This window comes from Streptomyces omiyaensis (assembly GCF_014650895.1).
GTDB lineage: Bacteria > Actinomycetota > Actinomycetes > Streptomycetales > Streptomycetaceae > Streptomyces > Streptomyces omiyaensis.
On the sequence record NZ_BMVV01000003.1, the window covers coordinates 456,949 to 572,291 of the forward strand.

A 115,343-nucleotide genomic window follows, 5' to 3' on the forward strand; every position below is an offset into this window, starting at 1 on the left:
TCGCCGCGCCCGAGTCCCTGATCGGAGAGTCCTCGTCCGCCTGCGGCGCCGAACTCTCCTTCGAGCGACTGCTCCACGAGGCAGTCCACGGCATCGCCGCCGCCCGGGGTGTCCGTGACACCTCCCGCGCCGGCCGCTACCACAACCGCAGATTCCTGGCGATCGCCGAGGAGATGGGCCTCGACCATCCGGAGGAGCCGCACGCCAGCAGCGGCTTCTCCCTGGTCACGCTCAACCCCGAGGCGAAGCGGCGGTACCGGCCCACCATCGAGCGCCTCCAGCGCGCCCTCAGGGCCCACACCGTCGCCACCGCCGCGGACACCAAGCGCTCCTTCCGCGGACCGGCGGCCCGGCACGGCTCCTCCGGCGGCGGCGTCCGCGTCAAGGCCGTCTGCGACTGCGGGCGCAACGTCCGCGTGGTCCCCTCGGTGCTCGCCCAGGCCCCGATCGTCTGCGGCGGCTGCGGCAAGCCCTTCCGGATCCCCGAGACGGTGGGCGCCGCAGGCTGACCCGTCGGCGTGTGGCACAATGGACAGCTGTACTCGACAGTCGCACAGGACCCCTCTCTCCTCCGGCTGACGCGTCCATCGGGCACCCGAGTACCGCAACCCCACGTGGCATCTCAAGTGCCCCACCACGTCAAGACCAGGAGACACCACTCCAGTGGCAGTCAAGATCAAGCTCAAGCGCCTCGGCAAGATCCGCCAGCCGCACTACCGCATCGTCGTCGCCGACTCGCGCACCCGTCGTGACGGTCGCGCGATCGAGGAGATCGGCCTCTACCACCCGACGTACAACCCGTCGCGTATCGAGGTCGACTCCGAGCGTGCGCAGTACTGGCTGTCCGTCGGCGCCCAGCCGACCGAGCCCGTCCTCGCCATCCTGAAGCTCACCGGCGACTGGCAGAAGCACAAGGGCCTCCCGGCCCCCGAGAAGGCTCTGCTCGTCCCGGCGACCAAGGAAGCCAAGCGCGCCTCCTTCGACGAGTTCGCCAAGGCCCTCGAGGGCGCTGACGACAAGGGCGAGGCCATCACCCCGAAGGCCAAGAAGGCCAAGGCGGACGAGGCCGAGGCCGAGTCCACCGAGTCGACCGAAGCCTGATCATGCTCGAGGAGGCTCTTGAGCACCTCGTGAAGGGCATCGTCGACAACCCCGACGACGTGCAGGTCGCCTCGCGCAACCTGCGTCGCGGCCGCGTGCTCGAGGTCCGGGTCCACCCGGACGACCTCGGCAAGGTGATCGGCCGCAACGGCCGCACCGCGCGTGCGCTGCGTACCGTCGTGGGCGCCATCGGCGGCCGTGGCATCCGCGTCGACCTCGTCGACGTGGACCAGGTCCGCTGAAAGTTTGACACCGGCACGGGCCGGGGAGGGCGGTCTGCCCTCCCCGGCCCGTTGCCGTACGACAGGAGAGTTCACCAGTGCAGTTGGTAGTCGCGCGGATCGGCCGCGCCCACGGGATCAAGGGCGACGTCACCGTGGAGGTGCGCACCGACGAGCCCGAGCTGCGGCTCGGCCCCGGCGCCGTCCTGCTCACCGACCCCGCCTCCGCCGGGCCGCTGACCATCGAGTCCGGCAAGGTCCACAGCGGCCGGCTGCTGCTCCGCTTCGAGGGCGTCCGCGACCGCAACGCCGCCGAGGCGCTCCGCAACACCCTCCTCATCGCCGAGGTCGACCCGGCGGAACTCCCCGAGGAGGAGGACGAGTACTACGACCACCAGCTCGTCGACCTCGACGTGGTCCTCGCCGACGGCACCCTCATCGGCGCGATCACCGAGATCTCCCACCTGCCGTCGCAGGACCTGTTCATCGTCGAACGCCCCGACGGCACCGAGCTGATGATCCCCTTCGTCGAGCAGATCGTCACCGAGATCGACCTGGAGAACCAGCGGGCCGTCATCGACCCGCCGCCCGGCCTCATCGACGACCGCGCCGAGATCGCCTCCGCCCGCGACGCCGAAGAGGACGACCAGGCATGAGGCTCGACGTCGTCACGATCTTCCCCGAGTACCTCGAACCGCTGAACGTCTCCCTCGTCGGCAAGGCCCGCGCCCGCGGACAGCTCGACGTCCACGTCCACGACCTGCGGCAGTGGACGTACGACCGGCACAACACCGTCGACGACACCCCCTACGGCGGCGGCCCCGGCATGGTCATGAAGACCGAGCCCTGGGGCGACGCCCTCGACCAGACCCTCGCCGACGGCTACGACGCCGGCGCCCACGGACCCGTCCTCGTCGTCCCCACCCCCAGCGGCCGCCCCTTCACCCAGGAACTCGCCGTCGAGCTCTCCGAGCGGCCCTGGCTGATCTTCACCCCCGCCCGCTACGAGGGCATCGACCGGCGCGTCATCGACGAGTACGCCACCCGCGTCCCCGTCTACGAGGTCTCCATCGGCGACTACGTCCTCGCCGGCGGCGAGGCCGCCGTCCTGGTGATCACCGAGGCCGTCGCCCGCCTCCTGCCCGGCGTCCTCGGCAACGCCGAGTCCCACCGCGACGACTCCTTCGCCCCCGGCGCCATGGCCAACCTCCTCGAAGGGCCCGTCTACACCAAGCCCCCCGAGTGGCGCGGCCGCGAGATCCCCGACGTGCTGCTCAGCGGCCACCACGGCAAGATCGCCCGCTGGCGCCGCGACGAGGCCTTCCGCCGCACCGCCGCCAACCGGCCCGACCTCATCGAGCGCTGCGACCCCGCCGCCTTCGACAAGAAGGACCGCGAGACCCTCTCCCTCCTCGGCTGGGCCCCCGAGCCCGGCGGCCGATTTTGGCGCAGGGTCGAGGGCGTGGAAGAATAGGTGACTGCCGTCCGTCCGGCGCGCGCCCCTGCCACAGGGGGAGCCGCCCGCCATCGACCGGACGGCGTCCCCATCGATTCGTACGTCACCGCTGATGGCCTGTGGCATCGGCGAGGAAAGAGACCTCCATGGCCTCCCTGCTCGACCAGGTGAACGCGGCTTCCCTCCGCTCCGACCTGCCCGCCTTCCGTCCCGGCGACACCGTGAACGTCCACGTGCGCGTCATCGAGGGCAACCGCTCCCGTATCCAGCAGTTCAAGGGCGTCGTCATCCGCCGCCAGGGCTCCGGCGTCTCCGAGACCTTCACCGTCCGCAAGGTCTCGTTCTCCGTCGGCGTCGAGCGCACCTTCCCGGTGAACAGCCCGATCTTCGAGAAGATCGAGGTCGTGACCCGCGGTGACGTCCGTCGCGCCAAGCTCTACTACCTCCGCGAGCTGCGCGGCAAGGCCGCCAAGATCAAGGAGAAGCGCGACCGCTGAGCTCCGGCTCACCGCTCACGCGACGCTTCACGCTCCTCGTACAGGCGGGCCGGATAGGCTCACCCCCCGATGGACACCGAAGCACAGCACACGGAGCGCGACCCCTCGTCCCCGGCGGATCCCCCACCGGATCCCGCCTCGGACGACGGGTCGCGCTCCGTGCGCGTTTCCGGACCCTCCTGGCGCCGGACCGGTCTCACCGGCGCCGCCTGCGTGGTCTTCCTCCTGCTCCTCAGCCACTTCGTCGCCCAGCCCTTCCTGATCCCCAGCGGCTCCATGGAGCCCACCCTCCAGGTCGGGGACCGGATCCTGGTCAACAAACTGGCGTACCGTTTCGGCAGCGAGCCGCGCCGTGGTGACGTCGTCGTCTTCGACGGCACCGGATCCTTCGTCCGGGAACACCCCGCGGGCAACCCGGTCACCGGCCTCCTGCACGACGCCGCGGCCGCCCTCGGGCTCGCCGCCCCCGACGAGACCGACTTCGTCAAGCGGGTCGTCGGCGTCGGCGGCGACCGGGTCGTCTGCTGCGACGAGGACGGCCGGATCACCGTCAACGGCACCCGCGTCGCCGAGCCGTACCTCACCCCCGGCGACCGCCCCTCCGACGTGCCCTTCGACATCGTCGTCCCCCCGGGCACCCTCTGGGTCATGGGCGACCACCGCAGCCAGTCCAGCGACTCCCGCGACCACCTCGGCAGCCCCGGCGGCGGCATGGTCCCCGTCGACAAGGTCGTCGGCCGCGCCGACTGGATCGTCTGGCCCTTCGCCCGCTGGACCACCGTGACCGAGACCGACGCGTACGACGCCGTGCCGGCGCCGCCCGCCTCCGGTCACCCCACCGGACCGCGGGGGAGCGGACATGGGTAGCCGCGGCCGCCGCGCCGGCGAGGACCCCGGCGCCACCCAGGCGCCCCCCGGCCGAGCCGAACGCCGCAGACTGGCCCGCAGGGTCAGACGGCGCCGGCAGCGCTCCGCCCTCCGCGAGATCCCCATCCTCGTCGGCGTCGCGGTGCTCATCGCCCTCGTCCTCAAGACCTTCCTCGTCCAGGCCTTCGTCATCCCGTCCGGCTCCATGGAGCAGACGATCAAGATCGACGACCGCGTGGTCGTCGACAAGCTGACCCCCTGGTTCGGCTCCGAGCCCCGGCGCGGCGACGTCGTCGTCTTCGAGGACCCCGGGAACTGGCTCCACCAGGACCCCGCACCCGCCGCCGACGACCCCGTCGGGATCAAGCAGATCAAACAGGCGCTGACCTTCATCGGCCTGATGCCCTCCGCCGACGAACGGGACCTCATCAAGCGGGTCGTCGCCGTCGGCGGGGACACCGTCCGCTGCTGCGACGAGGACGGCCGGATCACCGTCAACGGCGTGCCGGTCGACGAGCCGTACCTCAACCCCGGCGACAAGCCCTCCGCCATCCCCTTCGAGGTGAAGGTCCCCGAAGGCCGGATCTTCGTCCTCGGCGACCACCGCTCCGACTCCGCCGACTCCCGCTACCACCTCGACGAACCGGACCGGGGCACCATCGCGGAGGAGCGGATCGTCGGCCGCGCGGTCGCGATCGCCTGGCCGCTCGGCCACTGGCGCGGCCTGGAGGAGCGCGAGGCCTTCGCCGCCGTACCGGACGCGCCCCCGACCACCGGGGCCGCACCGGGCGCGTCGCATACTGTGTCCTCGCGGAACGCGAACGGAATGCCCTGGCCGCCGACCCCTGCGGAACTCCTGCTCGTTATGGGAGTGGCGGGCCTGTCCCTGTTCCGGGACGGGCACTTGCACCGAGTGAGGAGTGGATGTGGGGGAAGTGGCCGTCGGCGCGCGTTCCGGACAGGACGGGCCCGAGGACAGGGCCGACGGGGCCAGAGGTGAGAACGTGACGGAAGACAACACCAGCGGCGACGGCACGCCGCCGCCCGGCGACGAGCCGGAGCAGACCGACGAGAACGGCGCCCGCCCGAGGAAGCAGCGTTCCTTCTGGAAGGAACTCCCGCTGCTCATCGGCATCGCGCTGATCCTCGCGCTGCTCATCAAGACCTTCCTGGTGCAGGCGTTCTCGATTCCCTCGGAATCGATGATGAACACCCTGAAGAAGGGCGACCGGGTCCTCGTCGACAAGCTGACCCCCTGGTTCGGCTCCGAGCCCGAACGCGGCGAGGTCGTCGTCTTCCACGACCCGGGCGGCTGGCTGGAGACCGCCGAGACGCCCAAGCCCAACGCGATCCAGAAGTTCCTCAGCTTCATCGGCCTCATGCCGTCCGCGGAGGAGAAGGACCTCATCAAGCGGGTCATCGCCGTCGGCGGCGACACCGTCTCCTGCAAGGAGGGCGGCAAGGTCGTCCTCAACGGCAAGGAGCTCGACGAGACCGCCTACCTCTACCCCGGATCCGTCCCCTGCCAGGACTCCTTCGGCCCGATCAAGGTCCCCCAGGACCGCATCTGGGTCATGGGCGACAACCGGCAGAACTCGCTCGACTCCCGCTTCCACCAGGAACTCCCCGGCGGCGGCACCATCGCCGACGACCAGGTCGTCGGCCGCGCCGTGGTCGTCGCCTGGCCGATCACCCGCTGGGCCACGCTGCCCGTCCCGGAGGTCTTCGACCAGCCGGGCCTCGACCCCGCGTCGGCCGCCGCCCCCGCGGCGCTGCCCGCCGCGGCCGGTCTCGCCGGAGCACTGCCCCTGGTGCTGTGGCGCCGGAGGAAGCGGGCCGCACGGCATACCGCCGAGTAGCTTCCCGCGGGTAGGGTGCCGTCCCAGATCGTCGACAGACCTCTGGGGTGCACATGAGCGGGACCACGAAGAACCGCGACGGCCACGGCCGCCTCGGCAGCGTGCTGTCGGGGCTGGCCGTGGCCGTCGGCTTTCTGCTCTTCCTCGGCGGCCTCGCCGGCGGAGCCCTCCTCTACCGGCCGTACACCGTCCCCACCGGCTCCATGGCCCCCACCCTCGACGTGGGCTCCAAGCTCCTCGCCCAGCGCATCGACGGCGACGAGGTCCGGCGCGGCGACGTCGTCGTCTTCGAGGACCCCCTCTGGGGCCAGGGGACCATGGTCAAGCGGGTCGTCGGCGTCGGCGGCGACACCGTCGCCTGCTGCGGCACCGACGGACGCCTCACCGTCAACGGCGCCCCCATCGAGGAACCGTATCTGCCGACCGGAACCGCCGGCCCGGCCCGCGCCTCCACCGAGGACTTCACCGCCACCGTCCCCGCGGACGGCCTCTTCCTCCTCGGCGACGACCGCATCACCTCCCTCGACTCCCGCACCCACCTCGACGACGCCGCCCAGGGCTCCGTCCCCCGCTCCGCCGTCGTCGCCCGCGTCGACGCCGTCGCCTGGCCCCTCCCCGGCGGCCTCGTGGACCGCCCCGCCGCCTTCGCCGCCCTCCCGGGCGGCACCTCCGACCCCGGCCCCGTCACCCTCCTCCTGACCGCCGTCGCCGCCGGCACCGCCCTCATCCTCGGCGGCGCCGCCTACGGACCCCTCGCCACCCGCCCGAGGGGGCGCGGGAAGAGCGCGGGGGAGAAGGTGAAGGCATGACCGACGGCACGACGGAGACGGACGCACAGGTGCGACAGGTCGCCCGGATCGTCCTCCTCGACCCCGACGACCGCATCCTGCTCCTGCACGGCCACGAACCCGACGACCCCGCCGACACCTGGTGGTTCACCCCCGGCGGCGGCCTGGAGGGCGACGAGACCCGCGAACAGGCCGCACTCCGCGAACTCGCCGAGGAGACCGGCCTCACCGACGTCGAACTGGGACCCGTCCTCTGGCGGCGCCACTGCTCCTTCCCCTTCGCGGGCCGCCGCTGGAACCAGGACGAGTGGTACTACCTCGCCCGCACCCGCCACACCGGCCCCGTACCCGGCCCCCAGGCCCTCACCGAGCTGGAGACCCGCAGCCTCTCCGGCCAGAGATGGTGGACCTCCGCCGAACTGTCGGCGGCCCATGAGACCGTGTACCCCATCAGGCTCGCCGAGCTGCTGCGCACGCTGCTCGACGAGGGAGCCCCGAGCACGCCCGTCGTACTCGCCCCGGAAATCGTCCAAGGGGCGCCCGCGACTGGCGCACAATAGGGGGACGCACGGCTGAAGGGGAACATGCCATGAGCGCCGAGGACCTCGAGAAGTACGAGACCGAGATGGAGCTGAAGCTCTACCGGGAGTACCGCGACGTCGTCGGGCTGTTCAAATACGTGATCGAGACCGAGCGGCGCTTCTACCTCACCAACGACTACGAGATGCAGGTGCACTCGGTCCAGGGCGAGGTCTTCTTCGAGGTCAGCATGGCCGACGCCTGGGTCTGGGACATGTACCGACCGGCCAGGTTCGTCAAGCAGGTCCGCGTCCTCACCTTCAAGGACGTCAACATCGAGGAGCTCAACAAGAGCGACCTCGAACTCCCCGGCAGCTGACCCCTCCGCACCACCGCCCGCGCGGCTCACCCGTGTGAGTGAGGCGGTCCTCCGCGACCGCCCACCCGTCCACAGCCCCGCACACGCCCGGACCCCCCTCCGTCACAGTCGGTGACGGAGGTGGTCCCATGAACGCGACCCGAGCACTCGGACGGTACGGAGAGGAACTGGCAGCCCGCCGGCTCACCCGCACCGGAGTGCACATCCTCGCCCGCAACTGGCGCTGCGGCCGCGAAGGAGAGATCGACATCGTCGCCCTGCACGGCGACACCCTCGTCATCTGCGAGGTCAAGACCCGGCGCATCGGCCGCTTCGAACACCCCATGGCCGCCGTCACCCCCCACAAAGCCGCACGACTCCGGCACCTCGCCCACTGCTGGCTCGACCGCACCGGCACCCCACCACCCGCCGGCGGCGTCCGCATCGACCTCATCGGCATCGTCCTGCCCCGCCGCGGCGCCCCCGTCCTCACCCACGCCCGCGGGGTGGCCTGATGGGATTCGCCCGCACCTGCTCCGTCGCCCTCGTCGGCGTCGAAGGCGTCGTCGTCGAAGTCCAGGCCGACCTCGAACCCGGCGTCGCCGCCTTCACCCTCGTCGGCCTCCCCGACAAGAGCCTCAGCGAGAGCCGCGACCGCGTCCGCGCCGCCGTCGTCAACTCCGGCGCCGAATGGCCCCAGAAGAAACTCACCGTCGGCCTCAGCCCCGCTTCCGTCCCCAAGAGCGGCTCCGGCTTCGACCTCGCCGTCGCCGCCGCCGTCCTCGGCGCGGCCGAACGGATCGACCCCCGCTCCATCGCCGACCTCGTCCTCATCGGCGAACTCGGCCTCGACGGACGCGTCCGCCCCGTCCGCGGCACCCTCCCCGCCGTCCTCGCCGCCGCCGACGCCGGCTACCACCAGGTCGTCGTCCCCGAACAGACCGCCGGCGAGGCCTCCCTCGTCCCCGGCGTCTCCGTCCTCGGCGTCCGCACCCTCCGCCAGCTCATCGCCGTCCTCGCCGGCGAACCCGTCCCCGACGAGGACCCCCTCGAACAAGGCCGGCCCGACACCATGCTCGCCGGACTCCTCGTCCCCGGCGCCGGCATCGGCACCGGACTCGCCCCCGACCCCGGCGAAGGCCCCGACCTCGCCGACGTCGCCGGCCAGCACACCGCCCGCCGAGCCCTGGAGATCGCCGCCGCCGGCGGCCACCACCTCCTCCTCACCGGACCCCCCGGCGCAGGAAAGACCATGCTCGCCGAACGCCTCCCCGGCATCCTCCCGCCCCTCACCCGCCAGGAATCCCTCGAAGTCACCGCCGTCCACTCCGTCGCCGGCATCCTCCCGCCCGGCGAACCCCTCGTCCGCCGCGCCCCCTACTGCGCACCCCACCACTCCGCCACCATGCAGTCCCTCGTCGGCGGCGGAAACGGCATCCCCCGCCCCGGTGCCGCCTCCCTCGCCCACCGCGGCGTCCTCTTCCTCGACGAAGCCCCCGAGTTCTCCACGAAATCCCTCGACGCACTCCGCCAGCCCCTCGAATCCGGACACGTCGTCATCGCCCGCACCGCCGGCGTCGTCCGCCTCCCCGCCCGCTTCCTCCTCGCCCTCGCCGCCAACCCCTGCCCCTGCGGCCGCCACACCCTCCACGGCGCCGGCTGCGAATGCCCGCCCTCCGCCGTCCGCCGCTACCAGGCCCGCCTCTCCGGACCCCTCCTCGACCGCGTCGACCTCCGCGTCGAAGCCGAACCCGTCACCCGGGCCGACCTCCTCGGCCGGGGAGGCCGCGGCGACCCCACCACCACCGTCGCCGACCGCGTCCGCGAAGCCCGCGCCCGCACCACCGCCCGCCTCACGGGCACCCCCTGGACCCTCAACAGCGAGATCCCCGGCCACGAACTCCGCACCCGCTACCCCACCGCCCCCGGAGCCCTCGCCCACGCCGAACGCGACATCGAGCGAGGCCTCCTCACCGCCCGCGGCCTCGACCGCGTCCTCCGCGTCGCCTGGACCATCGCCGACCTCGCCGGACACGACCGCCCCGGCCCCGACGACCTCGCCCACGCCCTCGAACTCCGCACCGGCATCACCCGGGGCGTCCCCCTCACCACCGGAGACCGCCCATGACCCCCCACCCGCCGGACACCGAACGACTCGCCCGCGCCGCCCTCACCCGCATCCTCGAACCCGGCGACGAACAAGCCGGCCGCGCCCTGCGCACCCACGGCGCCACCCCCCTCCTCACCCTCCTCCGTGACCCCCGCGAACCCCCGCTCCCCGACGTCGGCCCCCGCCGCCTCGCCGGCTGGCGCCACCGCGCCCGCAGCACCGCACCCGAAGCCGACCTCGACCACGTCACCCGCCTCGGCGGCCGCTTCCTCATCCCCGGCGACCCCGACTGGCCCACCCAGCTCGACGACCTCGGCGACGCCCGCCCCCTCGGCCTCTGGACCCGGGGACCCGCCGCCCTCCGCACCTGGGCCCTGCGCTCCGTCGCCCTCGTCGGCGCCCGCGCCTGCACCCCGTACGGCGCCCACACCGCCGCCGACCTCGCCGCCGGCCTCAGCCGCCACGGCTGGATCGTCGTCTCCGGCGCCGCCTACGGCATCGACGGCGCCGCCCACCGCGGCGCCCTCGCCGCCGGCGGAGCCACCGCCGCCGTCCTCGCCAGCGGCGTCGACACCCCTTACCCCCGCGGCCACACCGGACTGCTCGAACGCATCGCCCGCCAAGGCCTCCTCATCGGCGAACTCCCACCCGGCAGCCACCCCACCCCCAGCCGCTTCATCCTCCGCAACCGCGTCATCGCCGCCCTCACCCGCGGCACCGTCGTCGTCGAGGCCCGGCACCGCAGCGGATCACTCGCCACCGCCCGCGCCGCCCTCCGCCTCGGCCGCCACACCATGGGCGTCCCCGGCCCCGTCACCAGCGCCCTCTCCGCCGGCGTCCACGAACTCCTCCGCGACGGCGCCGGCCTCGTCACCGACGCCGACGAGATCATCGAACTCGTCGGCGCCATCGGCGAGCTCGCCCCCGCCCGACGCGGCCCCGTCCTCCCCCGCGACCTCCTCGCCCCCGCCATCGCCCAGGTCCTCGAAGCCCTCCCCGCCCGCCCACCCGCCCCCGCCGACGAGATCGCCCGGCGCGCCGGCACCACCCCCGACGAGGCCCTCGCCCGGCTGTACGAACTCCACGCCCTCGGTCACGCCGAGCGGGACGGCGACGGATGGAGGTTGACGAACAGCGGCAAGCAGGTGTCGAACGCGCGGCATGGCGGTCCTTGACCTGGCGCATTCGGGTGAAAAGGTGAAGCCGATGAGGAACCGAGTTCCCCCGGCCGCCCCCGAGGGGCCGACGCGCGCCACGGCACGGGTTCGAAGATGTGGCCGACCACGCCCCCCGGGACCGCTGCCATCCGTTCCCGTTCGCTCACCGCGACACCACACTCACGCTACGCTCACCAGGATTCCCCACAGGACACCCAGACCGACGCACTCGACAGCAGAACGGCTCAAGGCGACGCATGCCCCAGCACACCTCCGGGTCTGACCGCGCTGCGGTGCCCCCCGCAGCCCGGGGCGCCGTGCGGCCGGCCGCGCCGACCTCCCTCGACGAACTGTGGCGCTCGTACAAGTCCACCGGTGACGAACGACTGCGGGAACAGCTGATCCTGCACTACTCGCCCCTCGTGAAATACGTCGCCGGACGCGTCAGCGTCGGCCTGCCGTCCAACGTCGAACAGGCCGATTTCGTCTCCTCCGGAGTGTTCGGCCTCATCGACGCCATCGAGAAGTTCGACGTCGAGCGCGCCATCAAGTTCGAGACCTACGCCATCACCCGCATCCGCGGCGCGATGATCGACGAACTCCGCGCCCTCGACTGGATCCCCCGCTCCGTGCGCCAGAAGGCCCGCAACGTCGAGCGCGCCTACGCCACCCTCGAAGCCCAGCTCCGCCGCACCCCCAGCGAGACCGAGGTCGCCGCCGAACTCGGCATCCAGCTGGAGGAACTGCACGCCGTCTTCAGTCAGTTGTCCCTGGCCAACGTCGTCGCCCTCGAAGAGCTCCTGCACGTCGGGGGCGAGGGCGACCGGCTCTCCCTCATGGACACCCTGGAGGACACGGCCGCCGACAACCCCGTCGAGGTCGCCGAGGACCGCGAACTGCGCCGGCTCCTCGCCCGCGCCATCAACACCCTCCCCGAACGGGAGAAGACCGTGGTCACGCTCTACTACTACGAGGGCCTGACCCTGGCCGAGATCGGCCACGTCCTCGGCGTCACCGAGAGCCGCGTCAGCCAGATCCACACCAAGTCGGTCCTGCAGCTCCGCGCCAAGCTGGCCGACGTCGGGCGCTGACCCCGCCCCACCGGTCGTACAGTGGAGCCGTGCCCAGGATTCGAGCGGCCTCCGTGGCCGAGCACCGGACCATGCAGCGCGGCGCCCTGCTGGACGCCGCGCGATCCCTGCTGTCCGAGGGCGGGACGGAGGCGCTGACCTTCCCCGCACTCGCCGAGCGAACCGGCCTCGCCCGATCGTCGGTCTACGAGTACTTCCGCTCCCGCGCCGCCGTCGTCGAGGAACTGTGCGCGGTCGACTTCCCCGTCTGGGCCGCCGAGGTCGAACTCGCCATGGCCGACGCCGACACCCCCCAGGACAAGGTCGCCGCCTACGTCCGCAGGCAGCTCGACCTCGTCGGCGACCGCCGCCACCGCGCCGTCGTCGCCATCTCCGCCGGCGAACTCGACGACGGCGCCCGCGAGAAGATCCGCGCCGCCCACGGCGGCCTCGTCACCATGGTCGTCGAAGCCCTCGCCGACCTCGGCATGGCCGAACCCCGCCTCGGCGCCATGCTCCTCCAGGGAGTCGTCGACGCCGCCGTCCGCCGCATCGAACTCGGTGTCGCGGAAGACCCCGACAGCATCGCCGAGGCCGCGGTCACCATGGCCCTCCACGGCGTCACCGGCCCCACAGCCTGAACCGAGGCCCCTCCCCCCTCTCCCCGCCCCCGCGCCCCCCGCCCCCCGCCCCCCTCCCGCCCTCGGTGAAGTCAGCTCGCCCAAGGTGCCGCCGGCGGCGCGGGCGGTGCGTAGGGCACCGCCGGCGCGGGTGGCGCCGCCGGTGCCGTCGTCACCGGCAGGAGGCGTGACGGCCCCCTCCTGAGGAGGGTCAGGGGGTCGAGGTAGCGGTCGCCCCTGCGGAGGCCCCAGTGGAGACAGGAGCGGGGGCAGTGGGTGCCGGGTGCCACGTGGGCGAGGGGGTCTCCGGCGCGTACGCGGTCGCCGGCGCGTGCGAGGGGGGTGACGGGGGTGAAGGTGGTGCGGAGCGGGGGCGTGCCGGTGCGGGGGAGGGTGAGGGTGAGGGTGCCCCGGCCGCCGACGGGGCCGGCGAAGGTGACGGTGCCGTCGGCGGGGGCGCGGACGGTGGCGCCTTCGGGGGCCGCGAGGTCGATGCCCCGGTGACCGGGGGCGTAGGGGCCGGCGGGGGGCCGCCAGGAGCGGGTGATCTCGGGGACGGGCGGGCCGAGGGGCCAGCAGAGGGTGAGGGCGAGGAGGAGGGTCGTCGTCGTGTGCATGGGCCGAGCCTGTCCCGTGGGCACGGAGGGTGACCGCGGGGGCGGTTTTCTGTGGACGAGGGGCGGTCTGTGGACGGTGTCGTCACCCGGCGCTCCCGGGGTCCCGTACACTTCCTATGGCGACCCGGGTCACCGGGTCGACTTCGCACGCCCCGCCACTCGGCTCCTGGAGCACGGTGGCAGCGCCTTTCGGTCCTTCGTGGCACGGCGCGCCGGGGCGTCAGGAACACAACCGAGAAACCCAAGGAGATGGCCATGGCCGTCGTCACGATGCGGGAGCTGCTGGAGAGCGGCGTCCACTTCGGTCACCAGACCCGTCGCTGGAACCCGAAGATGAAGCGCTTCATCTTCACCGAGCGCAACGGCATCTACATCATCGACCTGCTCCAGTCGCTGTCGTACATCGACCGCGCCTACGAGTTCGTCAAGGAGACGGTCGCCCACGGTGGCTCCGTCATGTTCGTCGGTACGAAGAAGCAGGCCCAGGAGGCCATCGCCGAGCAGGCGACGCGTGTCGGCATGCCGTACGTCAACCAGCGTTGGCTCGGTGGCATGCTCACCAACTTCTCGACCGTCTACAAGCGTCTGCAGCGCCTCAAGGAGCTCGAGCAGATCGACTTCGAGGACGTCGCGGCCTCGGGTCTCACCAAGAAGGAGCTCCTGGTCCTCTCGCGCGAGAAGGCCAAGCTGGAGAAGACCCTCGGTGGTATCCGCGAGATGCAGAAGGTGCCGAGCGCCGTCTGGATCGTCGACACCAAGAAGGAGCACATCGCCGTCGGCGAGGCTCGCAAGCTCAACATCCCGGTCGTCGCGATCCTCGACACCAACTGCGACCCCGACGAGGTCGACTACAAGATCCCGGGCAACGACGACGCGATCCGCTCCGTCACCCTGCTCACCCGCGTGATCGCCGACGCCGTCGCCGAGGGCCTCATCGCCCGTTCCGGTGCCGCGACCGGTGACTCGAAGCCGGGCGAGAAGGCCGCCGGCGAGCCGCTCGCCGAGTGGGAGCGCGACCTGCTCGAGGGCGAGAAGAAGGCCGACGAGACCGTCGAGGCCGAGGTCCAGGCCTCCGCCGAGACCGAGAAGGCCGCCGAGGCCGAGGCTCCGGCCGAGACCGAGGCTCCGGCCGAGCAGGCCTGACCCTTCCGCACTCCGGAACACCGCGAAGGTGACGGCGGGGGCCCAAGAAGCCCCCGCCGTCCCTCCGTAGATCTTCGTAGATCTTTCTGACTTCGAGAGAGAAACAGACTCATGGCGAACTACACCGCCGCTGACGTCAAGAAGCTCCGTGAGCTCACCGGCGCCGGCATGATGGACTGCAAGAAGGCCCTCGAAGAGGCCGACGGCGATGTCGACAAGGCCGTGGAGGCCCTGCGCATCAAGGGCCAGAAGGGTGTCGCCAAGCGCGAGGGCCGCTCCGCCGAGAACGGCGCCGTGGTCTCCCTCATCGCCGACGACAACACCTCCGGCGTCCTCGTCGAGCTGAAGTGCGAGACGGACTTCGTCGCCAAGGGTGACAAGTTCCTCGCCGTCGCCAACGCCCTCGCCGCTCACGTCGCCGCCACCAAGCCGGCCGACATCGCGACGCTGCTCGCCTCCGAGATCGAGGCCGGCAAGACCGTGCAGGCCTTCGTGGACGAGGCCAACGCCAACCTCGGCGAGAAGATCGTCCTGGACCGCTTCGCGGCCTACGCCGACGGCTACGTCTCCGCGTACATGCACCGCACCATGCCGGACCTCCCGCCGCAGATCGGTGTCCTCGTCGAGCTCGACAAGGAGAACGCCGAGGTCGCCAAGGGCGTCGCGCAGCACATCGCCGCCTTCGCGCCGAAGTACCTCACCCGTGAGGACGTCCCGGCCGAGGTCGTCGACTCCGAGCGTCGCATCGCCGAGGAGACCACCCGCGCCGAGGGCAAGCCCGAGGCCGCGATCGCCAAGATCGTCGAGGGTCGCGTGAACGGCTTCTTCAAGGACGCCACGCTGCTCGGCCAGCCGTACGCGCTGGACAACAAGAAGTCCGTCCAGCAGATCCTGGACGAGGCCGGTGTCACCCTGAAGCGCTTCACCCGCATCAAGGTCGGCATCTGAGTCCTCGCCCACGCGACGGACACCGGACCCGGGTAGGGTCTGAGACAGTCGTCCCGCCCCGCGCGGGACGACCGCAGATGTGACGAGGAGGCCATTGCCGTACGGGAAACCCACGAGGACCCAGGGCAATGGCCTTCTTCGTATGTGTACGAGGAGATCACCATGAATCAGGGCGCCGTACAGGGCGATGACAACAGCGGCAAGAAGCTCGGCCGCTACATGCTGAAGCTGTCGGGGGAGGCCTTCTCCGGCGGTACCGGTCTCGGCGTCGACCCCGACATCGTGCACGCCATCGCGCGTGAGATCGCGGCCGTCGTCCGGGACGGAGCCGAGATCGCCGTGGTGATCGGCGGCGGCAACTTCTTCCGTGGCGCCGAGCTCCAGCAGCGCGGCATGGACCGGGCCCGCTCGGACTACATGGGCATGCTCGGCACCGTGATGAACTGCCTCGCCCTCCAGGACTTCCTGGAGAAGGAGGGCATCGACTCGCGCGTCCAGACGGCCATCACCATGGGCCAGGTCGCCGAGCCGTACATCCCGCTGCGCGCCGTCCGCCACCTGGAGAAGGGCCGCGTGGTCATCTTCGGCGCGGGCATGGGCATGCCGTACTTCTCCACGGACACCACCGCCGCCCAGCGTGCCCTGGAGATCGACGCCGAGGCCCTCCTCATGGGCAAGAACGGCGTCGACGGGGTCTACGACTCCGACCCGAAGACCAACCCCCACGCGGTCAAGTTCGACGCCCTCGAGTACAGCGAGGTCATCACGCGCGACCTCAAGGTCGCCGACGCCACCGCCATCACGCTGTGCCGCGACAACAAGCTCCCGATCCTCGTCTTCGAACTGCTCGCCGAGGGCAATATCGCGCGCGCCGTGACGGGTGAGAAGATCGGCACGCTCGTGAGCGACCAGGGCACCCGGGCCTGAGGCCCGACCTCCACCGGGAACCGCCCCCCACGGGGCTGGACGACAGCCCTGCCGGTCGTACACCGTGCAGGACACAACGCGACGACACGCAGGAGCATGTGGTGATCGAAGAGACCCTCCTCGAGGCCGAGGAGAAGATGGAGAAGGCCGTCGTGGTCGCCAAGGAGGACTTCGCCGCGATCCGCACCGGCCGTGCGCACCCGGCGATGTTCAACAAGATCGTGGCCGACTACTACGGCGCCCTCACCCCCATCAACCAGCTGGCCTCGTTCTCGGTGCCGGAGCCGCGCATGGCCGTGGTGACCCCGTTCGACAAGAGCGCCCTGCGCAACATCGAGCAGGCCATCCGCGACTCGGACCTCGGCGTCAACCCGAGCAACGACGGCAGCATCATCCGTGTGGTCTTCCCGGAGCTGACCGAGCAGCGCCGCAGGGAGTACATCAAGGTCGCCAAGGGCAAGGCCGAGGACTCCAAGATCTCGATCCGCTCCGTGCGCCGCAAGGCCAAGGAGACCATCGACAAGCTCGTCAAGGACGGCGAGGTCGGCGAGGACGAGGGCCGCCGCGCGGAGAAGGAGCTCGACGACACCACCGCGAAGTACGTCGCGCAGGTGGACGAGCTGCTGAAGCACAAGGAAGCCGAGCTCCTCGAGGTCTGATGAACGACTCATCCTGGGGGGCGCCGGCGGCCGGTTCAGGTCTCGGCGGACCCGACCAGGGGCCTGCCCCGGCGGGTCCCGCCCACGATCGGCACACGGCGGCGCAGACTCGCCCCATGCCCATCGTGCCCGACGTACCCGCCGGCGGATTCCAGGACGGACACGGTCGGGGGGCCGCCCACCAGGGCGGTCCCCTGTTCCGTGACGAGACCCCGCACGAGCACCCGCAGGAGCCCATGCCCAGCCCCGTACCGCCTCCTCCGCCGTCCGCGGCCCCCGCGCCGCGGCAGAAGAAGAGCGCGGGCCGGGACCTGGGCGCGGCCATAGGGGTCGGCGTCGGCCTCGGGGCCGTGATCATCGCGTCGCTGTACATCTGGCCGCCGGCGTTCGTCGGCGTGGTGGCGGTGGCCGTGGTCGTCGGCCTCTGGGAGCTGACGTCCCGGCTCCAGGAGCGCAAGGGGATCAAGGCGCCGCTGGTGCCGCTCGCGGTCGGCGGCGCGGCGATGGTCGTCGCCGGCTACGTGCGGGGACCCGAGGGCGCCTGGGTCGCGATGGCCCTGACCGCGCTCGCGGTGCTCGTCTGGCGGATGACGGAACCCCCCGAGGGGTATCTGAAGGACGTCACGGCGGGCGTCTTCGCCGCGTTCTACGTGCCGTTCCTGGCGACCTTCGTGGTGCTGCTGCTGGCCGCCGACGACGGGCCGTCGCGGGTGCTGACCTTCCTGCTGCTCACGGTGGTCAGCGACACCGGGGCGTACGCGGTGGGCTGGCGGTTCGGCAAGCACAAGCTGGCGCCGAGGATCAGCCCCGGAAAGACCCGCGAGGGGCTCTTCGGCGCGGTGGCCTTCGCGATGGCGGCCGGCGCGCTGTGCATGCAGTTCCTGATCGACGACGGCACCTGGTGGCAGGGTCTGATCCTCGGCCTGGCGGTGGCGGCGAGCGCGACGCTCGGCGACCTCGGCGAGTCGATGATCAAGCGGGACCTCGGCATCAAGGACATGGGGACGCTGCTCCCCGGCCACGGCGGCATCATGGACCGGCTGGACTCGCTCCTGCCGACGGCGCCCGTGGTGTGGCTGCTGCTGGCACTGTTCGTCGGAACGGGTTGACGGACAGCGGGTACTCTGGAAGGGCTCGGGACGTGCGTCCCGGGCCCTTTCGTCGTCCTCGCCACCGCGGGGACGGTCCAGTGAGGTCGCTCCGGCACCGCCGTGCCGCGCTCCCCGCCGTCGCGGGACGTCCGACCTCGTGCCTGTTTGAGGAGAGACGCCGCCGTGGCTCGTCCGCTGCCCGGAGAACTCACTTTCGTCGCCCCGCGCGGAGCCAAGAAGCCGCCGCGGCACCTCGCCGACCTGACGCCCGCGGAGCGGAAGGAGGCCGTCGCCGCGATCGGCGAGAAGCCCTTCCGCGCCAAGCAGCTGTCGACCCACTACTTCTCGCGGTACGCGCACGACCCCGCCGCGTGGACCGACATCCCGGCCGCCGCGCGGGAGAAGCTCGCCGGTGAGCTGCTGCCCGACCTGATGTCGGTGGTGCGCCACATCTCGTGCGACGACGACACCACCCGCAAGACGCTGTGGCGCCTCCACGACGGCACCCTCGTCGAGTCGGTGCTCATGCGCTACCCGGACCGGGTGACCATGTGCATCTCCTCGCAGGCCGGCTGCGGCATGAACTGCCCGTTCTGCGCGACCGGCCAGGCCGGTCTCGACCGGAACCTGTCGACCGCCGAGATCGTGCACCAGATCGTCGACGGCATGCGCGCCCTGCGCGACGGCGAGGTGCCCGGCGGGCCCGCGCGCCTGTCGAACATCGTCTTCATGGGGATGGGCGAGCCGCTCGCCAACTACAAGCGGGTCGTCGGCGCCATCCGCCGGCTGACCGACCCCGAGCCCGACGGCCTGGGGCTCTCCCAGCGCGGGATCACCGTCTCCACGGTGGGCCTGGTCCCGGCGATGCTGCGCTTCGCCGACGAGGGCTTCAAGTGCCGGCTCGCGGTCTCGCTGCACGCCCCGGACGACGAGCTGCGGGACACCCTGGTGCCGGTGAACACGCGCTGGAAGGTGCGGGAGGTGCTGGACGCGGCCTGGGAGTACGCCGAGAAGTCCGGGCGCCGGATCTCCATCGAGTACGCCCTCATCCGGGACATCAACGACCAGGCCTGGCGCGGTGACCTGCTGGGCAGGCTGCTCAAGGGCAAGCGCGTGCACGTCAACCTCATCCCGCTCAACCCGACGCCCGGGTCGAAGTGGACGGCGTCCCGGCCGGAGGACGAGAAGGCCTTCGTCGAGGCGATCGCCCGGCACGGCGTGCCGGTGACCGTCCGCGACACCCGCGGGCAGGAGATCGACGGCGCCTGTGGACAGCTGGCGGCCTCCGAACGCTGACCTTGTACCCTGTGCTCGAACACACCTGCATATTCCGACAGGGGAGCGCCACAGCGCTGAGAGTGCGGTAACCGTAGACCGCAGACCCTCTGAACCTCGCCCGGGTCATTCCGGGTAGGGAGTTCGGTCGTAACTCGAGCTGTTGCGCCCTGCCCGCGTCCGGTCTCCCCGGACGCGGGCAGGGCCGCGTCTCTTCCTGGTCCCACCCAGGAGGACAACACATGCACACCAAGAAGGCCGCCGCCGTCGCGCTGGCCGCGGCGCTCGGCGTCACGAGTCTCGCCGCCTGCTCCACCGAGGACCTCCGCGAGGCCGCGGGGAAGTCCGGGGAGCCCGTCCCGAAGACCGTGACCCTCGTCAGCCACGACTCCTTCAACGCCTCCGAGGAGGTGCTGGCGGAGTTCACGAAGCAGACCGGTCTCACCGTGAAGGTGCTGAAGGCCGGGGACGCGGGCGAGGCCGTCAACAAGGAGATCCTGACCAAGGGCTCCCCGCAGGGCGACGTCTTCTTCGGCGTCGACAACACGCTGCTCTCCCGCGCCGTCGACAACGGCATCTTCGAGACGTACGAGGCGAAGGGCCTGGACCGGGTCCCGGACACCTTCGAGCTCGACGAGCGGGTCACCCCGATCGACACCGGCGACATCTGCGTCAACTACGACAAGAAGTACTTCGCGGACAGGAAGCTGGCGCCGCCGCAGAGCTTCGACGACCTGGCGAAGCCGGAGTACAAGGACCTGCTCGTGGTGGAGAACCCGGAGCGGTCCTCCCCGGGCCTCGGCTTCCTCCTCGGCACGATCGCGAAGTACGGCGACGACGGCTGGCAGGACTACTGGTCGAAGCTGAAGGCGAACGGCGTGAAGACCGTCGACAGCTGGGAGCTCGCCTACAACCAGGAGTTCTCCGGCTCGGCCGGCGGCAAGGAGGCCAAGGGCGACCGCCCGCTGGTCGTCTCCTACGCCTCCAGCCCGCCGGTGGAGGTGCTGTACGCGGAGCCGCAGCCGAAGGAGGCCCCCACCGGGGTGTCCACCGGCACCTGCTTCCGGCAGATCGAGTTCGCCGGCCTGCTGAAGGGGGCGAAGAACCCCGAGGGCGGCAAGGCGCTGATCGACTTCCTGGTGTCGAAGAAGTTCCAGGAGGACATGCCGCTCCAGATGTTCGTGAACCCGGTGGCCGAGGACGCGGTCCTGCCGGAGCTGTTCACGCGGCACGGCGTGGTCGTGGAGAAGCCGGAGACGATGGCGCCGGAGAAGATCGCCGAGAAGCGCGAGGCGTGGATCCAGCAGTGGTCGTCGCTCCTCAAGTGAGGCGTGACCGCGGGGGGAGCGCGGCGCGGCTGGGGCTGATGGCCCTGCCCGTCGCGTTCTTCGCGGTCTTCTTCGCCTGGCCCGTGGTCTCGATCGTCCAGCGCGGGCTGCGGCCCGACGGCGCCTGGGACCTCGGTGCGATCGGGGCGACCCTGGGCCGGTCCGACATCCTCGACGTGCTCGGCTTCACGGTCTGGCAGGCGGCCGCCTCCACGGGGCTCACGCTACTGGTGGCGCTGCCGGGGGCGTACGTCTTCGCCCGTTTCTCCTTCCCCGGGAAGGGGGTGCTGCGGGCGGTCGTCACCGTGCCGTTCGTGCTGCCCACCGTGCTGGTCGGCACCGCCTTCCTGGCCCTGGTGGGCCGGGGCGGGTTCACCGACGAGCTGTGGGGGCTGCGGCTCGACGCCTCGGTGTGGGCGATCCTCCTCGCGCACGTCTTCTTCAACTACGCGGTCGTCGTCCGGACGGTCGGCGGGCTGTGGGCGCAGCTCGATCCGCGGCAGGAGGAGGCGGCGCGGGTGCTGGGCGCGTCCCGGTGGCGGGCGTGGCGGTCGGTGACGCTGCCCGCGCTGGTCCCGGCGGTGTCGGCGGCGGCGCTGATGGTCTTCCTCTTCACCTTCACCTCCTTCGGGGTGGTGCAGATCCTCGGCGGGGACGGGTACACGACGCTGGAAGCGGAGATCTACCGGCAGACGGCCCGGCTGCTCGACCTGCGGACGGCGGCGGTGCTGACGCTGGTGCAGTTCGCGGCGGTGGGCGCGATCCTCGCGGTGCACGCGCGGACGGCACGCCGGCGGGAGACGGCGCTGCGGCTGGTCTCCCCGGAGCTGACGGCGCGGCGGCCGCGCGGGGCGGGCCAGTGGGCGCTGCTCGGCGGGGTGCTGGCGTCGGTGGCGGTGCTGATCCTGCTGCCGCTGGGGGTGCTGGTGGAGCGGTCCTTCGCCACGCCGGAGGGGTACGGGCTGCGGTACTACCGGGCGCTGGGTTCGCTCGACGACGCGGGCACGTTCCTGGTGCCGCCGCTGGAGGCGGTGGGGAACTCGCTGCGGTACGCGGTGGTGGCCACGGGGATCGCGGTGGTGATCGGCGGGCTGGCCGCCGCGGCGCTGACCCGGCGGGCCGGCCGGCTGGTGCGGGGCTTCGACGCGCTGCTGATGCTGCCGCTCGGGGTGTCGGCGGTGACCGTCGGCTTCGGGTTCCTGATCACGCTGGACGAGCCGCCGTTCGACCTGCGGGCCAGCTGGATCCTCGTCCCGCTGGCGCAGGCGCTGGTGGGCGTGCCGTTCGTGGTCCGGACGATGCTGCCGGTGCTGCGGGCGGTGGACGAGCGGCTGCGGGAGGCGGCGGCGGTGCTGGGGGCGTCGCCGTGGCGGGCGTGGCGGGAGGTGGACCTGCCGCTGGTGCGGCGGGCGCTGCTGATCGCCGCGGGGTTCGCCTTCGCGGTGTCGCTGGGCGAGTTCGGCGCGACGGTCTTCATCGCCCGGCCCGACAGCCCGACGCTGCCGGTCGCGGTGGCGCGGCTGCTCGGCCGGCCGGGCGAGCTCAACTACGGGCAGGCGATGGCCCTGTCGACGATGCTGATGGTGGTGTGCGCGGTCTGTCTGCTGCTGCTGGAGCGGCTGCGGACCGACCGGACCACCGGGGAGTTCTGATGCTGACCCTTGAGGGCGCGACGGTACGGTTCGGGGCGCGGGCGGTCCTCGACGCGGTGGACCTGGAGGTGGCCGAGCACGAGATCGTGTGCGTGCTGGGGCCGAGCGGGTCCGGGAAGTCGACGCTGCTGCGGGCGGTCGCGGGGCTCCGGGCGCTGGACGCGGGGCGGGTGCTGCTGGGCGGTGAGGACCAGGCGGGGACGCCGGTGCACCGGCGCGGGGTGGGGCTGATGTTCCAGGACCACCAGCTGTTCCCGCAGCGGGACGTGGCCGGGAACGTGGCCTTCGGGCTGCGGATGCACGGGGTGCCGAGGGAGGAGCGGGCCGCCCGGGTGGCGGAGCTGCTCGACCTGGTGGGGCTGCCGGGTGCGGGCGGCCGGGCGGTCGGGGTGCTCTCGGGCGGCGAGCAGCAGCGGGTGGCGCTGGCGCGGGCGCTGGCGCCGCGGCCCCGGCTGCTGATGCTGGACGAGCCGCTGGGTCAGCTGGACCGGGGGCTGCGGGAGCGGCTCGTGGTGGAGCTGCGGTCGCTGTTCGGGCGGCTCGGTACGACGGTCCTCGCGGTCACGCACGACCAGGGGGAGGCGTTCGCGCTGGCGGACCGGGTGGTGGTGATGCGGGACGGGCGGATCGTGCGGTCGGGGACGCCGGTGGAGGTGTGGCGGCGGCCGGGCTCGGAGTTCGTGGCCCGCTTCCTGGGCTTCGAGAACGTGGTGGCGGCGACGGTGTCGGGCCGGGCGGCACAGACCGCGTGGGGCCGGGTGCCGGTGCCGGAGGGTTCGCCGCAGGGGGAGCGGAGGCTGCTGGTCCGTCCGGCGGGCGTCCGGGTGGCGGCGGCGGGCGAGGGGCTGGTCTGCCGGGTCGAGTCGCGGACCTTCCGGGGGCAGCACGTGTCGGTCGCGCTGCGGCCGGGGGACGGGCCGGTGCTGGAGGCGGAGCTCCCGCCGGGGGACGCGCCGGAGGCGGGCGCGGAGGTGTCGGTGGTGTTCCGGGCGGAGGACGTGGTGGTGCTGGACGGCGACGGCCGGGACGGTCAGAGCCGGTCGTAGAGGGCGCGCAGCCACGGCCGGCGCACCTCGGGCAGCCGGGCGAGGGTGTGGCGGGCGGTGCGGCGGTCGGGGGTGAAGACCCCCCAGGGGTGGTCGGGGAGCGGGTAGTCGTCGCGCAGGACGCCGGAGGGAGGGCGTCCGGAGACCGGCATGGGCGAGGTCTCGTCCGGGCGGACGAGGTGCGCCCAGACGTCGGCGGGCAGCCCGACGGGTGTCGCTCCGGTCGGCGGGGTCCACGGCCGTCCGGTGGTCCGGTCCGCGGGGACGAGCACGACGGCGGCGTCGCCGGCGGGCGTGCCGGGGCCGGCGACGGCGACCCGGCGGGTGGGCGGTCCGGCCGGGAGGACGCGGGCGAGGCTCCGGCCGAACATCTCGGTGACCGGCCCGGCGGGGAGGGCGAGGGGCCGGCCGCCGGAGGCGGCCAGCAGGTGGGCGAGGGCGGCGCCCGCCCCCGCGGTCCAGCGGGGGCTCCAGTGGCCGCGCGCGTCGACGGGCGGGGTGGGGCGGAGCGGTGCGGGGGCCCGGGCGGGGAGGCCCAGGGGGTGCCGGACGACGGCGCCGGGTGCGTACCGGACGGTGTTCCAGATCCCGCAGTCGTCCTCGCGGAAACCGATGCCGAGTCCGCAGCGGGCGCACACCAGGCTGGGTTCGTCGCCGGCGACGATGCCGAGGCAGGAGTTCCCGGACCGCTCGGGCAGGAGCCGGGTGCCGCGCGTGTCGCCGGGGGAGAGCACGATCACGTCGCGGGGACCGCCGGGGACGCCGTACTGCGGTGCGTACACCCCGAGGGCCGCCGAGCCGGCCTCGCCGATCTCCTCCCAGGTCCGCCACGGCGGCCCCCACGGGGCGGGGTCGACGGCGTAGGTGCCCGGTTCCATGAGCGTCGGCATCCAGTTGTGGCCGGCGTCGTAGTGGGCTTCCACGGGCAGGGCCACCCGCTCCACCGGCACCGACAGCGCGGTGCCGCAGCCCGCGCACGCGAAGAGGTCCACCTAGGCGGCCGCCAGCCTCTCCAGGGCCGCGGGGGCCTCGTCGATCGAGTCGACCAGGGCGATCCGGGCCGCCATCGGACGGTCGCGGGCGAGGGTCTCCAGGAGGGGCCAGGCGGGGAGGCGGACGGTCCAGTGGGCGCGGTCGACGAGGACCATGGGGGTGGGGGCGCCGAGGGAGCCGTAGTAGTTCGGGGTGGTGTTGTCGAAGATCTCCTGGACGGTGCCGGCGGCGCCGGGGAGGAAGACGACGCCGGCGGTGGAGCGGGCGAGGAGGCCGTCCTCGCGCAGGGCGTTGGTGAAGTACTTGGCGATGTGTCCGGCGAAGGCGTTGGGCGGTTCGTGGCCGTAGAACCACGTGGGGATGCCGACCGAGTCGCCGCCGTCCGGGAGGAGCGCGCGGACGGCGAAGGCGGCGCGGGCCCAGTCGGTCACCGAGGGGGTGAAGGAGGGGGCCCCGGCGAGGAGGGAGAGCGCGTCGGCGAGGGCCGGGTCGGGGTGCGGGGCCAGGTAGGCGCCGAGGTTGGCGGCCTCCATCGCGCCGGGGCCGCCGCCGGTGGCGACCGTGTACCCGGCGCGGGCGAGGGCGCGGCCGAGGCGGGCGGCGCCCGCGTAGGCCTCGCCGCCGCGGACCATGGAGTGGCCGCCCATGACGCCGACGGTCCGCCGGCCGTCGAGGTGTTCGTCGAGGGCGTCGCCGACGGCGTCGTCGTGGAGCGAGCGGAGCATCGAGGAGAAGACGTCGCCGTCGGCGCGGGTGGTGCCGAACCAGGCGTGGGCGCGGGCGTCGGGGGTCCGTTCGTATCCACCGCGCCCGGCGGTCCCGCCGGGTCCTTCGAGTCCTTCGTAGAGCTCGCCGGGGGTGTAGAGCCGGCTGCGGTACGGGTCGAAGGGGAGGCCGGGGACGGGCGGGAAGACGAGCGCCCCGTCGGCGCGGACCTTCGCGGCGGCCTCCGGCTCCATGCGGCAGCCCAGGAAGATCGTTTCCGCGGTGGAGGAGGCGAGGAGGGCGAAGGTCCGGTCGGTGAGGTCGACGGACTGGACGCGCTGCCCGGCGAGGCCGCCGGGCCGGGCGAGCGACGCGTCGAACTCGTCCAGGGTGTGGATCTCTCGCCCCGGCCCGTGCGGGCGGGACGGGGGTGGGGGCGTCGCCATGGGCCCACGATAGGCGGCCCACGGCGACGGTGCCTTCCGATTTTCCGGGCGGTCAGGCGGTCAGCGGCAGTGCCGCGAGTTCGCCGATGAGCCAGGTCAGGGGGAGGAAGACGAGGAGCAGGGCCCCGGCGCGCAGCAGGGCGGCGCTGCGCAGCACGGTCGGCGGGGCCCCGAGCCGGGCCAGCGCCGCGGCGGTGTGGGCCCGGCACTGGCGGGACTCCAGGGTCGCGGTGAGCAGGGTCGCCGTGGTGCAGGCCATGACGACGCCGGCGCCGAGGCCGGTGAGCGGTCCGAAGGCGGTGCCGCCGTCCCCGGCCCCGTACAGGGTGGCGGCGGCGAGGGTGCCGGAGAGGACCGCGCAGACGACGCCGAGGGGGCGGCCGATGCGGGTGGCCTCGTCCATGAGGACGCGGCCGGCGAGGAGGCGCACGGCGCCGGGCCGGGCGGTCTGGAGGAGCCGGCCGCACAGGTGGGTGAGGCCCGGTCCGGCGAGCGCGAGGCCGGCGGCGGTGAGGATCCAGCCGGCCAGGACGCCGGCCGGGGAGCCGTCGAAGCGGCCGGGGAGGGCGACGCCGGAGCCGCCGCCGCGGCCCGCGTACGTCTCCACGGCGAGCCCGGCGGCGATGAGGGCGACGCCCCAGGGGAGGCCGCTCGGCACGGGCCGGGCGGCCCCCTCGGGCGCGGGTGTGCCGGTGCGGGGGCGCAGGGTGAGGCCGGCGGCGGCGGCGCCGGCGGTCGGCACGATCGCGAGCAGGGTGAGGGCGGCGGCCAGCGGGAGCGGCCGGTCGGCGGCGAGGAGCCCGGCGGCGGCCCCGTCGAAGGGGAGGCCGGTGATGTCGCCGCGCAGGTGCAGGTAGAGGAGGAGGGCGACCACGGAGCCGAGGGTGCAGGCGACCGCGGTCGAGGCGGCGGCGATGGCGGTGAGCCGGGCCGGGCCGAGTCCGACGGAGGAGAGTCCGGGGCGGGGCCGGGTGGCCGGGTCGGTGCGGGCGACGGCGACGGCGAACTGGACGGTGGCGGCGATCGGCAGCGCGCACCAGAGGAGCCGGAGCACGGAGGCGGAGGAGTGCTCGGGGTGGCCGGCGGCGTAGCCGAGGGTGCACAGCAGCAGGAAGCCCACGCCGGCGGCGGCCGCGGCGACGAGGAGCCGCCGCAGCTGGACCAGCGGGTGGGAGCCGCGGACTAGACGGAGAGCGAGCACGCGGCGACGCCCTCCGCCCCCGAGGCGGGCGGCACGCTGCCGGCCCGGCGTCCGTCGAGCAGGGTGACCGTGCGGTCGGCGAGCGCCGCGACCTCGTCGTCGTGGGTGGCGAGGAGCACGGTGATGCCGTGCGAGCGGGCGGCGGCGGTGAGGGTGCGGAGCACCTGGGCGCCGTCGGCCCGGTGCAGGGCGGCGGTGGGTTCGTCGGCGAAGAGGACCGCGGGGCCGGCGGCGAGCGCGCGGGCGACGGCGACGCGCTGGCGCTGGGCGTGGGTGAGGCCGTGCGGGCGGGTGCGGGCGCAGGCGCCGATGTCGAGGCGGTCCAGCCATTCGACGGCGGCGGTCCGCGCGGCCCGGTGCGGGGTCCCGCGCAGCAGCAGCGGGAGGGCGGTGTTCTCCCAGGCGGTGAGTTCGGGGACGAGGCCGGGTTCGGGGCCGATCCAGCCGAAGCGTTCGCGGCGGAGCCGTTCGCGGCCGGCCGGGGGGAGGGTGTGGACGGGGGCGCTGTTGAACCAGATCTCGCCCTTCCGGACGGGGAGTTCGCCGGAGAGGCAGCGCAGGAGGGTGGTCTTGCCGCTGCCGCGGGGGCCGGTCACGGCGAGGATCTCTCCCTCGCGGACGCCGACGGAGACGCCGCTGAGGGCCTCCGTGCCGCCCAGGGAGCAGTGCAGGGAACGCGCCCAGAGCACGTCGTTGTCCGGTGGGGCCATCGCGTACACCTCGATGTCGGATCCGATTCTTGCGTTCCCCCGTCCGGGGGAACGAGGACCGGGCCTGTCGGTCACTGGGCACCGTAAGTATTCGGATCCGTTTGTACGGACGGCACGCGGCCCGGGCCGCCGCCATCCACTCGGATGGCGGCATGCCCGGGCCGGGGGGTCACGCCGTGAGGGCGGCGTGTGCCGGGACCGTCAGAGCTTGGTCCACGCCTCGGTCAGCACCGCGCGCAGGATGCCCTCGATCTCGTCGAAGGTGCCCTGGTCGGCGATGAGCGGCGGGGCCAGCTGGATGACCGGGTCGCCACGGTCGTCGGCGCGGCAGTACAGGCCGTTCTCGAAGAGCGCCTTGGAGAGGAAGCCGTACAGGACGCGCTCGGTCTCCTCGTCCGTGAAGGACTCCTTGGTGACCTTGTCCTTGACGAGCTCGATGCCGTAGAAGAAGCCGTTGCCGCGGACGTCGCCGACGATCGGGAGGTCGTGCAGCTTCTTCAGGGTCTCGAAGAAGTTGCCCTCCTGGTCGAGGACGTGCTGGTTGAGGCCTTCCTTGTCGAAGATGTCCAGGTTGGCGATCGCGACCGCCGAGGACACCGGGTGGCCACCGAAGGTGTAGCCGTGGAGGAAGGTGTTGTCGCCCTTGTAGAACGGCTCGGCGATGCGGTCCGAGATGATGCAGGCGCCGATCGGGGAGTAGCCCGAGGTCATGCCCTTGGCGCAGGTGATCATGTCGGGCACGTAGCCGAACTTGTCGCAGGCGAACATCGTGCCGAGGCGGCCGAAGGCGCAGATCGTCTCGTCGGAGACGAGCAGCACGTCGTACTGGTCGCAGATCTCGCGGACGCGCTGGAAGTAGCCGGGCGGCGGCGGGAAGCAGCCACCGGCGTTCTGCACCGGCTCCAGGAAGACGGCCGCGACGGTGTCGGGGCCCTCGAAGAGGATCTGGGCCTCGATCTGGTCGGCGGCCCAGCGGCCGAAGGCCTCGGGGTCGTCGCCGAAGATCGGGGCGCGGTAGATGTTGGTGTTCGGCACCTTGTGCGCGCCGGGGACCAGCGGCTCGAAGGGGGCCTTCAGGGCCGGCAGGCCGGTGATGGACAGGGCGCCCTGCGGGGTGCCGTGGTAGGCGACCGCACGCGAGATGACCTTGTACTTGGTGTGCTTGCCCTGGAGCTTGAAGTACTGCTTGGCGAGCTTCCACGCGGTCTCGACGGCCTCGCCGCCACCGGTGGTGAAGAAGACCTTGTTGAGGTCGCCCGGGGCGTAGTCCGCGAGGCGCTCGGCGAGCTCGACGGCCTTGGGGTGCGCGTACGACCACACGGGGAAGAACGCGAGCTCCTGGGCCTGCTTGTACGCGACCTCGGCCAGTTCCTGGCGGCCGTGACCGGCGTTGACCACGAAGAGGCCGGCGAGGCCGTCGAGGTAGCGCTTGCCCTTGTCGTCGAAGATGTAGGTGCCCTCACCGCGGACGATGGTGGGGACGGGGCTGTTCTCGTACGACGACATGCGGGTGAAGTGCATCCACAGGTGGTCGTAGGCAGTCTTGGAGAGGTCCTGGGTCACGGTTATCGGGTTCCCCACATATAGGTCTGCTTCTTGAGCTTCAGGTAAACGAAGCTCTCGGTGGAGCGCACGCCGGGGAGCGTGCGGATCCGCTTGTTGATCACTTCCAGAAGGTGGTCGTCGTCCTCGCAGACGATCTCCACCATCAGGTCGAAGGAGCCCGCGGTCATGACCACGTACTCGCATTCGGGCATGCCGGTCAGCGCCTCCGCGACCGGATCCAGGTCACCCTCGACGTGGATGCCGACCATCGCCTGTCGCCGGAGGCCCACGGTGAGCGGGTCGGTGACGGCGACGATCTGCATGACGCCCTGGTCGAGGAGCTTCTGGACGCGCTGCCGCACCGCCGCCTCGGAGAGGCCCACGGCCTTGCCGATGGCGGCGTAGGGACGGCGGCCGTCCTCCTGGAGCTGCTCGATGATCGCCAGGGAGACGGCATCGATCGTCGGGGACGAACCGGTTCCGGTTCTGGGGTCTGTGCTTCGACTGGCCACGTCCTCACTGTGCACCGAGATGGACCGTCGCGCAACCCGGGAGCGATGTAATTCGTTGTTTGGGAGCTCGGATGTCACTGAATCCGAAGTCGGAGGGCGTCGGGGCTGTTGAAAGCGTCAGCCGAACAAGTACGCTGGGGTGTCTCACCCATCGGGACGCCCGCACAAGGCCGTGCGGAACAGAACGTGACAGGAGGGGTGGCAAGTGACCACCGAGCTGCGCCGGCTGCGTAACTACATCGACGGAGAGTTCCGCGACGCGGCCGACGGCCGCACCATCGAGGTGACCAACCCGGCCACCGGCGAGGTGTACGCGACCTCCCCGCTCTCCGGCCAGGCCGACGTCGACGCCGCCATGGAGGCCGCCGCGGCCGCCTTCCCCGCCTGGCGCGACACCACGCCGTCCGAGCGCCAGAAGGTGCTCCTCAAGATCGCCGACGCCTTCGAGGAGCGCGCCGAGGAGCTCATCGCCGCCGAGGTCCTCAACACCGGCAAGCCGACCGCCCTCGTCGCGAGCGAGGAGGTGCCGCCGATGGTGGACCAGATCCGCTTCTTCGCCGGTGCCGCCCGTCTGCTCGAGGGCCGCTCGGCCGGCGAGTACATGGAGGGCATGACCTCCATCATCCGCCGCGAGCCGGTCGGCGTCTGCGCCCAGGTCGCGCCGTGGAACTACCCGATGATGATGGCCGTGTGGAAGTTCGCCCCGGCCCTCGCCGCGGGCAACACGGTCGTCCTCAAGCCCTCGGACACCACCCCCGCCTCCACCGTCCTGATGGCCGAGATCATCGGCGCGATCGTCCCCAAGGGCGTCTTCAACGTCATCTGCGGCGACCGCGAGACCGGCCGCGCCATGGTCGAGCACCCGACCCCGGCGATGGCCTCCATCACCGGCTCCGTCCGGGCCGGCATGCAGGTCGCCGAGTCGGCGGCCAAGGACGTCAAGCGCGTCCACCTGGAGCTGGGCGGCAAGGCCCCGGTCGTCGTCTTCGAGGACACCGACATCGAGAAGGCCGTCGAGGACATCTCCGTCGCCGGCTTCTTCAACGCCGGCCAGGACTGTACGGCCGCCACCCGCGTGCTCGTCCACGAGTCCATCCACGACGAGTTCGTCGCCGCCCTCGCCAAGGCCGCCGCCGAGACGAAGACCGGCCAGCCGGACGACGAGGACGTGCTCTACGGCCCGCTCAACAACGCCAACCAGCTGAAGCAGGTCGCCGGCTTCATCGACCGCCTCCCGGCCCACGCCAAGGTCGAGGCCGGCGGTCACCGCGTCGGCGACAAGGGCTACTTCTACGCCCCCACCGTCGTCTCCGGCCTCAAGCAGGACGACGAGATCGTCCAGAACGAGGTCTTCGGCCCGGTCATCACCGTCCAGTCCTTCACCGACGAGGCGCAGGCCCTGGAGTTCGCCAACGGCGTCGAGTACGCCCTGGCCTCCTCCGTCTGGACCAAGGACCACCAGCGCGCCATGCGCATGTCCAAGTCCCTCGACTTCGGCTGCGTCTGGATCAACACCCACATCCCGCTGGTCGCCGAGATGCCCCACGGCGGCTTCAAGAAGTCCGGCTACGGCAAGGACCTCTCCGCGTACGGCTTCGAGGACTACACGCGCATCAAGCACGTCATGACCTCGCTGGGCTGAACCGCCCGGTAGTCCGTCGCGCCACGGCCCCGGCACCGTCGATCCGATGATCGACAAGGTGTCGGGGCCGTGCCGTGCCGCTCGACGGAGCGTCCATTGCGACGGCTCCCGGCCGGGGGCGATGCTTCGCGGGTGAGAGCGACAGCCAGGAACACCACGCCCCGCCGGTCCGTGCTGCGGGGACTCGGAGCCGCCGGAGCCGCCGGCCTCCTCGCCGCCTGCGGCGTGAAGCCCGCCCACGTCGCCGAGGGCGAGCGCGCCGGCCGGGACCTGTCCGGCCGCGAGCGGAGCCTCACCTTCGCCAACTGGCCGCTCTACATCGACACGGACGACGACGACCCGCAGAAGCGGCCCACCCTCGACGCCTTCCGGGAGCGGACCGGGATCTCCGTCCGCTACACCGAGGAGATCAACGACAACGACGAGTTCTTCGGCAAGGTCGGCCCGGCCCTCATGAACGGCCAGGCGAGCGACCGCGACCTCATCGTCGTCAGCGACTGGATGGCCGCCCGCTTCGTCCGCCTCGGCTGGGTCCAGAAGATGGACCGCGCCGCCCAGCCGAACGTCGCCGGCCACCTCGACCCCCAGCTGCGCCGCCCCGCCTTCGACCCCGGCCGGCTCCACTCCGTGCCCTGGCAGTCCGGCATCACCGGCATCGCCTACAACCGGCGCGCGCTCGGCCGGGAGCTGCGCTCCACCCGGCAGCTGTGGGACGCCGACCTGCGCGGCAAGGTCACCCTCCTCTCCGGCCTCGACGAGTCCATCTCCCTGCTCATGCAGGGCGACGGGGTCGACGTCACCCGCTGGACCGCCGACGACTTCCACGCCGTCTGCGACCGGATCGAGAAGCTGGTCGCCCAGAAGCACATCCGCCGCTTCACCGGCAACGACTACATCAAGGACCTGTCCGGCGGCGACGTGCTCGCCTGCCAGGCGTACTCCGGCGACGTCATCCAGCTCCAGGCCGACAACCCCGACATCGCGTTCGTCGTCCCCGAGGAGGGCGGCGAGCTGTGGGCCGAGTCGCTGCTCGTCCCCAACCTCGCCCGGCACAAGGCCAACGCCGAGAAGCTCGTCGACTACTACTACGAGCCCGAGGTCGCCGCCGAACTCGCCGCCTGGGTCAACTACGTCTGCCCGGTCCCCGCCGCCCAGGCGGTCCTGGCCGACTCCGGCGACGAGGAGCTGGCCGCCCTCGCCGAGGACCCGCTGGTCTTCCCCGACCGGGAGATGCGCGGACGCCTCGCCATCGCCCGCGACATCGCCGCGTCCGAGCGCCGCGAGATGGCCAAGCGCTGGAACGGGATCGTCGGCCTCTGAACCGGCGGTCCCCGCACCTGCACCCCCCGTTTTTGAACGCGTTCAGAGGGGGCGTACGCTGCCTCCATGAGCGACACGAACGGGCCGAGAGCCCTTCTCGCGCGCATCCGCGCCTGGCTGATCTTCTTCGTCGTCTGCCTCGTCCTGAGCGGGCTCACCGCCTTCCCGCTCGTCACCGAACTCCGCTGGCTCGACTCCTCGCTGACCGGCTGGGCCGCCCCCGTCGCCCAGGCCCTCCCCGGTCTCGCGGAGTGGATCCACGAGGTGGCCGGCGGCGTCGCGACGGCCGGCGCCGAGGCGCCCTACCTCCTCTACGGCACCGACTGGCTCGCCTTCGCCCACCTCGTCATCGCCGTCGCCTTCCACGGCGCGTACCGCGATCCCGTCCGCAACATCTGGGTCGTCGAGTTCGGCATGATCGCCTGCGTCGGCATCATCCCCCTCGCGCTGATCTGCGGGCCGATCCGCGACATCCCCTTCTGGTGGTCGGTGATCGACATGTCCTTCGGGGTCCTCGGCATCCTGCCGCTGCTCCACGTCCGCCGCATGATCAAGCGCCTCGAAGCCGTCACGGCGACGGCGGCGGCACCGGCGGCCGTGCCCGCGTAGCCGCCGCCCGGACCGCCGCCGCCACCCGGTCCGGGGGCACGCCGGCGGGGACGGTCACGCCCAGCGCGGCGACCGTCCCCACCGGGCCGCCCTCACCCCCGTCGCGTACACGGTCGGCACCGGCTTCCGCCCCGCCCGGCGGATCGCGCGCGAGCAGGTCCCGCACCGGGACGGCTGGTGATCAGTCCGGCAGGCCGTACGCCCCGACCATCAGCGACAGGACCGTCCGGTTGGTGTCCTGTCCCTTGGCGTCGGTGGAGTTGACGCTGTAGACGAGGGTGCGGGAGCCGTCGCGGGTCGAGGCGATCGCCGTGTTGTACCCCCAGCGGCCCCCGGTCTTGCCCCAGACCTCCCGCCCGCCGAGCCGCTTCATCGACAGGCCGGCCGAGAAGGCGGCCGGGTCGCCGCTGCGGAAGTCGGTGACCGGCGGCAGGGTGAACATCTCCTCCAGGAGCGGGCCGCGGACCACCCGGCCCGCGAACAGCGCCCGGGTGAACCGCTCCAGGTCCGCCGTGGTCGACACCAGGTCGCCGGCCGCCCAGCCGTCCGTCGCCGGCCACACCGAGACGTCGCGCAGCCCCGTCGTGCCGTCGTCGAGCCGCATGGTCTGGTAGCCGTGGTTGTACGGCCCCCGGATCTCCGCCTCGCCCCCCGGCAGGTACGTGTCCCGCAGGCCCAGCGGGCGCAGGATCCGCCGCTCCACCTGGTGCTCGTAGGAGTCGCCCGTCACCCGCTCCACGAGCAGCCCCGCGATCGTGTAGCCGATGTTCAGGTAGTGCTGCCGGGTGCCCGGGCGGAACTCGCGGGGCTTCGACGTCGCCGAGCGGACCAGCTCCCCGGGCTCGTACGCCTCGAAGCGGCGCTCGTACCACTCCTCCACGGTCGTGCCGGGGAGGGTCGGGGCCGGGATGCCGTGCGTGTGGTTCAGCAACTGGCGGACGGTCACCGTCGCGTACCGGCCGGGGATCAGCTCCGGCAGGTACGAGCGGGCCGTCCGGTCCAGGTCGATCCGGCCCTCGGCGGCCAGCTGGAGCACGGTCGCCGCCGTGAAGACCTTCGTCACCGACCCGGCCCGGAAGCGGGCCGCCGGGTCGGCGGGCGCACCCGACTCCAGGTCGTGGACGCCCGCGGCGCCCCGCCAGGAACCCCCGGTGCCGCCGACCCGCACCAGGGCCGCCGTCGCGTCGGCGCGGGGCAGGCCCGCGATCACCGCCGACAGGTCGGGGGAGCCCGGGGGGACCGCCGGGGCCGGGGCGGAAGCCGCCGGGGCCGTCGCCGCGAAGGCGGGGGAGAGGGCGGCCGGTCCGGCCGCGACGCCCAGCACCAGGGCGGCGGCGAGCAGGGTGCGGGTGGACCTCTTCAGGGACGCGTTCACGTCGGACTCCTCGGCTGTGGGCTGTCGTTCCCGATGCCCACAGCCTTCCGGAGCGACCCCCTCGGGCGGATCGCCCGCACCGGCGGTCCCCGCCGCTCAGCCCCTCGCCGGAGCGGGGGAGGGACCGGCCCCCGGCGCTCCCCCCGACGGGGGAGGCGCCGGGGCCACCAGGCCCGTCTCGTAGGCGCAGATGACCGCCTGGATCCGGTCCCGCAGCCCCAGCTTCGCCAGCACGTTGCCCACGTGGGTCTTCACGGTGTGCTCGCTGACCACCAGCTCCGCCGCGATCTCCGCGTTCGACAGGCCCCGCGCGAGCAGCAGCAGCGTCTCCCGCTCCCGGCCCGTCAGCACGTCCAGCCGCGGGTCGGGGGCGGTCGCCCGGCGCGGGCCGCCCGCCGTGTACTGCTCCACCAGCCGGCGGGCCACCGAGGGCGCCAGCAGCGAGTCGCCCGCCGCCACCACCCGCACCGCGTGCACCAGGTCGTCCCGCCGCACGTCCTTCAGGAGGAAGCCGCTCGCGCCCGCGTGCAGCGCCTCGTACACGTACGCGTCCGAGTCGAAGGTCGTCAGGATCACCGTCCGGCAGGCGCTCTCCGCGCTGATCGTCCGGCACGCCTCGATGCCGTCCATCCGGGGCATCCGGATGTCCAGCAGGGCCACGTCCGGCCGGTGGCGGCGCACCGCCTCCACCGCCTGCGCCCCGTCGGAGACCTCCGCGACCACCTCGATGTCGTCCTGGACGTCCAGGATCAGCGCGAAGCCGCTGCGGACCAGCTCCTGGTCGTCGGCCACCACCACACGGATCGTCACGCCCGCACCTCCGCCGCGTCCGGTACCGGCAGGACCGCCCGCACCTCGAAGCCCCGCCCGTCCGGACCGGGGCCCATGTGCGCCGCGCCGCCGTGGGCGGCGGCCCGCTCCCGTATCCCGGTCAGGCCGTGGCCCCCCGGACGGCCCGCCCCGGCGGCCGGTCCGCGCCCGTCGTCGCGGACCAGCGCGGTGAGCCTCCCGGCGGCCCGCTCGACCCGCACGGTCACGCTCCCGGCCCCGGAGTGCCGCACCGCGTTGGTCAGCGCCTCCTGGACGATCCGGTAGACGGCCGCCGCGAGCGGGGCGGGCAGCCCCGACACCTCGCCGGCGGTCTCGTACCGCACGTCCAGACCGCCGGACCGCACCCGGTCGACCAGGGCGGGCAGCCCGCCCAGGTCCGGCTGGGGCGAGCGTCCGTCCCCGGCGTCGTCGTCGCGCAACACGCCCAGCATCCGCCGCAGTTGGTCCATCGCGTCCCGCCCGGTCGCGGAGATCGCCTCGAAGGCGGCCTCCGCCCGCTCCGGCGCCCGGCGCACCGCCACCGGACCCGCCTCGGCCTGCACGATCATCAGGCTCACCGCGTGCGACAGGATGTCGTGCATCTCCCGGGCGATCCGGGCCCGTTCCCGCGCGGCGGCCCGCTCCTCCTCCACCCGGTGCGCCCGCTGCCGCGCGTCGGTGAGCCGGCCGAAGACGTAGGCGGCGCCGAAGACGAAGAGCGAGAAGGTCAGTTCGCGGGCCGACCGGGTGTTGAGCCACACCGACACCGGCACCGCGACCAGCAGCAGCGCCGCCGTCACCGCCCGCTGCCGGGCCGGCGCGAGCACCGCGATCGTGTAGACGCACACCAGCCCCTGGTAGGGCAGCGGCTGCCCGGGACCGTCCACCGCCAGCCGGTACACCCCGCTCGCGGCGAGCACCGCGAGCAGCACCGCCATCGGCGCCCGCCGCCGCCACACCAGCGGCAGCACGGTCAGCGTCGTCAGCCCGTACGCCGGCCAGGTCGCCGGCTCCAGCTCCGGCGGGCGCGGCACCACGAAGGGCATCGTCACCGCCGCCTGCACCAGCAGCGCGATCCCCGCGTCCACGGCCGCCGGATGCGCCGCGCCCCACTCGCGGGCCTGCCCCACCCCCCGTATCCGCATTACGGCTTGCGGCCCACCGCGCCGAACTGCGCCACCGCGGCGGCCTCCGGCGCGCCCCACCGGGCGCACGAGACGACGCCGGGGCCCAGCAGCTCCAGCCCGTCGAAGAAGGAGGTGAACTCCTCGCGGGTGCGGGCGGTGATGGGCGGGGTGGCGTTCTCGTTCCAGAAGGCCATCGCCTTCCTGTTGCCCTCGCCGCCCAGCTCCGGTTCGAGCGTCGGGTGGGTGAGGACGAGATGGCTGCCGGACGGCATCGAGGCCATCAGGGTCCGCACGATCGACCGGGCCTCGTCGGTGTCCAGGACGAAGTTGAGGATGCCGAGCATCAGGACCGCCACCGGGCGCTCCAGGTCGAGGACCTCGCCCGCCGCCGCCAGGATCCGCTCCGGGTCGTGGGCGTCCGCGTCCACGTAGGCGGTGACGCCCTCGGGGGAACTGGTCAGCAGCGCCCGGGCGTGGGTGAGGACGATCGGGTCGTTGTCGACGTAGACGATCCGGGCGTCCGGCGCGACCCGCTGCGCCACCTCGTGGGTGTTGTCCGCGGTCGGCAGGCCGGTGCCGATGTCGAGGAACTGGCGGACGCCGTCCCCGGCGAGCCCGGTCACCACGCGGCCGAGGAACGCCCGGTCGGCGCGGGCGACTTCACCGATGCCCGGGTGGAAGGAGGTGACCTGGTCGCCGACGGCCCGGTCGACCGGATAGTTGTCCTTGCCGCCCAGCCAGTAGTTCCACACCCGGGCGTTGTGGGCGATGTCGGTGCGGATCCGGTCGTTCATCAGGGAGCCTTTCGCAGGACGGCGGCGAGGACGTCGACCCGGTTGGTGGTGATCGAGTCGACCCCGTTGGCGATCAGCCTACGCATGCTCCTGCGGGTGTCCGGAGTCCAGGCCGAGACGAGCAGCCCGTCCCGGTGCACCCGCTCGGCCAGTTCGCGACCGACCAGGCCGAAGCGGTAGTTGAGCCACTTCGGGCGGACCGCGTCGAGGAGCACCGGACGCGGCGGTGCCAGCGAGGTCCAGGTGAGCGCGATCTCCGCGTGCGGGTCGGCGGCCCGCACCCGGAGCATCGCGACCGCCCCCGCGCAGTAGAGGACGCGGCCGCCGGCGCCGGCCTCGCGGACCGTGCCGACGATCTTCCGCACCGAGTCCTCGTTCCCGCCGGGCAGGTCGAGCATCAGCCGGTGCGCCCCGGCCGCCAGCAGCGCCTCGCGGAGCGTCGGCACCCCGCCGTACGTCAGCTCGCGCAGCTGCTCGTGGGTGAGCGAGGAGAGCGGACGGTCGTGGCGCCACAGCCGCTTCAGGGTGTCGTCGTGGAGGAGGACGGGCACCTCGTCCTTCGTGAGCCGGACGTCGACCTCGACCGCGTCCGCACCCCGCTCGAAGGCGGAGCCGATCGAGGGGAGGGTGTTCTCACGGGCGCGGTAGGGGTCGCCGCGGTGGCCTACGACAGTGACGGATCGCATGGGCCCATTCTCGGCCGGGGCTCAGCGCGCCAGCCAGTTCTCCGTGTACGTGTCGATCTCGGCGGCCAGGCGCTCCTTGCCGGCCGGGTCGAGGAAGGAGGCCTCCACCGCGTTCTTCGCGAGGGCGGCCACCCCGCGCTCGTCCAGCTCCAGGAGCCGGGCGGCGACGGCGTACTCGTCGTTCAGGTCGGTGCCGAACATGGGCGGGTCGTCGCTGTTGACCGTCACCAGGACGCCGGCGTCGGCCATGGCCCGGATCGGGTGCTCGTCGAGCGTGGCCACCGCCCGGGTCGCGATGTTCGAGGTCGGGCAGACCTCCAGGGCGATCCGGTGCTCCGCCAGGTACGCCAGCAGCCCGGGGTCCCGGACGGAGCTGGTGCCGTGGCCGATGCGCTCGGCGCCCAGGTCGCGGATCGCGTCCCAGACCGTCTCGGGGCCGGTGGTCTCGCCGGCGTGCGGCACCGACCGCAGCCCGGCCGCCCTGGCCCGGTCGAAGTACGGCTTGAACTGCGGGCGCGGCACCCCGATCTCCGGGCCGCCGAGGCCGAAGGAGACCAGGCCCTCGGGGCGGATGCCGTCGGTGACGGCGAGCCGCGCGGTCTCCTCGGCGGCCTCCAGGCCGGCCTCGCCGGGGATGTCGAAGCACCAGCGCAGCACGGTGCCGAACTCGGCCTCGGCCGCCTTGCGGGCGTCCTCGATCGCCGCCATGAAGGCCCGCTCGTCGATGCCGCGGCGGGTGGAGGAGTAGGGGGTGACGGTCAGCTCGGCGTAGCGGATGTTCTGCCGGGCCATGTCCCGGGCGACCTCGAAGGTCAGCAGCCGGACGTCCTCCGGGGTGCGCACCAGGTCCACGACGGACAGGTACACGTCGATGAAGTGCGCGAAGTCGGTGAAGGTGAAGTAGTCGGCCAGCGCCTCCGGGTCCGTGGGGACCTTGGAGTCCGGGTGCCGGGCGGCCAGCTCGGAGACGATCCGCGGGGAGGCGGAGCCCACGTGGTGGACGTGCAGCTCGGCCTTGGGCAGACCCGCGATGAAGGGGTGGAGATCGGTCATCGGGTCATCGTAGGCGGGGCGGGGCGGGGCGACCGGGACGCCGTAGCATGACGGGACCACGGAGGGAGCCCCGAATGTCCGAGAACGCAGAGCCGCGCCCGCAGGACCGGGACGCGGCCGACCCGTGGGCCCCGCCGACCCGGCCGGTGGAGCTGGGCAAGGGGGGTCCGGTGGACCGTCCGGTCCACGACCGGCGGACGGTCACCTCCATACCCGTGGGGGAGACGGCCGCCGGAGAGCTGCCGCCGCCCCCCGTCGCCCCCGGCGGGCCCGCCGCCTACGGCGCGCAGCCGCCGCCCTCGTACGGCTACCCGGCGCCCGGCCCGGCCGGCTACGGCTACCCGGCCCCCGGCCCCGCCGGTCCCGCGTACGGCTACCCGCCGGCCCATCCGCTGCCGTACGGGCCGCTGCCCGGCCAGTACAACGGCATGGGCACGGCCGGCATGGTGCTCGGCATCATCGGCACCTGCCTCTTCTGGTTCTACGGCGTGCCGTCGATCATCCTCGGCGTCCTCGCCCTGATCTTCGGCATCCTCGGCCGCAAGCGCGCCAACCGGGGCGAGGCGAGCAACGGCGGCGCCGCCACCGCGGGCATCGTCCTCGGTGCCGTCTCCACGGTCCTCGGCGCGGCGTTCATCGCCCTCGTCGTCTGGGCGGTCGTCTCCTACGACACCTACGAGGACGAGGACGGGGGCGGCGACACGGGCACGTCGACCTCAGCGGTGCTCGTCGTCGGCGACCGGCACTGACCCCGCCCGCGCACGCAGCCGCTCCCGGGCCTCCATGAGCGCGAAGCCCAGCAGGTTGAGCCCGCGCCAGCGGGCCGGGTCGTGGGCGCCGGGGTCGGTGGCGGCCAGGCCGATGCCCCAGACCCGGTCCAGCGGGCTCGCCTCGACGAGGACGCGGCGGCCGGTCCCCAGCAGGTAGCTCCGCAGCCCCTCGTCCGAGGCGAACTTGTGGACGCTGCCGGCCACCACGATCCCGGAGCGCTCCCGCGCCCACACGGTCTCGTCGAAGCCGCGGACCAGCCGGCCCGCGTTCTTCGCCTCCGCCGGGGTGCGGGCGGCGAGCGCCGTCCGCTCGGCCACGGCGTCGCCGAAGAGGCGCGCCTTCTCCGCCATCATCCAGTGCTCGGCCGTCGCGTACCGCACGCCGGAGACTTCGAAGGGTGACGGCCACCACTGGCTGAGGCAGCTCGCGGCGAGCCGCCCGTCCGGGGCCGGACGGTGGCCCCAGAAGTGCAGCCACTTCACCTTGTCACCCCTGCTGACCTGCTGTGTCAGTGATTCGAGGGTCATCATGCACGCGAGTCTGACATCCGCGACGGACACTCCGTACGAAGATTTTCCTGCGACCTAGACACTTGGTCGACCGATTCCGTCGAGTAACCAAAAGGCAACAACGGAATCACTTGTTCGGGCCGTATCCCTCTGTCAGGATCGGCACTCAATTCGAGCTGGGACAACGGAGAGCGTCATGGGCAACCGCTTCCAGGTGACGGACCGCTTCGCGGACGGCGCGCAGTACATCGGCGGACGGCTCCGCGCCGGAACCTCGGGACGCACGCACAGCGTCGTCGACCCCGCGACCGGCGAGAGCGTGTACACCTACGAACTCGCCTCCACGGCGGACGTCGACGCGGCCGTGGCCGCCGCCAAGGAGGCGTTCCCCGGCTGGGCCGGGGCGACGCCGGGCGAGCGTTCCGACGCGCTGCACCGCTTCGCCGCGGTCCTCGCCGAGCAGGCCGAGGACTTCGCCCTGGCCGAATCCCTCCAGTGCGGCAAGCCGATCCGGCTCGCCACCGAGTTCGACGTGCCCGGCACCATCGACAACACCGCCTTCTTCGCCGGCGCGGCCCGCCACCTCCAGGGCCAGTCCGCCGCCGAGTACTCCGGCGACCACACCTCGTACGTCCGGCGCGAGCCGATCGGCGTGGTCGGCTCCATCGCCCCCTGGAACTACCCGCTCCAGATGGCCGCCTGGAAGATCCTCCCGGCGATCGCCGCGGGCAACACCATCGTCCTCAAGCCGGCCGAGCTGACCCCGCTCACCTCCCTGATGTTCGCCCAGGCGGCGAAGGAGGCGGGGATCCCCGACGGCGTCGTCAACATCGTCAACGGCTCCGGCCGCGAGGCCGGCGAGCACCTGGTCGGCCACCCGGACGTCGCCATGACCTCCTTCACCGGCTCCACCCCGGTCGGCAAGCGGGTCGCGGAGGTGGCCACCGCCACCGTCAAGCGGCTCCACCTGGAGCTGGGCGGCAAGGCCCCCTTCGTCGTCTTCGACGACGCCGACCTGGAGGCCGCCGCCCACGGCGCCGTCGCCGCCTCCCTCATCAACACCGGCCAGGACTGCACCGCCGCCACCCGCGCCTACGTCCAGCGCCCCCTCTTCGACGCCTTCGTCGCCCGGGTCGCCGAGCTCATGGAGACGGTCCGGCTGGGCGACCCCGCCGACCCGTCCACCGACCTCGGCCCGCTCGTCTCGCACGCCCAGCGCGACCGGGTGGCCGGCTTCGTGGAGCGGGCCCGCGCCTACGCGACCGTCGTCACCGGAGGCGAAGCCCCTGGTGGAGAGCTCGAGAACGGCGCATACTATCGGCCCACCCTGATCACCGGCGCCGCGCAGGACAGCGAGGTCGTGCAGTCGGAGATCTTCGGTCCGGTCCTGGTGGCCCTGCCCTTCGACGGCGACGACGAGGGCATCCGGCTCGCCAACGACACCCCGTACGGCCTCGCCGCCTCCGCCTGGAGCCGCGACGTCTACCGGGCCAACCGGGCCACCCGCGAGATCCAGGCGGGTTGCGTCTGGGTCAACGACCACATCCCGATCATCAGCGAGATGCCGCACGGCGGCGCCAAGGCGTCCGGCTACGGAAAGGACATGTCGGCCTACTCCTTCGAGGAGTACACGCAGGTCAAGCACGTGATGTTCGACAACACCGCGGTGGCGGCCAAGGACTGGCACCGCACGATCTTCGGGGACCGATAGCAGCCAGCCGCCCGACCAGCGGCGCAACCCATCCCGAAAGGGCACAGCGCATGGAGCAGTACGAGCCCGACCGTCTGTCCGCCGCCCAGCTGGCGGCGATCCGGCGCAGCATGACGAGCGGCCGTGGCGCCCTCAGCCGCCGCTCGCTGCTGCGGGCGGGCGGCGTGGGCGCGCTCACGGTGGGCGGCCTGGCCGGCCTCACCGCCTGTGGCATCCCGCCGGCCAAGCGGGAGGGCCAGGGCCCGGCGTCCACGGACGTCTCGGCCAAGGAGAAGACGGTGAACTTCTCCAACTGGACCGAGTACATGGACGTCAGCGAGGACGAGAAGTCCCGCCCGACCCTGGAGGCGTTCGCGAAGCGCACCGGGATCAAGGTCAAGTACACCGAGGACATCAACGACAACGTCGAGTTCTTCGGCAAGATCAAGCCGCAGCTCGCGGCCGGCCAGGACACCGGCCGCGACCTGATCTGCGTCACCGACTGGCTCGCCGCGCGCATCATCCGCCTCGGCTGGGCCCAGAAGCTCGACCCGGCGAACCTGCCCAACGCCTACGCCAACCTCTCCGCGCAGTTCCGCCGCCCCGACTGGGACCCCGGCCGGTCCTACTCGTACCCCTGGACCGGCATCTCCACCGTCATCGCCTACAACACCAAGGCGACCGGCGGGAAGAAGGTCGACTCGGTCAGCCAGCTCCTCGACGACCCCGCCCTCAAGGGCCGGGTCGGCTTCCTCACCGAGATGCGCGACACCGTCGGCATGACCCTGCTCGACATGGGCAAGGACCCGGGGGACTTCACCGACGCCGACTACGACGCGGCGGTCGGCCGTCTCCAGAAGGCCGTCGACAAGAAGCAGATCCGCCGCTTCACCGGCAACGACTACACCTCCGACCTGGACAAGGGCGACCTCGCCGCGTGCCTGGCGTGGGCCGGCGACGTCATCCAGCTCCAGGCGGACAACCCGGACATCCAGTACGCCATCCCGAACGCCGGGTACATCACCTCGACGGACAACCTGCTCGTCCCCGCCCAGGCCGGGCACAAGACCAACGCCGAGAAGCTCATCGACTACTACTACGAGCTCCCGGTGGCCGCCCAGCTCGCCGCCTACATCAACTACGTCTGCCCCGTCGACGGGGTCAAGGACGAGCTGGCCAAGATCGATCCCGAGCTCGCGGCCAACACGCTGATCCTCCCCGACAAGGCCATGGCCAGGAAGTCCCGCGCCTTCCGCTCGCTGACCAGCGAGGAAGAGACGGCGTACGAGGAGAAGTTCGCCAAGCTCATCGGCGCCTGAGCCGTCGTCCATCCTTCACGTAGATCCGGGACCGCAACCCATGACTGACAAGACCACCGGCGGCGACGTCCGACTCACCGGGATCAGCAAGACGTACGGCTCCTTCACCGCCGTCCACCCGCTCGACCTGACCATCCCGCAGGGCTCCTTCTTCGCCCTGCTCGGGGCCTCCGGCTGTGGCAAGACCACCACCCTGCGCATGATCGCCGGCCTGGAGGACCCCTCCAGCGGCACCGTCTTCCTCGGCGACCGGGACGTCACCGACCTGCCGCCCTACAAGCGGCCGGTCAACACCGTCTTCCAGTCCTACGCGCTCTTCCCGCACATGGACATCTCCGAGAACATCGCCTTCGGCCTGCGCCGGCGCGGCATAAAATCGGTGAAGAAGCAGGTCGACGACATGCTGGAGCTCGTCCAGCTCGGCGACAAGGCCCGGCACAAGCCGCACCAGCTCTCCGGCGGCCAGCAGCAGCGCGTCGCCGTGGCCCGCGCGCTCATCAACCACCCGCAGGTGCTCCTCCTCGACGAGCCGCTCGGCGCCCTCGACCTCAAGCTGCGCCGCCAGATGCAGCTGGAGCTCAAGCGGATCCAGACCGAGGTCGGCATCACCTTCGTCCACGTCACCCACGACCAGGAGGAGGCCATGACCATGGCCGACCAGGTCGCGGTCATGAACGGCGGCCGGGTCGAGCAGCTCGGCGCCCCCGCCGACCTGTACGAGAACCCGAGGACCACCTTCGTCGCCAACTTCCTCGGCACCTCCAACCTCATCGAGGCCGAGGTCGTGGAGACCGGTTCCGAGGTCGTCGTCACGGCCGGCGGCGGCAGGCTCAGGGTCCCCGGGGACCGCTGTACCGACGCGGTCCGCCAGGGAGGCAAGCTCCTCGTCGGCGTCCGTCCCGAGAAGATCTCGCTGACGCACGCCGACGACGCCGGCGCGATCGCGGACGGCCGCAACCAGGTCACCGGCCGGATCGCCGACTCCTCCTTCATCGGCGTCTCCACCCAGTACGTGGTGAACTCGCCGGCCGGCGCGGAGCTCCAGGTCTACGAGCAGAACATCGAGCGCGACGCGCGGCTCCGCCCCGGCGCCGAGGTCGTCCTGCACTGGAACCCGGCGCACACCTTCGGCCTCGACGCCACTCAGGACATCGACGCGGGCGTGGAGACGGTGGAGGACGCCTCGTGACCACCACCCTGACCAAGGAAGCGGCGCCGGGACCGGTTGAAGAACCGGTTCTGCGCAAGCCTCCCACCCGCAAGCGGCTCGTCCCCTACTGGCTGCTGCTCCCCGGCATCCTCTGGCTGCTCGTCTTCTTCGCCCTGCCGCTCGTCTACCAGGCCTCCACCTCGGTGCAGACCGGCTCCCTCGAAGAGGGCTTCCAGGTCACCTGGCACTTCCAGACGTACGTCGACGCCTTCACCGAGTACTGGCCGCAGCTGCTGCGCTCGCTGCTGTACGCGGGCACCGCCACCGCGCTCTGCCTGCTGCTCGGCTACCCGCTGGCGTACCTCATCGCCTTCAAGGCCGGCCGCTGGCGCAACCTGCTCCTCGTCCTCGTCATCGCCCCCTTCTTCACCAGCTTCCTCATCCGGACCCTGGCGTGGAAGACGATCCTGGCCGACGACAGCCTCGTCGTGGACGCGCTCAACGCGCTGCACGTCCTCGACGTCACCAGCTGGCTCGGCTGGACCGAGGGCGAGCGGGTGCTCGCCACCCCGATGGCGGTCGTCTGCGGCCTCACGTACAACTTCCTGCCGTTCATGATCCTGCCGCTCTACACCTCGCTGGAGCGGATCGACGGCCGGCTGCACGAGGCGGCCCAGGACCTCTACGCCTCCCCGGCCACCACCTTCCGCAAGGTGACCTTCCCGCTGTCGATGCCCGGCGTCGTCTCCGGCACCCTGCTCACCTTCATCCCGGCGAGCGGCGACTACGTCAACGCCGAACTGCTCGGCTCCACCGACACCAAGATGATCGGCAACGTCATCCAGTCGCAGTTCCTCCGCGTCCTCGACTACCCGACGGCCGCCGCCCTGTCCTTCATCCTCATGGCGATCGTGCTCCTCATGGTCACCGTCTACATCCGCAAGGCGGGAACGGAGGACCTCGTCTGATGAGCTGGATCCGCAAGAACCTGGTCGTCATCGCCGGCCTGCTGACGCTGGCGTACATGATCCTGCCGAACGTCGTGGTCATGGTGTTCTCGTTCAACAAGCCGAACGGGCGCTTCAACTACTCCTGGCAGCAGTTCTCCCTGGACGCCTGGAAGGACCCCTGCGGCGTCGCCGACATGTGCGAGTCGCTCACGCTCTCGCTCCAGCTGGCCGCCTGGTCCACCGTCGGCGCGGTCGTCCTCGGCACCATGATCGCCTTCGCGCTGGTCCGCTACCGCTTCCGGGCGCGCGGCGCGATCAACTCGCTGATCTTCCTGCCGATGGCGATGCCCGAGGTCGTCATGGCCGCCTCGCTGCTCACCCTCTTCCTCAACATGGGCATCGAGCTGGGCTTCTGGACGGTCCTCATCGCCCACATCATGTTCTGCCTGTCGTTCGTCGTGACGGCGGTCAAGGCCCGGGTCATGTCCATGGACCCGCGCCTGGAGGAGGCCGCGCGCGACCTCTACGCCGGACCCGCGCAGACCTTCCTGCGCGTCACGCTGCCGATCGCCGCTCCCGGCATCGCGGCCGGGGCCCTGCTCGCCTTCGCGCTCTCGTTCGACGACTTCATCATCACCAACTTCAACGCGGGCTCCACGGTGACCTTCCCCATGTTCGTCTGGGGCTCGGCGCAGCGCGGCACCCCCGTTCAGATCAACGTGATCGGCACCGCGATGTTCGTTCTCGCGGTACTGATGGTGGTAGCCGGTCAAATCATCACGAACCGGCGCAAGAAAACAGCAACGGCCTGAGCGTAGGAAGCTCAGGCACCGAAGGAGTTGGAAACCATGGCCCCAGTCGCCATGCGTCTCGCTGCACAATCTCTCTCCGACGCCCAGCCCGTCCCCTTCTGGCTGGAAGACCCCGGCAAGCCCGGCGCCCTGCCCGCCCTCACCGGCACCGAGAAGTGCGACCTCCTCGTCGTCGGCGGCGGCTACAGCGGACTGTGGACCGCGCTCCTCGCCAAGGAGCGCGACCCCTCCCGGGACGTCGTGCTCATCGAAGGCCGCGAGGTGGGCTGGGCCGCCTCGGGCCGCAACGGCGGCTTCTGCGCCGCCTCCCTCACCCACGGCTTCGGCAACGGACTGGCCCGCTGGCCCGGCGAGCTGCCGAAGCTGGAGCGCCTGGGCGAGGCCAACCTCGACGCCATCGAGGAGGCCGTCGCCCGCTACTCCCTGGACTGCGAGTTCGAGCGCACCGGCGAGATCGACGTCGCCACCGAGGCGTACCAGGTCGACGAGCTCCACGAGTGGTACGAGGAGGCCGAGCGGCTCGGCCTCGCCGACGGCCTCACCCTCCTCGACCAGGACGCCGTCCGGGCCGAGGTGAACTCGCCGACCTTCCGCGGCGGCCTGTGGGACCGGCGCGGCGTGGCCATGCTCCACCCGGCCAAGCTCGCCTGGGGCCTCAAGCGGGCCTGCCTCGACCTCGGGGTGCGGATCTTCGAGAACACCCCGGGCCTCGACCTGGTCGCGGCCGGCGGCGGCATGGCCGTCCGCACCCCCTACGGACGGGTCGCCGCCCGCCGGGTCGCCCTCGGCACCAACGTCTTCCCGTCGCTGGTCAAGCGGCTGCGCCCGTACACCGTCCCGGTGTACGACTACGCGCTGGTCACCGAGCCGCTCACCGAGGAGCAGCTCGCCTCGGTCGGCTGGAGCAACCGGCAGGGCCTCGGCGACTCCGCCAACCAGTTCCACTACTTCCGCATCACGGCCGACCACCGCATCCTGTGGGGCGGCTACGACGCCATCTACCGCTTCGGCGGCAAGGTGCAGGCGGAGATGGACCACCGCCCGGAGACCTACCTCAAGCTCGCCGAGCACTTCTTCACCTGCTTCCCGCAGCTGGAGGGGCTCCGCTTCAGCCACGCCTGGGGCGGCGCGATCGACACCTGCTCGCGCTTCTCGGCCTTCTTCGGCACCACCCACCAGGGCAAGGTGGCGTACGCGCAGGGCTACACCGGCCTCGGCGTCGGCGCCACCCGCTTCGGCGCCGACGTGATGCTCGACCTCCTCGCCGGGGAGCGCACCGAGCGCACCGAGCTGGACATGGTCCGCTCCAAGCCGCTGCCCTTCCCGCCGGAGCCGATCGCCTGGGCCGGCATCGGGATCACCAAGTGGTCGCTGGCCCGCGCCGACGCCAACGGCGGCCGGCGGAACCTGTGGCTGAAGACGATGGACAAGCTGGGCCTCGGCTTCGACAGCTGACACCCCTCCCCAGCGGTGTGATTCAGATCACAACCGCTGGGTAGGGAAACCCGCGTAAGAGCGGGGGACCATCGCGCTCTCTCCGTGTGGACGCGCACTCCGCGCGTCCCCATGGAGAGGAGTGCGCACGATGGCGACTACGGGGGCTTCCGGCGTCAGGGCCGCGGTGGAATGGCTGGCCTCGGTCGCACCGGATCCCGACGCCTGCCGCTGGGAGTGGGAGCGCAACCCGCACGGGGTCGTCCTGCTGCCCGCCGGCCGGCGCTGGGACGTGCTGATCCTGCCGGGCGAGCTCGGCCGCCCCACCCTCGACGTCCTCACCCGCCTGGTGGACCGGCCCGGCCCGGTCCTCGCCGACTTCGGCGACGCCCGGACCGGCTTCTTCGTGCCGCCCGGCACGTCCGCCCGCTGGCTCGGCACCGGGGTCCGCGGCGCCGGACCCGGCACCTGGATCGTCGTCCCGCACCCGGGGCGCGCGACCGGCGCGGCGCGCTGGCTGGTGGCGCCGGACGGGCTCGGCACCCTCACCGACGCCTCACTGCTCGAACTGGCCATGCACGAGGCGGCGGGCGCGCTGGCGGGGGGACCGCCGCGCGGGGAGAGCGCCCCCTGACCCCGACCTCCGCCGACGGCCCCTCCCCGGGCCCTGCGCAAACTCCCTGCGAGGGCCTTCCCGGCCCCTCCCCGCGCTCTTTCCAGAGCCCCTTCCCGAGCCCTCCCCGGGCCCGCCCCCAAGCCCCTTCCCCAGTCCCTTCTCAAGTCCCTTCCCGTACAGAGGTCTTGACCACTCGATTGGTCTGGACCATGCTGTGGCGCGCTCCACTCCGATCCCCCACCCCCGGAGGCAGTCGTGGACCGCACCAGACCGCTCACCCTGCTCCTCGCGGGCGCGCTCGCCGTCGGCGGGCTCGCCGCGCTCACGCCGACCGCCCAGGCCGCCGACTCCGAACTCGCCCGCAACGGCGGCTTCGAGGCCGGCCTGGACGGCTGGAGCTGCACCGCGGGCAGCGGCGCCGTCATCTCCTCACCCGTGCACGGCGGGACGAAGGCGCTCCAGGCGACCCCCGCCGGCAGCGACAACGCCAAGTGCGCGCAGACCATCACGGTGAAGCCCAACTCGACGTACACGCTCAGCGGCTGGGTCCGCGGCAGCTACGTCTACCTCGGCGTCACCGGCAGCGGCACCGCCGACGGCTACGCCTGGACCCAGTCGGCCCCGGACTGGCAGAAGCTCAGCAAGACCTTCACCACCGGCGCCACGACCACCTCGGTCACGGTCTACACCCACGGCTGGTACGGCACCCCCGCCTACCAGGCCGACGACCTCTCGCTCTTCGGCCCCGGCGGCGACCCGGTCGCGATCCCCGCCACCCCGACGGGCCTCGCCGCGGGCAGCCCGACCTCCAGCACGGTGCCGCTCAGCTGGCCCGCCGTCTCCGGCGCCACCTCGTACAAGGTCTACCGGGGCGGCACCCTCGCCGCGACCGTCACCGGCACCTCGTACACCGCCACCGGCCTCACCGCGAACACCCCGTACTCCTTCCAGGTCTCCGCTGCCAACAGCGCGGGCGAGTCCGCGAAGTCGGCCGCGGTCACCGCCACCACGACCTCCGGCGGCGGCGGGGGAGGCGGCGAACTGCCCGCCCGCGCCCTCGTCGGCTACCTCCACTCCAGCTTCGCCAACGGCTCCGGCTACACCCGCATGGCCGACGTCCCCGACTCCTGGGACGTCATCAACCTCGCCTTCGGCGAGCCGACCTCGGTGACCTCCGGCGACATCCGCTTCAGCCTCTGCCCGGTGACGGAGTGCCCGAACGTCGAGTCCGTCGCGGACTTCAAGGCCGCGATCAAGGCCAAGCAGGCGGCGGGCAAGAAGGTCCTCATCTCCATCGGCGGACAGAACGGCCAGGTCCAGCTCGCCGGCCCGGCCGCCCGCGACGCCTTCGTCTCGTCCGTCTCGAAGATCATCGACGAGTACGGCCTCGACGGCCTCGACATCGACTTCGAGGGCCACTCGCTCTCGCTCCAGACCGGCGACACCGACTTCCGGAACCCGACCTCGCCGGTGATCGTCAACCTCATCCAGGCGATCAAGACCCTGAAGGCCAAGTACGGCGCCAAGTTCGTCCTCACCATGGCCCCGGAGACCTTCTTCGTCCAGCTCGGCTACCAGTTCTACGGCTCCGGCCCCTGGGGCGGCCAGGACCCGCGCGCCGGCGCCTACCTCCCGGTCATCCACGCCCTGCGCGACGACCTCACCCTGCTCCACGTCCAGGACTACAACTCGGGCCCCATCATGGGCCTCGACAACCAGTACCACTCCATGGGCGGCGCCGACTTCCACATCGCCATGACCGACATGCTGCTCACCGGCTTCCCGGTCGCCGGCAACGCCGAGCGCTTCTTCCCCGGCCTGCGCCCCGACCAGGTCGCCATCGGCCTCCCCGCCTCCACCCAGGCGGGCAACGGCCACACCACCCCCTCCGAGGTCAACAAGGCCCTCGACTGCCTCACCAAGAAGACCAACTGCGGCACCTACCAGACCCACGGCACCTGGTCGTCCCTGCGCGGCCTGATGACCTGGTCGATCAACTGGGACCGCTTCAACCAGTGGGAGTTCAGCCGGAACTTCGACGCCTACAACTGGAGCTGACCCCCAGGACCAGGAAGCCGAGGCAGAGACTGGCCAGCACGTCCAGCGGCCAGTGGAAGCCCCGCAGGATCAGGCCCGTCCCCGTCACCGCCGTCAGCACGGCGGCGACGGGGACGAGCCGTCTCGACACCAGATAGGCGGCACCGAAGTAGGCCACCATCGCCGTCGCCGTGTGGCCGGACGGGTAGTAGCCCTGGGCCCAGGGCTCCAGGGGGCCGGGGCGGGCCGTCCACTCCTTCAGGGGGACGACCAGGAGCGGCACGGCGGCCATCGCGAGGCCCGCGAAGAGGGCGTCGGCGCGGCGGCCGCGCCGCACGGCGTACGCCATCGCGGCGGCGAGCACGGGCAGGGCCACCGTCAGATTGCCGAGGTCGGAGGCGAGTTCGCCCGCCCACCGGGGGACCGTGTCCACCAGGGAGCGGGACACCCGCTCGTCGAGCCTGGCCAAGGGGCCGTGGACGAGCACCTGCCAGGTCACGACGGCGAGGGCGACGAGCGCCGAGAAGAGAGCCGGCCGCCCTGGAACAGGGGGGGTGGTTCCGGGGCGGCCGAGGGGATCGGGCTGCCGCGCGCCCCGGGGGGTGTGGGGCGGGCGGCCATCCGATCGGTGAGGAGTCCCGGAGCCAGAGGCCCCGGCGGTGTGCGCTTCGGCACGGTGCGGACGGGGCTGGGGAGGCTCCGCCCGGGGTGTTTCTCTCATCTGGAGAAGACCGTACGGCACGCGGAGGGGGACCGACAGCGGGAAACGCGTCCCGCCATCGGCCCCCCACAGAGTCTTCACTCTTTGCGCCGAAGCGTCCCTCAGAGGGCGGCGAGCGCCGCCTCGATGACGTCCAGACCCTCGTTCAGCAGGTCCTCGCCGATGACCAGCGGCGGGAGGAAGCGGAGCACGTTGCCGTAGGTGCCGCAGGTGAGGACGAGGACGCCCTCGTTGTGGCAGAACTTGGCGAGCGCGGCGGCGGCCTCGGCGGCCGGCTCCTTCGTCACCGGGTCCTTCACCAGCTCGATGGCGATCATGGCGCCGCGGCCGCGGATGTCGCCGATGACCGGGAACTTCTCCTGCATCGTGGTGAGGCGGCCCTTCATGACCTCCTCGATGCGCTTGGCCTTCCCGTTGAGGTCCAGCTCCTTCATCGTCTCGATGGCGCCGAGCGCACCGGCGCAGGCCACCGGGTTGCCGCCGTAGGTGCCGCCCAGGCCGCCGCCGTGGACGGAGTCCATGATCTCGGCGCGACCGGTGACGGCGGCGAGCGGCAGACCGCCCGCGATGCCCTTGGCGGTGGTGATGAGGTCCGGGACGATGCCCTCGTCCTCGCAGGCGAACCACTGGCCGGTGCGGCAGAAGCCGGCCTGGATCTCGTCCGCGACGAAGACGATGCCGTTGTCGTTGGCGAACTTCACGATCGCCGGAAGGAAGCCCTTGGCCGGCTCGATGAAGCCGCCCTCGCCGAGGACCGGCTCGATGACGATCGCGGCGACGTTCTCGGCGCCGATCTGCTTGGTGATGTTGTCGATCGCCTGGGCGGCGGCCTCGGGGCCGGCGTTCTCGGCACCGGTGGGCCAGCGGTAGCCGTAGGCGACCGGCACGCGGTAGACCTCGGGCGCGAACGGACCGAAGCCCTGCTTGTACGGCATGTTCTTCGCCGTCATGCCCATGGTGAGGTTCGTCCGGCCGTGGTAGCCGTGGTCGAAGACGACGACGGCCTGGCGCTTGGTGTAGGAACGCGCGATCTTGACGGCGTTCTCGACGGCCTCGGCACCCGAGTTGAAGAGCGCGGACTTCTTGGCGTGGTCGCCCGGGGTCAGCTCGGCCAGCGCCTCGCAGACCTCCACGTAGCCCTCGTACGGCGTCACCATGAAACAGGTGTGGGTGAAGTCCTGGAGCTGCGCGGACGCGCGGCGCACGACGGCCTCGGCGGAGGCGCCCACGGAGGTCACGGCGATGCCGGAGCCGAAGTCGATCAGCAGGTTGCCGTCGACGTCCTCGATGATGCCGCCGCCCGCGCGCTTCGTGAACACCGGCAGCGTGGAACCCACGCCCCCGGCGACGGTGTCCAGCCGGCGAGCCTGAAGCTCCTGCGACTTCGGACCGGGAATGGCGGTGACGACGCGCCGCTCCTGCGGGACAGCGTTCATGCGGGGCTCCTGGGGTGTTCTGGACGCTCTTGCGGGTTTCCTCCGCAGGCTAGGCGCGGGGGAGGGCTCCGGGCATGCGCCGATCGGGAGTGTTGACGGCGTGTCGTTGGACGGGATGGACATTCCGCTCCGGCGGCGGCGTTTCCCCGCCGCGCTCACGCACGCGTCCCCGAAACCCTCCCGGGGCGCCCGGCGCCCATTAGATTGACGCTGGCACAGAGGCGGCGACCTGGCTGGTCAGGGGGCAGGGGTTCATGGAGACCGACGGCACGTACGAGTCACGCGACACGAGGGGTGCGGCGGTCCCGCCCCCGGCGGCCCCGCCGGTCCCGCCGCTGCCGCCCGCCCACGCGCCGGCCGTCGTCCCCCCGCAGGCCTCGGGCGCGTCCGGCCCGCGGAACGCCGTCGCCGAATGGCTGGACGCCCCCAGGCCGAAGACGGCTCCCGGCATCTGGCGCTTCCGCCACGTCCCGCCCGCCCAGCCCCGCGAGCGGAGCCGGCTCGCCCCGGTCACCGTGGCCGGGCTCCTCATCCCCGTCGTCGTCGCGCTGATCCTGTGGTCCGTGTGGCGCCGCGGAGGCATCCCCTACCTGTGGATCCCGCTCCAGGTGCTCACGCCCGAGGAATGGTGGTACGCCGGGACCACCACGGCCCGCGACTGGCACGGCCTCGAGGCACACATCGTCTACAGCGGGGTCGTCTTCGGCGCGATCGTCTTCGCGGTCGCCCGGCTCGGAGCCTGGGGCACCGTCGTGCGCCACCTCCTGGAGCCCTACACGCCGCCCGTCCGAGCGGCGCTGACGGCCGGTGCCGGGCTCGTCGCTCTCACCTTCGTCTGGCCCGAGTGGTTCCCCTTCGTCGGCTGGGACCCGCTGCCCATCGCCTCCCCGTTCTTCTCCCTCCTCGCCCTTCTGGGGGGCGGGTACGGCATCATCACGACCGTCCCCCTCTACCTCCTCACCGTCCTCATCACCGTCGGCGTGCTGTGGCCCTTCGCCCGCGTCGGCGACTGGAGCGGCGTCCTGCGCGCCCGGCGGAACGCCCGCCGGCCCGCGACGGTCCCCGGCGCCCCCGCCCCCCTCTCCACCTGGCCCGGGCCGAGGGACGCCGGGCAGGTGCAGGTGGCCGACGTGCTGGCGGGGGAGCTGCTGGGCGGGCGGATGAACGAGGTGGACGTCGCCCGGATCCGGCGGCGGTGGGAGCGGAGCCGGGGCGACGCCCGCCGGCTCGCCGGCTTCGTCGACACCGTGCTCCGCCAGGGCGCCGCCGCCTGGGCGCACCCCTCGGGCGACCGTGACCTGCCGCGCCGGCTGGCCGCCCACGACCTCCTGCTCGGGCAGGTGCGGATCGGGCGGGCCGTGGCCGGCGAGCGGAACCCGGCCGCCTACCGGGGCGCCGGCGTCGCGCTCGATCCGGCCGTGCTCGGCACCTCGATGCTCGTCGTCGGGCCGCCCGGCGGCGGGCCGGCCGGCGGTCTCGCCGCCGCCGCCGCCGAGGCCCTGACCCTCCAGGCCCTCACCGGCGCCTGCTCCGTCGTCGCCGTCGGCGGCCCGTCCGCCCCGTACGGACCGGACGCGGCGTACGACGTGGTGGTCCGGCTCGGCGACCCCGCCTCCCCCTACGACCTCGACCTCTACGGCGGCCTCACCGGGCCCGACGAGGCCGCCGCCCTCCTCGCGGAAGGCCTCGCCGGGGACGTCGAGTCGCTCGACCCGCGCCGCGCCGTCACGGTGCTGGCCCAGCTCCTCGGCCCGTACCGCGCGGTCCACGGTGCCTTCCCGCCGGTCCCGGTGCTGCGCGAGCTCCTGGAGGCGGGTGCCGGACCGCTCACCGCCCTGCTCGACCGGCTGCCCGCCGACGCCGCCGCGATGCGGCGCGAGCTGGAGGGCCGGATCCGGCAGGCGGGCGGGCCCGCCGACCCCGGGCCGCTCCTCGCCGACCGGCTCGCCCTCCTCGACCGCCCCGCCTTCGCGGACTTCTTCGGTGCCGGCACGGGCGCGGCGCGGCCCTTCTCCCTGGACACCGTCGCCCACCATCCGCTCCGGGTCCGCCTGGAGCTGCCGGAGCAGGGCCACGAGGAGGCGTCCCGTCTGCTCGCGCGCCTGGTCCTCGCCCAGTTCCTGGCCGCCGCCCGCGCGGCCGGCCGCCGGAGCCACTTCGCCGGGCTCGTCCTGGACGACGCCACCGGCGCGCTCACCGGCGGGACGGTCCGCGCGCTCCAGCGGCTCCGCACCCGCGACGCCGGTGTCGTCCTCGGCCTGCGGACCCTCGGCGACGTGCCCGAGCCGCTGCACGGCCCGCTGCTCGCCGCCGTCGGCTGCCGGGCCGCCCTCTCCGGCGTCACGACCTGGGACGGCCGCGGCTTCGCGGAGGCGTGGGGCACGGAGTGGGTGGAGACCGAGGAGGTGGCGCACCACACCGTCTTCGCCAACCAGCCGATGACCCGGGCGCTGCACGCCCTGCGCAAGCGGGTCACCGGCAAGGCCGTCACGACCGACGCCGTCACGCTGAAGAAGGTCGAGCGCGAGCGCTGGTCCGCCTCCGAGCTCGCGCACTCCGTCCCGCCCGGTCACGCCGTCGTCTCCCTGACCACCGTCGAGGGCGGGCACATGCCGCCGGTCCTGGTCGACCTGCGCGCCTGACGGCGGGGGCTCCGGTGTCCTCCGGAGCCCCGTCGCGCGGACCGGCCGTCCGCGCGGCCCGCGCGGTCCCCCGGCGGCCCTGGCACAATCGGGTGCGCCGCCCTCCCCAGCGGTGTTCCCGTCGCCGGGTGCGGTTCTTCCGTGTTCGGTCCTGCGCCCAAAGGTCCGCCGGTTCCCGATGCCGCCCACCCTCGCCTCGCTCGTCCAGCACTCCTCGCTCCGGCTCGTGGTCCGGGCCGGGGAGGACCGTCTCGACACGCCCGTCCGCTGGGCGCACGTCAGCGAGCTGGCCGATCCCGTGCCGTACATGGAGGGCGGGGAGCTGCTGCTGACCACCGCCCTCACGCTCGACGCCGAGGACGCGGAGGCGATGCGGCGCTACGTGCGGCGGCTGCTCGGGGCCGGGGTCGTGGGGCTCGGGTTCGCCGTGGGGGTGAACTACGACGCGATCCCGGACGCGCTGCTGGACGCGGCCCGCGACGAGCACCTGCCGCTCCTGGAGGTGCCGCGCCGGACGCCGTTCCTCGCCATCAGCAAGGCCGTGTCCGCGGCCATCGCCGCCGACCAGTACCGGGCGGTGACGGCGGGGTTCGAGGCGCAGCGCGAGCTGACCCGGGCCGCGCTGGCGGAGGGCCCGGACGCCGTCGTCGCCCGGCTCGCCGCGCACGTGGACGGCTGGGCCGCGCTCTACGACGCCGCCGGGACCGTCGTCGCCGTCGCGCCGGAGTGGGCGGCCCGCCGCGCGGCCCGCCTCACCCCGGACGTCGAGCGGCTGCGCGAGCGGCCCGCCCCCGCCAGCGCCGTCGTCGGCGGCACCGACGACCGGGTCGAGCTCCAGTCCCTGGGCACCGGTCGCCGGGTCCGCGGCGCCCTCGCGGTCGGCACCGGCGCGCCCCTCGGCACCGCCGAGCGGTACGCCGTCCACTCCGCGATCGCCCTGCTCACCCTCACCACCGAGCGCTCCCGCACCCTCCAGGCCGCCGAGCACCGGCTGGGCGCCGCCGTGCTGCGCATGATGCTCGCGGGGCAGGCGGAGCACGCCCGTACCGTCGCCGGCGACGTCTACGGCACCCTCCTCGACGCCCCCTTCCGGATCCTGGTCGCCGAGCCCGCCGGCGGTGAGCAGCGCCCCGCCGAACCCCCGCTGCCGGTCCTCGCCGAGGCGCTGGAGGCGGCCGCCGCCCGGGCGGGCGAGGCCGTGCTCACCGTCCCGGAGGGCGACGGCCTGCTGGTGGTGCTGGCCGGCGACGGCGGCGCGGTCGTCGCCGCCTGCGCCGGGTACGCCGAGCGCGAGGCCGAGGACGCCGGGGTCGTCGTCGGCCTCTCCGCCCCTGCCGGGCCCGGCACCGCGGCGGTCGCGTACAAGCAGGCCGAGCAGGCCCTCTCGGTGGCCCGCCGCCGGGGCCGCGCCCTGGTCGAGCACGAGGACCTGGCGGCCGGCTCCGTCCTGCCGCTCCTCGCCGACGACGCCGTACGGGCCTTCGCCGACGGCATGCTCCGGGCGCTGCGCGAGCACGACGCCACCGGCCGCGGGGACCTGGTCGCCAGCCTGCGCGCCTGGCTCTCCCGGCACGGTCAGTGGGACGCCGCCGCGGCCGATCTCGGGGTCCACCGGCACACCCTGCGGTACCGGATGCGGCGGGTCGAGGAGATCCTCGGGCGGTCGCTGGACGATCCGGACGTGCGGATGGAGCTGTGGCTCGCCCTCAAGACGACCGGCGAGGGGGAGAAGGAGCGGCCCGCGGGCTGATCCCGGCCGTTCCTGCCCGGGGACGGGCAGGATTCCTGGCCGGGCGGGGTCCGCGTGCTTAATCTCCTGCTCATGACAAGCCCTGCCGCCGATCCCGTCCCCGCCGATCCCGTCCCCGCCGACCCCGTCCCCGCTCATCCCGTTCCCGCCGGCCCCCTCCCCGCCGGCCCTCTCCCCTCTGCCCCCGTCCCCGTCCCGTCCTCCGGACCCCCGCCCACGGCTTCCTCCCCCTCCCCGGCCGCCGCGGCGCCCGCGCCGGGCCGCCGCCGCATCACCGGTGCCGTCTGGGCCGCCCTCGCCATCGTGTACGTCGTCTGGGGCTCCACCTACCTCGGCATCCGGGTCGTCGTCGAGACCGTCCCGCCCTTCCTCGCCTCCGGCTCACGCTTCCTCGCGGCCGGACTGCTCCTCGCCGCCCTCGTGGCCTGGCGCCACGGCCCCGCCGCCCTCAAGGCGGACCGGCGCCGGCTCGGCTCCGCCGCGCTCGTCGGCCTCCTCCTCATCCTCGGCGGCAACGGCCTCGTCAACCTCGCGGAGACCACCGTCCCCTCCGGCCTCGCCGCGCTCCTCGTCGCCGCCGTCCCCGTCTGGGTCGTGCTGCTGCGCACCGCCACCGGCGAGCGCCCCGGCCCCGGTGCGTACGGCGGCGTCCTGATCGGGATGGGCGGCCTCGCCGTCCTCACCCTCCCGGGGCTCAGCGGTGAGATCGGCATCGGCGGCGTCCTGACCGTCGTCGTCGCCGCCCTGCTCTGGGCGCTCGGCACGGTCTCCTCGGCCCGCCTGCCGATGCCCGCCAACCCCTTCACCGCGAGCGTGTACGAGATGCTGGCGGGCGGTCTCGGCGGCATCGCCGTCGGCCTGCTCCGCGGCGAGCACCGCGGCTTCGACCCCGGAGCCGTCTCGGCGAGCTCCTGGGGTGCCCTCGCCTACCTGATCGTCTTCGGCTCGCTGATCGCCTTCACCGCCTACGCGTGGCTCCTCCAGTCCGCCCCCGTCTCGCTCGCCGCCACGTACGCGTACGTCAACCCGGTCGTCGCCGTCCTGCTCGGCGCACTGATCCTCGGCGAGGCCCTGACCTGGCCCATCCTCCTCGGCGGCGCGATCGTCGTGGCGGCCGTCTGCCTCATCGTCTCCACCGAGCGGAGGGGGTGAGGGGGGCGGACCGCCCCGGCCCTACCCTGATCCCTCGTAGCGATCGGGCGTGAGCATGACGACGGGGGGCGGGGCCGGGTGGCGGGGACCGGGGCGAAGGACTCCAAGGAGCCGACGGGGAAGCCGGGCGGGCAAGGGAAGCGGGGGAAGCCGGGCGGGGCCGCGGGAGGCGCCTCCGGCCGCCGCGGTGACGGCACCGGCGCGGGCGGCGGCGCATCGAAGCCCCGCTCCCGCCTCGTCCGGTACACCGCCGTCGGCGGTCTCCTCCTCGCCCTCCTCGCGGGCTGCGGCGGCATCACCACCGGCGTCCTCGCCGGCGAGGGCCACCTCCCCGGCGACTCGATGCGCGAGGTCTGGAGCACCGGACCCGAGACCCCGCCCTCCGAGTCCGGCAACGGCGCCTGGGCCGTCGGCGACACCCTCGTCCGCAGCCGCTCCCACGGCGTCACCGGCTTCGACGCCCGCTCCGGCGCCGAGCGCTGGAGCTGGACGCCGTCCGGGGGCGCCGCGATCTGCTCCGTCAGCCGCGCCGCCGAGGACGGCGTCGCCCTCGTCGCGCAGGGCCGACCGGGCGCCCCGGACGACGAGTCGGTCGCGGACGGCCAGGGCTGCGCGACCGTCGTCGCCCTCGACCTGGAGGACGGACGCGAGCTGTGGCGGACCGCCCGGACCCCGAGCGGCGGCGGGATCGGGGACGAGAAGGACGTCGTCGCCGTCGGCGGTGGTCTCGCCGTGGTCCGCGACGAGTTCGCCTACTGGGAGTACCCCTGGGCCGACGAGCAGCCCGGCTTCGTCCGCCCGGACCGTGCCCTGCGCGCCCTCGACCTGCGCACCGGCAAGCCGCGCTGGACGGCCGCCATGCCGGAGGACTGCGTCCCCCACCGTGTCGCCGCCGCGCGGAACCAGGTCCTCGCCCTCGTCGTCTGCGAGCGGAAGGACGTCCGGCTCGCCGCCTTCGACCCGGCCGACGGCGGGCACCGCTGGACCAGCGCACTCTCCCGCACCCGGACGGTCGACCCGGCGGGCAACGACTCCTGGTTCCTCTCCGCCGATCCCGCCGTCGTGAGCGTCGACGGCCTCGACCTGCGCGGCTACCCGACGGTCCTCTCCTTCTCCGCCGACGGGCGCGCCCAGGGACGCATCGCCTCCGGCGGCGACACCGGCCACCTCGCCACCGCGACGCCGGCCCAGGCCCGGGTCGCGTACGGGCGGCTGTACGCCGTCGAGGCGATGTACCACGACACGATCAGCGCCTTCGACCTGCGCAGCGGGCGGCGCCTGTGGCGCGCGAAGCTCGAACGGCTGGAGGACGTCCTCGCGCTGCGGGTCGCCGAGGGCCGCGTCACCGCCCTGGTCGACCTGTACGCGAGCAAGGGGGAGGACGGGCTGCTGGTCCTCGACGCGGACACCGGGGACGAACGCGACCTGCGCACCTTCCCCGACTCCGTCGGCGCCTCCTCCGGCGAGATCACGGACCTCTTCGGGCACGAGGGGCGGCTGATCCCCGCCCGGGGCGCCGGCTTCCGTCCCTTCACCGCCTACGAGGAGCGCTGACCGGCACCCGACCGCGCCTCCTCTTCGGCCGAAGCGGACAGACCGCCACGCCCACCACTCCATCACGGACAAACGTCACGCGCCGGTCCCGGCCCTAACGTGGGGGGAGAGCAACCGCTCGCACCCCGAAACGGAAAGGGCCGGGACGCACAATGACGACCACCCACGCCTTCTGGGTCGCCGGCCGCGAGGCCACCGGCGACACCACCTTCGACGTCACGAACTCGTACGACGGACGTCTGGTCGGCAAGGTCGCCGTGCCCACCGAGGCCCAGGTCGAGGAGGCCGTCGCCGCCGCCCACGCGGTCGTCGACGAGTTCGCCGCCACCCCGGCGCACGTCCGCGCCGCCGCCCTCGACCACGTGTCGAAGCGGCTCGCCGAGCGCACCGAGGAGATCGCCCAGGTCATCTCCGCCGAGAACGGCAAGCCCATCAAGTGGGCCCGCGGCGAGGTCGGCCGTGCCGTCTCCGTCTTCCGTTTCGCCGCCGAGGAGGCCCGCCGCTGGAACGCCGGCGAGGCCCAGCGCCTGGACACCGAGGCCGGCGGCGCGGGCCGCCTCGCCCTCACCCGCCGCGTCCCCAAGGGCGTCGTCCTCGGCATCGCGCCCTTCAACTTCCCGCTGAACCTCAGCGCCCACAAGGTCGCCCCGGCCATCGCCGTCGGTGCCCCGATCATCCTCAAGCCGGCCCCGGCCACCCCGATCTCCTCCCTCATCCTGGGCGAGATCCTGGCCGAGACCGACCTGCCGGCCGGCTCCTGGTCGATCCTCACCGTGCCGAACGACCGGATGCCCGCCCTCGTCCAGGACGAGCGCCTCCCGGTCATCTCCTTCACCGGCTCGGACAAGGTCGGCTACGCCATCGCCGAGTCCGTGCCGCACAAGCACTGCACCCTGGAGCTCGGCGGCAACGCCGCCGCCGTCGTCCTCCCGGACTGGTCCTCCGAGGCCGACCTGGACTGGGCCGCGAGCCGCATCGCGACCTTCTCCAACTACCAGGGCGGCCAGTCCTGCATCTCCGTGCAGCGCGTGATCGCCGACGCCACCGTCTACGACCGCCTGCTCCCGAAGATCGTCGCGGCCGTCGAGGCCCAGGTCACCGGCGACCCGGCGGACGACGCCACCGACGTCGGCCCGCTCGTCGACGAGGCCGCCGCGCAGCGCGTCGAGTCCTGGGTCGACGAGGCCGTCGCGGCCGGCGCGAAGCTCCTCGCGGGCGGCAAGCGCGAGGGCGCCACCTACGCCCCGACCGTCCTCGCCGACCTCCCGGCCGACGTCACCCTGGCCCGCTCCGAGGTCTTCGGCCCGGTCCTCACGGTCGCCAAGGCCGACGGCGAGGCCGAGGCGTTCGCCGCGGTCAACGACTCCGACTTCGGCCTCCAGGCCGGCGTCTTCACCCGCGACCTGCAGGCCGCCTTCCGCGCCCACCGCGCCCTGGAGGTCGGCGGCGTGATCGTCGGCGACGTCCCCTCGTACCGCGCCGACCAGATGCCGTACGGCGGTGCCAAGCGCTCCGGCGTCGGCCGCGAGGGCGTGGCCTACGCGATGGACGACTACACCTACGAGCGCGTGCTGGTCCTGACGGGCCTCGCCCTGTAAGGCGCGCACCACGAGACCAGGCGGTCCGAGCCCACTGTGCGGGGGCTCGGGCCGCCTTTCGCGCGTCCCGGCGCACCGGGCGTCCGGGTGCCGGCCCCGCCCGGCCCCGCCCGTCCACGGACCGGAACGGGCCGACGGGCGGTCCGCCCCGCGCGGCAGGATGACCGGCGTGACCGTCATCGACATCCCCGGCTCCAAGTCCGTCACCGCCCGCGCGCTCTTCCTCGCCGCCGCCGCGGAGGGCACCACCACCCTGCTGCGCCCGCTCGTCTCCGACGACACCGAGGGCTTCGCCGAAGGGCTCCGCGCCCTCGGCTACGCCGTCCGGCAGGAGCCCGGCGCCTGGCACATCGAGGGCCGCCCCGCCGGACCGGGCACCGCCGACGCCGACGTCTACTGCCGTGACGGCGCCACCACCGCCCGCTTCCTGCCCACGCTCGCCGCCGCCGGCCACGGCACCTTCCGCTTCGACGCCTCCGCGCAGATGCGCCGCCGCCCGCTGGGCCCGCTCTCCACCGCCCTGCGCGAGCTCGGCGTCGACCTGCGGCACGGCGGGAAGGAGGGCCACCACCCGCTCGCCGTGCACGCCGCCGGCGTCAAGGGCGGCGCCCTCACCCTGGACGCCGGCCAGTCCTCCCAGTACCTCACGGCGCTGCTGATGCTCGGCCCGCTCACCGCCGAGGGCCTCGACATCACCGTCACCGACCTGGTCTCGGAGCCGTACGTCGAGATCACCCTGGCGATGATGCGGGCCTTCGGCGCGGAGGTCGTCCGGGAGGACCGCACCTACCGGGTCGCCCCCACCGGCTACCGCGCCCGGACGTACGGCGTCGAGCCCGACGCTTCCACCGCGAGCTACCTCTTCGCCGCGGCCGCCCTCCTGCCGGGCCGCGAGGCGACCGTCCCCGGCCTCGGCACCGGCGCCCTCCAGGGCGACCTCGCCTTCGTCGACGTGCTGCGCCGCATGGGCGCGGAGGTCGAGGTCACCGCGGACGCCACCACCGTCCGCTCCACCGGCACCCTGCGCGGCCTCACCGTGAACATGAGGGACATCTCCGACACCATGCCGACCCTCGCGGCGATCGCCCCCTTCGCCGACGGACCGGTCCGCATCGAGGACGTCGCCAACACCCGGGTCAAGGAGTGCGACCGGCTCGACGCCTGCGCCGGCAACCTCCGCCGCCTCGGCGTCACCGTCGACACCGGCCCGGACTGGATCGAGATCCACCCCGGGGCCCCGGCCGGCCCGGCCGAGATCGCCACCCACGGCGACCACCGGATCGTCATGTCCTTCGCGGTCACCGCCCTGCGGACCCCCGGCATCACCTTCGACGACCCCGGCTGCGTGAAGAAGACCTTCCCGGACTTCCACCGCGTGTTCGGCGCGTTCGCCCGGACCCCGTGAAGGGCGCACAGCGTTTGGGGCAAGAATGGGGGGCATGAGCGACCGCCCCTCTCCTCTCGCCGACCCGCACATCGCCTTCGACACGACCGAAGGCCGCCGGGACGTCGTCGTCCTCGGCTCGACGGGATCCATCGGCACCCAGGCCATCGACCTGGTGCTCCGCCACCCCGACCGCTTCCGGGTCACCGCCCTGGCCGCCTCCGGCGGCCGGGTCGGCCTGCTCGCCGAGCAGGCGCACCGGCTCCGGGTCGCCGCGGTCGCCGTCGCCCGTGAGGAGACCGTCGAGGAGCTGCGTACGGCCCTGCGGGCGCTGTACGGCTCCGAGCCGCTGCCCGAGATCCTGGCCGGCCCCGACGCCGCCACCCAGCTCGCCGCCTCCCCCTGCCACACCGTGCTCAACGGCATCACCGGCTCCATCGGCCTGGCGCCGACCCTCGCCGCCCTGGAGGCCGGCCGGACCCTGGCGCTCGCCAACAAGGAGTCGCTGATCGTCGGCGGCCCGCTGGTCAAGGCGCTCGCGAAGCCCGGCCAGATCATCCCGGTCGACTCCGAGCACGCCGCCCTCTTCCAGGCGCTCGCCGCCGGCACCCGGTCCGACGTCCGCAAGCTGGTCGTCACCGCCTCCGGCGGCCCCTTCCGCGGCCGGACCCGGGCCGACCTGGAGCACGTGACCCGCGAGGACGCGCTCGCCCACCCGACCTGGGCGATGGGCCCGGTCATCACGGTCAACAGCGCGACCCTGGTCAACAAGGGCCTGGAGGTCATCGAGGCGCACCTCCTCTACGACATCCCCTTCGACCGCATCGAGGTCGTCGTCCACCCCCAGTCGTACGTCCACTCGATGGTCGAGTTCACGGACGGCTCGACGCTCGCCCAGGCCACCCCGCCGGACATGCGCGGCCCCATCGCCATCGGCATCGGCTGGCCCGAGCGCGTCCCCGACGCGGCCCCCGCCTTCGACTGGTCCACGGCCTCCACCTGGGAGTTCTTCCCGCTGGACGGCGAGGCCTTCCCGTCGGTGGACCTGGCCCGGCACGTCGGCGGGCTGGGCGGCACCGCCCCCGCCGTCTTCAACGCCGCCAACGAGGAGTGCGTGGAGGCGTTCCTCGCCGGCCGGCTCCCCTTCAACGGCATCATGGACACCGTCACGGCGGTCGTCACCGAACACGGTCGGCCCACCGGGGGAACCTCCCTGACGGTGCCGGACGTCCTGGAAGCGGAGACCTGGGCACGGGCCCGGGCCCGAGAGCTCGCAGCGAAGGCAACCGCGGAGGCACGCGCATGACGGAAGCGCTCCTGTACGTCCTGGGCATCGTCCTGTTCGCCCTGGGACTGCTCGTCTCCATCGCCTGGCACGAGCTGGGCCACCTCTCCACGGCCAAGCTGTTCGGCATCCGCGTGCCCCAGTACATGGTCGGCTTCGGCCCCACCATCTGGTCGAAGAAGCGCGGCGAGACCGAGTACGGCATCAAGGCCATCCCGGCCGGCGGCTACATCCGCATGATCGGCATGTTCCCGCCCGGCGAGGACGGCAAGGTCGAGGCCCGATCCACCTCGCCCTGGCGCTCCATGATCGAGGACGCCCGCGAGGCCTCCTACGAGGAGCTCCAGCCCGGCGACGAGTCCCGCCTCTTCTACACGCGCAAGCCGTGGAAGCGCGTGATCGTCATGTTCGCCGGGCCGTTCATGAACCTGGTCCTGGCCCTCGGCCTCTTCTACGGCTCGATGATGACCCTGGGCGTCGAGGGGCAGACCACCAAGGTCGCCGGCGTCCAGAAGTGCGTCATCGAGCAGGACGCCAAGCGCGACTCCTGCGTGAAGAGCGACCCGGTCTCCCCGGCCTTCGCGGCGGGACTGAAGGACGGCGACCGGATCGTCGCCTTCAACGGCACGCCCGTCTCCGACTGGGACACCCTCTCCGACCACATCCGGGACACCATCGGCGCCGCCACCGTCACCGTCGAGCGGGACGGGCGGCGCATCGACCTGCACCCCACGCTGGTCGCCAACAAGGTCCTGAAGAAGGACGAGGACGGGCAGGTCGTCCGGCCCCTCGCCTACGTCGACGCCGGCTACCTCGGCTTCCAGTCGGCGACCGAGGTCGCCCCGCTCGGCTTCGGGCAGACCACCGAGCGCATGGGCGACCTGCTGGAGAACGGCGTGCACTCCGTGATCGCCCTCCCCGGCAAGATCCCCGGCCTGTGGGACGCCACCTTCGGCGACGGCGAGCGCGCCGAGGACTCGCCGGTCGGCGTCGTCGGAGCCGCCCGGATCACCGGCGAGCTCATGAACATCGAGGCGCCGCCGACGACGATCCTCGTGATGTTCATGAACCTGCTGGTGTTCTTCAACGTCTCGCTGTTCCTCTTCAACATGCTCCCGCTGCTGCCGCTCGACGGCGGCCACATCGCGGGCGCCCTGTGGGAGTCCGTCCGCCGCAAGACGGCCCGGATCTTCAAGCGCCCCGACCCCGGCCCGTTCGACGTGGCCAAGCTGATGCCCGCCGCCTACGTGGTCGCCGGCGTCTTCGTCTGTTTCACGCTGCTCGTCCTCGCCGCCGACATCGTCAACCCGGTGAAGCTGACGTAGCACCCCGGGGGGCCGGACACCACCGTGTCCGGCCCCCCGCCCCCGGGGCGGTAACCTCGGAAGCCTGAGCCCGCCGACGCACGACCTTTGAGGTTGCACTACAGATGACCGCGATTTCTCTCGGTATGCCCACCGTCCCGACCCGGCTCGCCGAACGCCGCAAGAGCCGGCAGATCCAGGTCGGCAGCGTGGCCGTCGGCGGTGACGCACCCGTCTCGGTGCAGTCGATGACGACGACCCGTACGTCCGACATCGGCGCCACCCTCCAGCAGATCGCCGAGCTGACCGCCTCCGGCTGCCAGATCGTCCGCGTGGCCTGCCCCACGCAGGACGACGCCGACGCGCTCGCCACCATCGCCCGGAAGTCGCAGATCCCCGTGATCGCCGACATCCACTTCCAGCCGAAGTACGTCTTCGCCGCGATCGACGCCGGCTGCGCCGCCGTCCGCGTCAACCCGGGCAACATCAAGCAGTTCGACGACAAGGTCAAGGAGATCGCCAAGGCGGCCGGCGACGCGCGCGTCCCGATCCGCATCGGCGTCAACGCCGGCTCCCTCGACGCCCGCCTGCTCAAGAAGTACGGCAAGGCCACCCCCGAGGCGCTCGTCGAGTCCGCCCTCTGGGAGGCGTCCCTCTTCGAGGAGCACGGCTTCCGCGACATCAAGATCTCGGTCAAGCACAACGACCCGGTCGTCATGGTCGAGGCCTACCGCCAGCTCGCCGCCCAGTGCGACTACCCGCTGCACCTCGGCGTCACCGAGGCCGGCCCCGCCTTCCAGGGCACCATCAAGTCCGCCGTCGCCTTCGGCGCGCTCCTCTCCCAGGGCATCGGCGACACCATCCGGGTCTCCCTCTCCGCCCCGCCGGCCGAGGAGATCAAGGTCGGCATCCAGATCCTGGAGTCGCTCAACCTCCGCCAGCGCCGCCTGGAGATCGTCTCCTGCCCGTCCTGCGGCCGCGCCCAGGTCGACGTCTACAAGCTCGCCGAGGAGGTCACCGCCGGTCTCGACGGCATGACCGTCCCGCTGCGCGTCGCCGTCATGGGCTGCGTCGTCAACGGCCCCGGCGAGGCCCGCGAGGCCGACCTCGGCGTCGCCTCGGGCAACGGCAAGGGCCAGATCTTCGTCAAGGGCGAGGTCATCAAGACCGTCCCCGAGTCGAAGATCGTCGAGACCCTCATCGAGGAGGCGCTGAAGATCGCCGAGCAGATGGAGAAGGACGGCATCGCCAGCGGCGAGCCGACCGTCGCCGTCGCCGGCTGACCCACCGCACCCCCGGAACCCCTCCGTCCCCCGGGACGGAGGGGTTCCGCACGCACGCGGCGCCCGCACGGACCGTGGGGGTACAGTGCCAGGACCAGCAGAACCGCACGGTGAGGCCCCTCGTGTTGACACAGACGACCACCCGGGTCCTCGAACCCGCCGATCTCGGAGCCGCCCTCGCCGTCCTGGAGAGCGCCCCCGTCGAGAACGCCTTCGTGACCGCCCGCGTCCGGATGGCGGGGCTCGACCCCTGGCGCCTCGGCGGCGAGATGTGGGGCTGGTACACCGAGGGCCGGCTCACCTCGCTCTGCTACGCGGGCGCCAACCTGGTCCCCATCTGCGCCACCCCCGAGGCCGTCCGCGCCTTCGCCGACCGGGCCCGCCGGATCGGCCGCCGCTGCTCCTCGATCGTCGGCCCGGCCGGCCCCACCGGAGAGCTCTGGCGCCTCCTCGAACCCGCCTGGGGCCCGGCCCGCGACGTCCGCGCCCACCAGCCCCTCATGGTCGCCGAGGAGCCGTCCGCGGCCGTCGCCCCCGACCCGCGGGTCCGCCGCGTCCGCAAGGACGAGATGGACGTGATCATGCCCGCCTGCGTCGCCATGTTCACCGAGGAGGTCGGCGTCTCCCCGATGGCCGGCGACGGCGGCCTGCTCTACCAGGCCAGGGTCGCCGAGCTCGTCGCCTCCGGCCGCTCCTTCGCCCGCATCGAGGACGGCAAGGTCGTCTTCAAGGCCGAGATCGGCGCCGCCACCCGCCAGGCCTGCCAGATCCAGGGCGTCTGGGTCGCCCCCGAACACCGGGGCAGGGGCCTCTCCGAGACCGGCATGGCCGCCGTCCTCCAGTACGCCCTCGCCGACGTCGCCCCCGTCGTCAGCCTGTACGTCAACGACTACAACACCCCGGCCCGGGCGGCGTACCGCCGTGTCGGTTTCCGCGAGACCGGCGCCTTCATGAGCGTGCTGTTCTGAACCGGCGGGCACTTGTAGGGTGCGCCGCATGGACGACGCACAGGCCGTGATCGGACCGGTCAACCTCGCCGCCCGGGTGGACGAGGCCCTCGCCGTGCAGGCGGTCGCCTTCGGCCTCGACGCCGAGGAGGTCGCCGTGCGCCGCCACATCGTGCTGCGCCACCTGACCAGCCCCGGCGCCCGCGCCTTCGGCGCCACCACCCCCGACGGACGGCTCGTCGGCTTCGTGTACGGGATGCCCAACGACCGCGCCCACTGGTGGTCGACCGTGGTGGAGCCGTACCTCCGCGTCACCGGCACCGCCGACTGGCTCGAGGGGTCCTTCGTCATCACCGAACTCCACGTCCACCCCGCCTTCCAGGGCCTCGGCCTCGGCCGCGGGCTGATCACCGCGATCACCGACACCGCCGACGAGAAGCGCTCCATCCTCTCCGCCATCGACACCGAGTCGCCGGCCCGCGGCCTCTACCGCTCCCTTGGCTACACCGACCTCGCCCGCCAGGTCCACTTCCCGAGCGCCGCCCGCCCCTACGCCGTCATGGGCGCGCCGCTGCCGCTGCCGCGCCGGAACTGATTTCTCGCGGACGGGGCCGCCCGGATAATCTCGGGGCCATCAGCTCCCCCAAGCTCTCGGCCCCGTTCGAGCAGGGGGACCCCCATCCCCGCAGGAGTACGAGAACCATGGCCAACGCACCGGTCCAGCGCATGTCCCAGTTGATGGCGAAGACGCTGCGCGACGACCCGGCGGACGCCGAGGTCCTCTCCCACAAGCTCCTCGTCCGCGCCGGCTACGTCCGCCGCACCGCCGCCGGCATCTGGAGCTGGTTGCCGCTGGGCAAGAAGGTGCTCGCCAACGTCGAGCGGATCGTCCGCGAGGAGATGGACGCCGTCGGCGCCCAGGAGGTCTCCCTCCCGGCCCTGCTGCCCCGCGAGCCCTACGAGGCCACCGGCCGCTGGAGCGAGTACGGCGCCGAGCTCTTCCGCCTCCAGGACCGCAAGGGCGGCGACTACCTCCTCGGCCCCACCCACGAGGAGATCTTCACCCTCCTGGTGAAGGACCAGTGCTCGTCCTACAAGGACCTGCCGGTGATCCTCTACCAGATCCAGACCAAGTTCCGCGACGAGGCCCGCCCCCGCGCCGGCATCCTGCGCGGCCGCGAGTTCCTCATGAAGGACTCCTACTCCTTCGACACCGAGGACGAGGGCCTGGCCCTGTCCTACGGCGTGCACCGCAAGGCCTACCAGCGGATCTTCGAGCGCCTCGGCCTCGACTACCGCATCTGCGCGGCCACCGCCGGCGCCATGGGCGGCTCCAAGTCCGAGGAGTTCCTCGCCCCGGCCGAGGCCGGCGAGGACACCTTCGCCGACTGCCCGAACTGCGACTTCGCCGCCAACACCGAGGCCGTGTACCAGGAGGTCAAGGCCGTCGACGGCTCCGCGGTCGCGGCCCTGGAGACCATCCCCACGCCCGACACCCCCACCATCGAGACCCTCGCCGCCCACCTCGGCGTCCCGGCCTCCGCCACCCTCAAGAACCTCCTGGTGAAGGTCGACGGCGAGATCGTCGCCGTCGGCGTCCCCGGCGACCGCGAGGTCGACATGGACAAGGTCGAGGCGCACTTCGCCCCGGCCGCCGTCGAGCTGGTCACCGAGACCGACTTCGCCGCCCGCCCCGACCTGGTCCGCGGCTACGTCGGCCCCCAGGGCCTGGAGAAGGTCCGCTACGTCGCCGACCCGCGCGTCGCCCCCGGCACCGACTGGATCACCGGCGCCAACGAGGAGGGCATGCACGCGAAGAACGTCGTCGCGGGCCGCGACTTCGAGGTCGAGGAGTACGTCGACGTCGTCGTCGTCCAGGAGGGCGACCCGTGCCCCGCGTGCGGCACCGGCCTCAAGCTGGACCGCGCGATCGAGATCGGCCACATCTTCCAGCTCGGCCGCAAGTACGCGGACGCCCTGAAGCTCGACGTCCTCGGCCAGAACGGCAAGCCGGTCCGCGTCACCATGGGCTCCTACGGCATCGGCGTCTCGCGCGCCGTCGCCGCGCTCGCCGAGCAGACCGCCGACGACAAGGGCCTGTGCTGGCCGGCCGAGGTCGCGCCCGCCGACGTCCACGTCGTCGCCGCCGGCAAGGCCCTCCAGACCGAACTGGCCCTGGAGGTCTCCGACAAGCTGTCCGCCGCGGGCCTGCGGGTCCTCGTCGACGACCGCGCGGGCGTCTCCCCGGGCGTCAAGTTCACCGACGCGGAGCTCATCGGCGTCCCGAAGATCCTCGTCGCCGGCCGCCGCGCCGCCGAGGGCGTCGTGGAGCTGAAGGACCGCCGCACCGGCGAGCGCGAGGAGCTCACCGTCGAGGAGGCCCTCGCCGCGCTGACGGCCTGACCGCCACCGGCCGTGTGACCGGCCGCGCCGACGCCGCCCCGCGCTCCCGCGCGGGGCGGCGTCGGCGTCCTCCCGCGGCCCCGCGTCACCTCGACGGGTCGACCGAGGGGCCGGTGAGGTCCTCGATCGGCGGCAGCGGTTCCGGAGCGGGCGCGGGAGGGGCCTGCGGCACCGGTCCGGGCCGCGGCGCCTCCGGCGTGGCGCGCTCCAGGAAGCGCAGCAGCTCCACCGGGATCGGCAGGACCAGGGTCGAGTTCTTCTCGGCGGCCACCGCCATCACCGTCTGGAGCAGCCGCAGCTGGAGCGCCGCCGGGGCGTCGGCCATCTGGTGCGCCGCCTCGGTCAGCTTCTTCGACGCCTGGAGCTCCGCGTCCGCGTTGATCAGCCGGGCCCGCCGCTCCCGGTCCGCCTCGGCCTGCCGGGCCATCGACCGCTTCATGGTCTCGGGGAGCGACACGTCCTTGATCTCGACCCGGTCGATCTGCACGCCCCAGCCGATCGCGGGGGAGTCGAGCATCAGCTCCAGGCCCTGGTTGAGCTTCTCGCGGTTGGACAGCAGGTCGTCGAGGTCGCTCTTGCCGATGATCGACCGCAGCGAGGTCTGCGCCATCTGCGAGACCGCGAACTTGTAGTCCTCGACCCGCACCAGCGCCTCCGCCGCGTCCACCACCCGGAAGTAGACGACGGCGTCGACCCGGACCGTCACGTTGTCCCGGGTGATGCCCTCCTGCGCGGGCACCGGCATCGTGACGATCTGCATGTTCACCTTGTGGAGCCGGTCGACCGCGGGAAGGATCATGGTGAAGCCGGGCGGCCGCACCTCGCCCCGCAGCCGGCCGAAGCGGAAGACGACGCCCCGCTCGTACTGCTTCACCACGCGCGCCGCCGCGCCCACGTAGACCGCGGTCGCCGCCGCCGCCCCCGCGACGGCCAGGAGGAGTTCTTCGATCATCACGGCCCCCTGAGGAAGGGATACAAAAAGGGTATTCCCCTCAGAAGGGCCGCGGACTCACAGCCAGCTCGCGAACTCCAGCAGCCACTCGGCCTCCTGCCGCCGTCCGCCGGTCAGCGCCCGGGTGCCGGACTCGACGGTCCGGAAGAGCGTCCAGCCGCGCAGCCGCTCCCGGTCGACGTCGAGCGAGTCCGCCAGCCGGTTGACCCGCCGCCGGGCCGCCGGAGCGCCGGCCGAGGAGGCGACCAGGTCCTCGACCCGTTCCCGCACCAGCCGCGCGAGGTCGTAGGCGCGCTCGCCGACCAGCGGGTCGGGCCCGACGGCCAGCCAGGGCGCACGGTCGCCGCCGAGCACCTTGCCCTGCCGGAAGTCGCCGTGCAGCAGCAGCTCCTCGGCGGGCCCGGCGAGGAGCTCCTCGCGGGCGGCGAGCGCGGCCGCGGTCAGCTCCCCGGCGACGGCGTCGGCCCGGTAGTACCCCATGGCGGACGCCTGGCGGGCGGTGCGCTCCGTCACGGTCTCGAAGGCGTGTCCGGCGGGCGGCTCCACCCACAGCTTGCGCACGGTCCCGGCGGCCTCCAGGAGGGCCTTGGCCTCGGGCAGCGAGCGCAGGGACACCTCGGGGTGCAGCCGCTCCAGGACGAGGGAGTCCCCGGGGGCCTCGGCGAGCAGCCGGACGGCGCCCCAGCCGTTCCAGTGGGCGAGCGCGTCCCGCTCCCGGTCCGGGCGGGTGAAGGGCGGCGCGATCTTCAGCGCGGCGGGCTCGCCGCCGGCGTCGCGGACGAGCAGGACGAGGCTGTCGCGTCCGCCGGGGGCCACCATCCGCTCGACGGTCAGTCCGGCCTCGCGGGGCACCCGCTCGGCGAGGCCGGGCAGCCGCCCGAGCCAGTCGGCCGCGTCGGCGTCGCCGTATCTCTCGGGGAGCGCCGTCACCAGTCGCCGGGGCGGTTCGAAACCCATGCGTGCGTCGTTCCTTCTGCTGGGGCGGGGCGATCAGGGCTGGTGGGGGCCGGACTCACACCCGCTCGGCGAGCCCAGGAAAGGTTACGTCGCTGCCGCGCCACCGCACCGCACGGACCGCCGCCTCCCGGAGCGCGGCGGCGGCCTCGCGGCGCAGGGTGCCGTCCGAGGCCCGCACCAGGTCGGAGTAGACCCCGGCCACCCGGTCCTCCAGGACGGCCGCCAGCCGGACCGCGCCGGCCGGGTCGGCCACCCGGAAGGGGAGCTCGTACGCGGCGGCCGCGACGGCCGGCGTGCCGCCGAGGTCGCGGACGGTGCGGCGCAGCGCGTCCCGGCGGGCGCGGTGGGCCTCGTACCCGGCGGTCGCCTCGGCCCGGCGGTCCTCGGCGACCCGGCCGCCGACGACTCCGTAGCCGTACACCGCCGCGTGCTCGGCGGCGAGCGCGGCCTGGGCGGCCGGGAGTGCGCTCATGCGGCGGCTCCTTCGGTGAGCAGGTAGGCGTGGGCGGCGCCGGCGGCGGCCACGGAGGCGAGCAGCCGGGCGTACTCGGGAGGGGCCGCGAGCAGCTCGGCGGTGTGGGCGTCGGAGGCGGTCCTGGCGGCGTCGGCCAGGGCCCGCAGCGCGGCCTTCGGGTCGGCGGGGACGGGGGCCGGGGTGCCCGGGGCGGTGGACGCGGCCGCGGTGCCGGTGGCGGGGGAGGCCGTCGCCGCGGTGCCGGAGCCGGTGGCGGGGGAGGCCGTCGCCCGGTCGGCCTCGCCGAGCGCGCGCGCGTGGGCCGCTGCGGAGCTCCGCAGGGGGGCCACCCGCGCGCGGAGCGCGGGATGGGCGGCGAGGGTGGCGTCGTAACGTTCCAGCAGGGTCCGCGAGGCGGTCACCGCGCGGCGGCGGAGAGCCGCCTGGGCACGGGCCACCCGTTCGGCCTCTCGGGCCGCCGCCTCCTCCGCGGCGCTCGGGCGGCGCGGGCCCCCGGCGTCGGAGGTGCAGCCCGTCAGGGCCGCCGCGGCGGCCGAGGCCCCCGCCACGAGCACGGCGCGTCTGCCCGTCGTCGTCACGCTCTCTCCCTCAGCATTCCGGACCCCTCCCGGCCGCCCGTCGAAGATCACCGCAGGCGAGCGTACCCGCGGGCGCCCCCGTGGTGGACGGCAACACCCTCCGGGACCGGATACCCTTGATCCGACACGCAGCGACAAGCAGCGACGAGCGACGTACCCACAACAGCACACGCGGCCGAGGAGTCACCCGGATGAGCACCACCCAGAGCGACAGGCTGCGCGGACTCATTGAGCCGCTCGTCCACGCGGAGGACCTGGATCTGGAAGAGATCGAGGTGTCCCGGGCCGGCCGCCGCGGACTGCTGAGGATCGTCGTCGACTCGGACGAGGGCGTCGAGCTGGACACCTGTGCCGAGCTGAGCCGCGCGATCTCCGCGAAGCTGGACGAGACCGACGCCATGGGCGACGGCGAGTACGTCCTGGAGGTCAGCTCCCCGGGTGCCGACCGTCCGCTCTCCGAGCACCGCCACTACGTGCGGGCCACCGGCCGGCTGGTGAAGCTCCAGCTGGCCGAGGGCGGGGACCTGGTCACCCGCATCCTGGCCGTGGACGAGGACGGCCTCGACACCGAGGTCCCGGGCGTGAAGGGCCGCAAGGCCACCGCCCGCCGCGTGGAGTTCGCCGAGATCGCCAAGGCGCGTGTCGAGATCGAGTTCAACCGCAAGGACAAGAAGGAAGAGGAGGCGTAGCCGTGGACATCGACGTGAAGCTCCTGAAGGGCTTGGCACAGGAGAAGGACATCTCCTTCGGGATGCTGGTCGAGGCGATCGAGTCGGCCCTCCTCATCGCCTACCACCGCACTCCGTCCGCCCGCCGCCACGCGCGCGTGGAGCTGGACCGGCACACCGGTCACGTGACGGTGTGGGCCGAGGAGGACCCGGCCGACCTGGAGGAGGGGCAGGAGCCCAAGGAGTTCGACGACACCCCGTCGGACTTCGGCCGCATCGCGGCGAGCACCGCCCGCCAGGTCATCCAGCAGCGGCTGCGCGACGCCGAGAACGACGTGACCTTCGGCGAGTACGCCCGCCGCGAGGGCGATGTCGTCGCCGGCGTGGTGCAGCAGGGCAAGGACCCGAAGAACGTCCTCGTCAAGCTGGACGACAAGCTGGAGGCCATCCTTCCGGTGCAGGAGCAGGTGCCGGGCGAGGACTACACGCACGGTCTGCGGCTGCGCACGTACGTCGTGCGCGTGGCCAAGGGCGTCCGCGGCCCGTCCGTCACCCTCTCGCGCACCCACCCCAACCTGGTGAAGAAGCTCTTCGCCCTGGAGGTGCCGGAGATCGCCGACGGTTCGGTCGAGATCGCGGCGATCGCCCGTGAGGCCGGTCACCGCACCAAGATCGCGGTCCGTTCCACCCGTTCGGGCCTGAACGCCAAGGGCGCCTGCATCGGCCCCATGGGCAGCCGGGTCCGGAACGTGATGGCGGAGCTGCTGGGCGAGAAGATCGACATCGTCGACTGGTCGGACGACCCGGCCGAGATGGTGGCGAACGCGCTCTCCCCGGCCCGTGTCTCCAAGGTCGAGGTCGTCGACGCCGCCGCCCGGTCCGCCCGGGTGACGGTCCCCGACTACCAGCTCTCCCTGGCCATCGGCAAGGAGGGGCAGAACGCCCGCCTGGCCGCCCGCCTCACCGGCTGGCGGATCGACATCCGGCCGGACACCGAGGTCGTGGCCGAGGAGGGCTGAGCGGCCCGGCCGCAAGCCGGAGATCGTTTTTGGCCAACAGCTGTTCGATTTTTGCCCCAAACGGGTGAGGTCGGTACGGGGAGGTAGACTTAATCGTGTCTGGCCGGACGCATGCCCGCGCGTGCCCCGAGCGAACCTGTGTGGGATGCCGGGAGCGAGCGGCCAAGAGCGATCTGCTGCGGATCGTGATGATCAAGGACGAGCTCGTCCCCGATGATCGCGGTACGCTGCCCGGCCGGGGTGCGTACGTGCACCCCGCCTTGCACTGTCTCGACCTGGCGGTCCGCCGCCGGGCGTTCCCGAGGGCCTTCAAGACCCCCGGGCCGCTCGACGCGGTGGTTCTCCGGGAGCACGTCGAGCAGGCCGCGCAGGCGGCACCGCAGTGAACAGGAAGTACGGCACGGAACACCGTGCGGTCAGGTACCTCGCGAGTCGGAAGTAGGTCGAGATTGCGATGAGCACTCGATGAGTACGCGATGAGTACGCCCATGAAGTAGCGACGGTCCGGCGGTAATCCGGACCTATAAAGGAGCGAAGTGGCTAAGGTCCGGGTATACGAACTCGCCAAGGAGTTCGGTGTAGAGAGCAAGGTCGTCATGGCCAAGCTCCAGGAACTCGGTGAATTCGTCCGTTCGGCGTCCTCGACGATCGAGGCGCCGGTCGTGCGCAAGTTGACTGACGCTTTGCAGGGTCCCGGCGGTTCCGCCGGCAAGACCGCTGCCAAGCCCGGCGCGCCCCGCAAGGCGGCGCCCGCCCCCAAGCCGGGTGCCCCGGCGCCGTCCCCGGCGCAGGCCGCCCGTCCCGCCGCCCCGAAGCCTGGAGCGCCCACCCCGGCGCCCAAGCCCGCGGCGGCCGAGAAGCCCGCGACGCCGGCCGCCTCCGGCCCGCGTCCGACCCCGGGTCCGAAGCCCGCGGCTCCCGCGCCCAAGCCGGCGCCCGCCGCCCCGGCTCCGACCAACCCGGAGTTCACCGCGCCTCCGGCGGCCCCCGCCGCCCAGCGCCCCGGTGGTGCCGCCCCCGGCGCCCCGCGTCCGACCGGTGCCCGTCCGGGCCAGGGCGCTCCGCGTCCGGGCCAGCAGGCGCCGCGCCCCGGCCAGCAGGCCCCCCGTCCGGGCGGTGCCCGTCCGGCCGGCCCGCGTCCGGGCAACAACCCCTTCACCTCCGGCGGCTCCACCGGCATGGCGCGCCCGCAGGCGCCCCGTCCGGGTGGCGGTGCCCCGCGTCCCGGTGGCCCCGGTGCCGTTCCGGGCGCCCCGCGTCCGCAGGGCCCCGGCGGCCCCGGCGGCGCCCCGCGCCCGCAGGGTCAGGGCGGCGCCCGTCCGACCCCCGGTGGCATGCCCCGTCCGCAGGCTCCGCGTCCCGGTGGCGCGCCCGGCGGTAACCGTCCGAACCCGGGCATGATGCCGCAGCGTCCCGCTGCCGGCCCGCGTCCGGGCCCCGGCGGCCGTGGCCCGGGTGGCCCCGGTGGTCGTCCCGGTGGTCCCGGTGGCGGCGGCGGCGGTCGTCCCGGCTTCGCCGGCCGTCCGGCCGGTCCCGGTGGTGGCGGCGGCGGCTTCGCCGGCCGTCCCGGCGGTCCGGGTGGCGGCGGCGGCGGTCGTCCGGGCGGTCCCGGCGGCGGTGGCGGCGGCTTCGGCGGTCGTCCCGGCGGCTTCGGCGGTCGTCCCGGCGGTCCGGGTGGCCGTGGTGGCACGCAGGGCGCCTTCGGTCGTCCCGGCGGTCCCGCGCGTCGCGGTCGCAAGTCGAAGCGGCAGAGGCGCCAGGAGTACGAGGCCATGCAGGCCCCGTCCGTGGGCGGCGTGATGCTGCCTCGCGGCAACGGCGAGACCATTCGCCTGTCGCGCGGTGCGTCCCTCACCGACTTCGCGGAGAAGATCGGCGCCAACCCGGCGTCGCTCGTCGCGGTCATGATGAACCTCGGCGAGATGGTCACGGCCACGCAGTCCGTCTCCGACGACACGCTGGTCATGCTGGCCGAGGAGATGAACTACGTCGTCCAGGTCGTCAGCCCGGAGGAGGAGGACCGCGAGCTGCTCGAGTCCTTCGACATCGAGTTCGGCGAGGACGAGGGCGGCGAGGAGTCCCTGGTCTCCCGTCCGCCGGTCGTGACCGTCATGGGTCACGTCGACCACGGTAAGACCCGACTCCTCGACGCCATCCGCAAGACCAACGTGGTCGCGGGCGAGGCCGGTGGCATCACCCAGCACATCGGTGCCTACCAGGTCGGTACCGAGGTCAACGGCGAAGAGCGTCGCATCACCTTCATCGACACCCCGGGTCACGAGGCGTTCACCGCCATGCGTGCCCGTGGTGCGAAGTCGACCGACATCGCGATCCTCGTGGTCGCGGCCAACGACGGCGTCATGCCGCAGACGATCGAGGCGCTCAACCACGCCAAGGCCGCCGGCGTCCCGATCGTCGTCGCGGTCAACAAGATCGACGTCGAGGGTGCCGACCCGGTCAAGGTCCGCGGTCAGCTGACCGAGTTCGGTCTGGTGGCCGAGGAGTACGGCGGCGACACGATGTTCGTCGACATCTCCGCCAAGCAGGGTCTGCACATCGACTCCCTGCTGGAGGCCGTGATCCTCACCGCCGACGCCTCGCTCGACCTCCGGGCCAACCCGGACCAGGACGCGCAGGGCATCGCGATCGAGTCCCACCTCGACCGTGGTCGCGGTGCCGTCTCGACCGTCCTCGTCCAGCGCGGAACGCTGCGCATCGGCGACACCATCGTCGCCGGCGACGCGTACGGCCGTGTCCGGGCGATGCTCGACGACAAGGGCAACAACGTGGAGGAGGCGACCCCGTCGACCCCCGTCCTCGTCCTGGGCCTCACCAACGTCCCGGGTGCCGGCGACAACTTCCTCGTCGTCGACGAGGACCGCACCGCCCGCCAGATCGCCGAGAAGCGTGCCGCCCGCGAGCGGAACGCGGCCTTCGCCAAGCGCGTCCGCCGCGTCTCGCTCGAGGACCTGGACAAGGTGCTCAAGGCCGGCGAGATCCAGCAGCTGAACCTGATCATCAAGGGTGACGCTTCCGGTTCCGTCGAGGCCCTCGAGTCCTCCCTGCTCCAGCTGGACGTCGGCGAGGAGGTCGACATCCGCGTCCTGCACCGCGGCGTGGGTGCCGTCACCGAGTCGGACATCGACCTGGCGATGGGCTCCGACGCCATCGTGATCGGCTTCAACGTGCGCGCCGCCGGGCGTGCGCAGCAGATGGCCGAGCGCGAGGGCGTGGACGTCCGGTACTACTCGGTCATCTACCAGGCGATCGAGGAGATCGAGGCGGCCCTCAAGGGTCTGCTCAAGCCGGAGTACGAGGAGGTCGAGCTCGGCACCGCGGAGATCCGCGAGGTCTTCCGCTCCTCCAAGCTCGGCAACATCGCCGGTGTCCTCATCCGCTCCGGCGAGGTCAAGCGCAACACCAAGGCGCGCCTCATCCGCGACGGCAAGGTCATCGCCGAGAACCTCAACATCGAGGGTCTGCGCCGCTTCAAGGACGACGTCACCGAGATCCGCGAGGGCTTCGAGGGTGGTATCAACCTCGGAAACTTCAACGACATCAAGATCGACGACGTCATCGCGACGTACGAGATGCGCGAGAAGCCGCGCGCGTAACACGCGGTGAAGTGCCGGGGCCGGTCGGCGGAGGTAATTCCGTCGATCGGCCCCGGCCGTTCCGTGTACGGTTTCGGTGTTCCCGCCCCCGCCCCTGGGTCGGCGGGGCCACTGACCCCGAACCGGCGGGACATCCGGACACACATGTATGTGGGGACCCTGTCCTTCGACCTGCTCCTCGGCGACGTCCACTCGCTCAAGGAGAAACGCTCCCTCGTGAAGCCGATCATCGCCGAGCTGCAACGGAAGTTCTCGGTGAGCGTGGCGGAGGTGAGCGGCCAGAACCTCCACCGGCGGGCCGAGATCGGCGTCGCGATGGTGTCGGGGGACCTCGGACACCTCAACGGCGTCCTCGACCGATGCGAGCGGCTGGTGGCCGCCCGGCCCGAGGTGGAGCTGCTGTCGGTGCGCCGCAGGCTCCACACTGATGAAGACTGAACGCAAGGCAAAGAAGGAGACGGACCAGTGGCCGACAACGCGCGGGCGAAGAAGCTGGCGGACCTCATCCGGGAGGTGGTCGCCGAGAAGCTGCAGCGCGGCATCAAGGATCCGCGCCTGGGTACGCACGTGACGATCACGGACACCCGTGTCACCGGTGACCTGCGGGAGGCCACGGTCTTCTACACGGTCTACGGCGACGACGAGGACCGGGCGAGCGCCGCGGCCGGCCTGGAGAGCGCCAAGGGCATCCTCCGTTCGGCCGTGGGCCGGGCGGCGGGGACCAAGTTCACCCCCACCCTGGCCTTCGTGGCCGACGCCCTCCCGGAGAACGCCCGGACCATCGAGGACCTCCTCGACAAGGCGCGGGCCTCCGACGCCCAGGTGCGGCAGGCCTCCTCCGGCGCGACCTTCGCCGGCGAGGCCGACCCCTACAAGAAGCCGGGCGAGGACGAAGCCGCCGAATGAGCAACACGACCAAGACGCCCGACGGCCTCGTCATCGTCGACAAGCCGTCGGGCTTCACCTCGCACGACGTCGTGGCCAAGATGCGCGGGATCGCCAGGACCCGCCGCGTCGGCCACGCCGGCACGCTCGACCCCATGGCCACGGGCGTCCTCGTCCTCGGCGTGGAGCGGGCCACCAAGCTCCTCGGTCACCTCGCGCTGACCGAGAAGGAGTACCTGGGCACCATCCGCCTGGGCCAGACCACGATCACCGACGACGCCGAGGGCGAGATCACGGCGTCGGTCGACGCTTCGAAGGTCACCCGCGAGCAGATCGACGCCGGGGTCGCGGAGCTGACGGGCGCGATCATGCAGGTCCCGTCGAAGGTCTCCGCGATCAAGATCGACGGGAAGCGGTCCTACGCGCGCGTGCGCGGCGGCGAGGAGTTCGAGATCCCGGCCCGGCCGGTCACCGTCTCCTCCTTCCGGGTGTACGACGTGCGCGAGGCGACCGCCGAGGACGGCACGCCCGTCGTCGACCTGGTCGTCTCGGTGGTCTGCTCCTCCGGTACGTACATCCGGGCGCTGGCCCGGGACCTCGGCGCCGGACTCGGCGTCGGCGGGCACCTGACCGCGCTGCGGCGCACCCGGGTGGGTCCGTACAAGCTGGACGGCGCCCGCACGCTCGACCAGCTCCAGGAGGAGCTGACCGTGATGCCGGTCGCCGACGCCGCGACGGCGGCGTTCCCGCGCTGGGACGTCGACGAGAAGCGGGCCCGGCTGCTGCTCAACGGGGTCCGGCTGGAGATGCCGGAGTATCCCAAGGGCCCGGTCGCGGTCTTCGGGCCGGACGGGACGCTGCTCGCCCTGGTGGAGGACCAGCGGGGCAAGGCGAAGAGCCTGGCCGTCTTCGGCTGAGACGGCCCGGGCCGGCAGGTCCGGGCCGGTGGGCCTCCGCCGGGCACGCCCCGGCCGGTACGCCTCCGGCGACGGAAGGGCGGGTGCGCGCTGCGCGCCCGCCCTTCGGTGTTTCTTCACCCCATCGAGGAGGCGCTCGGAGCGAACGGGGGGAGCGCGAGGGGGCGCGTTCCCCGCACCGTGCGGTCCGCCGCCCGCCCCCGGCCTACCCTCCAGACCATGGGACGCGGGGACCTGGCGGAGCCGGTGGGGCTGGTGCGCATCTGCGATCTGGCGGGCCGGCCGCGCGGCACCGGATTCGTCGCCGACCACGAGGGCACCCTCGTCACCAGCCACGAGGCCGTCGACGGACTCGCGCGCGTCGTGCTCCACGCGCCCGGCGAGCGGACCTGGCTCGCCGACGCCGACGCCATCGTCCCCCTCCCCGGCCACGGGCTCGCCGTGATCCGCACCGAGGGCCTCGGCGTCCCCCCGCTGCCGCTCGCCACCCGCGCGGCCGTCGAACCCGGCACCTACGTCCGGATCGCCGCGCACGGCTGGCGCGAGGCCCGCGTCCTCGGCCCCGCCGCCGTCACGTACACCGCGACCGACCGCTTCCACACCCTCCCCGACGCCCTCGAACTCGCCATCGGCACCGAGGGGGCCGAGGCGCTGCGCCTCGGCGGCCCGGCGGCCGGCGGGCCCGTCCTCGACAGTGCCACCGGCACCGTCCTCGGCGTCCTCGGCACCGCCCTCCAGGGCGACCCGCGCGCCGCCGGACACGCCGTCCCGATCCGCCCCGACGGTCCCCTCGCCGCGCTGCTGCGCCGCAACGCGGCCACGGTCCCCGCCTACGGCCCCGACCTCAACCTCGCCGCCGTCCTCGCCCTCACCGCCCCCACCGCCCTCCCGGCCGGCGACCCGTCCCCCTGGCCCGCGCCGGTCGCCCGCCCGGCCGCCCGCCGGGCCCTCACCCGCTTCGCCGCCGGAGCCGACCCCGACCCCGCCCCCGTGCTCGCCGTCGTCGGCGAACCCGGCTGCGGGCGGACCACCCTGCTCGGCACCGTCTGCGAGGAGCGGGCGCGCGGAGCCGCGCCCGCGCCGACCGTACGGCTCCGCGGCGCCGACCTGCGGGAGGGGGACGGCTCCGTCGCCGACGCCGTCGGGCGGGTCCTGCACCACGCCGCCCGGATCGCGGCCGCCTCCGGGGACGCCGGGGACACCGTCACCCCCGAGCGGGCCGCCGGCCTCGCCCGGGAGGCCGGGCGGCCGCTCCTCGTCGTCCTCGACGGACCCGAGGAGATGCCCCCGCTCCTCGTCCACCGGCTCGCCGGATGGACCGGCGCCACCGAGCACTGGCTGCGCGCCCACGGCGCCCGGCTCGTCCTCGCCTGCCGGCCCGAGTACGCCGACCGGGCGGCGGAGCTCTGGAGCGAGCCCCCCGCCGTGCTGCCCCTCGGCGACCTCACCGACGACGAGGCCCGGACCGTGCGCCGGGGGTACGGGCTCGCGGACGACGCCCTCGCCGACGCCGACGCCCGGCACCCGCTCGCCCTGCGGCTGCTCGCCGAGGTGCGGGCCGCGCTCCCCGGCGAGGTGCCCGGCCGCCCCGGCCGCGCCGAGATCTTCACCGCCCACCTGGACCTGATGTGCCTGCGGATCGCGGTCCGGATCGCCGCCGGCACCCGCCCGCTGCCCGGCGGCACCGCCGTCCGGCGGCTCGCCGCGCGGGTCACCGGCCAGGTCCACGAGGCCGCCCGGCGCTGCCTCGGCCCCGGCCACGGCCTCCTCGACCGCGCCTCCTTCGAGGAGCTGTTCCCGTGGCGCGAGGGCTGGGCCTCCGCCGTCCTCACCGAGGGCCTCCTCGTCCCCGCCGGCACCGGCTACCGCTTCGCCCACGAGGAGCTCTCCGACTGGCTCCAGGCCGCCCACCTCGACCTCGACGCCGCCCTCCGGTCCCTCGTCCACGACCGGCCGCCCACCGAGCGCCCCGATCCCCCCGCCCCCGTCCCGGACCGGGATCCGGATCCCGCCGCGGCTCCGGTCCCGGAACCCGGCCCGGACCCCGCCCCCGTCCGGCCGCGCGGACGGCGACGGCGCGCGGCGGCCGCGGACGGCGGCGAGGGCGCAGACGTCCGCGGGGACCGGGACGCGGCCGCCGGAGCAGCCCCGGACCCCGCCCAGCCGCCGGTGCCGCGCCACCGGGTGGGGACGGTCGTCCAGGCCCTGCTGCTCGCCCACCGGGAGGGCGGCCCGGACGCCCTCGCGCCCCGGCTGCGCGCGCTCGTCGACTTCCTGGCCGCGCCGGACACCCGGACGCGGGACGAGGCCGTGTGGTGGGCGGGCGCCCTGCTCGCCCGGACCCTCGCCGGGATCGGCGACCCGCGCCCCTACCTGCCCGTGCTGCGGCGGCTCGCCGACCGGGTGGGCGAGGACGACGGCCGGGCCGCCGGGCTCGGCGCCTTCGGGCCCGCCTGGTGGCGCGAGACGCACGTCGGGGAGGACGAGCGGGCCGACCTGCTCCGGCGGCTGGTCACCGGCGACCCGGCCTACGCCGGCCTGGCCGAGGAGCTGCTCGCCGCCGCGCCCCGGGCCGTCCAGCCCCTGCTCTGCCGCTGGTTCACGGACGGCCGGACCCTGGCCTCCCGCCCGTACACCACCGTCGCCGTCCTCGCCCAGGAACTCCTCCACGCCCACCGGGGGCTCGCCCCCGACGACCTGTGCGAGGCGCTGGCCGGCACCGCCCACCCGCTCGCCGAGGGACTGCTGGGCGCGCTCGTCGACGACGAACCGGCCGCGCTCTGCCGGGCCGTGGACCGGTGGGCCCACGACGACGCGCGGCCCGAGCGGCGCACCGCAGCGGCCGTCTACGGCAGCCTGCTGGCCGCCCGCGGCCCCCGGGGGCAGGACCGCGAGCTGCTCCGGTACGCGGCGGGCGCGCTGCTCGCCCGGACCGGCGACCGGCGGCCGCACGGAGCCGCCCTCGGCATCCTCGTCCGCGACCCGCACACCCGGAGCCGGTACCTGGACCGCGCCCTCGCCGACCCCCGTACCCCCGCCGACGCCCTCGTGGCGGCGCTCCCCGGCCACCCCGGGCCGGTCCTCGACGCCCTCCGGGAGCGGCTGGACGCGGGACGCGACCCGGGCGGCGTCCTGCGGGCGCTCGCCGCCGTCGACACGCCCGCCCTCACCCGCGGGATCGCCGCCCTCGTCCGGGAGTACGTGATCCGCCGCCCCGAGGGCGCCGGACACGCCGCCGGCTACGTCGACCTGCGGTTCGAGGAGGGGCCGACCGCGCGGGCGGTCCTCTTCCCCCTGGTCGTCGGCCTGATCCACGGCCGGCCCGCCGCCGTCCGGCGCGCCCTCGCGCCCGTCCTCGCCGCCCCCGGCACCGGCGCCTCCCGCCACCTGCGGGCCGAGCTCCTCGACGTCCTCCTCGACCACGAGACCCACGCCGCCGAGCCGGGGGAGCGGACCGTGCCGGACGCGCTGCTGACCGCCGCCGCCGAGGGCGCCGCCCGCCGTACGCCGCCGCGCAACCGCGCGCTGCTGGCCCGCACCGGCGCCCTCTACGCCCGCGACCCGGGCGGCCCCGCCCACCGCGACCGGCTGCTCGCCGCGCTCGCCGCCGACCACCCGGCCTTCGCCGCGCTGCTCGCGCAGAGCGTGCCCGCACCGCGCGGACCCGCCACAGTCTCCATGCCGATGCGAACCGACGGGCGCGGGCATGGCAGTCTTAGACCTGCGTAATGGGCGCACAGGGCGAACAGGCGGACGAGGAGCGGTCACAGTGCAGCGCTGGCGTGGCTTGGAGGACATCCCCCAGGACTGGGGGCGCAGCGTCGTCACCATCGGCTCCTACGACGGAGTGCACCGCGGGCACCAGCTGATCATCGGGCGGGCCGTCGAGCGCGCCCGCGAGCTGGGCGTCCCCACCGTCGTGGTGACCTTCGACCCGCACCCCTCCGAGGTGGTGCGCCCGGGCAGCCATCCGCCGCTGCTCGCCCCGCACCACCGGCGCGCCGAGCTGATGGCCGAGCTGGGCGTGGACGCGGTCCTCGTGCTCCCCTTCACCGCCGAGTTCTCGCAGCTGTCGCCGGCCGACTTCATCGTCAAGGTGCTCGTCGACAAGCTGCACGCCCGGGCCGTCATCGAGGGCCCCAACTTCCGCTTCGGCCACCGCGCCGCGGGCAACGTGGAGTTCCTCACCGAGCTGGGCGCCACCTACGACTACGAGGTCGAGGTCATCGACCTGTACGTGAGCGGCGCCGCCGGCGGCGGACAGCCCTTCTCCTCCACCCTGACCCGTCGGCTGGTGGCCGAGGGCGACGTGACCGGCGCCGCCGAGATCCTCGGCCGCCCGCACCGCGTCGAGGGCATCGTCGTGCGCGGCGCCCAGCGCGGCCGCGAACTGGGCTTCCCCACCGCCAACGTGGAGACCCTGCCGCACACCGCGATCCCCGCCGACGGGGTCTACGCCGGCTGGCTGACCGCGGCGGGCGAGCGGATGCCGGCGGCGATCTCCGTCGGCACCAACCCGCAGTTCGACGGCACCGAGCGGACGGTGGAGGCGTACGCGATCGACCGCGAGGGCCTCGACCTGTACGGGCTCCACGTCACCGTCGACTTCCTCGCCTACGTGCGCGGCATGCTCAAGTTCGACACCCTCGACGACCTGCTGGTGGCGATGGCCGCCGACGTCGAGAAGTGCCGGACCCTGACGGCCGCGTACGACGCCGCCGGGGCCTGACCGCCCCGCGCCCCCGTTCCCGGGGCCGCCGGACGGTGCGCCGCCCGGCGGCGGCCGCTCAGTCCTCGCGGGCCGCCGCCCAGTGGCAGGCCACGCCCCCCTCCCCGCCGCCCGCGCGGAGCACCGGCAGCGGCTCGGTGCGGCAGCGGTCGGCGACCGGCGCCGCCTCGCCCGAGGCCAGCACGTGGCAGCGGGCGTGGAAGCGGCAGCCGCCGGGGATCCGCGCCGGGTCCGGCGGTTCGCCGCCCAGCACCACCGGGGCCGTCTCCGACTCCGGCAGCACCGACAGCAGGGCCCGGGTGTACGGATGCCGGGGCGCCGTCAGCACGGTCTCGACCGGGCCCGTCTCCACCACCCGGCCCAGGTACATGACCGCCACCCGGTCCGCGATGTTCCAGGCGAGGCCCAGGTCGTGCGTCACGACCAGGGCCGAGAGGCCGAGTTCGTCGCGCAGCCGGAGCAGCAGCGCCAGGATCTCGCCGCGCACCGACGCGTCCAGGGAGGCCACCGGCTCGTCCGCGACGATGAGCTCGGGCTCCAGGACGAGCGCCCCCGCGATCACCACCCGCTGCCGCTGGCCGCCGGACAGCTCGTGCGGATAGCGCAGGAAGAACCGCTCGGGGGGCCGCAGCCCCGCCCGGGACAGCGCCTCCGCGACCGCCGCGCGCTCCTCGGCGCCGTTGCGGTGGACGCCGTGGATCCGCAGCCCCTCGGCGACCGCCTCGTACACGGTGTGCCGCGGGTTGAGCGAGCCGCTCGGGTCCTGGAGGACGAGCTGGGCGCGGCGGCGGTAGGCCTTCAGCGCCCGCGAGGTGTACGCGAGGGGCTCCCCGGCGAAGGAGACCGTGCCGGCCCCCGGCCGCACCAGGCCGAGGAGGGTGCGGGCCAGGGTCGTCTTGCCGCAGCCGGACTCGCCGACCAGGGCCACGATCTCGCCCGCGCCGATCTCCAGGTCCACCCCGTCGACCGCCCGGGCGGGCGGGGCGCCCCGCCGCCCCGGGAAGGCGACGTGCACCCCGCTGGCGGTCAGCAGCCCACTCGTCATCCGCGCTCACTCCCCACGTGCAGGCAGGCGGCCCGGCGCCCGGCGCCCGCCGCCCGCAGTTCCTGGTCGTCCTCGGCGCACGCCGCGACCGCCACCGGGCAGCGCGGGTGGAAGGCGCAGCCGTCGGGCAGCGCCGCCGGGTCCGGCGGGTCGCCGGGCAGGCCGCGCGGCGCCCGCCGCGAGGCCGGGTCCCCGATCCGGGGGAAGGCCGAGGAGAGCGCCCGCCCGTAGGGGTGGGCGGCCGCCCGGTACACCTCGGCGGCCGGTCCCTCCTCGACGATCCGGCCCGCGTACATGACGGCGAGCCGGTCGCAGGCGTCGGCGAGCACCGCCAGGTCGTGGCTGATCATCATCAGGCCGATGGACTCCTCGGCCACCAGCCGCTCGATGAGCCGCAGGATCTGCGCCTGGATCATCACGTCGAGCGCGGTGGTCGGCTCGTCGGCGACGATCAGGCGCGGTGCGCAGGCGAGCGCCATCGCGATCATCACGCGCTGCCGCTGCCCGCCGGAGAGCTCGTGCGGATAGCCGGCGGCCCGGGAGGCGGGCAGCCCGACCTGTTCGAGGAGGGCGGCGACCCGCTTGCGGGCCTGCGCGGGGGTGGCCCGGCCGTGCACCAGGAGCGGCTCGGCGATCTGGTCGCCGATCCGGCGCACCGCGTTCAGCGAGTGCATCGCGCCCTGGAAGACGATCGAGGCGCCCGCCCAGCGGACCGCCCGCAGCCGCCCCCACTTCATGGCGAGCACGTCCTCCCCGTCGAGGAGGATCTCGCCGTCGAGCCGGGCGGCCGGGGGGAGCAGCCGCAGCAGGGCGAGCGCCAGCGTCGACTTCCCGCAGCCGGACTCGCCGGCCACGCCCAGCTTCGACCCGGCCTCCAGCGTGAGGTCGACCCCGCGCACGGCGGGGACGGCGCCGGCCCCGGAGCCGTACGTGACCCTCAGGTCCCTGATCTTCAGGAGGCTCAACGCCCCACCCCCAGCCTCGGGTTGAGCACGGATTCGACGGCCCGGCCGCAGAGCGTGAAGGCGAGCGCGACCAGCGCGATCGCGATCCCCGGCGGGGCCAGGTACCACCAGTGCCCGGAGGAGACCGCGCCCGCCTCGCGCGCGTCCTGGAGCATCCCGCCCCAGGACACCACGGTCGGGTCGCCGAGCCCGAGGAAGGCGAGGGTGGCCTCGGTGAGGATCGCGGTGGAGATGCCGAGGGTGGTCTGGGCGAGGACCAGCGGCATCACGTTCGGCAGCACGTGCCGGGCCATGACGTGCCGGTGGCCGCCGCCGAGGGCGGTGGCCCGCTCGATGTAGGGGCGGGACTCGACGGCGATCGTCTGCGCCCGCACCAGCCGGGCGGTGGTCGGCCAGGAGGTGACGCCGATGGCGAGGACCACCGTCCACATCGACCGGGACATCACGGTCGCCAGCACGATCGCCAGGACCAGCGTCGGCATCACCAGGAACCAGTCGGTGATCCGCATCACGACGGTGGAGAGCCAGCCGCCGTAGTGGCCCGCGAGGACCCCGACGAGGGTCCCGATGGCGACCGACAGGACCGCCGCGAGCAGCCCCACCAGCAGCGAGATCCGCGCCCCCCAGACCAGCAGCCCGAGCAGCGACCGGCCGAACTGGTCGGTGCCCAGGGGGAACTCGGCGCTGGGCGGCTCCAGGGCCGTGCCGGGCGCGTTCGTCACCGACTGCACGTCGGCCCCGACGGTCAGCGGCGCGGTGACCGCGAGCAGCGCGATCAGGGCCAGCCCGGCGAGCCCGTAGAGGCCCGCCCGGTGGCTCCGGTACGTCTTCCAGAAGCGTGCCGCGGAGCCCCTGCGGCGCTCCCACGCGAGAGAGGTCATCGGCCCACCCGGGGGTCGAGCAGCGGATAGAGCAGGTCGGCGAGGAGGTTCATGAGGATCATCGCCCCGGCGAAGACGACGAACAGGCCCTGGACGAGCGGCAGGTCGGGCACGCTCAGCGCCTGGTAGAAGAGGCCGCCGAGACCCGGCCAGGAGAAGACCGTCTCCACCAGGATCGAACCGGCCGCCACGTGGCCCAGGTTGATGAAGACCATGGTGACGGTCGGCAGCAGGGCGTTCGGCACCGCGTGCCGGCGCCGCACCTCGTCGTCCCTGAGGCCCTTCGCGCGGGCGGTCGTCAGGTAGTCGCCGCCCATCTCGTCGAGGAGCGAGGAGCGCATCACCAGGAGCGTCTGCGCGTAGCCGACCGCGACCAGCGTCACCACCGGCAGGACGAGGTGGTGGGCGACGTCGAGGACGTGGGCGAAGCCGGTCTCGCCGGTCCCCGACTCCATGCCGCCGGTCGGGAAGAGCCCCGGGACCGGGCCCATGCCCACCGAGAAGACGATGATGAGCAGCAGGCCGAGCCAGAAGGACGGCACCGACCACAGGGTGAGCGCGATCCCGGTGTTCACCCGGTCGCCGAGGCCGCCGTGCCGCCACGCGGAGCGGGTGCCGAGCCACAGCCCGAGGGCCGAGTAGAGCACCACGGCGACGCCGGTGAGGAGCAGCGTCGCCGGCAGCTTCGCCGCGATCAGCTCGCCGACCGGGGCGCGGAACTGGAAGGAGGTGCCGAGGTCGCCGCCGAGCGCCTTCGCGCAGTAGTCGGCGAACTGCTGCCACAGCGGCAGATCGAGGCCGAACTGGCGCCTCAGGGTGGCCAGTTGTTCGGCGGAGGTGGGGATGCCGTGGGTCATCGCCTTGACCGGGTCGCCGGGGATGATCCGGAAGAGGAAGAAGCTGGTGACCAGTACGGCGAAGAGGGAGACGAGCGCGCCGCCCAGCTTCCCCGCCGCGTGGCGGAGGTAGCCGGAGGAGACGCCGGTGCGGGGTGCGCCGTCCGTGGCGCGGGCCTCCTCGGCCCGCGCCACGCCGGCGGGGGTGCTTGCCGTCGTCATCGCTACTCGCGGTCGTCGGCGGTGGCGCGCCGGCGCGTCCGGAGGAGGAGGAGTCCGCCGGCGACGGCGGCCACGGCGACCCCGATCCCGATCGCGACCCCGGTGGAGGACGATCCGGACCCGTCCCCGGAGGACGGGGAGGAGGCGGCGGGCACGGCCGACCACCAGCTCCAGTAGCCGTCCTGCCCCCACAGGTTCCCGGCGGCCTCGGGCATGGTGGTGATGGACGCGATCTGGTCGGTGCGGTACGCCTCCAGGGCGTTGGGGTAGGCCATGACGTTCATGTACCCCGTGTCGTACAGCCGGGACTGCATCCGCTTGACCAGGTCCGCCCGCTTGGCGGTGTCGTACTCCACCGCCTGCTGCGCGTAGAGGGAGTCGAACTCCTCGTCGCAGATGAAGTTGTCGGTGGCGCCGGTGTCCTTCGGGGTGGCGGGGAGGGTGCCGCAGGTGTGGATGGACAGCACGTAGTCCGGGTCGGGGTTGACCGACCAGCCGTCGAAGGCGAGGTCGTAGTCGCCCTTGACCCACGGGTCGGAGACGCTGTCCATGCACTCGACGGTCAGCCCGATGCCGAGCTCGCCCCACCACTCCTGGAGGTACTTGCCGACCGCCTTGTCGTTCGGGTCGGTGGCGTGACAGAGGATCCGGAAGACCAGCGGCCTGCCGTCCTTGCCGAGGCGCTTCCCCTCGCCGTTCTTCCGGTAGCCGGCGGCGTCGAGGGCCTTCGCGGCGGCCGCCGGGTCGTAGGACCGCTTCTGGGCGCCCTCCGGCTTCCAGAAGTAGGAGCCGAAGCGGGGCGGGATGTACCCCTCGCCCTCGACGGCGTGCCCCTGGAAGACCCTGTCGACGAGGGTGGCGCGGTCGACCGAGAGGAAGAGCGCCCTGCGGACGGCCGGGTCGAGGAGGGCCGGGTGGCCGTTGCCGAAGGTCTTCCCGTCCTGGGCGCGGGCGCCGGGATTGGTGGCGAGGGCGTAGAAGCGGCGCCCGGGGGCGTCGTTGACCTTGATGTCCTTCTGCGTCTTCAGCGCCGCCGCCTGGGCGGGCGTCAGGTTCGGGACGAAGGAGACCTCCCCCTTCTGGAGGGCGGCGACGGCCGCGTCGCCGTCCTTGTAGTACTTGAAGACCAGTTCGTCGAACTTGGGTGCGCCCCGCCAGAAGGTCTTGTTCGGCTTGAGCCTGATGTACTGGTCGACCTTGTAGTCGGTGATGACGAAGGGGCCGTTGCCGACGATCGGGAACTGCCGGTCGTTGTTGAACTTCGAGAAGTCGCCGACCTTCTCCCACACGTGCTTGGGCACGATCGGCACGTCCAGCGCCGTCATCGTGGCCTGCGGCTTCTTCAGCCGGATGACGAGGGTGCGCGGGTCGGGGGCGGTGACCTGGGCGAAGTTGGCCGTGAAGCTGCCGTTGGCGGTGGCCGCGTTCGGGTCGGTCATCATCTTGTTGAAGGTCCAGGCCGCGTCCTCGGCGGTGGCCGGCTTCCCGTCGGACCAGGTGGAGTCCTCGCGGATCCGGTACGTCCACGTCAGCTTGTCCGCGGAGGCGGACCACTCGGTGGCGAAGGCGGGGACGGTCCGGGCGTCCTTCGCGTCGTAGTTGGTGAGGTACTCGTAGGCCAGCCGGTGGATGCTGGTCGAGGTGAGCTTCTGGGCGAGGAACGGGCTCAGCGAGTCGATGCTCTGCGAGACGGCCACCGTGAGCGTGGTGCCGCCGGACTTCTCGTCCCCGGCGGCGGCGGTGGTGGCGGGGAGGGCCGCGAGCGAGGCGGTGGTGAGACCGGCGGCGAGCAGCAGACGGGCGGTCCGGCGGGGCCGGCGGGGGAGCGGGCGGGAGGGAACCTTCGTGACCATGACCATGGGACGTGACCTCGCGTCGGGGGCTGTCGTGGAGTCGTGGATCTTGGGCTGTCGTCAAGTGAAGCGAAGATGTACCAGCGGTGGTCTGCCGTCGTCAACGATGACTCGAACCCCGCGTGGGCTGCGGGAACGCAAGGAGGCTCCGTACCGGTGAACCGGTACGGAGCCTCATTGGTCTACTCCTGTGACGCCCTACTGCTGAGGGGCTGGCGGCGTCTGCGGCGGCGTCTGCGGCGGGGCCTGCGGAGGCAGCGGCTGCCCGAACGGCTGCTCCGGCGCGGGCGGCTGCCCGTACGGATGCGGGGGCTGCCCCGGCTGGCCGGAAGCCGCCGCCGGCGGGTAGGGCTGCTGTCCGTACGGCTGTCCGGGATATCCGGCTTGACCCGGCATCGGCTCCCCGGGCGGTCCGTACGGCCCGGACGGAGGTCCGCCCGGAACCGGCTGACCCGGCCGGCCCGGCTGCGGGTACGGCTGCGCCTGGCCCTGCGGCGCGTACGGCTGACCGGGCGCGGGCTGACCGGGGGCGTACCCGCCGGGCACCGGCGGGCCCGGGTACGGCTGCTGGTCGGCGTAGGGCTGCCCCGGCGCCGGCGGAGCCCCGTACGGCTGGCCCGGCGCGGGCTGCCCCGGGGCGTACGGCCCGGGTGCGTACTGCCCCGGCATCGGCTGCCCTGCGTGCCCCGGCATCGGCGGCGCCATGTGCGGCGGCAGGCCGCCCTGGCCGTCGCCGGTCCACAGCCCCTGTGCCTGCTGCGCCCGCGCGAAGTCCTCGGCCACCATCGCCGAGAGGTCGAAGTACGCCTCCCGGGTCTTGGGCCGCATCATGTCGAGGTCGACCTCGGCGCCGGCCGCCAGGTGCTCGTCGAAGGGCACCACGATCACCCCGCGGCAGCGGGTGCGGAAGTGCTGCACGATGTCCTCGACCTTGATCATCTTGCCGGTCTCGCGGACCCCCGAGATGACCGTGATCGAGCGCTGCACCAGATCCGCGTACCCGTGCGCCGACAGCCAGTCCAGCGTCGTCGAGGCGCTGGAGGCGCCGTCCACCGAGGGCGTGGAGATGATGATCAGCTGGTCGGCCAGGTCGAGCACCCCGCGCATGGCGCTGTAGAGCAGACCCGTGCCGGAGTCGGTCAGGATGACCGGGTACTGCTTGCCGAGGACGTCGATCGCCCGCCGGTAGTCCTCGTCGTTGAAGGTCGTCGAGACCGCCGGGTCCACGTCGTTGGCGATGATCTCCAGGCCGGACGGCGCCTGCGAGGTGAACCGGCGGATGTCCATGTACGAGTTGAGGTACGGGATCGCCTGCACCAGGTCGCGGATGGTCGCCCCGGTCTCGCGCCGCACCCGGCGGCCCAGCGTGCCGGCGTCCGGGTTGGCGTCGATCGCCAGGATCTTGTCCTGCCGCTCGGTCGCCAGGGTCGCGCCCAGCGCGGTGGTCGTCGTGGTCTTGCCGACGCCGCCCTTGAGCGAGATGACCGCGATCCGGTAACAGGAGAGGACCGGGGTGCGGATCAGGTCCAGCTTCCGCTGCCGCTCCTGCTCCTCCTTCTTGCCGCCCAGCTTGAACCGGGAGGCCGCGCCCGGGTTCCGGCTCGACTTCGCCTTCTGCTTGTTGTTGCGCAGCAGCCGGTCGGAGGAGAGCTCGACGGCCGCCGTGTAGCCGAGCGGGGCGCCCGGCACCGACCGCTCGCGCTGGTCGTGGGTGACCGGCTGCGGCCAGGCGCCGCCGGTCCGCGGGTCCACGGAACCCGGCGGGTAGCCGTACCCGTCCGGGCCCTGCGGCGGCACCCCGCCGGGCGCGCCGGGAGCCTGCGGGTAGCCGTATCCGCCCTGGGCCGGGGGCTGCGGCTGGGGCTGTGCCGGGGCCTGCGGCGGGAGGCCGTGGCCCGCCGCGGGCGCGCCGGGGACCTGCTCCGCGCCGGGAGCGGGCACCGGGGGCTGCGCACCCGGGTGCGGGTAGCCGTAACCGGCCTGGGCGGCGGCCGGCGGCGGGTAGCCGTAACCGGCGGGAGCCCCGGGGGCCGGCACCTGCGGGGGCAGACCGGGAGCACCCGGGCCCGGGGGGTAGCCGTAGCCGCCCTGCGGCGGTACGGCTCCGGGAGCGGCCGGCTGCGGCTGCCCGGGCCACTGCGGCGCGGGCTGCGGCGGCTGCTGGGCGTCGGGGGAGGCGGGCGGGAAGTTCGGCGGCAGCGGCGGCAGGGGGCCGCCCGCGGCGGGCGCGCCGGGGAGGGCCCCCGGGGCGCCGGGCACGGCGCCCTCGGCGGGCAGCGGCACGGCGGCGGGCGGCGCGGCGGGGACGGCGTCCGCGGGGACGGCGCCGGTGGCCTCCCCTGTGGACGGTCCCTCCTCGGCGGGCTCGGCGGCGGACGCCCGGTCCGCGGCTGCCGGGGCCTCGGCGCCGGCGTCGACCACGGCCTCGGCCGGGGTCCCGGCCTCGCCCTCGGCCCCGCGCTCGTGCCCCGTGCCGTCGTCGCCCGTGGACGCGTTCCCGGACGTGACGCCGGCCCCGTGCTCCGCCCCGTTCTCCGCCACGGTCTCGGTGCCGGTCCCGGCGTCCGCGTCGAACCCGCCGTCGGACCGGTCCCCGGTCCCGTCCTCGCCGGTGGCCCCGGAGGCGTCCCGGGGGTCGGAGGGGGCCGGCGCGTCGCCGGGCGCCGCCTCGGCGCCGGGCGCGTCGGTGTCCGCGCCGCCGGCCTCCGGCTCCGGCCGGTCCGCGTCGGGTACCGGCGGGACGTCGGCGCGGGCCAGGCCCGCGGCCTCGGGGGAGCCCGGCAGGGGGCCGGCCTCCGGGGCGGCGACGGGCGGCGCGGCCGGGTCGGGGCGCAGCGACGCGGGGTTGAAGCGCATGGTGGCGCCGCTCTCCACCTCGCCGCCGCCGAAGGGCGCCGCGGGAGCCGGGGCCTGGGCCGGGGCGGGTGCCGGTACGGGGGCGGGCGCGGGGTGGCCGGGCGGGGCGGCGGGCGTGCCGGGAGCGCCGGCCTCGGGGCCGTACGCCCCGTACTGCCCCGGCACCTGGCCGACCGCCTGGCCCGGTACCTGCCCGGCTGCCTGGCCCGGGAAGTGGCCCGGCGCCTGACCGGGCGCCGGGTACTGCGGCGGGGGCGGGGTGTGCGTCCAGCCGGGCTGCTGGAAGCCGCCCGGGGGCGTCCCGGGAACCGGGACCGGCGCACCCGTCGGCGGCGGGGGAGTGGCACCGCCACCGCCCTGGCCGTCCGGCGCGCTCTGCGTGTACCAGGCCGGAGGGGTGTAGTCGATGGTGAACTCACCCGTCATCTCGGCGGGATCCGCGTCGGACTCGTCGGCGGGCACGTTCCAGCCCCCGCGGATGTCGTCGCGATCGCCGTTCACTTTGCCTCCTGGTGTGGTCGAGCACCCTTGTGCCGTCGTGCGTCGGGGCCACCGTTCGCCACCGGTCGGGCCGGCTCTCCCCTCGGACCCGGCGAACGTTCCGAGGGATCCTCCGCCGCGCCCCCACCCACCCTAAACGTCCGCAACGCCGCCGCGGCAGGCCCGTCCTCTCCCGGAGGCGCTCCCTCCGGCCGGGAGCGGGGCCCCGGTGACGCCGGCGCGGCGGAGCGTGAGGAAGCGGACGGGGCGAAATCACACAAGAGGGAGCAACGGGGAGGATTCCGCACGGTCTTGTCCCGGTCCGCCGGGCCGGCCCCCTCGCTCCCGGCCGTGCCGGCGCCCGCCCGAACGGGTGCCCCTCCGTCCCGGCGGCGCCTGTTCGAGCGGGTGACGCGACGGACCGGCGGCCGCGCACCCGCAGCGGGGCGCGCGACCGCCGGTCCGGTACGGGTCCGCCGCGGCGGCGGACCGCCGGCTCAGCGCAGGTCGAACTCGCCGTCCCGCGCGCCCAGCACGAACGCCCGCCACTCCGCCTCCGTGTACCGCAGCACCGTGCCGTGGTCCAGCGAGGAGCGCATGGCGACGGCGCCGCCCGGCAGATGGGCGATCTCGACGCGCTCCTCGTCGGGGCTCGTGCCCGGGGCGCCGATCCACTCGACGCCCGAGATGTCGAGGGCGTACAACGCGTCCTTCTCCTGCGCGCTCCCCATGGGAGTTCCTTTCGTTCACGGCCTGTCGGCGGACCATGCGTCCGATGCCGCGGGGCAGTGGGGACCGCCCGCGCCACCAGGAGAAATACTAGGGAAACCCGCTGCGCGCGGGGGCCGCTTCGGACGATCGCGGACCCGGCCGGCGTCCGCTCCCGCCCGCCGGCCCGGCCGCGGCCCGGGTCAGTCCATCCGGCGGGCCGTGCCGAGCAGGCCCGACTCCGCGTCCGTCGCGTGGGTGATGACCCAGTGCCGCTCGCCGCCGGCGCACCACAGCGTCACGCCGTCCCCGAGCGTCGGCAGCGCGTCGACCTCGTTCTGCGCCAGCCCCAGGATGCGGCCGGTCTGCCGGGCCTCCTGCGGCGAGACCCGCTGCACGCCGACGAGCGTGGCCGCGCGCATCAGGCGCGGGGCGACCGGGCTGAGATACGGCAGCAGCGTCAGCACCGACTGCCACGGCGAGGAGACGACCCGTCCGCGCGGCGGCCGCATGCCGCAGTCCCGCACGACCACGACCGGACTGCCGACGGTCGCGCCCAGCGGCGGGACCCGGCCCACGTCGTGGAGCGTGATGCACTCCAGGCCCGCCCCCGCCGCCTGCGCGAGCCCCACCCACGCGTGCGGGCGGCCGGTCTCCACCACGACCCGGGAGCCCGTGGCCGCGGCGCGCAGCGCCAGCACCTGCGCCGTCCACAGACCGCCGATCAGCAGCACGTCGTACGGCGTCGAGCGGTGGAAGCCCACCAGCTGCGAACGCCCCTCGGAGTCCTCGCCGATCACCACGCCGTCGTCGCCGACCGGCAGGGAGAGCGCGCCGAGCTCGGCCGCCGGCACCGTGTGCCCCGCGTGGCGCGGACCGATCAGGCCCCGCAGTCCCTTCACCGCCACACCGCGTCCCCTCATCGGGCACCTCCGAGGGGCATCGTCGCCAGCACGCCGGGCAGTTGCTCGCGGTCGAGCCGCAGCAGCCCGACCTTCGCGGTGCGCGCCGCCTGTTCCAGCGTCCGGCGCACCCGGACCAGTTCGTTGTCGGAGCCGCCGGTGACCCGGAGGTGGCCGCCGACCTCCATCGTGCCCTGCCGCGTCCCGCGCCGGACGGTGAGGCTGAACGTCGTGGCGTAGGCGGGCACCGAGGTCAGCAGCGAGACCAGCCGCGGCAGCGGCGCCGCGCCCCGGCCGAGCTCCGGCCAGCGCCCGACGGCGTAGGTGGTGTGCCAGCGGTCGTCGCACCGCCAGACCCGGGAGGTCTCGGCCGTCCGCCGCTGCGGGGCCGCCCCCGCCCGGCCCGCCCGCGCGGCGGCGTGCGGGCTCGTGCAGGCCGCCGTCGCGATGGCCGAGTTGACTTCCTCCTGGTCCAGGACGACCGCCTGGAAACCCGCGCCCGTGATCCGGCTCGCCAGGTGGTCCGCGATCCGGACCAGGCACCGCTGGGCCCCTTCGAGACCGCCGCCGCGCGCCGCGACCGCCTCCTTGCACCGCTCGGGGTCCAGCTTCACCGCCACCCAGGTCAGCCGCAGCGCGGGCGCGCCGGTCCGCTCCTGCAGGGGGGTGTACGAGAGCCGGGCCACGGACTGCTGCGGGAGGTGCGGCGCCGGCGCCGGACGGACCTGCTGCACCAGCTGGACCGACTCGACCACGATGTCGTCGACCTCCAGGGCGTCGCCCAGCAGCGTCAACGGGAAGGCGCGGGCGCCGAAGACGGGCCGCAGCGCCGAACCGCTCGCCTCGACCCGGAGCACCGCCGTCAGGAAGGTGCCGTCGCCGAGCATGCCGACGGTGCGGTGGTTCCGGTCGACGTACGGGCGGCCGGCGAAGCCCCGGACGCTCTCGGTCACCGGCGCCAGCGACGGGTCGGCGTCGGGGGCCGCGGGCCCGGTGTCGCGCCGGCGCGACCGCAGCGCGAGCGCGGTCGCCATCCAGTCCTGCACCGCCTGGCCGCGCCGGCGTATCACCGCGAGGAGCACGAGGAGGCCGGCGACGACACAGGTGGGGACGAGCCAGAGGCCGCCCATCACGAACCCGACGGCCACCAGGGCCAGCGCCGATTCCACCAGCACCAGTTGGCGCAGCTGGACGGGGCCGATCCGGCCGGTGCGCGAGAGCGGCCGGAGCGTCGTCGTCGCGGGGACGGCCCGCGCGGCCCCCTGACCCGGTGCGCCGCCGCGCGCGTCCGCGCGTTCGTTGCTGCGTTGCCGTCGGGAAGATTGAGGCGCTCGGCCGCTGGTCCGCCGCCCGTCGCGCGCACGCGTCGCCGTACCCATCGCCGCGTTGCCCCCTCGTGTCCGTAATAGCCGAATTCCCCTGGGCGTTGACCGGGCGATCACCCTACCTGAGCGGTGAGACACGGGTGCCGCCAGGCATAGTAGGGGGCGGTGGGACGGCGGACGGACCCGCCGAGTGTGGCAACCTGGTCGGCCGGCGGGGAGAGGGACGACACAACAGATGGCATCACGACGGGACGAACTGAACGCCTACACCTTCGCGAAGCGGAGATTGGTCGCGCAGTTCGTGCAGCCGAACTCGACGGGTTCCGAGGAGGGCGCTCCGCGCCCGCTGCGCGCGGTGGTGCCGGGCGCCATCGTCGGCGTGGTGATCCTCGCGGTCTTCGGGGCCTGGGGCATGTTCAAGCCCGTCGCCCCCAAGGACTGGGACAAGCCCGGCCAGAACGTCATCATCGCCGACAAGTCGACCACCCGGTACGTGGTCCTCAAGACCGGCGACAAGGTCCAGCTCCACCCCGTCCTCAACATGTCGTCGGCGAAGCTCCTCCTCGACCCCGACAAGGACAAGATCATCACCGTCGCCGAGTCGGTGCTCGACAGCGGCAAGATCCCGCACGGCGCCACCCTCGGCATCCCCTACGCGCCCGACCGCCTCCCCTCCGTGGGCGAGGCCGGCGCCGCCAAGCGCTGGGCCGTCTGCGAGCGCCCCGGCGAAGGCGGCCGCGCCATCCAGAAGGCCGCCTTCGTCCTCGCCGCGCGCGAGGAGGCGAAGACCGACGGCCCCGAGCGGCTGACCGGCGGTCAGCTCCTCTACGTCGAGGGCCCCGACCGCGCCCGCTACGTCGTCGACGCCAAGGGGACCGCGTACCCGGTCGAGAAGGACGAGCTGCTGCTGCGCCAGCTCGTCGGCCAGGGCCGCGAGGCCCAGCGCGTCTCGGAGACCTGGCTGAACACCCTCCACAAGGGCGACACCGTCTCCTTCCCCCGCGTCCCGGGCGAGCCGGGCGCCGCCTCGGGCGCCAGCGGGCTGCCGCCCGAGGTCGGCAAGGTCGGCATGGTCCTCTCCGCGACCGACGGCACGAAGAAGCAGATGTACGTGGTCCTCCAGGACCGGGTCGCCCCCGTCTCGGACTTCACCGCGAAGCTGCTGCTCAACAGCCGCCAGCTCGTCGAGCTCGGCCAGGCCGGCCAGGCCACCTCCGTCAGCGGCGGCGCCTTCCGGCCGGGCGCCGCCTTCGGCAAGGACAAGAAGTGGCCGAAGGCCGCCCCCGTCCCCGTCAACGAGGCGGGCACCCGCGAGGGCACCCGCAACACCGTCTGCAACGTGCTCCGCGCGGTCGACGAGGAGACCGGCGCCACCACCCTCAGCACCTGGGCGGGCAAGGACTTCCCCGCCACCCTGCCGACCGGCTCCAGCAGCGCGTACGTCACTCCCGGATCGGGCCAGCTCTTCCGCCAGTTCAAGGGCTCCACCACCGCCAGCGGCTTCCTCTTCCTCGTCACCGACACCGGCCTGCGCTACGCGATGCAGTCCAACGGCGACACCGCGACCGACGACTCCGGCATCGGCTCCTCCGGCTCCGACGAGGAGAAGCAGGCCCGGCAGGCCGAGGCGCAGCAGGCGCAGAACCGCCTCGGCTACAAGAACATCGAGCCCCTCCCCGTACCCGCCGAGTGGTCCACCTTCCTGCCCACCGGCCCCCGCCTCTCCACCGGCGGCGCCCGTCAGCCGCAGGGCTCGTGAGGACGGCCCCGCGCCGCGTCCGGCGCCCGCTGCTCGTCGTGGCCGCGACGACCCTGTGCACCCTCGGCCTGCCGCTCTCCACCGCGGCGGCCGAGGACGGATCCCAGTGCACCTTCCCCAGCAAGAAGTACGAGGGCAGGCCCTGGTCCCTCCAGCGCGTGCAACTGGACGAACTCTGGGCGCAGTCCACCGGCAAGGGCGTCCGCGTCGCCGTCATCGACACCGGCGTCGACGTCCGCAACCTCCAGCTCGCCAAGGCCGTCGACGCCCGCAGCGGGATCAACCTGATCCCGAAGGGAGCCAAGGACGCCAACGGCAACAAGCTGAAGCGCGGCAAGGAGAACGGCACCACCGACACCGTCGGCCACGGCACCAAGGTGGCCGGCATCATCGCCGCCCGCCCCGCCAAGGGCACCGGCTTCGTCGGACTGGCCCCGGACGCCACGATCATCCCGATCCAGCAGAACGACGCCGACGGCAACGGCACCGCCACCACCCTCGCCGCGGCGATCCGCCACGCCGTCGACAAGAAGGCGGACGTGATCAACATCTCCCAGGACACGGCGAACGCGGTGAAGCCCACCCCGCTCCTGGAGCAGGCCGTCGCGGCGGCGCTGGAGGCCGGCGTCGTGGTCGTGGCCTCGGCGGGCAACGACGGCCTCGGCGGCAACGTCAAACCCACCTACCCGGCCTCGTACGAGGGCGTCCTCGCCGTCGCCGCCTCGGACCGCAACAACGAGCGCGCGCAGTTCTCCCAGTCCGGCGACTTCGTCGGCGTCGCCGCCCCCGGCGTCGACATGGTCTCCACCGTCCCCGGCGGCGGCCACTGCGCCGACAACGGCACCAGCTTCTCCGCCCCGTACGTCGCCGGCCTCGCCGCCCTCCTCAAGTCCGCGCACCGCGACTGGACCCAGAAGCAGATCGTCGCCCAGATCCAGCAGACCGCCGAACGCTCGGTGGCCGGCCACGACCGCCTCGTCGGCTGGGGCGTCGTCGACCCGGTCAGGGCCCTCACCGAGGACGACAAGCCCATCGAGCGGCCCGTCGCCCACGAGGGCGTCACCCGCGCCGAGGCCCCCACCCCGGCCGCCCTCCACCTCGGCGAGACCCCCGAACAACGCGCCGCCCGCCTGGCCACCTACGTGGTCGTCAGCGGCGGCGTCCTCGTCGCCGCGATCGCCGGCACGGCGGTGGCGACGCGGGACCACCGCAGGAGGAGGACCGCCGCGACCGGCCGGTGATCATTGCAGACGCACACGGCTGATAGCGTCGAGCCGGAGCGACGGACTGTGGAAGTCTCGTGACGAACAAGAGACTTGGGGCTGTCGGTCGCCATCATTAGAGTGGTACACGCGCGGTCGGCGGATGGCGAGTCGCCACGATCGCAATGCAGGGCAGCAGGAGCAAACGGGGAGGATTGGCTCGTGTTTCACGTGACGGGTGACGGGGGCGGTCATGGCGAGTGATCTTGAGCTCGGTGTCGGCGAGCTGAAGAAGTTCCGCGACAGCGTGGACGGCGTCATCAAGGACCTGGAGGCCGGCGCCGGAGGCGCCTCGAAACTGGGCCAGAAGCGCGTGACGCGCGGCTCGTTCGGCACCGGCATGGCCTTCGCCGAGGCGGACGGCTTCTTCACGGAGTACGAGCGGATCCACCACTCCCTCGTGGCGCTCTCGAAGTCCCTCAGCGGCCAGATCGAACTCCTCCAGATCGGCGTGCACGCGGCGAACGTGGGCTACGCGAACGTGGAGGACGAGCAGCGCCGCCGCTTCCACGACATCCAGGCGCGCCTCGACAAGGAACGCGACGAGGCGATCGAGCGCGAGCAGCAGGCGAAGGACAGGAAGCCCGAACAGCCCGCCCAGACGAGCCAGGATGCCGCTAGTGCCGAGAAGGACCTGGGGTGACGATCGATGAGTGACGAGAAGAACCCGAACCCGAGCGCGCCCGCGCAGCCGGACCTGACGCCGCAGGAGCAGGCGCAGGCGCAGGACAAGGCCGACATCAAGGAGGCCTACGCGACGACGAACGTCCTGGAGAAGCTGGACGAGATCCTCCCCTTCGGCTTCGGCCCCAAGGGCAGCGTCTTCGGCTCGACGTCCTTCGAGGGCGCCCGCCTCAACGACATGCTCGACCTCCTCGACAGCGCCAACCCCGCCGACCTGGAGCAGGCAGGCGAGGCCCTGGAGAACGCGACGAAGTCGCTCAACGCGGCCGCCAAGCAGCTGAACAGCTTCGTCGCCGGCGTCGACTGGAAGGGCGAGGCCGCCGTCGAGTTCCAGCGGTACGGCTCCGAGGTCGTGACCTACGCCTGGGACATCGGCAAGGTCGCCAACTCGGCCGGCGCCCAGATGAAGGTCGCGAGCACCGGCCTGGCCTCCGTCCGCAACGCGCGGCCGCCGCGCGACACCCGCCTCGTCCAGAAGAAGCCCTCGGACTTCACCGAGGTCGAGAAGGTCGAGAAGAACGAGGACTACCAGAAGGCCGTCCGCGCGGAGAAGGACCGCCAGGAGGCCATCAACCAGATGAACCGCCTGGCGTCGTTCTACGCGGTGTCACAGAGCACGCTGGCGGGCCAGGAACTGCCGAAGCCGCCGGAGTCGTACAACGCGGGCGTACCGCGGCCGGCCGGTTCGTCCTCCGACGGCGGAGGCTCGGCCGGCGCCCGCGGCGGTTCCGTCGACGGCGAGTCCGGCAGGAGCACCGGCGGGTCCCTGGACCGGGCGACGCCCGGGCACGTCAGCGGCAGCGAGGACCGTACGAGCCCGACGGTGCCCCGCACCGGCGGCGACCTGGACACCCGGGACCCGATCCGGGACTCCGGCAAGGACACCAGGACCCAGATCGACACGGTCGCCACGCCCCCGGCGCCGACCGTCCCGAACACCGCGCCCCCGTCGACCCCGACCCCGGGCACGCCCACCCCGACCGGCCCCGCCGGGCCCCCGCCGCTGACGCTCGGCACCCCGCCGTCCGCCGGAGGGCCCAAGGCGACCGGGACGCCCGGTGCACCGCGCACCGCCACCGGCCGCACGGCCGTGGGGCGCGGCGGCAACCCGCTGACCTCCCCGGCCGTCGGCCGGCCCGGCGGACCGACGAGCACCCCGGCGACGGGCCGCGGCGGTGCGCCCGTGGGCCGCCCCGGCGGACCGACGAGCTCTCCCGCCATGGGCCGCTCGGGCGGTCCGGCGGGTTCCCCGGCGGCGGGCCGCTCCGGTGGTCCCGTGGGCCGTCCCGGCGGTCCGGCGGGCGCCCAGGCGAACCAGGCCGGACGCTCCGCGCCGCAGGCGGGCCGCCCCGGGCAGCCGGCCACCGGGCGCGCGGGCACCGGCAGGTCCAACCCCATCGTGGGCGGCACCCCGCAGCGCGCCTCCGGCGGCACCGGCTCCCGGATCCCGCGGGGCACCGTCGTCGGCAGCGAGGGCCAGGCCGCGGGCCGGACGGCGGGAGCACGTCCCGGCCAGTCCGGCGTGGTCGGCGCCAACGGCGGCAAGCCGGCCGCACGGCCCACCGGACGCGGCACCCCCAGCGCCAACGGCGTCGTCGGCAGCCCCCGCGGCACCGGCGGCCGGGGCACCCAGCGGCCGGGCCGCGAGGAGCAGGAGCGCGAGGGCTCTTCGCGCCCCGACTACCTGGTGGAGGACGAAGAGACCTGGACGAACCGCCGGCGCGGCGCCGTGCCGCCGGTGATCGACTAACCACCCCGGAAGGCTCGGAAGTCAGGATGACGGCAGGAATGATCGAGGGCGGCAGGCTCCGGCGAGCGATGCTCGGCACCACGGCGACCGTGGTGCTGGCGACGGGGCTCGTCGGGGTCGCTCCGACGGCAGTCGCTGCCGACGCACGGTCGCAGCAGTGGTACCTGGGCGCGATGAAGGCCGAGGAGATCTGGAAGAAGTCGACCGGCGCGGGCATCACGGTCGCCGTCATCGACACCGGCGTGAACCCGGACACCCCGTCCCTCAAGGGCAAGGTGCTGAAGGGCTGGGACGCGGCGGAGGCCAAGGGCGACGAGACGGACGACTACGAGGGGCACGGCACCTCCATCGCCGAGCTCATCGTCGGGTCCGGGGCGTCCGGCGGCATCAAGGGCCTGGCGCCGGACGCCAAGGTGATTCCTTACCGCGTGAGCGACACCAAGATGCAGAACTCCGAGGCGGTCAACGCCTACGACCTGGAGGAGGCGATCAAGGCCGCCGCCGACAGCGACGCCAAGATCATCAACATCTCCTTCGGCACCGAGTACTACAGCTCGAGCATCCGGAAGTCGGTCCAGTACGCCCACAACAAGGGCAAGTTGGTCTTCGCGGCTGCCGGCAACAGCGGCGACGAGGACAACAAGAAGCAGTACCCGGCAAGTTACCCCGAGGCGATCGCGGTCGCGGCCACCGACCGGAACGGCAAGGTGGGCCCCTACTCCCAGCACGGCGACTACGTGGACATCGCCGCGCCGGGCAGCGCGATCCCCAAGTGGTGCGACGAGACGTTCCAGAAGTACTGCGTCGAGAACGGCACCAGCTTCGCCACCGCCATCGCCTCCGCCTCCGCCGCCCTCGTCTGGTCCGCGCATCCCGAGTGGACCGGAAACCAGGTCCTGCGCGCCCTGTTCGAGTCCGCGTCCCGGAACGACGACTGGGAGCCGGGTTCGGTCAGCACCTACCTCGGCCACGGCATCGTCCGGCCCAACGCCAACATCTCGCGCGGCGAGGGCAAGCCCGGCGACGCGAACATCAGCCCCCTGACCAACGAGCCCACCGGAGGCGGTACGTCCGGCGGCACCGCCTCGGCGGCCCCTTCGGCACCCTCGGCCACGGCCTCCGACGGCGGCGCCCCGGCCTCCGCCGCCCCCTCTGCATCAACTTCGGCACAAGCCCCCGACGCCAAGCCGTCGGACGGCACCGCTGTGGCAGGCTCCGGCGAGAGCGCGGAGGCGGAGAGCGGCGGCAGCACCGGGATCGTCATCGGCGTCGTCGCGGCCGTGGCGGTCCTCGCCGCGGCGGGCGTCCTCGTCGCGCGGCGGCGACGCTCCGCCTGACGGCCGCGCCGCCCCACACACCGAACCGCGTCCGCGTGAAGCTGCGGACGCGGCTGCAAAGAGAACCCGAGAAAGGGAGAGCGACACATGTCAGTCTTGAAGGTTGGCGATCAGAGTCTCAAGGATTTCCAGGACGAGCTCACCCGCAAGTTCGATGACGTGAAGGGCCAGCTGTCGGCCCTCCAGGGCGTCATCGACAGCCTCGAAGGCCGCTGGAAGGGCATCGGCGCCGGCGCCTTCGACGCCAAGCAGACCGAGATCAACCAGGGCATGGTGCGGATCGCCAAGCTGATGCTGAACTTCCAGGAGGCCATCCAGGTCACCCGGACCACGTCCAGCAACACCGACGACGAGGTCGAGGCGGCCCTGCGCGGCGTCGACGTCACCGCGGGCTTCTCCGGCGACGCGGGAGCCGAGAAGGCCGCCCGTTCGGGCATCGCCGGTCTCTGACGCACGCGTCGAGGACCCCGCACCACCCCACCTGAACGACACCACCGACACCCGGAGGGAACATGGCCGCCAACGACGGCATCATGCTCGTCACGTACGCGTCGCTCGACGACGCTGCGAACCAGATCGACGCGCAGGCGAAGCGCCTGGACGAGGCCCTGGAGGCCATCCAGACGAAGATCCGCTCGGTCTCCAGCACCTGGGAGGGTGAGGCGAAGACCGCCGCCGACGGCGCTCACGCCAAGTGGGACCAGGAGACGCGCGCGATCCACAACGCGCTCCAGAGCATCTCCAAGGCCGTGCGCCAGGCCGCCCCGGCCTACCAGGCCGGCGACAAGCGCGCCGCGGGCTTCTTCTAGCGGAGCCGGGTCCGTACCGCACGGACGAGAACAGGGTGGGCGTGCACGGGAGGCGCCCACCCTGTCGCGTTCCCGGGACCGGGGGCCCGACCGTTCTCCCGGCCGTGCCCCCGGACCCCGCCGCTTACTTCCGCACGCACTCCGACGAGGCCGAGAGGGCCTCCGCGTAGGCCAGGAGCAGCTGCTTCACCTCGGGGGCGGGCGCCGTCCGGCCCTCCGAGAGGGCGATCGTCACGAACAGCTCCGCCTCCCCCTTGCGGTGTGCCGCCGCGGGCTCGCACGTGACGCGGCTGACGCCGCCGGTGTCGGAGTAGACGTACCGCTTGTCACTGCTCTCGACATCGGCCAGGTCCCGGTACGGGGCGTTGTACGCCACGGACCGGGCCGTCTTCCCCGCCTCCAGCCACTCCCAGACGGCCGTCAGCGCCCTCTCGCCGTCCACCGAGACCGTGCAGCGGAAGTAGCCGCCCAGCTCCTTGCGCTCCTCCCCGACCTTCTCGCCACCCGCGGGAAGGGCGGGCGACAGCAGATCGGCGGAGACCGGCGTACCGCACAGGGAATCCGGTACCTGGAAGGCCCGCTTCTCCTCCTTCGCCTGGGAGCATCCGGAGACGAGGAGGACGAGCGCGAGGGCGGCCACGGCCTTTGCGTGCTTCATCACGTGCTTTCTGGTCTGGGGGCGGGGAGGGGAAGCGGGCGGCGGAGGCGGGGATCAGTCGGGCTGGATCTCCGTCTCCAGGTCGTCGGCCATGTGGCGCGCGTTGTCCGAGGCGTCGCTGAAGCCGTTGTCGGTGCCGTACTTGGCCCAGTCCGTGACCTGGTTCGCGTACGGGACGTTGTGCGCCTTGGCCGCCTGCTCGGCCGCCAGCTGGCTCATCGCGATGTTCTTCTCCTTGCTGTCCTCCCACAGCTTGCCCGCGTCCTTGCCGGCGTCCTTCAGGACGTCCGTCTCGGACTGCTGGAAGATGTGCTCCAGCACCATGGAGCTGACGGTGCTGGAGACGCCGCTGGCGACCGCGCCGCCGACGGGGGTGGCGACGAAGCTGACGCCCACGCCGATGCCCGTGCTGATCGCGCCGGACCAGGCGTTCTTCTGCTGGGCCACCGAGTCCGCGAAGTCCTTGGCCTCCTTGGCCGCGGGGCCGACGATCGCCTCCTGGCGGCCGACCGCCAGGGTGCCGCCGATCTCGGCGGACCGGCGCGAGATCTCCTCGATCGTGTTCTGCGGCGACTGCGGGTACTTCGAGTCCTCCGGGACGTTCGGGTTCAGGTGGTAGTCCATGAGGCTGCCCATGTAGGCGGCCTGGCCGACCTCGACGGCCGCGTTGGCCTTGGGGTCCTGGCCCAGCGTGACCAGCAGGCGGGTGACGTCCGAGTGCTCCATCTCCGCCGGGGTGCCGCCGATCGGGAAGAGCTTGTCCGTGTTGCCGCGGCTGTCGTCGGACATCGCCCGGTTGATGTCGGGCAGGTACTCGGAGGTGATCTGGCCGATGCTGTCCGACATGTAGCTGTGCTTGGTGAGCCGCTCGGGGTCGTCGGAGACCGAGGCGACGATCTTCTGCATGAGCTCCGCCTGGTCCTTGTTGTGCGGCGGGGTCTCCTCCGTGGGCATCTGGCCGGCCGGGTGGCCGGTCGTCGCCGCCTCCAGGGCCATCGCGAGGTTGTTGCGGCCCTCGGTGCTGTCCTTGCCCTGGTCGTTGGTGGCCCGCGGCCAGTCGCGCTCCTCGAAGAGGTAGTCGAAGTTGGTGAGCTCGCGCTTCTCCTTCTTGCCGCCCTCCTCCTTGAAGTCGTGGTCCTCGTCCTTCGTGACGAAGTCCGCGCTGAAGAAGTCCGTCGCCGCGTCCGGGCTGTTCGAGAGCGCCGCCAGGAAGCCGGTCATGGGGTCCCAGCCGGTGTCGGTGCCCGTGCGGTTCAGCCAGGGGTCCATGCCCATGGGCTGCCATCCGATGGCGACGTGCCGGCCGTTGTCCGTGGCCTTCTTCTCGGTGTCGATCAGCTTCGTGCCGTAGTCCTTGAGGAACTGGTCGTCGTAGTTCCCCCAGCGCATCAGGTTGCTCATCACCTGGAAGCCCTGGACGGTGCTGTTCTTCGAGAGCGGCTGGTCACCCATGCTGATCATGTCGTACTTCCACCGGGACATCTCCGGGGAGTCCGCCTGGGTCGCGGTGGCGAGGGTGAGGCTCAGGTTCTTCTGCAGGTCGTCCATCTGGTCGAACTTGCCGCGGAGCTGGGTGGTCTCCCGCAGGTCGTTCATGCCGGCCCAGAACTCGAGGGTCTTCTTGGGGCCGAGCGTGGTCGCGAAGTGCTCGGCGAATATCGGGTCCCCGGAATACTGCTTCAGCCCGTTGTTGAGCGCGTCGAAGTCCGCCGGGGTCATGTCGCGGGGCTTCTTCTGCGCGATGGCCGCCAGCCGCTCGGCCTCCTTCACGGCGGCGACCGCCGAGTCGCGGTCCTTGTAGGACGCGTCCGAGAAGCCGTGGTCCGTCAGGTCGACGAGGGCCTTCAGCGCCGTGGAGGCGCTGTTGTCGATCTCGGTGGCCGCGTTGACGATGCCCTGGAGCTCGTCGCGCAGCGCGTTGACGTCGCTCTGGCCGTTCGGGGCCTTCTTGTCGGGGTTCTCGCTCACCGTGAACCCTCCGCCGTTCACGGTGACGGTGAGGTTCTTCGCCCGGCCTCGTTCGATCGCGTCCTTGAGCAGGCGCTGCTGCGCCTTCAGGTCGTCCCTGGTGTCCTGGACGATGTTGCGGATCGAGGTCGCCTGGGTGACCGCGTCGCCGAACTCGCCGGCCGTCTTGCCCACGAACTCGCGCGAGATGACCGCGTTGTCACCGGCCCAGTCGGCCGTCAGGGCCTTCTTGTGCAGGCCGTCGTGGGCGTCCTTCTTCAGTGCCTCCAGCTTGGTCAGCATGCTCGTCCAGTCGCCGACCGTGTCGTCGAGCAGCTTGAAGTTCGCCGAATGAAGGGCTTCGAAGTCCATCAGCTCAATCCCCTGTTCCCCGTCCTCAGTCCTTCTTCTTCGGGTCCGGCTTGTAGATCTCGTTGGGCTTGCCCGCCTTGGCCCAGTCGTCGTCGAAGCCCGCGTCGAGGGTCTGGATGCTGCTCACGTGCCGCTCGATGAAGATCTCGTCGCCGGCGTGCGCGTTCTGCGTGAAGTCCATGTGGTTGGAGATCAGCGCGCAGGCGTCCATCACCGACCCCAGCTGCTTGTCCCACCGCAGCGAGACGTGCGACAGCGCCCCGCCGAGCGCGAAGCCCTGGCCGCTCAGGTCGGACGCCGCCGAGTCCGTGGAGGTGACGCGCGCCTCCTTCCACAGCCGGTTGTACAGCTTGAAGGCCTCGTTGCCGATGGCGGCGAGGTCCTGCTGGTCGACCTTGAGGAAGCCGCCCGAGGGATTGCCGGCGTTCGGCCGGTCCTCCGGCGGCAGCCCGTTCAGCTGCATCTTCGCCGAATCGCGTTCGGCGGCCGACGATTTCAGCTGCTCCCATTCGTCCCATGCCATGGACGTCACCTCTCCTTGCCGTGCACGAATAAGGACAACGGATCGAGGAATCCCGCAGGCCGGGGCGGGCGGGCGGGACGACGGCGGCGCGCCGTCACCGCCCCGCCCGGTCGTCTACAGCTCCGGCATCCGCCCCGTCTGCACCAGGGGATTCCCCCGCTGGCGCGAGACGAAGATGCCGCGGCCCGCCGGCATCGGCCGCATGCGGACGCCGCCGAGCACGTCGCCCTCCTGCGGGTCGCCGGAGAGCAGGACGCCCTGGGCGCCGAGCTCCATCATGCGCTGCATGAACGACTCGTAGGCCGACCGGCTGGCGCCGGCCCCGCTGCGGGCGATGACGAAGCGGACGCCGACGTCCCGCGCGAACGGCAGGAGTTCGGTCAGCTTCGCCAGCGGGTTGCCGCTCGACGTGGAGACCAGGTCGTAGTCGTCGACGACCACGAACAGGTTGGGCCCGGACCACCAGCTGCGGTCCCGCAGCTGCTGCGCCGTCACGTCCGCCGACGGCGAGCGGCGGCGCATCAGGTCGGCGAGGGCGTCGACGTGGTGCTCCATGTTGTTCGACATGGGCACGTACTCGGCGAGGTGGCTCGCCGGGGTCACGTCGAGCAGCGCACGCCGGTTGTCGATGACGAAGAACTTCGCCGAGGCCCCGTCGTACCGCTCCGTGATCTGCTTGATCATCAGCCGCAGCAGGTTCGACTTGCCCGACTCGCTCTCGCCGAACACCAGGAAGAACGGGTCGCGGTCGAAGTCGACGAAGACCGGCTCCAGGTTGTTCTCGTCGATGGCGAACGCGACCCCGCGCCCCGGCTCCGCGTGACCGGCCGGCAGCGCGTGCGCGTCCAGCTCGCGCGGCAGCAGCCGGACCTCCGGAGCGCCCGGCGCCGTCCAGTGCCGGGTGACCTCCTGCGTCATCGCGGCGGTCGCCTCGGCGAGGTCGCTGTCGGAGCTGATGCCGTCGATGCGCGGAACGGCCGCCATGAAGTGCAGCTTCTCCGGCGTCAGACCGCGGCCAGGGACCCCGGTCGGCACGTTGGCGGCGATCTTGCGGTCCAGCTCGGAGTCCATCGTGTCGCCCAGCCGCAGCTCCAGCCGGTTCATCAGGTGGTCCTTGAGGTTGGCCCGGACCTCCATGGAGCGCGAGGCGGTGACGATCACGTGGATGCCGTAGCCGAGGCCGCGGGCCGCGATGTCCACGACGGCCGGTTCGAGCCCCTCGTACTCGCTGCGGAAGTTGCCCCAGCCGTCGATCACCAGGAAGACGTCCCCCCACGGCTGGTCGGCCACCGAGATGTCGCCCCGGGCCCGCAGCCGCCGGAAGGTCTGGATGGAGTCGACGCCCGCGCTGCGGAAGTACTCCTCGCGCCGCGACAGGATGCCGTACACCTCGGCCACCGTCCGCCGCACCCGCTCCGGGTCGAGCCGGGACGCGACCCCGCCGACGTGCGGCAGCCCGGCCACCGAGGCCATGCCGCCACCACCGAAGTCCAGCCCGTAGAACTGCACCTCGTGCGGGGTGTGGGTCAGCGCGAACGCCGAGATCAGCGTCCGCAGCAGCGTCGACTTGCCGGACTGCGGGCCGCCGATGATCTGCATGTGGCCGGCGGCGCCGGAGAAGTCCCGGAAGAGCGTGTCACGGCGCTGCTCGTACGGCTTGTCCACCACGCCCAGCGGGACGACGAGCCGGCCCGCCGCCTCGTACCCGGGCTGCGTCAGCCCCCGGCCCTCGACGCCCGCCAGCCCCGGCAGCACCGAGTCGAGCGGCGGCGGGTTGTCCAGCGGCGGCAGCCACACCTGGTGCGCCTCGACGCCGCGCCCCTCCAGCCGGCGCACGATCACGTCGAGCACCGAGTCCGCCAGCGCGTCGTCCTCCGCCGACCGGGCCTCGGGGACCTGGACCTGCGCCTCCGGCTCCAGATAGCGCAGCGGCACCGGGGCCGCGGTGAACGGCACCGGCCGCCGGTCCACCGGCAGCGGCCCGCCCTGCGTCACGGCGTGCTGGTTGGTGCGGTAGGTGCCGGAGACGTACGCCGCCTTGAACCGCACCATCTCGTCGGTGCCGTACTTGAGGTAGCCCGAGCCCGGCACGTTCGGCAGCGAGTAGGCGTCGGGCACGCCGATGGCCGCCCGGGACTCGGCCGCCGAGAAGGTCCGCAGACCGATCCGGTAGGAGAGGTACGTCTCCAGGCCGCGCAGCCGGCCCTCCTCCAGGCGCTGCGAGGCGAGCAGCAGGTGGACGCCGAGCGACCGGCCGATGCGGCCGATCTGCACGAACATCTCGATGAAGTCCGGCATCGCCGTCAGCAGCTCGGAGAACTCGTCGATGACGAGGACGAGCGAGGGGATCGGCTGGAGCGGCGCGCCGGCCGCGCGCGCCTTCTCGTAGTCGTGGATGTTGGCGTAGTTGCCCGCGTCGCGCAGCATCTCCTGGCGCCGGTTCAGCTCGCCGCGGATGGAGTCGCCCATGCGGTCCACCAGCGTCAGGTCGTCCGCCAGGTTGGTGATGACCGCCGCCACGTGCGGCATCTGCGACATGCCCGCGAAGGTGGCGCCGCCCTTGAAGTCCGCGAGGACGAAGTTCAGCGTCTCCGAGGAGTGCGTCACCGCCAGGCCGAGCACCAGCGTGCGCAGCAGCTCCGACTTGCCGGAGCCGGTCGCGCCGACGCACAGGCCGTGCGGGCCCATGCCCTCCTGCGCGGCCTCCTTGAGGTCCAGCATCACCGGGACGCCGTCCTCGCCGACGCCGATCGGCACCCGCAGCCGCTCCGACCGGGAGCGGGGCCGCCAGGTGCGGCTCACGTCGACCGAGGCCGCGTCGCCGAGGTTGAGCAGGTCGGTGAAGTCCAGGTTGGCGAGGAGCGGCTCGTCGTCGTCCGAACCGCTCGCCACCCGCAGCGGCGCGAGCTGCCGGGCGAGCGCCTCCGCCGCGTCCGGGCTCAGCGCGTCGGGCACGCCGTCGTACACGTGCCCGTGCCCCGACTCCAGCCGCAGCTCCCCGCCCTCCACGACGACGGCCAGGTCGCCGCGGCTGCCGGCCCCCCGGCCCTGCACGACCTCGATGATCGTCACGCCCTGGATGCCCTCCGGCGAGGCGAGCGCCGAGGTCTGCGGGACCGACTGCCCGTCCAGCACCACGACCAGGTGCGGGAAGTCCAGCAGCGGGTGGTGGGGCCCCTGGAAGCGGGGCCGGCCCTCCAGCCGCCCGGCCACCAGGTCCTCCAGCTCCCGCGCGTCCGTCGTGATCAGACGCCGGCTGCCCGCGCCGTCGCCGGGGCCCGTGGCCTGCACGTGCGGCAGCCACTTCGTCCACTCCCACGCCGGGGCCGCGGTGTCGCTCGTGGCCACCACGACGACCATGTCCTCGGGGGAGTGGAGCGCCGCGAGCGAGCCGAGCATCGCCCGGGTCGTCGACCGGGCCGCCTCCGGCTCGCCGCCCACCGTCAGGTGGTAGAAGGCGCGCAGCGACACCGCCATCGGCAGGCCGTCCAGCGTGCCGTGCGCGGTGAGGAACTGCTGCATCGCCCCCGCCGTCAGCGGTTCGAGCTCGTCCACGGGCGCCGTCTCGGGGGCGATCAGCGGGGTCGCGAGCTGCTGGCTCCCCAGGCCGACGCGGACCTGCGCGAAGTCGGCGTCCCCGATCCGCCGCTCCCAGATCCGGCTGCCCTCGGCGACCAGCGCCCACAGCTGCTCCGGCGACGGGTGGAGGTAGAACTGCGCGTCCCGCTGCAGGTGGGCCGTCCGCAGCACCGCGCGGCGGGTCTGCGTCAGGTACTTGAGGTAGTCGCGCCGCAGGTCGGCGAGCTGGCCCTGGGTCCCCCGCCGGTAGCGGACCAGCATCGCGATGGCCATGGCCACCGTCGACGCGATCATCACCATGCCCATGATCCGCATGATCGGGTTCGGCGTCATGAAGAAGAAGACGACGGAGCCGCCCATGCCGAGCATCGGCAGGAGCTGCATCAGCGCGCCCTCCTGCTGCCCCCGGGGCAGCTCCGGAGGGGGTTGCAACTGCACCTGTTCGTCAGGCACTTCGGACGGCAGGGCCCGCGGTGGGCGCTTGACGACGATCTGGCTCACAGCTCACCAATTTCCGTTGCCGGACGGAAAGTTCCTCCAGACGCCCCCGTGGCGACAGGATCCATCCGCGGGGAGGGATCCTACTTTGGTGCGGGGTCACGGGTGGGCGGTAGGGTGGCCCGAAATATTTGCGTGGCCATGAACTATCGCAAAAATCGGGTCATTCGGAGCGCAACATCCGCACCGCGGTCCACGGCGCCCGACCCGCGGTCCGCGACCGCCGGCCCGCTCCCGGGCCCGGCGCCCCCGGACCCGCCGGACAGGACCACCACGAGGGGAAGCAGCAGGTGAGTATGACGGCCCCAGCCACGGCCGGCGGAGCCGGCCAGTCGGCTCCCACCACCGTGTTCCACGGCGGCACCGGCTTCTGCCGGATCACCGTCGTCGCGCCCGACGGCCGCGTCGACGTCGCACTGCCCGAGGACGTCGCCCTCGCCGACCTCTACCCGGAGGTGCTCCGCCTCTCCGGCCAGACCCCGGCGCCCGGCGCCCCGGTCGGCTACCACCTGGTGCGCCGGGACGGCACCGTCCTCGACGGCAGCCGCTCGCTGGCCGCCCAGCGCATCCTCGACGGCGAGCTGCTGTCGCTCCGCCCCTTCGCCGACTCGCTGCCGCCGGCCGTCTTCGACGACGTCTCCGACGCGGTCGCCTCCGCCGTCTCCAAGGACCGGACCCTGTGGTCCGACGCCCTGATGCGCGGCGCCGGCCTCCTCGGCGGAGCGGTCCTCCTCGTCCTCCTCGCCTTCGTCCTGTGGACGGCCGAGCCCCGCCACGACATGCACGGACTGCCCGGCGTCCTGGCCGGCGTCACCGCCGTCCTGCTCCTCGCGCTCGCCGCCGTCCGCGCCCGCGTCTACGACGACCGGGGCTCCGCCGTGGCCCTCGGCACCGGTGCGATGGCGAACGCCGCCGTCGCGGGCTCCGGACTGCTCGCCCTCGCCGACGGCCAGGGCATCGGCAAGCTGCAGTTCCTGCTCGCCTGCACCGCCGTCCTCGTCTGGGCCGTGATCCTCACGATCGTCGCCCCCGGCGGCGACGGCCCCTTCGTCGCCTTCGTCTTCGCCGCCTCCGTCGGCATGCTGGTCACCTTCGCCGCCATCCTGACCGGCCTGACCCCGGCCGAGACCGCCGCGGTCTGCGCCCCCTTCGCCGTCGGCGCGCTCGCCTTCCTGCCGGGCCTCTCCACCCGCTTCGCCCGCCTCCCCATCGGCTTCGAGCCGCCCCGGACCAACATCGGCGGATACGGCTCTGACGCCGAGCCGCAGGGGCCGGTCGACGCCGCCCGGATCGCCGCCCAGGCCCGCCGCGGCCACGAGCTGCTCGTCGGGCTGGTCGGCGGCTGCGCCCTCGTCGCCGTCGGCTCCGCCGCCGTGCTCGGCTTCTCCGACACCGTCTGGGGCCAGCTGCTGGCCCTCGCCACCGGCGTCGCCATGCTGATGCGCGCCCACCTGTTCCGCTACACCGCGCAGGTCGGCTGTGCCCTGGCGGCCGGCCTCGGCGCGCTGGTCCTGCTGGGACTCGGCCTCTGCCTGAACCCGCCCGCGGAGCTCCTCCTGGAGGCCCTCAAGGGCGACGGCACGGCCCTCGACATCCGTACGGTCTGGCTCTCCGCGGCCATCGCCGGTGTCGCCGCGCTCCTCACGGCCATCGGCCTGATCGTGCCGAGCAAGGGCGTCACCCCCTTCTGGGGCCGCTTCCTGGAGATCGCCGAGACCTTCGTGCTGCTCACGCTGCTGCCGCTCTGCCTCGCGGTCTTCGACGTCTACCACTCCATCCGGGCACTGACCTCCTGAGCCGCCTGGTACGCTGTGTGACGGCCGTTCGTGTGCGCATTCCCGGAAGCACCCGCCGATGCCCCGCATCGGCGCCGCCCCGGGCAGCGCGCACCGGCATCCCGCTCCCGAGTCACGGAAGCTCCCCTGAGATGTAGACCAGGGGCACTCGTGGGCACGAAACCCGAGGAGAACCGCGTGGCTCTCGACGCCGCCGTCAAGAAGCAGATCATGGCCGACTTCGGCACCAAGGAGGGCGACACCGGCTCCCCCGAGGTCCAGGTCGCCATGCTGTCCCGCCGCATCTCGGACCTGACCGAGCACCTCAAGACCCACAAGCACGACCACCACTCCCGTCGTGGCCTGCTCATCCTGGTCGGTCAGCGCCGCCGTCTGCTGCAGTACCTGGCCAAGAAGGACATCCAGCGCTTCCGTACGCTGGTCGACCGGCTCGGCATCCGCCGCGGTGCGGCCGGCGCCAAGTAAGACGCCGTGAAGGGAGCGGTTCCCACTTTCAGGGGGCCGCTCCCTTTGCTGTACGTGCGCGAAGTGCCGACCGGCAATTACTCTGGTCGCAGAACGCCACGACCCGCGCGAGAAGCAGCCGGCACGCCGCCGGTCCTCGGTAGTGGCCCCCGGACCTCATCCCGGGTGCTTCGATCGAAGACCGGCCCGCCACCTCTGTGCTTCTCCCGCACCGTCCCGCGCCACACGGGCGCGCGGACCAAAGACGAACGTAGGAGAAACCCATAGTGGAGAACGAGACCCACTACGCCGAGGCCGTCATCGACAACGGTTCCTTCGGCACCCGCACCATCCGTTTCGAGACGGGCCGTCTCGCCCGCCAGGCCGCCGGCTCCGCCGTCGCCTACCTCGACGACGACACCATGGTGCTCTCGGCGACCACCGCCTCCAAGCGCCCCAAGGACCAGCTCGACTTCTTCCCCCTCACGGTGGACGTCGAGGAGCGGATGTACGCGGCCGGCAAGATCCCCGGCTCCTTCTTCCGCCGCGAGGGCCGTCCCTCCGAGGACGCCATCCTCACCTGTCGCCTGATCGACCGCCCGCTGCGCCCGTCCTTCAAGAAGGGCCTGCGCAACGAGATCCAGGTCGTCGCCACGATCATGGCGCTCAACCCCGACCACCTGTACGACGTCGTCGCGATCAACGCCGCGTCCGCGTCCACCCAGCTGGCCGGCCTGCCCTTCTCCGGCCCGATCGGCGGCGTCCGCGTCGCGCTGATCCAGGGCCAGTGGGTCGCCTTCCCGACCCACACGGAGCTCGAGGACGCCGTCTTCGACATGGTCGTCGCCGGCCGTGTCCTGGAGGACGGCGACGTCGCGATCATGATGGTCGAGGCCGAGGCCACCGAGAAGACCATCGCCCTCGTCAAGGGCGGCGCCGAGGCGCCGACCGAGGAGATCGTCGCCGCGGGCCTCGAGGCCGCGAAGCCGTTCATCAAGGTCCTCTGCAAGGCCCAGTCGGACCTCGCCGCGAAGGCCGCCAAGCCCGAGGGCGAGTTCCCGATCTTCCTGGACTACCAGGACGACGTGTACGCCGCGCTCTCCGACGCCGTCCGCGGCGAGCTGGCCCAGGCGCTCACCATCGCCGGCAAGCAGGACCGCGAGGCCGAGCTGGACCGCGTCAAGGAGATCGCCGCCGAGAAGCTCCTCCCGGCCTTCGAGGGCCGCGAGAAGGAGATCTCCGCCGCGTACCGCTCCCTGACCAAGGCCCTGGTCCGCGAGCGCGTCATCAAGGACAAGGTCCGCATCGACGGCCGCGGCGTCACGGACATCCGTACGCTGGCCGCCGAGGTCGAGGCCATCCCGCGCGTGCACGGCTCCGCCCTGTTCGAGCGTGGCGAGACCCAGATCCTGGGCGTCACCACCCTCAACATGCTCCGCATGGAGCAGCAGCTGGACACCCTCTCCCCGGTGAC

The 115,343-nt window shown here is 73.2% G+C and carries 102 protein-coding genes (2 of these 102 only partly in view); 69 read left to right on the forward strand and 33 right to left on the reverse strand.

The window, feature by feature from the left end:
- From IE287_RS07615 to IE287_RS07695, 17 genes are all read left to right on the forward strand, one after another.
- Positions 1-509, forward strand: partial view of a hypothetical protein gene (locus tag IE287_RS07615; protein WP_189848117.1) — the 3' portion only. It extends 85 nt beyond the left edge of the window; only the last 509 of its 594 coding nucleotides appear in the window; its start codon lies beyond the left edge, outside the window; the stop codon is at positions 507-509.
- A gap of 154 nt (positions 510-663) precedes the next feature.
- A complete protein-coding gene (gene rpsP, locus IE287_RS07620; protein ID WP_030759471.1) occupies positions 664-1,101 on the forward strand; it encodes a 30S ribosomal protein S16 in 438 nt (145 codons plus the stop codon).
- Between the two features lie 2 nt (positions 1,102-1,103).
- The gene (locus tag IE287_RS07625) at positions 1,104-1,343 is read left to right on the forward strand and encodes an RNA-binding protein (RefSeq protein ID WP_005311361.1); all 240 of its coding nucleotides are present in this window, start codon (positions 1,104-1,106) and stop codon (positions 1,341-1,343) included.
- 77 nt (positions 1,344-1,420) lie between these two features.
- Positions 1,421-1,978, forward strand: a complete 558-nt coding sequence (rimM, locus tag IE287_RS07630; RefSeq protein WP_189848118.1) for a ribosome maturation factor RimM — start codon at positions 1,421-1,423, stop codon at positions 1,976-1,978.
- Positions 1,975-2,796 (forward strand): tRNA (guanosine(37)-N1)-methyltransferase TrmD, encoded by an 822-nt coding sequence (trmD, locus tag IE287_RS07635; protein ID WP_189848119.1) that lies wholly within the window; start codon positions 1,975-1,977, stop codon positions 2,794-2,796. Before rimM ends, trmD begins: the two co-directional genes overlap by 4 nt.
- Before the next feature lie 128 nt (positions 2,797-2,924).
- On the forward strand, positions 2,925-3,275 hold the full coding sequence (gene rplS / locus IE287_RS07640; protein WP_043229374.1) for a 50S ribosomal protein L19: 351 nt from the start codon (positions 2,925-2,927) through the stop codon (positions 3,273-3,275).
- Between the two features lie 69 nt (positions 3,276-3,344).
- Positions 3,345-4,142, forward strand: a complete 798-nt coding sequence (gene lepB, locus IE287_RS07645; protein WP_189848120.1) for a signal peptidase I — start codon at positions 3,345-3,347, stop codon at positions 4,140-4,142.
- Entirely contained in the window at positions 4,135-5,142 is a 1,008-nt protein-coding gene (lepB, locus tag IE287_RS07650; protein ID WP_189848121.1) for a signal peptidase I, read from the forward strand. Before lepB (IE287_RS07645) ends, lepB (IE287_RS07650) begins: the two co-directional genes overlap by 8 nt.
- Positions 5,078-6,001 (forward strand): signal peptidase I, encoded by a 924-nt coding sequence (gene lepB, locus IE287_RS07655; protein WP_189848243.1) that lies wholly within the window; start codon positions 5,078-5,080, stop codon positions 5,999-6,001. The genes lepB (IE287_RS07650) and lepB (IE287_RS07655) overlap by 65 nt, the downstream gene beginning before the upstream one ends.
- A gap of 53 nt (positions 6,002-6,054) precedes the next feature.
- Complete coding sequence (lepB, locus tag IE287_RS07660; protein WP_189848122.1) at positions 6,055-6,810, forward strand: signal peptidase I; 756 nt, start codon at positions 6,055-6,057, stop codon at positions 6,808-6,810.
- Positions 6,807-7,349 (forward strand): NUDIX hydrolase, encoded by a 543-nt coding sequence (locus IE287_RS07665; RefSeq protein WP_189848123.1) that lies wholly within the window; start codon positions 6,807-6,809, stop codon positions 7,347-7,349. Before lepB (IE287_RS07660) ends, IE287_RS07665 begins: the two co-directional genes overlap by 4 nt.
- A 29-nt stretch (positions 7,350-7,378) precedes the next feature.
- A complete protein-coding gene (locus IE287_RS07670; RefSeq protein ID WP_005311352.1) occupies positions 7,379-7,687 on the forward strand; it encodes a DUF2469 domain-containing protein in 309 nt (102 codons plus the stop codon).
- A gap of 128 nt (positions 7,688-7,815) precedes the next feature.
- A complete protein-coding gene (locus tag IE287_RS07675) occupies positions 7,816-8,181 on the forward strand; it encodes a YraN family protein (protein ID WP_189848124.1) in 366 nt (121 codons plus the stop codon).
- On the forward strand, positions 8,181-9,794 hold the full coding sequence (locus IE287_RS07680) for a YifB family Mg chelatase-like AAA ATPase (RefSeq protein WP_189848125.1): 1,614 nt from the start codon (positions 8,181-8,183) through the stop codon (positions 9,792-9,794). The genes IE287_RS07675 and IE287_RS07680 overlap by 1 nt, the downstream gene beginning before the upstream one ends.
- Complete coding sequence (gene dprA / locus IE287_RS07685; RefSeq protein ID WP_189848126.1) at positions 9,791-10,951, forward strand: DNA-processing protein DprA; 1,161 nt, start codon at positions 9,791-9,793, stop codon at positions 10,949-10,951. Before IE287_RS07680 ends, dprA begins: the two co-directional genes overlap by 4 nt.
- A gap of 239 nt (positions 10,952-11,190) precedes the next feature.
- The gene (gene whiG / locus IE287_RS07690; RefSeq protein WP_189848127.1) at positions 11,191-12,024 is read left to right on the forward strand and encodes an RNA polymerase sigma factor WhiG; all 834 of its coding nucleotides are present in this window, start codon (positions 11,191-11,193) and stop codon (positions 12,022-12,024) included.
- Between the two features lie 53 nt (positions 12,025-12,077).
- On the forward strand, positions 12,078-12,644 hold the full coding sequence (locus IE287_RS07695) for a TetR/AcrR family transcriptional regulator (RefSeq protein ID WP_189848244.1): 567 nt from the start codon (positions 12,078-12,080) through the stop codon (positions 12,642-12,644).
- A 71-nt stretch (positions 12,645-12,715) separates the two neighbouring features.
- Here IE287_RS07695 and IE287_RS07700 read toward each other — a convergent pair whose 3' ends face one another.
- Positions 12,716-13,240, reverse strand: a complete 525-nt coding sequence (locus IE287_RS07700) for a murein hydrolase activator EnvC family protein (protein WP_189848128.1) — start codon at positions 13,238-13,240, stop codon at positions 12,716-12,718.
- Between the two features lie 255 nt (positions 13,241-13,495).
- Here IE287_RS07700 and rpsB point away from each other — a divergent pair, with 255 nt between their 5' ends.
- The 9 genes from rpsB (at position 13,496) to IE287_RS07745 (ending at position 23,309) form a co-directional block, all read left to right on the forward strand.
- Entirely contained in the window at positions 13,496-14,383 is an 888-nt protein-coding gene (gene rpsB / locus IE287_RS07705; RefSeq protein ID WP_189848129.1) for a 30S ribosomal protein S2, read from the forward strand.
- A gap of 111 nt (positions 14,384-14,494) precedes the next feature.
- On the forward strand, positions 14,495-15,331 hold the full coding sequence (gene tsf, locus IE287_RS07710) for a translation elongation factor Ts (protein WP_189848130.1): 837 nt from the start codon (positions 14,495-14,497) through the stop codon (positions 15,329-15,331).
- 162 nt (positions 15,332-15,493) lie between these two features.
- The gene (gene pyrH, locus IE287_RS07715) at positions 15,494-16,258 is read left to right on the forward strand and encodes a UMP kinase (protein ID WP_189848131.1); all 765 of its coding nucleotides are present in this window, start codon (positions 15,494-15,496) and stop codon (positions 16,256-16,258) included.
- Positions 16,259-16,359: 101 nt separating this feature from the next.
- Positions 16,360-16,917 (forward strand): ribosome recycling factor, encoded by a 558-nt coding sequence (gene frr / locus IE287_RS07720; protein WP_189848132.1) that lies wholly within the window; start codon positions 16,360-16,362, stop codon positions 16,915-16,917.
- The gene (locus tag IE287_RS07725) at positions 16,917-18,026 is read left to right on the forward strand and encodes a phosphatidate cytidylyltransferase (RefSeq protein WP_189848133.1); all 1,110 of its coding nucleotides are present in this window, start codon (positions 16,917-16,919) and stop codon (positions 18,024-18,026) included. The genes frr and IE287_RS07725 overlap by 1 nt, the downstream gene beginning before the upstream one ends.
- A 165-nt stretch (positions 18,027-18,191) precedes the next feature.
- Positions 18,192-19,304, forward strand: coding sequence for a dual-specificity RNA methyltransferase RlmN (gene rlmN, locus IE287_RS07730; protein ID WP_189848134.1), 1,113 nt, complete (start codon positions 18,192-18,194; stop codon positions 19,302-19,304).
- A 221-nt stretch (positions 19,305-19,525) separates the two neighbouring features.
- On the forward strand, positions 19,526-20,611 hold the full coding sequence (locus tag IE287_RS07735) for a thiamine ABC transporter substrate-binding protein (protein ID WP_189848135.1): 1,086 nt from the start codon (positions 19,526-19,528) through the stop codon (positions 20,609-20,611).
- A gap of 38 nt (positions 20,612-20,649) precedes the next feature.
- Positions 20,650-22,263, forward strand: coding sequence for an ABC transporter permease (locus IE287_RS07740; RefSeq protein WP_189848136.1), 1,614 nt, complete (start codon positions 20,650-20,652; stop codon positions 22,261-22,263).
- A complete protein-coding gene (locus IE287_RS07745) occupies positions 22,263-23,309 on the forward strand; it encodes an ABC transporter ATP-binding protein (protein ID WP_189848137.1) in 1,047 nt (348 codons plus the stop codon). Before IE287_RS07740 ends, IE287_RS07745 begins: the two co-directional genes overlap by 1 nt.
- On the opposite strand, the gene IE287_RS07750 is transcribed toward IE287_RS07745, so the two are convergent.
- The 6 genes from IE287_RS07750 to IE287_RS07775 all read right to left on the reverse strand — a co-directional run bounded on the left by IE287_RS07750 (position 23,294) and on the right by IE287_RS07775 (position 29,421).
- Positions 23,294-24,301, reverse strand: coding sequence for a hypothetical protein (locus IE287_RS07750; protein WP_189848138.1), 1,008 nt, complete (start codon positions 24,299-24,301; stop codon positions 23,294-23,296). The two genes, IE287_RS07745 and IE287_RS07750, sit on opposite strands and share 16 nt — an antisense overlap.
- Entirely contained in the window at positions 24,302-25,453 is a 1,152-nt protein-coding gene (locus IE287_RS07755; protein ID WP_189848139.1) for an LOG family protein, read from the reverse strand. It lies immediately after the preceding gene.
- A 52-nt stretch (positions 25,454-25,505) separates the two neighbouring features.
- On the reverse strand, positions 25,506-26,654 hold the full coding sequence (locus tag IE287_RS07760) for a hypothetical protein (RefSeq protein ID WP_189848140.1): 1,149 nt from the start codon (positions 26,652-26,654) through the stop codon (positions 25,506-25,508).
- The gene (locus IE287_RS07765; RefSeq protein ID WP_189848141.1) at positions 26,636-27,364 is read right to left on the reverse strand and encodes an ABC transporter ATP-binding protein; all 729 of its coding nucleotides are present in this window, start codon (positions 27,362-27,364) and stop codon (positions 26,636-26,638) included. Before IE287_RS07765 ends, IE287_RS07760 begins: the two co-directional genes overlap by 19 nt.
- 201 nt (positions 27,365-27,565) lie before the next feature.
- On the reverse strand, positions 27,566-28,945 hold the full coding sequence (locus IE287_RS07770) for an aspartate aminotransferase family protein (RefSeq protein WP_189848142.1): 1,380 nt from the start codon (positions 28,943-28,945) through the stop codon (positions 27,566-27,568).
- Entirely contained in the window at positions 28,930-29,421 is a 492-nt protein-coding gene (locus tag IE287_RS07775) for an Lrp/AsnC family transcriptional regulator (RefSeq protein ID WP_229883325.1), read from the reverse strand. Before IE287_RS07775 ends, IE287_RS07770 begins: the two co-directional genes overlap by 16 nt.
- 205 nt (positions 29,422-29,626) lie before the next feature.
- Here IE287_RS07775 and IE287_RS07780 point away from each other — a divergent pair, with 205 nt between their 5' ends.
- The 3 genes from IE287_RS07780 (at position 29,627) to IE287_RS07790 (ending at position 32,992) form a co-directional block, all read left to right on the forward strand.
- A complete protein-coding gene (locus IE287_RS07780; RefSeq protein ID WP_189848144.1) occupies positions 29,627-31,063 on the forward strand; it encodes a gamma-aminobutyraldehyde dehydrogenase in 1,437 nt (478 codons plus the stop codon).
- Positions 31,064-31,195: 132 nt separating this feature from the next.
- A complete protein-coding gene (locus IE287_RS07785; RefSeq protein WP_189848145.1) occupies positions 31,196-32,383 on the forward strand; it encodes a polyamine ABC transporter substrate-binding protein in 1,188 nt (395 codons plus the stop codon).
- Between the two features lie 66 nt (positions 32,384-32,449).
- Complete coding sequence (locus IE287_RS07790; protein WP_189848146.1) at positions 32,450-32,992, forward strand: hypothetical protein; 543 nt, start codon at positions 32,450-32,452, stop codon at positions 32,990-32,992.
- Positions 32,993-33,173: 181 nt separating this feature from the next.
- Here IE287_RS07790 and IE287_RS07795 read toward each other — a convergent pair whose 3' ends face one another.
- From IE287_RS07795 to IE287_RS07820, 6 genes are all read right to left on the reverse strand, one after another.
- Positions 33,174-34,355, reverse strand: a complete 1,182-nt coding sequence (locus IE287_RS07795) for a serine hydrolase domain-containing protein (protein WP_189848245.1) — start codon at positions 34,353-34,355, stop codon at positions 33,174-33,176.
- A gap of 108 nt (positions 34,356-34,463) precedes the next feature.
- Complete coding sequence (locus IE287_RS07800; protein WP_189848147.1) at positions 34,464-35,177, reverse strand: response regulator; 714 nt, start codon at positions 35,175-35,177, stop codon at positions 34,464-34,466.
- On the reverse strand, positions 35,174-36,322 hold the full coding sequence (locus IE287_RS07805) for a sensor histidine kinase (RefSeq protein WP_229883326.1): 1,149 nt from the start codon (positions 36,320-36,322) through the stop codon (positions 35,174-35,176). The genes IE287_RS07800 and IE287_RS07805 overlap by 4 nt, the downstream gene beginning before the upstream one ends.
- Positions 36,322-37,098, reverse strand: a complete 777-nt coding sequence (locus IE287_RS07810) for an SAM-dependent methyltransferase (RefSeq protein WP_189848148.1) — start codon at positions 37,096-37,098, stop codon at positions 36,322-36,324. The genes IE287_RS07805 and IE287_RS07810 overlap by 1 nt, the downstream gene beginning before the upstream one ends.
- Positions 37,098-37,784 (reverse strand): glycerophosphodiester phosphodiesterase, encoded by a 687-nt coding sequence (locus IE287_RS07815; RefSeq protein WP_189848149.1) that lies wholly within the window; start codon positions 37,782-37,784, stop codon positions 37,098-37,100. Before IE287_RS07815 ends, IE287_RS07810 begins: the two co-directional genes overlap by 1 nt.
- A gap of 21 nt (positions 37,785-37,805) precedes the next feature.
- Complete coding sequence (locus IE287_RS07820) at positions 37,806-38,837, reverse strand: adenosine deaminase (protein WP_189848150.1); 1,032 nt, start codon at positions 38,835-38,837, stop codon at positions 37,806-37,808.
- Between the two features lie 74 nt (positions 38,838-38,911).
- Between IE287_RS07820 and IE287_RS07825 the strand changes: the two genes are divergently transcribed.
- Positions 38,912-39,586, forward strand: coding sequence for a DUF4190 domain-containing protein (locus IE287_RS07825; protein WP_189848151.1), 675 nt, complete (start codon positions 38,912-38,914; stop codon positions 39,584-39,586).
- Here IE287_RS07825 and ybiA read toward each other — a convergent pair.
- Positions 39,554-40,138: a riboflavin biosynthesis intermediates N-glycosidase gene (gene ybiA, locus IE287_RS07830; protein ID WP_189848152.1), complete on the reverse strand. Its 585-nt coding sequence runs from the start codon at positions 40,136-40,138 to the stop codon at positions 39,554-39,556. The two genes, IE287_RS07825 and ybiA, sit on opposite strands and share 33 nt — an antisense overlap.
- 175 nt (positions 40,139-40,313) lie before the next feature.
- Between ybiA and IE287_RS07835 the strand changes: the two genes are divergently transcribed.
- From IE287_RS07835 to IE287_RS07870, 8 genes are all read left to right on the forward strand, one after another.
- Positions 40,314-41,828, forward strand: coding sequence for a gamma-aminobutyraldehyde dehydrogenase (locus IE287_RS07835; protein WP_189848153.1), 1,515 nt, complete (start codon positions 40,314-40,316; stop codon positions 41,826-41,828).
- Positions 41,829-41,878: 50 nt separating this feature from the next.
- Entirely contained in the window at positions 41,879-43,126 is a 1,248-nt protein-coding gene (locus tag IE287_RS07840; RefSeq protein WP_189848154.1) for an ABC transporter substrate-binding protein, read from the forward strand.
- Positions 43,127-43,166: 40 nt separating this feature from the next.
- Positions 43,167-44,315, forward strand: coding sequence for an ABC transporter ATP-binding protein (locus tag IE287_RS07845; RefSeq protein WP_189848155.1), 1,149 nt, complete (start codon positions 43,167-43,169; stop codon positions 44,313-44,315).
- Positions 44,312-45,244: an ABC transporter permease gene (locus tag IE287_RS07850; RefSeq protein ID WP_189848156.1), complete on the forward strand. Its 933-nt coding sequence runs from the start codon at positions 44,312-44,314 to the stop codon at positions 45,242-45,244. The genes IE287_RS07845 and IE287_RS07850 overlap by 4 nt, the downstream gene beginning before the upstream one ends.
- Positions 45,244-46,038, forward strand: a complete 795-nt coding sequence (locus IE287_RS07855; protein ID WP_189848157.1) for an ABC transporter permease — start codon at positions 45,244-45,246, stop codon at positions 46,036-46,038. Before IE287_RS07850 ends, IE287_RS07855 begins: the two co-directional genes overlap by 1 nt.
- A 36-nt stretch (positions 46,039-46,074) precedes the next feature.
- Positions 46,075-47,493, forward strand: a complete 1,419-nt coding sequence (locus IE287_RS07860; protein WP_189848158.1) for an NAD(P)/FAD-dependent oxidoreductase — start codon at positions 46,075-46,077, stop codon at positions 47,491-47,493.
- Between the two features lie 130 nt (positions 47,494-47,623).
- Entirely contained in the window at positions 47,624-48,106 is a 483-nt protein-coding gene (locus tag IE287_RS07865; protein ID WP_189848159.1) for a bifunctional DNA primase/polymerase, read from the forward strand.
- A 237-nt stretch (positions 48,107-48,343) separates the two neighbouring features.
- On the forward strand, positions 48,344-50,146 hold the full coding sequence (locus tag IE287_RS07870) for a chitinase (RefSeq protein ID WP_189848160.1): 1,803 nt from the start codon (positions 48,344-48,346) through the stop codon (positions 50,144-50,146).
- Here the strand turns inward: IE287_RS07870 and IE287_RS07875 are convergent.
- Entirely contained in the window at positions 50,112-50,846 is a 735-nt protein-coding gene (locus tag IE287_RS07875; protein WP_229883327.1) for a phosphatase PAP2 family protein, read from the reverse strand. The two genes, IE287_RS07870 and IE287_RS07875, sit on opposite strands and share 35 nt — an antisense overlap.
- Before the next feature lie 101 nt (positions 50,847-50,947).
- Positions 50,948-52,282, reverse strand: coding sequence for a 4-aminobutyrate--2-oxoglutarate transaminase (gene gabT / locus IE287_RS07880; RefSeq protein ID WP_189848162.1), 1,335 nt, complete (start codon positions 52,280-52,282; stop codon positions 50,948-50,950).
- 254 nt (positions 52,283-52,536) lie between these two features.
- On the opposite strand from gabT, the gene IE287_RS07885 reads away from it, so the two are divergent.
- The 12 genes from IE287_RS07885 (at position 52,537) to IE287_RS07940 (ending at position 69,584) form a co-directional block, all read left to right on the forward strand.
- Positions 52,537-54,924 carry an ATP/GTP-binding protein gene (locus tag IE287_RS07885; protein WP_189848163.1) on the forward strand — a complete coding sequence of 796 codons (2,388 nt, stop codon included), beginning with the start codon at positions 52,537-52,539 and terminating at the stop codon, positions 54,922-54,924.
- A 178-nt stretch (positions 54,925-55,102) separates the two neighbouring features.
- Positions 55,103-56,674: a PucR family transcriptional regulator gene (locus IE287_RS07890; protein ID WP_189848164.1), complete on the forward strand. Its 1,572-nt coding sequence runs from the start codon at positions 55,103-55,105 to the stop codon at positions 56,672-56,674.
- A 72-nt stretch (positions 56,675-56,746) separates the two neighbouring features.
- Positions 56,747-57,826, forward strand: coding sequence for an EamA family transporter (locus tag IE287_RS07895; RefSeq protein ID WP_189848165.1), 1,080 nt, complete (start codon positions 56,747-56,749; stop codon positions 57,824-57,826).
- Positions 57,827-57,904: 78 nt separating this feature from the next.
- Positions 57,905-59,380, forward strand: a complete 1,476-nt coding sequence (locus tag IE287_RS07900) for an outer membrane protein assembly factor BamB family protein (protein WP_189848166.1) — start codon at positions 57,905-57,907, stop codon at positions 59,378-59,380.
- Positions 59,381-59,532: 152 nt separating this feature from the next.
- A complete protein-coding gene (locus IE287_RS07905) occupies positions 59,533-60,978 on the forward strand; it encodes an aldehyde dehydrogenase family protein (protein ID WP_189848167.1) in 1,446 nt (481 codons plus the stop codon).
- Between the two features lie 169 nt (positions 60,979-61,147).
- The gene (aroA, locus tag IE287_RS07910; RefSeq protein ID WP_189848168.1) at positions 61,148-62,383 is read left to right on the forward strand and encodes a 3-phosphoshikimate 1-carboxyvinyltransferase; all 1,236 of its coding nucleotides are present in this window, start codon (positions 61,148-61,150) and stop codon (positions 62,381-62,383) included.
- Between the two features lie 34 nt (positions 62,384-62,417).
- A complete protein-coding gene (dxr, locus tag IE287_RS07915) occupies positions 62,418-63,668 on the forward strand; it encodes a 1-deoxy-D-xylulose-5-phosphate reductoisomerase (protein WP_189848169.1) in 1,251 nt (416 codons plus the stop codon).
- Positions 63,665-64,972, forward strand: coding sequence for a M50 family metallopeptidase (locus tag IE287_RS07920; RefSeq protein WP_189848170.1), 1,308 nt, complete (start codon positions 63,665-63,667; stop codon positions 64,970-64,972). Before dxr ends, IE287_RS07920 begins: the two co-directional genes overlap by 4 nt.
- Positions 64,973-65,076: 104 nt before the next feature.
- A complete protein-coding gene (gene ispG, locus IE287_RS07925; RefSeq protein WP_189848171.1) occupies positions 65,077-66,234 on the forward strand; it encodes a flavodoxin-dependent (E)-4-hydroxy-3-methylbut-2-enyl-diphosphate synthase in 1,158 nt (385 codons plus the stop codon).
- Positions 66,235-66,356: 122 nt separating this feature from the next.
- Complete coding sequence (locus tag IE287_RS07930) at positions 66,357-67,202, forward strand: GNAT family N-acetyltransferase (protein WP_189848172.1); 846 nt, start codon at positions 66,357-66,359, stop codon at positions 67,200-67,202.
- A gap of 28 nt (positions 67,203-67,230) precedes the next feature.
- A complete protein-coding gene (locus tag IE287_RS07935; RefSeq protein WP_189848173.1) occupies positions 67,231-67,776 on the forward strand; it encodes a GNAT family N-acetyltransferase in 546 nt (181 codons plus the stop codon).
- Between the two features lie 107 nt (positions 67,777-67,883).
- Positions 67,884-69,584, forward strand: a complete 1,701-nt coding sequence (locus tag IE287_RS07940; RefSeq protein ID WP_189848174.1) for a proline--tRNA ligase — start codon at positions 67,884-67,886, stop codon at positions 69,582-69,584.
- An 85-nt stretch (positions 69,585-69,669) separates the two neighbouring features.
- On the opposite strand, the gene IE287_RS07945 is transcribed toward IE287_RS07940, so the two are convergent.
- Genes IE287_RS07945 through IE287_RS07960 form a run of 4 tightly spaced genes read right to left on the reverse strand, consistent with a single transcriptional unit; the run spans position 69,670 to position 72,546 of the window.
- Complete coding sequence (locus IE287_RS07945) at positions 69,670-70,536, reverse strand: slipin family protein (RefSeq protein WP_189848175.1); 867 nt, start codon at positions 70,534-70,536, stop codon at positions 69,670-69,672.
- 57 nt (positions 70,537-70,593) lie between these two features.
- Positions 70,594-71,493: an aminoglycoside phosphotransferase family protein gene (locus tag IE287_RS07950; protein ID WP_189848176.1), complete on the reverse strand. Its 900-nt coding sequence runs from the start codon at positions 71,491-71,493 to the stop codon at positions 70,594-70,596.
- 55 nt (positions 71,494-71,548) lie between these two features.
- Positions 71,549-71,965 carry a ferritin-like domain-containing protein gene (locus tag IE287_RS07955; RefSeq protein WP_189848177.1) on the reverse strand — a complete coding sequence of 139 codons (417 nt, stop codon included), beginning with the start codon at positions 71,963-71,965 and terminating at the stop codon, positions 71,549-71,551.
- Positions 71,962-72,546, reverse strand: coding sequence for a hypothetical protein (locus IE287_RS07960; protein ID WP_189848178.1), 585 nt, complete (start codon positions 72,544-72,546; stop codon positions 71,962-71,964). The genes IE287_RS07955 and IE287_RS07960 overlap by 4 nt, the downstream gene beginning before the upstream one ends.
- Before the next feature lie 191 nt (positions 72,547-72,737).
- On the opposite strand from IE287_RS07960, the gene rimP reads away from it, so the two are divergent.
- The 9 genes from rimP (at position 72,738) to IE287_RS08005 (ending at position 84,378) form a co-directional block, all read left to right on the forward strand.
- Positions 72,738-73,235, forward strand: coding sequence for a ribosome maturation factor RimP (gene rimP / locus IE287_RS07965; RefSeq protein ID WP_189848179.1), 498 nt, complete (start codon positions 72,738-72,740; stop codon positions 73,233-73,235).
- Positions 73,236-73,237: 2 nt separating this feature from the next.
- Positions 73,238-74,233, forward strand: coding sequence for a transcription termination factor NusA (gene nusA, locus IE287_RS07970; protein ID WP_189848180.1), 996 nt, complete (start codon positions 73,238-73,240; stop codon positions 74,231-74,233).
- Positions 74,234-74,328: 95 nt separating this feature from the next.
- Positions 74,329-74,619 carry a YlxR family protein gene (locus IE287_RS07975; protein WP_189848181.1) on the forward strand — a complete coding sequence of 97 codons (291 nt, stop codon included), beginning with the start codon at positions 74,329-74,331 and terminating at the stop codon, positions 74,617-74,619.
- Positions 74,620-74,769: 150 nt separating this feature from the next.
- Positions 74,770-77,847 (forward strand): translation initiation factor IF-2, encoded by a 3,078-nt coding sequence (gene infB / locus IE287_RS07980; protein ID WP_189848182.1) that lies wholly within the window; start codon positions 74,770-74,772, stop codon positions 77,845-77,847.
- Positions 77,848-77,991: 144 nt separating this feature from the next.
- Positions 77,992-78,285 (forward strand): DUF503 domain-containing protein, encoded by a 294-nt coding sequence (locus tag IE287_RS07985; RefSeq protein ID WP_030496575.1) that lies wholly within the window; start codon positions 77,992-77,994, stop codon positions 78,283-78,285.
- A gap of 27 nt (positions 78,286-78,312) precedes the next feature.
- Positions 78,313-78,753, forward strand: coding sequence for a 30S ribosome-binding factor RbfA (gene rbfA, locus IE287_RS07990; RefSeq protein WP_189848183.1), 441 nt, complete (start codon positions 78,313-78,315; stop codon positions 78,751-78,753).
- The gene (gene truB / locus IE287_RS07995; protein ID WP_189848184.1) at positions 78,750-79,649 is read left to right on the forward strand and encodes a tRNA pseudouridine(55) synthase TruB; all 900 of its coding nucleotides are present in this window, start codon (positions 78,750-78,752) and stop codon (positions 79,647-79,649) included. Before rbfA ends, truB begins: the two co-directional genes overlap by 4 nt.
- A gap of 219 nt (positions 79,650-79,868) precedes the next feature.
- Positions 79,869-83,378 carry a trypsin-like peptidase domain-containing protein gene (locus IE287_RS08000; RefSeq protein ID WP_189848185.1) on the forward strand — a complete coding sequence of 1,170 codons (3,510 nt, stop codon included), beginning with the start codon at positions 79,869-79,871 and terminating at the stop codon, positions 83,376-83,378.
- Positions 83,379-83,418: 40 nt separating this feature from the next.
- Positions 83,419-84,378: a bifunctional riboflavin kinase/FAD synthetase gene (locus tag IE287_RS08005; RefSeq protein ID WP_189848186.1), complete on the forward strand. Its 960-nt coding sequence runs from the start codon at positions 83,419-83,421 to the stop codon at positions 84,376-84,378.
- A gap of 58 nt (positions 84,379-84,436) precedes the next feature.
- On the opposite strand, the gene IE287_RS08010 is transcribed toward IE287_RS08005, so the two are convergent.
- The 9 genes from IE287_RS08010 to eccE form a co-directional block, all read right to left on the reverse strand.
- The gene (locus IE287_RS08010) at positions 84,437-85,423 is read right to left on the reverse strand and encodes an ABC transporter ATP-binding protein (RefSeq protein ID WP_189848187.1); all 987 of its coding nucleotides are present in this window, start codon (positions 85,421-85,423) and stop codon (positions 84,437-84,439) included.
- Positions 85,420-86,388 (reverse strand): ABC transporter ATP-binding protein, encoded by a 969-nt coding sequence (locus IE287_RS08015; protein WP_189848188.1) that lies wholly within the window; start codon positions 86,386-86,388, stop codon positions 85,420-85,422. Before IE287_RS08015 ends, IE287_RS08010 begins: the two co-directional genes overlap by 4 nt.
- Positions 86,385-87,269: an ABC transporter permease gene (locus tag IE287_RS08020; protein WP_189848189.1), complete on the reverse strand. Its 885-nt coding sequence runs from the start codon at positions 87,267-87,269 to the stop codon at positions 86,385-86,387. The genes IE287_RS08015 and IE287_RS08020 overlap by 4 nt, the downstream gene beginning before the upstream one ends.
- Positions 87,266-88,327 carry an ABC transporter permease gene (locus tag IE287_RS08025; protein WP_189848190.1) on the reverse strand — a complete coding sequence of 354 codons (1,062 nt, stop codon included), beginning with the start codon at positions 88,325-88,327 and terminating at the stop codon, positions 87,266-87,268. The genes IE287_RS08020 and IE287_RS08025 overlap by 4 nt, the downstream gene beginning before the upstream one ends.
- A gap of 2 nt (positions 88,328-88,329) precedes the next feature.
- Positions 88,330-90,180, reverse strand: a complete 1,851-nt coding sequence (locus IE287_RS08030; protein ID WP_189848247.1) for an ABC transporter substrate-binding protein — start codon at positions 90,178-90,180, stop codon at positions 88,330-88,332.
- Between the two features lie 198 nt (positions 90,181-90,378).
- Complete coding sequence (locus tag IE287_RS08035) at positions 90,379-93,537, reverse strand: SCO5717 family growth-regulating ATPase (protein WP_189848191.1); 3,159 nt, start codon at positions 93,535-93,537, stop codon at positions 90,379-90,381.
- A gap of 476 nt (positions 93,538-94,013) precedes the next feature.
- The gene (locus IE287_RS08040) at positions 94,014-94,247 is read right to left on the reverse strand and encodes a DUF397 domain-containing protein (RefSeq protein WP_189848192.1); all 234 of its coding nucleotides are present in this window, start codon (positions 94,245-94,247) and stop codon (positions 94,014-94,016) included.
- A gap of 180 nt (positions 94,248-94,427) precedes the next feature.
- Complete coding sequence (locus IE287_RS08045) at positions 94,428-95,147, reverse strand: hypothetical protein (RefSeq protein WP_189848193.1); 720 nt, start codon at positions 95,145-95,147, stop codon at positions 94,428-94,430.
- Positions 95,144-96,505, reverse strand: coding sequence for a type VII secretion protein EccE (gene eccE, locus IE287_RS08050; protein ID WP_189848194.1), 1,362 nt, complete (start codon positions 96,503-96,505; stop codon positions 95,144-95,146). Before eccE ends, IE287_RS08045 begins: the two co-directional genes overlap by 4 nt.
- Before the next feature lie 181 nt (positions 96,506-96,686).
- Between eccE and eccB the strand changes: the two genes are divergently transcribed.
- The 7 genes from eccB to IE287_RS08085 all read left to right on the forward strand — a co-directional run bounded on the left by eccB (position 96,687) and on the right by IE287_RS08085 (position 104,052).
- Positions 96,687-98,210 (forward strand): type VII secretion protein EccB, encoded by a 1,524-nt coding sequence (gene eccB / locus IE287_RS08055; protein WP_189848195.1) that lies wholly within the window; start codon positions 96,687-96,689, stop codon positions 98,208-98,210.
- A gap of 38 nt (positions 98,211-98,248) precedes the next feature.
- Positions 98,249-99,451: a type VII secretion-associated serine protease mycosin gene (gene mycP, locus IE287_RS08060; protein ID WP_308436854.1), complete on the forward strand. Its 1,203-nt coding sequence runs from the start codon at positions 98,249-98,251 to the stop codon at positions 99,449-99,451.
- Between the two features lie 214 nt (positions 99,452-99,665).
- Complete coding sequence (locus tag IE287_RS08065; protein ID WP_229883328.1) at positions 99,666-100,115, forward strand: DUF2563 family protein; 450 nt, start codon at positions 99,666-99,668, stop codon at positions 100,113-100,115.
- A gap of 6 nt (positions 100,116-100,121) precedes the next feature.
- Positions 100,122-101,906 carry a hypothetical protein gene (locus IE287_RS08070; protein WP_189848197.1) on the forward strand — a complete coding sequence of 595 codons (1,785 nt, stop codon included), beginning with the start codon at positions 100,122-100,124 and terminating at the stop codon, positions 101,904-101,906.
- Positions 101,907-101,932: 26 nt separating this feature from the next.
- Entirely contained in the window at positions 101,933-103,243 is a 1,311-nt protein-coding gene (locus IE287_RS08075) for a S8 family serine peptidase (RefSeq protein ID WP_189848198.1), read from the forward strand.
- An 87-nt stretch (positions 103,244-103,330) separates the two neighbouring features.
- Positions 103,331-103,693 carry a WXG100 family type VII secretion target gene (locus IE287_RS08080; RefSeq protein WP_031014168.1) on the forward strand — a complete coding sequence of 121 codons (363 nt, stop codon included), beginning with the start codon at positions 103,331-103,333 and terminating at the stop codon, positions 103,691-103,693.
- 62 nt (positions 103,694-103,755) lie between these two features.
- A complete protein-coding gene (locus IE287_RS08085; RefSeq protein ID WP_189848199.1) occupies positions 103,756-104,052 on the forward strand; it encodes a WXG100 family type VII secretion target in 297 nt (98 codons plus the stop codon).
- 124 nt (positions 104,053-104,176) lie between these two features.
- Here IE287_RS08085 and IE287_RS08090 read toward each other — a convergent pair whose 3' ends face one another.
- The 4 genes from IE287_RS08090 to eccCa all read right to left on the reverse strand — a co-directional run bounded on the left by IE287_RS08090 (position 104,177) and on the right by eccCa (position 111,632).
- The gene (locus IE287_RS08090) at positions 104,177-104,710 is read right to left on the reverse strand and encodes a hypothetical protein (protein ID WP_189848200.1); all 534 of its coding nucleotides are present in this window, start codon (positions 104,708-104,710) and stop codon (positions 104,177-104,179) included.
- A 54-nt stretch (positions 104,711-104,764) separates the two neighbouring features.
- Positions 104,765-107,029 (reverse strand): hypothetical protein, encoded by a 2,265-nt coding sequence (locus tag IE287_RS08095; RefSeq protein ID WP_189848201.1) that lies wholly within the window; start codon positions 107,027-107,029, stop codon positions 104,765-104,767.
- A gap of 25 nt (positions 107,030-107,054) precedes the next feature.
- Positions 107,055-107,552, reverse strand: coding sequence for a hypothetical protein (locus IE287_RS08100; RefSeq protein ID WP_189848202.1), 498 nt, complete (start codon positions 107,550-107,552; stop codon positions 107,055-107,057).
- Positions 107,553-107,666: 114 nt separating this feature from the next.
- Positions 107,667-111,632, reverse strand: coding sequence for a type VII secretion protein EccCa (gene eccCa, locus IE287_RS08105; protein ID WP_189848203.1), 3,966 nt, complete (start codon positions 111,630-111,632; stop codon positions 107,667-107,669).
- Between the two features lie 293 nt (positions 111,633-111,925).
- Between eccCa and eccD the strand changes: the two genes are divergently transcribed.
- The 3 genes from eccD to IE287_RS08120 all read left to right on the forward strand — a co-directional run.
- Positions 111,926-113,425 carry a type VII secretion integral membrane protein EccD gene (gene eccD / locus IE287_RS08110; protein ID WP_189848204.1) on the forward strand — a complete coding sequence of 500 codons (1,500 nt, stop codon included), beginning with the start codon at positions 111,926-111,928 and terminating at the stop codon, positions 113,423-113,425.
- 177 nt (positions 113,426-113,602) lie between these two features.
- A complete protein-coding gene (gene rpsO / locus IE287_RS08115; RefSeq protein ID WP_189848205.1) occupies positions 113,603-113,890 on the forward strand; it encodes a 30S ribosomal protein S15 in 288 nt (95 codons plus the stop codon).
- A gap of 266 nt (positions 113,891-114,156) precedes the next feature.
- Positions 114,157-115,343 carry the 5' portion of a polyribonucleotide nucleotidyltransferase gene (locus IE287_RS08120; protein ID WP_189848206.1) on the forward strand. Its footprint extends 1,024 nt past the window's final position, so only the first 1,187 of its 2,211 coding nucleotides appear in the window; it begins with the start codon at positions 114,157-114,159; its stop codon lies off the right edge, out of view.

Coding starts and splice junctions, on each gene's coding strand:
- IE287_RS07625 (WP_005311361.1), top strand. CDS start 1,104: ATGCTCGAGGAGGCTCTTGAGCACCTCGTGAAGGGCATCGTCGACAAC.
- trmD (WP_189848119.1), top strand. CDS start 1,975: ATGAGGCTCGACGTCGTCACGATCTTCCCCGAGTACCTCGAACCGCTG.
- rplS (WP_043229374.1), top strand. CDS start 2,925: ATGGCCTCCCTGCTCGACCAGGTGAACGCGGCTTCCCTCCGCTCCGAC.
- lepB (WP_189848120.1), top strand. CDS start 3,345: ATGGACACCGAAGCACAGCACACGGAGCGCGACCCCTCGTCCCCGGCG.
- lepB (WP_189848121.1), top strand. CDS start 4,135: ATGGGTAGCCGCGGCCGCCGCGCCGGCGAGGACCCCGGCGCCACCCAG.
- lepB (WP_189848122.1), top strand. CDS start 6,055: ATGAGCGGGACCACGAAGAACCGCGACGGCCACGGCCGCCTCGGCAGC.
- IE287_RS07665 (WP_189848123.1), top strand. CDS start 6,807: ATGACCGACGGCACGACGGAGACGGACGCACAGGTGCGACAGGTCGCC.
- IE287_RS07670 (WP_005311352.1), top strand. CDS start 7,379: ATGAGCGCCGAGGACCTCGAGAAGTACGAGACCGAGATGGAGCTGAAG.
- IE287_RS07675 (WP_189848124.1), top strand. CDS start 7,816: ATGAACGCGACCCGAGCACTCGGACGGTACGGAGAGGAACTGGCAGCC.
- IE287_RS07680 (WP_189848125.1), top strand. CDS start 8,181: ATGGGATTCGCCCGCACCTGCTCCGTCGCCCTCGTCGGCGTCGAAGGC.
- dprA (WP_189848126.1), top strand. CDS start 9,791: ATGACCCCCCACCCGCCGGACACCGAACGACTCGCCCGCGCCGCCCTC.
- whiG (WP_189848127.1), top strand. CDS start 11,191: ATGCCCCAGCACACCTCCGGGTCTGACCGCGCTGCGGTGCCCCCCGCA.
- IE287_RS07700 (WP_189848128.1), bottom strand. CDS start 13,240: ATGCACACGACGACGACCCTCCTCCTCGCCCTCACCCTCTGCTGGCCC.
- rpsB (WP_189848129.1), top strand. CDS start 13,496: ATGGCCGTCGTCACGATGCGGGAGCTGCTGGAGAGCGGCGTCCACTTC.
- tsf (WP_189848130.1), top strand. CDS start 14,495: ATGGCGAACTACACCGCCGCTGACGTCAAGAAGCTCCGTGAGCTCACC.
- pyrH (WP_189848131.1), top strand. CDS start 15,494: ATGAATCAGGGCGCCGTACAGGGCGATGACAACAGCGGCAAGAAGCTC.
- IE287_RS07725 (WP_189848133.1), top strand. CDS start 16,917: ATGAACGACTCATCCTGGGGGGCGCCGGCGGCCGGTTCAGGTCTCGGC.
- IE287_RS07735 (WP_189848135.1), top strand. CDS start 19,526: ATGCACACCAAGAAGGCCGCCGCCGTCGCGCTGGCCGCGGCGCTCGGC.
- IE287_RS07740 (WP_189848136.1), top strand. CDS start 20,650: ATGGCCCTGCCCGTCGCGTTCTTCGCGGTCTTCTTCGCCTGGCCCGTG.
- IE287_RS07745 (WP_189848137.1), top strand. CDS start 22,263: ATGCTGACCCTTGAGGGCGCGACGGTACGGTTCGGGGCGCGGGCGGTC.
- IE287_RS07755 (WP_189848139.1), bottom strand. CDS start 25,453: ATGGCGACGCCCCCACCCCCGTCCCGCCCGCACGGGCCGGGGCGAGAG.
- IE287_RS07765 (WP_189848141.1), bottom strand. CDS start 27,364: ATGGCCCCACCGGACAACGACGTGCTCTGGGCGCGTTCCCTGCACTGC.
- IE287_RS07790 (WP_189848146.1), top strand. CDS start 32,450: ATGAGCGACACGAACGGGCCGAGAGCCCTTCTCGCGCGCATCCGCGCC.
- IE287_RS07805 (WP_229883326.1), bottom strand. CDS start 36,322: ATGCGGATACGGGGGGTGGGGCAGGCCCGCGAGTGGGGCGCGGCGCAT.
- IE287_RS07810 (WP_189848148.1), bottom strand. CDS start 37,098: ATGAACGACCGGATCCGCACCGACATCGCCCACAACGCCCGGGTGTGG.
- IE287_RS07815 (WP_189848149.1), bottom strand. CDS start 37,784: ATGCGATCCGTCACTGTCGTAGGCCACCGCGGCGACCCCTACCGCGCC.
- IE287_RS07820 (WP_189848150.1), bottom strand. CDS start 38,837: ATGACCGATCTCCACCCCTTCATCGCGGGTCTGCCCAAGGCCGAGCTG.
- IE287_RS07825 (WP_189848151.1), top strand. CDS start 38,912: ATGTCCGAGAACGCAGAGCCGCGCCCGCAGGACCGGGACGCGGCCGAC.
- ybiA (WP_189848152.1), bottom strand. CDS start 40,138: ATGATGACCCTCGAATCACTGACACAGCAGGTCAGCAGGGGTGACAAG.
- IE287_RS07835 (WP_189848153.1), top strand. CDS start 40,314: ATGGGCAACCGCTTCCAGGTGACGGACCGCTTCGCGGACGGCGCGCAG.
- IE287_RS07840 (WP_189848154.1), top strand. CDS start 41,879: ATGGAGCAGTACGAGCCCGACCGTCTGTCCGCCGCCCAGCTGGCGGCG.
- IE287_RS07845 (WP_189848155.1), top strand. CDS start 43,167: ATGACTGACAAGACCACCGGCGGCGACGTCCGACTCACCGGGATCAGC.
- IE287_RS07855 (WP_189848157.1), top strand. CDS start 45,244: ATGAGCTGGATCCGCAAGAACCTGGTCGTCATCGCCGGCCTGCTGACG.
- IE287_RS07860 (WP_189848158.1), top strand. CDS start 46,075: ATGGCCCCAGTCGCCATGCGTCTCGCTGCACAATCTCTCTCCGACGCC.
- IE287_RS07865 (WP_189848159.1), top strand. CDS start 47,624: ATGGCGACTACGGGGGCTTCCGGCGTCAGGGCCGCGGTGGAATGGCTG.
- IE287_RS07875 (WP_229883327.1), bottom strand. CDS start 50,846: ATGAGAGAAACACCCCGGGCGGAGCCTCCCCAGCCCCGTCCGCACCGT.
- gabT (WP_189848162.1), bottom strand. CDS start 52,282: ATGAACGCTGTCCCGCAGGAGCGGCGCGTCGTCACCGCCATTCCCGGT.
- IE287_RS07885 (WP_189848163.1), top strand. CDS start 52,537: ATGGAGACCGACGGCACGTACGAGTCACGCGACACGAGGGGTGCGGCG.
- IE287_RS07890 (WP_189848164.1), top strand. CDS start 55,103: ATGCCGCCCACCCTCGCCTCGCTCGTCCAGCACTCCTCGCTCCGGCTC.
- IE287_RS07895 (WP_189848165.1), top strand. CDS start 56,747: ATGACAAGCCCTGCCGCCGATCCCGTCCCCGCCGATCCCGTCCCCGCC.
- IE287_RS07905 (WP_189848167.1), top strand. CDS start 59,533: ATGACGACCACCCACGCCTTCTGGGTCGCCGGCCGCGAGGCCACCGGC.
- dxr (WP_189848169.1), top strand. CDS start 62,418: ATGAGCGACCGCCCCTCTCCTCTCGCCGACCCGCACATCGCCTTCGAC.
- IE287_RS07920 (WP_189848170.1), top strand. CDS start 63,665: ATGACGGAAGCGCTCCTGTACGTCCTGGGCATCGTCCTGTTCGCCCTG.
- ispG (WP_189848171.1), top strand. CDS start 65,077: ATGACCGCGATTTCTCTCGGTATGCCCACCGTCCCGACCCGGCTCGCC.
- IE287_RS07935 (WP_189848173.1), top strand. CDS start 67,231: ATGGACGACGCACAGGCCGTGATCGGACCGGTCAACCTCGCCGCCCGG.
- IE287_RS07940 (WP_189848174.1), top strand. CDS start 67,884: ATGGCCAACGCACCGGTCCAGCGCATGTCCCAGTTGATGGCGAAGACG.
- IE287_RS07945 (WP_189848175.1), bottom strand. CDS start 70,536: ATGATCGAAGAACTCCTCCTGGCCGTCGCGGGGGCGGCGGCGGCGACC.
- IE287_RS07950 (WP_189848176.1), bottom strand. CDS start 71,493: ATGGGTTTCGAACCGCCCCGGCGACTGGTGACGGCGCTCCCCGAGAGA.
- IE287_RS07955 (WP_189848177.1), bottom strand. CDS start 71,965: ATGAGCGCACTCCCGGCCGCCCAGGCCGCGCTCGCCGCCGAGCACGCG.
- rimP (WP_189848179.1), top strand. CDS start 72,738: ATGAGCACCACCCAGAGCGACAGGCTGCGCGGACTCATTGAGCCGCTC.
- IE287_RS07985 (WP_030496575.1), top strand. CDS start 77,992: ATGTATGTGGGGACCCTGTCCTTCGACCTGCTCCTCGGCGACGTCCAC.
- truB (WP_189848184.1), top strand. CDS start 78,750: ATGAGCAACACGACCAAGACGCCCGACGGCCTCGTCATCGTCGACAAG.
- IE287_RS08000 (WP_189848185.1), top strand. CDS start 79,869: ATGGGACGCGGGGACCTGGCGGAGCCGGTGGGGCTGGTGCGCATCTGC.
- IE287_RS08010 (WP_189848187.1), bottom strand. CDS start 85,423: ATGACGAGTGGGCTGCTGACCGCCAGCGGGGTGCACGTCGCCTTCCCG.
- IE287_RS08020 (WP_189848189.1), bottom strand. CDS start 87,269: ATGACCTCTCTCGCGTGGGAGCGCCGCAGGGGCTCCGCGGCACGCTTC.
- IE287_RS08025 (WP_189848190.1), bottom strand. CDS start 88,327: ATGACGACGGCAAGCACCCCCGCCGGCGTGGCGCGGGCCGAGGAGGCC.
- IE287_RS08030 (WP_189848247.1), bottom strand. CDS start 90,180: ATGGTCACGAAGGTTCCCTCCCGCCCGCTCCCCCGCCGGCCCCGCCGG.
- IE287_RS08040 (WP_189848192.1), bottom strand. CDS start 94,247: ATGGGGAGCGCGCAGGAGAAGGACGCGTTGTACGCCCTCGACATCTCG.
- IE287_RS08045 (WP_189848193.1), bottom strand. CDS start 95,147: ATGAGGGGACGCGGTGTGGCGGTGAAGGGACTGCGGGGCCTGATCGGT.
- eccE (WP_189848194.1), bottom strand. CDS start 96,505: ATGGGTACGGCGACGCGTGCGCGCGACGGGCGGCGGACCAGCGGCCGA.
- eccB (WP_189848195.1), top strand. CDS start 96,687: ATGGCATCACGACGGGACGAACTGAACGCCTACACCTTCGCGAAGCGG.
- IE287_RS08065 (WP_229883328.1), top strand. CDS start 99,666: ATGGCGAGTGATCTTGAGCTCGGTGTCGGCGAGCTGAAGAAGTTCCGC.
- IE287_RS08070 (WP_189848197.1), top strand. CDS start 100,122: ATGAGTGACGAGAAGAACCCGAACCCGAGCGCGCCCGCGCAGCCGGAC.
- IE287_RS08075 (WP_189848198.1), top strand. CDS start 101,933: ATGACGGCAGGAATGATCGAGGGCGGCAGGCTCCGGCGAGCGATGCTC.
- IE287_RS08080 (WP_031014168.1), top strand. CDS start 103,331: ATGTCAGTCTTGAAGGTTGGCGATCAGAGTCTCAAGGATTTCCAGGAC.
- IE287_RS08085 (WP_189848199.1), top strand. CDS start 103,756: ATGGCCGCCAACGACGGCATCATGCTCGTCACGTACGCGTCGCTCGAC.
- IE287_RS08090 (WP_189848200.1), bottom strand. CDS start 104,710: ATGAAGCACGCAAAGGCCGTGGCCGCCCTCGCGCTCGTCCTCCTCGTC.
- IE287_RS08095 (WP_189848201.1), bottom strand. CDS start 107,029: ATGGACTTCGAAGCCCTTCATTCGGCGAACTTCAAGCTGCTCGACGAC.
- IE287_RS08100 (WP_189848202.1), bottom strand. CDS start 107,552: ATGGCATGGGACGAATGGGAGCAGCTGAAATCGTCGGCCGCCGAACGC.
- eccD (WP_189848204.1), top strand. CDS start 111,926: ATGACGGCCCCAGCCACGGCCGGCGGAGCCGGCCAGTCGGCTCCCACC.